At 55.8% G+C, this 114,997-nt stretch carries 107 protein-coding genes and 1 pseudogene (1 of these 108 cut by a window edge); 69 read left to right on the top strand and 39 right to left on the bottom strand.

Annotated features, from left to right (window positions below; genetic code table 11):
- Positions 1-169: the 5' end (the start) of a benzoate/H(+) symporter BenE family transporter gene (locus FHW71_RS05980; RefSeq protein ID WP_179451050.1), read on the bottom strand. The gene continues 1,010 nt to the left of window position 1, outside the view; 169 of the gene's 1,179 nt are visible here — the first part of the coding sequence; the start codon lies at positions 167-169; the stop codon falls past the left edge of the window.
- Positions 170-265: 96 nt separating this feature from the next.
- Between FHW71_RS05980 and FHW71_RS05975 the strand changes: the two genes are divergently transcribed.
- The 3 genes from FHW71_RS05975 (at position 266) to FHW71_RS05965 (ending at position 1,929) form a co-directional block, all read left to right on the top strand.
- The gene (locus tag FHW71_RS05975; protein WP_061720131.1) at positions 266-811 is read left to right on the top strand and encodes a helix-turn-helix domain-containing protein; all 546 of its coding nucleotides are present in this window, start codon (positions 266-268) and stop codon (positions 809-811) included.
- A gap of 120 nt (positions 812-931) precedes the next feature.
- Positions 932-1,357 carry a MarR family transcriptional regulator gene (locus FHW71_RS05970; protein ID WP_008110170.1) on the top strand — a complete coding sequence of 142 codons (426 nt, stop codon included), beginning with the start codon at positions 932-934 and terminating at the stop codon, positions 1,355-1,357.
- Positions 1,358-1,374: 17 nt separating this feature from the next.
- On the top strand, positions 1,375-1,929 hold the full coding sequence (locus tag FHW71_RS05965; protein ID WP_179451048.1) for an isochorismatase family protein: 555 nt from the start codon (positions 1,375-1,377) through the stop codon (positions 1,927-1,929).
- 94 nt (positions 1,930-2,023) lie between these two features.
- On the opposite strand, the gene pqqU is transcribed toward FHW71_RS05965, so the two are convergent.
- Positions 2,024-4,135, bottom strand: coding sequence for a TonB-dependent receptor PqqU (gene pqqU / locus FHW71_RS05960; RefSeq protein ID WP_179451046.1), 2,112 nt, complete (start codon positions 4,133-4,135; stop codon positions 2,024-2,026).
- A gap of 220 nt (positions 4,136-4,355) precedes the next feature.
- Between pqqU and FHW71_RS05955 the strand changes: the two genes are divergently transcribed.
- The gene (locus FHW71_RS05955) at positions 4,356-5,219 is read left to right on the top strand and encodes an NAD(P)-dependent oxidoreductase (protein WP_179451044.1); all 864 of its coding nucleotides are present in this window, start codon (positions 4,356-4,358) and stop codon (positions 5,217-5,219) included.
- Position 5,220: 1 nt separating this feature from the next.
- Positions 5,221-6,003 (top strand): helix-turn-helix transcriptional regulator, encoded by a 783-nt coding sequence (locus FHW71_RS05950; protein WP_179451042.1) that lies wholly within the window; start codon positions 5,221-5,223, stop codon positions 6,001-6,003.
- On the opposite strand, the gene leuA is transcribed toward FHW71_RS05950, so the two are convergent.
- Positions 5,954-7,639, bottom strand: a complete 1,686-nt coding sequence (gene leuA / locus FHW71_RS05945) for a 2-isopropylmalate synthase (RefSeq protein WP_179451040.1) — start codon at positions 7,637-7,639, stop codon at positions 5,954-5,956. The two genes, FHW71_RS05950 and leuA, sit on opposite strands and share 50 nt — an antisense overlap.
- A 925-nt stretch (positions 7,640-8,564) precedes the next feature.
- On the opposite strand from leuA, the gene FHW71_RS05940 reads away from it, so the two are divergent.
- The 8 genes from FHW71_RS05940 to pqqF all read left to right on the top strand — a co-directional run bounded on the left by FHW71_RS05940 (position 8,565) and on the right by pqqF (position 16,285).
- A complete protein-coding gene (locus tag FHW71_RS05940; RefSeq protein WP_179451038.1) occupies positions 8,565-9,497 on the top strand; it encodes an ABC transporter substrate-binding protein in 933 nt (310 codons plus the stop codon).
- A 78-nt stretch (positions 9,498-9,575) separates the two neighbouring features.
- A complete protein-coding gene (locus FHW71_RS05935) occupies positions 9,576-10,601 on the top strand; it encodes a dipeptidase (RefSeq protein ID WP_218889146.1) in 1,026 nt (341 codons plus the stop codon).
- Between the two features lie 148 nt (positions 10,602-10,749).
- A complete protein-coding gene (gene pqqA, locus FHW71_RS05930) occupies positions 10,750-10,821 on the top strand; it encodes a pyrroloquinoline quinone precursor peptide PqqA (RefSeq protein ID WP_002905689.1) in 72 nt (23 codons plus the stop codon).
- Positions 10,822-10,876: 55 nt separating this feature from the next.
- The gene (gene pqqB, locus FHW71_RS05925) at positions 10,877-11,803 is read left to right on the top strand and encodes a pyrroloquinoline quinone biosynthesis protein PqqB (RefSeq protein WP_179451034.1); all 927 of its coding nucleotides are present in this window, start codon (positions 10,877-10,879) and stop codon (positions 11,801-11,803) included.
- Entirely contained in the window at positions 11,800-12,555 is a 756-nt protein-coding gene (pqqC, locus tag FHW71_RS05920) for a pyrroloquinoline-quinone synthase PqqC (protein WP_179451032.1), read from the top strand. The genes pqqB and pqqC overlap by 4 nt, the downstream gene beginning before the upstream one ends.
- Positions 12,556-12,559: 4 nt before the next feature.
- Positions 12,560-12,838: a pyrroloquinoline quinone biosynthesis peptide chaperone PqqD gene (pqqD, locus tag FHW71_RS05915; protein ID WP_061720121.1), complete on the top strand. Its 279-nt coding sequence runs from the start codon at positions 12,560-12,562 to the stop codon at positions 12,836-12,838.
- On the top strand, positions 12,825-13,964 hold the full coding sequence (gene pqqE / locus FHW71_RS05910; protein ID WP_061720120.1) for a pyrroloquinoline quinone biosynthesis protein PqqE: 1,140 nt from the start codon (positions 12,825-12,827) through the stop codon (positions 13,962-13,964). Before pqqD ends, pqqE begins: the two co-directional genes overlap by 14 nt.
- Positions 13,964-16,285, top strand: coding sequence for a pyrroloquinoline quinone biosynthesis protein PqqF (gene pqqF / locus FHW71_RS05905; protein WP_179451029.1), 2,322 nt, complete (start codon positions 13,964-13,966; stop codon positions 16,283-16,285). The genes pqqE and pqqF overlap by 1 nt, the downstream gene beginning before the upstream one ends.
- A gap of 92 nt (positions 16,286-16,377) precedes the next feature.
- Here pqqF and dld read toward each other — a convergent pair.
- A pseudogene (dld, locus tag FHW71_RS05900) lies at positions 16,378-18,077 on the bottom strand (D-lactate dehydrogenase).
- Between the two features lie 435 nt (positions 18,078-18,512).
- Here dld and FHW71_RS05895 point away from each other — a divergent pair.
- From FHW71_RS05895 to FHW71_RS05840, 12 genes are all read left to right on the top strand, one after another.
- Positions 18,513-19,493 carry a 6-phosphofructokinase gene (locus FHW71_RS05895; protein WP_154194280.1) on the top strand — a complete coding sequence of 327 codons (981 nt, stop codon included), beginning with the start codon at positions 18,513-18,515 and terminating at the stop codon, positions 19,491-19,493.
- Between the two features lie 10 nt (positions 19,494-19,503).
- A complete protein-coding gene (locus FHW71_RS05890) occupies positions 19,504-19,818 on the top strand; it encodes a PTS sugar transporter subunit IIB (protein WP_008110086.1) in 315 nt (104 codons plus the stop codon).
- A complete protein-coding gene (locus tag FHW71_RS05885; RefSeq protein WP_008110085.1) occupies positions 19,811-21,184 on the top strand; it encodes a PTS sugar transporter subunit IIC in 1,374 nt (457 codons plus the stop codon). The genes FHW71_RS05890 and FHW71_RS05885 overlap by 8 nt, the downstream gene beginning before the upstream one ends.
- On the top strand, positions 21,171-22,013 hold the full coding sequence (locus tag FHW71_RS05880; protein WP_008110083.1) for a class II fructose-bisphosphate aldolase: 843 nt from the start codon (positions 21,171-21,173) through the stop codon (positions 22,011-22,013). The genes FHW71_RS05885 and FHW71_RS05880 overlap by 14 nt, the downstream gene beginning before the upstream one ends.
- Positions 22,014-22,075: 62 nt before the next feature.
- Positions 22,076-22,345 carry a hypothetical protein gene (locus FHW71_RS05875; protein WP_008110081.1) on the top strand — a complete coding sequence of 90 codons (270 nt, stop codon included), beginning with the start codon at positions 22,076-22,078 and terminating at the stop codon, positions 22,343-22,345.
- Positions 22,346-22,354: 9 nt separating this feature from the next.
- Positions 22,355-22,792, top strand: a complete 438-nt coding sequence (locus FHW71_RS05870) for a PTS sugar transporter subunit IIA (protein ID WP_091003163.1) — start codon at positions 22,355-22,357, stop codon at positions 22,790-22,792.
- Complete coding sequence (locus FHW71_RS05865; protein ID WP_179451027.1) at positions 22,789-23,373, top strand: glucokinase; 585 nt, start codon at positions 22,789-22,791, stop codon at positions 23,371-23,373. Before FHW71_RS05870 ends, FHW71_RS05865 begins: the two co-directional genes overlap by 4 nt.
- Before the next feature lie 124 nt (positions 23,374-23,497).
- Positions 23,498-24,292: an SDR family oxidoreductase gene (locus tag FHW71_RS05860; RefSeq protein ID WP_154183430.1), complete on the top strand. Its 795-nt coding sequence runs from the start codon at positions 23,498-23,500 to the stop codon at positions 24,290-24,292.
- A 140-nt stretch (positions 24,293-24,432) separates the two neighbouring features.
- Complete coding sequence (locus FHW71_RS05855) at positions 24,433-24,789, top strand: hypothetical protein (RefSeq protein ID WP_154152305.1); 357 nt, start codon at positions 24,433-24,435, stop codon at positions 24,787-24,789.
- 49 nt (positions 24,790-24,838) lie between these two features.
- Positions 24,839-26,839, top strand: a complete 2,001-nt coding sequence (locus FHW71_RS05850; protein WP_179451025.1) for a protein-disulfide reductase DsbD domain-containing protein — start codon at positions 24,839-24,841, stop codon at positions 26,837-26,839.
- On the top strand, positions 26,839-27,561 hold the full coding sequence (locus FHW71_RS05845; protein WP_008110067.1) for a DsbA family protein: 723 nt from the start codon (positions 26,839-26,841) through the stop codon (positions 27,559-27,561). Before FHW71_RS05850 ends, FHW71_RS05845 begins: the two co-directional genes overlap by 1 nt.
- Positions 27,558-28,055, top strand: coding sequence for a protein disulfide oxidoreductase (locus FHW71_RS05840; protein WP_179451023.1), 498 nt, complete (start codon positions 27,558-27,560; stop codon positions 28,053-28,055). The genes FHW71_RS05845 and FHW71_RS05840 overlap by 4 nt, the downstream gene beginning before the upstream one ends.
- 16 nt (positions 28,056-28,071) lie before the next feature.
- Here FHW71_RS05840 and FHW71_RS05835 read toward each other — a convergent pair whose 3' ends face one another.
- On the bottom strand, positions 28,072-28,401 hold the full coding sequence (locus FHW71_RS05835; protein ID WP_008110063.1) for a cupin domain-containing protein: 330 nt from the start codon (positions 28,399-28,401) through the stop codon (positions 28,072-28,074).
- A 128-nt stretch (positions 28,402-28,529) separates the two neighbouring features.
- Between FHW71_RS05835 and FHW71_RS05830 the strand changes: the two genes are divergently transcribed.
- A complete protein-coding gene (locus FHW71_RS05830; protein WP_179451021.1) occupies positions 28,530-29,168 on the top strand; it encodes an RpiB/LacA/LacB family sugar-phosphate isomerase in 639 nt (212 codons plus the stop codon).
- A gap of 68 nt (positions 29,169-29,236) precedes the next feature.
- Here FHW71_RS05830 and FHW71_RS05825 read toward each other — a convergent pair whose 3' ends face one another.
- Genes FHW71_RS05825 through FHW71_RS05800 form a run of 6 tightly spaced genes read right to left on the bottom strand, consistent with a single transcriptional unit; the run spans position 29,237 to position 35,619 of the window.
- On the bottom strand, positions 29,237-29,992 hold the full coding sequence (locus tag FHW71_RS05825; protein WP_061720157.1) for an ABC transporter ATP-binding protein: 756 nt from the start codon (positions 29,990-29,992) through the stop codon (positions 29,237-29,239).
- A gap of 18 nt (positions 29,993-30,010) precedes the next feature.
- Positions 30,011-30,877, bottom strand: coding sequence for an ABC transporter ATP-binding protein (locus FHW71_RS05820; RefSeq protein WP_179451019.1), 867 nt, complete (start codon positions 30,875-30,877; stop codon positions 30,011-30,013).
- Positions 30,849-31,754: an ABC transporter permease gene (locus tag FHW71_RS05815; RefSeq protein ID WP_154152287.1), complete on the bottom strand. Its 906-nt coding sequence runs from the start codon at positions 31,752-31,754 to the stop codon at positions 30,849-30,851. Before FHW71_RS05815 ends, FHW71_RS05820 begins: the two co-directional genes overlap by 29 nt.
- Positions 31,751-32,776: an ABC transporter permease gene (locus tag FHW71_RS05810; protein ID WP_008110051.1), complete on the bottom strand. Its 1,026-nt coding sequence runs from the start codon at positions 32,774-32,776 to the stop codon at positions 31,751-31,753. Before FHW71_RS05810 ends, FHW71_RS05815 begins: the two co-directional genes overlap by 4 nt.
- Positions 32,773-34,404, bottom strand: a complete 1,632-nt coding sequence (locus tag FHW71_RS05805; protein WP_179451017.1) for an ABC transporter substrate-binding protein — start codon at positions 34,402-34,404, stop codon at positions 32,773-32,775. The genes FHW71_RS05810 and FHW71_RS05805 overlap by 4 nt, the downstream gene beginning before the upstream one ends.
- Before the next feature lie 60 nt (positions 34,405-34,464).
- Positions 34,465-35,619, bottom strand: a complete 1,155-nt coding sequence (locus FHW71_RS05800) for a mandelate racemase family protein (RefSeq protein ID WP_179451015.1) — start codon at positions 35,617-35,619, stop codon at positions 34,465-34,467.
- 323 nt (positions 35,620-35,942) lie between these two features.
- Between FHW71_RS05800 and FHW71_RS05795 the strand changes: the two genes are divergently transcribed.
- The 4 genes from FHW71_RS05795 to FHW71_RS05780 all read left to right on the top strand — a co-directional run bounded on the left by FHW71_RS05795 (position 35,943) and on the right by FHW71_RS05780 (position 40,875).
- Complete coding sequence (locus tag FHW71_RS05795) at positions 35,943-37,058, top strand: ABC transporter substrate-binding protein (protein WP_008110045.1); 1,116 nt, start codon at positions 35,943-35,945, stop codon at positions 37,056-37,058.
- Between the two features lie 132 nt (positions 37,059-37,190).
- A complete protein-coding gene (locus tag FHW71_RS05790) occupies positions 37,191-37,613 on the top strand; it encodes a DUF2231 domain-containing protein (RefSeq protein WP_008110043.1) in 423 nt (140 codons plus the stop codon).
- Positions 37,610-38,902, top strand: a complete 1,293-nt coding sequence (locus tag FHW71_RS05785; RefSeq protein ID WP_179451013.1) for a sorbosone dehydrogenase family protein — start codon at positions 37,610-37,612, stop codon at positions 38,900-38,902. The genes FHW71_RS05790 and FHW71_RS05785 overlap by 4 nt, the downstream gene beginning before the upstream one ends.
- A 590-nt stretch (positions 38,903-39,492) precedes the next feature.
- A complete protein-coding gene (locus FHW71_RS05780) occupies positions 39,493-40,875 on the top strand; it encodes a M24 family metallopeptidase (RefSeq protein WP_179451011.1) in 1,383 nt (460 codons plus the stop codon).
- Between the two features lie 21 nt (positions 40,876-40,896).
- Here FHW71_RS05780 and FHW71_RS05775 read toward each other — a convergent pair whose 3' ends face one another.
- The 4 genes from FHW71_RS05775 to FHW71_RS05760 form a co-directional block, all read right to left on the bottom strand.
- Positions 40,897-41,727, bottom strand: a complete 831-nt coding sequence (locus FHW71_RS05775) for an SDR family oxidoreductase (protein WP_179451009.1) — start codon at positions 41,725-41,727, stop codon at positions 40,897-40,899.
- A 105-nt stretch (positions 41,728-41,832) separates the two neighbouring features.
- A complete protein-coding gene (locus FHW71_RS05770) occupies positions 41,833-42,525 on the bottom strand; it encodes an NAD(P)-binding domain-containing protein (protein ID WP_286176096.1) in 693 nt (230 codons plus the stop codon).
- 56 nt (positions 42,526-42,581) lie between these two features.
- The gene (locus FHW71_RS05765; protein WP_179451005.1) at positions 42,582-43,871 is read right to left on the bottom strand and encodes an MFS transporter; all 1,290 of its coding nucleotides are present in this window, start codon (positions 43,869-43,871) and stop codon (positions 42,582-42,584) included.
- 132 nt (positions 43,872-44,003) lie between these two features.
- Positions 44,004-44,897, bottom strand: coding sequence for a LysR family transcriptional regulator (locus FHW71_RS05760; protein ID WP_179451003.1), 894 nt, complete (start codon positions 44,895-44,897; stop codon positions 44,004-44,006).
- A 286-nt stretch (positions 44,898-45,183) separates the two neighbouring features.
- Here FHW71_RS05760 and FHW71_RS05755 point away from each other — a divergent pair, with 286 nt between their 5' ends.
- The 3 genes from FHW71_RS05755 to FHW71_RS05745 are packed head-to-tail and all read left to right on the top strand — an operon-like array spanning position 45,184 to position 49,868.
- Entirely contained in the window at positions 45,184-45,534 is a 351-nt protein-coding gene (locus FHW71_RS05755; protein ID WP_179451001.1) for a helix-turn-helix domain-containing protein, read from the top strand.
- Positions 45,535-45,567: 33 nt separating this feature from the next.
- Positions 45,568-46,740, top strand: coding sequence for an efflux RND transporter periplasmic adaptor subunit (locus tag FHW71_RS05750; protein WP_179450999.1), 1,173 nt, complete (start codon positions 45,568-45,570; stop codon positions 46,738-46,740).
- Positions 46,740-49,868, top strand: coding sequence for an efflux RND transporter permease subunit (locus FHW71_RS05745; protein ID WP_179450997.1), 3,129 nt, complete (start codon positions 46,740-46,742; stop codon positions 49,866-49,868). The genes FHW71_RS05750 and FHW71_RS05745 overlap by 1 nt, the downstream gene beginning before the upstream one ends.
- Before the next feature lie 127 nt (positions 49,869-49,995).
- Here FHW71_RS05745 and uxuR read toward each other — a convergent pair whose 3' ends face one another.
- The 3 genes from uxuR to uxuA all read right to left on the bottom strand — a co-directional run bounded on the left by uxuR (position 49,996) and on the right by uxuA (position 53,501).
- Entirely contained in the window at positions 49,996-50,772 is a 777-nt protein-coding gene (gene uxuR / locus FHW71_RS05740) for a Uxu operon transcriptional regulator (protein WP_179450996.1), read from the bottom strand.
- Between the two features lie 123 nt (positions 50,773-50,895).
- Complete coding sequence (gene uxaC, locus FHW71_RS05735) at positions 50,896-52,311, bottom strand: glucuronate isomerase (protein ID WP_179451779.1); 1,416 nt, start codon at positions 52,309-52,311, stop codon at positions 50,896-50,898.
- Positions 52,308-53,501, bottom strand: coding sequence for a mannonate dehydratase (gene uxuA / locus FHW71_RS05730; RefSeq protein ID WP_179450995.1), 1,194 nt, complete (start codon positions 53,499-53,501; stop codon positions 52,308-52,310). Before uxuA ends, uxaC begins: the two co-directional genes overlap by 4 nt.
- Positions 53,502-53,731: 230 nt before the next feature.
- Here uxuA and FHW71_RS05725 point away from each other — a divergent pair, with 230 nt between their 5' ends.
- From FHW71_RS05725 to FHW71_RS05680, 10 genes are all read left to right on the top strand, one after another.
- Positions 53,732-55,036, top strand: a complete 1,305-nt coding sequence (locus FHW71_RS05725) for an MFS transporter (protein WP_179450994.1) — start codon at positions 53,732-53,734, stop codon at positions 55,034-55,036.
- Between the two features lie 14 nt (positions 55,037-55,050).
- Complete coding sequence (locus tag FHW71_RS05720; RefSeq protein WP_179450993.1) at positions 55,051-57,438, top strand: glycoside hydrolase family 31 protein; 2,388 nt, start codon at positions 55,051-55,053, stop codon at positions 57,436-57,438.
- Positions 57,439-57,637: 199 nt separating this feature from the next.
- Complete coding sequence (locus tag FHW71_RS05715; protein WP_008110024.1) at positions 57,638-57,847, top strand: glycine zipper 2TM domain-containing protein; 210 nt, start codon at positions 57,638-57,640, stop codon at positions 57,845-57,847.
- A gap of 159 nt (positions 57,848-58,006) precedes the next feature.
- Positions 58,007-58,225, top strand: a complete 219-nt coding sequence (locus tag FHW71_RS05710; protein WP_353620988.1) for a response regulator — start codon at positions 58,007-58,009, stop codon at positions 58,223-58,225.
- 114 nt (positions 58,226-58,339) lie between these two features.
- Complete coding sequence (locus FHW71_RS05705) at positions 58,340-58,618, top strand: LuxR C-terminal-related transcriptional regulator (protein WP_179450991.1); 279 nt, start codon at positions 58,340-58,342, stop codon at positions 58,616-58,618.
- A gap of 77 nt (positions 58,619-58,695) precedes the next feature.
- A complete protein-coding gene (locus FHW71_RS05700) occupies positions 58,696-59,334 on the top strand; it encodes a glutamate racemase (protein ID WP_179450989.1) in 639 nt (212 codons plus the stop codon).
- Between the two features lie 275 nt (positions 59,335-59,609).
- A complete protein-coding gene (locus FHW71_RS05695; RefSeq protein ID WP_179450987.1) occupies positions 59,610-60,752 on the top strand; it encodes an efflux RND transporter periplasmic adaptor subunit in 1,143 nt (380 codons plus the stop codon).
- A 2-nt stretch (positions 60,753-60,754) separates the two neighbouring features.
- The gene (locus FHW71_RS05690) at positions 60,755-63,910 is read left to right on the top strand and encodes an efflux RND transporter permease subunit (protein WP_179450985.1); all 3,156 of its coding nucleotides are present in this window, start codon (positions 60,755-60,757) and stop codon (positions 63,908-63,910) included.
- Between the two features lies 1 nt (position 63,911).
- Entirely contained in the window at positions 63,912-65,345 is a 1,434-nt protein-coding gene (locus FHW71_RS05685; protein ID WP_179450983.1) for an efflux transporter outer membrane subunit, read from the top strand.
- A gap of 196 nt (positions 65,346-65,541) precedes the next feature.
- Positions 65,542-66,123 carry a TetR/AcrR family transcriptional regulator gene (locus tag FHW71_RS05680; protein ID WP_179450981.1) on the top strand — a complete coding sequence of 194 codons (582 nt, stop codon included), beginning with the start codon at positions 65,542-65,544 and terminating at the stop codon, positions 66,121-66,123.
- A 2-nt stretch (positions 66,124-66,125) separates the two neighbouring features.
- Here FHW71_RS05680 and FHW71_RS05675 read toward each other — a convergent pair whose 3' ends face one another.
- Positions 66,126-66,689 carry a TetR/AcrR family transcriptional regulator gene (locus FHW71_RS05675; RefSeq protein WP_179450979.1) on the bottom strand — a complete coding sequence of 188 codons (564 nt, stop codon included), beginning with the start codon at positions 66,687-66,689 and terminating at the stop codon, positions 66,126-66,128.
- Positions 66,690-66,894: 205 nt separating this feature from the next.
- Here FHW71_RS05675 and FHW71_RS05670 point away from each other — a divergent pair, with 205 nt between their 5' ends.
- Together FHW71_RS05670 and FHW71_RS05665 are read left to right on the top strand one after the other, a co-directional pair.
- Positions 66,895-67,557, top strand: a complete 663-nt coding sequence (locus FHW71_RS05670; RefSeq protein WP_179450977.1) for a pirin family protein — start codon at positions 66,895-66,897, stop codon at positions 67,555-67,557.
- Positions 67,558-67,671: 114 nt separating this feature from the next.
- Entirely contained in the window at positions 67,672-68,388 is a 717-nt protein-coding gene (locus FHW71_RS05665; RefSeq protein ID WP_179450975.1) for a GntR family transcriptional regulator, read from the top strand.
- Position 68,389: 1 nt separating this feature from the next.
- On the opposite strand, the gene FHW71_RS05660 is transcribed toward FHW71_RS05665, so the two are convergent.
- The gene (locus FHW71_RS05660; protein WP_179450974.1) at positions 68,390-69,589 is read right to left on the bottom strand and encodes an enolase C-terminal domain-like protein; all 1,200 of its coding nucleotides are present in this window, start codon (positions 69,587-69,589) and stop codon (positions 68,390-68,392) included.
- 304 nt (positions 69,590-69,893) lie between these two features.
- Between FHW71_RS05660 and FHW71_RS05655 the strand changes: the two genes are divergently transcribed.
- On the top strand, positions 69,894-71,285 hold the full coding sequence (locus tag FHW71_RS05655) for a PTS transporter subunit EIIC (RefSeq protein WP_179450973.1): 1,392 nt from the start codon (positions 69,894-69,896) through the stop codon (positions 71,283-71,285).
- Between the two features lie 95 nt (positions 71,286-71,380).
- Here FHW71_RS05655 and FHW71_RS05650 read toward each other — a convergent pair whose 3' ends face one another.
- Entirely contained in the window at positions 71,381-72,397 is a 1,017-nt protein-coding gene (locus FHW71_RS05650) for a lipoate--protein ligase A (RefSeq protein ID WP_179450972.1), read from the bottom strand.
- Between the two features lie 202 nt (positions 72,398-72,599).
- On the opposite strand from FHW71_RS05650, the gene FHW71_RS05645 reads away from it, so the two are divergent.
- From FHW71_RS05645 to FHW71_RS05635, 3 genes are all read left to right on the top strand, one after another.
- Positions 72,600-73,280 (top strand): type 1 glutamine amidotransferase domain-containing protein, encoded by a 681-nt coding sequence (locus FHW71_RS05645; RefSeq protein ID WP_179451778.1) that lies wholly within the window; start codon positions 72,600-72,602, stop codon positions 73,278-73,280.
- 69 nt (positions 73,281-73,349) lie between these two features.
- Positions 73,350-74,105, top strand: coding sequence for an alpha/beta hydrolase (locus FHW71_RS05640; protein WP_179450971.1), 756 nt, complete (start codon positions 73,350-73,352; stop codon positions 74,103-74,105).
- 54 nt (positions 74,106-74,159) lie between these two features.
- The gene (locus FHW71_RS05635) at positions 74,160-74,765 is read left to right on the top strand and encodes a TetR/AcrR family transcriptional regulator (protein WP_179450970.1); all 606 of its coding nucleotides are present in this window, start codon (positions 74,160-74,162) and stop codon (positions 74,763-74,765) included.
- 113 nt (positions 74,766-74,878) lie between these two features.
- Here the strand turns inward: FHW71_RS05635 and tkt are convergent, their stop codons facing one another.
- Positions 74,879-76,870, bottom strand: coding sequence for a transketolase (gene tkt, locus FHW71_RS05630; RefSeq protein WP_179450969.1), 1,992 nt, complete (start codon positions 76,868-76,870; stop codon positions 74,879-74,881).
- 29 nt (positions 76,871-76,899) lie between these two features.
- The gene (locus tag FHW71_RS05625; RefSeq protein ID WP_008104031.1) at positions 76,900-77,358 is read right to left on the bottom strand and encodes an RpiB/LacA/LacB family sugar-phosphate isomerase; all 459 of its coding nucleotides are present in this window, start codon (positions 77,356-77,358) and stop codon (positions 76,900-76,902) included.
- Between the two features lie 446 nt (positions 77,359-77,804).
- Here FHW71_RS05625 and FHW71_RS05620 point away from each other — a divergent pair, with 446 nt between their 5' ends.
- From FHW71_RS05620 to FHW71_RS05595, 6 genes are all read left to right on the top strand, one after another.
- Positions 77,805-79,139 carry an MFS transporter gene (locus FHW71_RS05620; RefSeq protein WP_179450968.1) on the top strand — a complete coding sequence of 445 codons (1,335 nt, stop codon included), beginning with the start codon at positions 77,805-77,807 and terminating at the stop codon, positions 79,137-79,139.
- Between the two features lies 1 nt (position 79,140).
- Entirely contained in the window at positions 79,141-80,886 is a 1,746-nt protein-coding gene (locus tag FHW71_RS05615; RefSeq protein ID WP_179450966.1) for a dihydroxyacetone kinase family protein, read from the top strand.
- A gap of 3 nt (positions 80,887-80,889) precedes the next feature.
- A complete protein-coding gene (locus FHW71_RS05610; protein WP_179450964.1) occupies positions 80,890-81,666 on the top strand; it encodes a triose-phosphate isomerase family protein in 777 nt (258 codons plus the stop codon).
- Positions 81,663-82,472: a TIM barrel protein gene (locus FHW71_RS05605; RefSeq protein ID WP_179450962.1), complete on the top strand. Its 810-nt coding sequence runs from the start codon at positions 81,663-81,665 to the stop codon at positions 82,470-82,472. The genes FHW71_RS05610 and FHW71_RS05605 overlap by 4 nt, the downstream gene beginning before the upstream one ends.
- A gap of 4 nt (positions 82,473-82,476) precedes the next feature.
- Positions 82,477-83,334: a phosphogluconate dehydrogenase C-terminal domain-containing protein gene (locus FHW71_RS05600; RefSeq protein ID WP_179450960.1), complete on the top strand. Its 858-nt coding sequence runs from the start codon at positions 82,477-82,479 to the stop codon at positions 83,332-83,334.
- Between the two features lie 156 nt (positions 83,335-83,490).
- Positions 83,491-84,465: a sugar-binding transcriptional regulator gene (locus tag FHW71_RS05595; protein ID WP_008104043.1), complete on the top strand. Its 975-nt coding sequence runs from the start codon at positions 83,491-83,493 to the stop codon at positions 84,463-84,465.
- Here the strand turns inward: FHW71_RS05595 and FHW71_RS05590 are convergent, their stop codons facing one another.
- On the bottom strand, positions 84,466-85,047 hold the full coding sequence (locus FHW71_RS05590) for a nuclear transport factor 2 family protein (protein WP_179450958.1): 582 nt from the start codon (positions 85,045-85,047) through the stop codon (positions 84,466-84,468).
- Positions 85,048-85,154: 107 nt separating this feature from the next.
- Between FHW71_RS05590 and FHW71_RS05585 the strand changes: the two genes are divergently transcribed.
- Positions 85,155-86,045, top strand: coding sequence for a LysR substrate-binding domain-containing protein (locus FHW71_RS05585; RefSeq protein ID WP_179450956.1), 891 nt, complete (start codon positions 85,155-85,157; stop codon positions 86,043-86,045).
- 545 nt (positions 86,046-86,590) lie between these two features.
- Positions 86,591-88,198, top strand: a complete 1,608-nt coding sequence (locus FHW71_RS05580) for an ABC transporter ATP-binding protein (protein ID WP_179450954.1) — start codon at positions 86,591-86,593, stop codon at positions 88,196-88,198.
- On the opposite strand, the gene FHW71_RS05575 is transcribed toward FHW71_RS05580, so the two are convergent.
- From FHW71_RS05575 to FHW71_RS05545, 7 genes are read right to left on the bottom strand one after another with little or no spacing between them, the layout of a single operon-like run.
- Positions 88,184-89,002 (bottom strand): rhodanese-like domain-containing protein, encoded by an 819-nt coding sequence (locus tag FHW71_RS05575; RefSeq protein WP_179450952.1) that lies wholly within the window; start codon positions 89,000-89,002, stop codon positions 88,184-88,186. The two genes, FHW71_RS05580 and FHW71_RS05575, sit on opposite strands and share 15 nt — an antisense overlap.
- The gene (locus FHW71_RS05570; RefSeq protein ID WP_179450950.1) at positions 88,992-89,975 is read right to left on the bottom strand and encodes an ornithine cyclodeaminase; all 984 of its coding nucleotides are present in this window, start codon (positions 89,973-89,975) and stop codon (positions 88,992-88,994) included. The genes FHW71_RS05575 and FHW71_RS05570 overlap by 11 nt, the downstream gene beginning before the upstream one ends.
- Positions 89,975-90,973 carry a D-cysteine desulfhydrase family protein gene (locus tag FHW71_RS05565; RefSeq protein WP_179450948.1) on the bottom strand — a complete coding sequence of 333 codons (999 nt, stop codon included), beginning with the start codon at positions 90,971-90,973 and terminating at the stop codon, positions 89,975-89,977. The genes FHW71_RS05570 and FHW71_RS05565 overlap by 1 nt, the downstream gene beginning before the upstream one ends.
- A complete protein-coding gene (locus FHW71_RS05560) occupies positions 90,973-92,376 on the bottom strand; it encodes a M20/M25/M40 family metallo-hydrolase (RefSeq protein WP_179450946.1) in 1,404 nt (467 codons plus the stop codon). Before FHW71_RS05560 ends, FHW71_RS05565 begins: the two co-directional genes overlap by 1 nt.
- Positions 92,373-93,287: an ABC transporter permease gene (locus tag FHW71_RS05555; RefSeq protein ID WP_154193355.1), complete on the bottom strand. Its 915-nt coding sequence runs from the start codon at positions 93,285-93,287 to the stop codon at positions 92,373-92,375. The genes FHW71_RS05560 and FHW71_RS05555 overlap by 4 nt, the downstream gene beginning before the upstream one ends.
- 1 nt (position 93,288) lies before the next feature.
- The gene (locus FHW71_RS05550) at positions 93,289-94,149 is read right to left on the bottom strand and encodes an ABC transporter permease (RefSeq protein ID WP_179450944.1); all 861 of its coding nucleotides are present in this window, start codon (positions 94,147-94,149) and stop codon (positions 93,289-93,291) included.
- Complete coding sequence (locus FHW71_RS05545; RefSeq protein WP_179450942.1) at positions 94,146-95,636, bottom strand: ABC transporter substrate-binding protein; 1,491 nt, start codon at positions 95,634-95,636, stop codon at positions 94,146-94,148. The genes FHW71_RS05550 and FHW71_RS05545 overlap by 4 nt, the downstream gene beginning before the upstream one ends.
- Positions 95,637-95,804: 168 nt before the next feature.
- Between FHW71_RS05545 and FHW71_RS05540 the strand changes: the two genes are divergently transcribed.
- The 6 genes from FHW71_RS05540 to FHW71_RS05515 all read left to right on the top strand — a co-directional run bounded on the left by FHW71_RS05540 (position 95,805) and on the right by FHW71_RS05515 (position 101,731).
- The gene (locus FHW71_RS05540; RefSeq protein WP_179450940.1) at positions 95,805-96,467 is read left to right on the top strand and encodes an FCD domain-containing protein; all 663 of its coding nucleotides are present in this window, start codon (positions 95,805-95,807) and stop codon (positions 96,465-96,467) included.
- Positions 96,468-96,645: 178 nt separating this feature from the next.
- On the top strand, positions 96,646-97,746 hold the full coding sequence (locus FHW71_RS05535) for an ABC transporter ATP-binding protein (protein WP_179450938.1): 1,101 nt from the start codon (positions 96,646-96,648) through the stop codon (positions 97,744-97,746).
- Positions 97,747-97,773: 27 nt separating this feature from the next.
- Positions 97,774-99,048: an ABC transporter substrate-binding protein gene (locus FHW71_RS05530; RefSeq protein WP_179450936.1), complete on the top strand. Its 1,275-nt coding sequence runs from the start codon at positions 97,774-97,776 to the stop codon at positions 99,046-99,048.
- Between the two features lie 2 nt (positions 99,049-99,050).
- The gene (locus FHW71_RS05525) at positions 99,051-99,962 is read left to right on the top strand and encodes a sugar ABC transporter permease (protein WP_008104070.1); all 912 of its coding nucleotides are present in this window, start codon (positions 99,051-99,053) and stop codon (positions 99,960-99,962) included.
- Positions 99,959-100,777, top strand: a complete 819-nt coding sequence (locus FHW71_RS05520) for a carbohydrate ABC transporter permease (protein ID WP_179450934.1) — start codon at positions 99,959-99,961, stop codon at positions 100,775-100,777. Before FHW71_RS05525 ends, FHW71_RS05520 begins: the two co-directional genes overlap by 4 nt.
- 12 nt (positions 100,778-100,789) lie before the next feature.
- Positions 100,790-101,731 (top strand): metallophosphoesterase, encoded by a 942-nt coding sequence (locus FHW71_RS05515; protein WP_179450932.1) that lies wholly within the window; start codon positions 100,790-100,792, stop codon positions 101,729-101,731.
- Here FHW71_RS05515 and FHW71_RS05510 read toward each other — a convergent pair.
- Positions 101,701-102,438 carry an HPP family protein gene (locus tag FHW71_RS05510; protein WP_179450930.1) on the bottom strand — a complete coding sequence of 246 codons (738 nt, stop codon included), beginning with the start codon at positions 102,436-102,438 and terminating at the stop codon, positions 101,701-101,703. The two genes, FHW71_RS05515 and FHW71_RS05510, sit on opposite strands and share 31 nt — an antisense overlap.
- Positions 102,439-102,617: 179 nt before the next feature.
- On the opposite strand from FHW71_RS05510, the gene rluF reads away from it, so the two are divergent.
- Positions 102,618-103,496, top strand: a complete 879-nt coding sequence (gene rluF, locus FHW71_RS05505; protein WP_008104077.1) for a 23S rRNA pseudouridine(2604) synthase RluF — start codon at positions 102,618-102,620, stop codon at positions 103,494-103,496.
- A gap of 38 nt (positions 103,497-103,534) precedes the next feature.
- Here rluF and FHW71_RS05500 read toward each other — a convergent pair whose 3' ends face one another.
- The 3 genes from FHW71_RS05500 to FHW71_RS05490 form a co-directional block, all read right to left on the bottom strand.
- Positions 103,535-104,275 carry a nitroreductase family protein gene (locus tag FHW71_RS05500; RefSeq protein ID WP_179450928.1) on the bottom strand — a complete coding sequence of 247 codons (741 nt, stop codon included), beginning with the start codon at positions 104,273-104,275 and terminating at the stop codon, positions 103,535-103,537.
- Between the two features lie 141 nt (positions 104,276-104,416).
- Positions 104,417-105,181: a hypothetical protein gene (locus FHW71_RS05495; RefSeq protein WP_179450926.1), complete on the bottom strand. Its 765-nt coding sequence runs from the start codon at positions 105,179-105,181 to the stop codon at positions 104,417-104,419.
- Positions 105,182-105,323: 142 nt separating this feature from the next.
- Complete coding sequence (locus FHW71_RS05490; RefSeq protein ID WP_179450924.1) at positions 105,324-106,349, bottom strand: NADP-dependent oxidoreductase; 1,026 nt, start codon at positions 106,347-106,349, stop codon at positions 105,324-105,326.
- Between the two features lie 308 nt (positions 106,350-106,657).
- On the opposite strand from FHW71_RS05490, the gene FHW71_RS05485 reads away from it, so the two are divergent.
- Genes FHW71_RS05485 through FHW71_RS05475 form a run of 3 tightly spaced genes read left to right on the top strand, consistent with a single transcriptional unit; the run spans position 106,658 to position 110,459 of the window.
- Entirely contained in the window at positions 106,658-108,010 is a 1,353-nt protein-coding gene (locus FHW71_RS05485; RefSeq protein WP_179450922.1) for an MFS transporter, read from the top strand.
- Entirely contained in the window at positions 107,988-109,331 is a 1,344-nt protein-coding gene (locus tag FHW71_RS05480) for an enolase C-terminal domain-like protein (protein ID WP_179450920.1), read from the top strand. The genes FHW71_RS05485 and FHW71_RS05480 overlap by 23 nt, the downstream gene beginning before the upstream one ends.
- 9 nt (positions 109,332-109,340) lie before the next feature.
- Positions 109,341-110,459 (top strand): beta-propeller fold lactonase family protein, encoded by a 1,119-nt coding sequence (locus tag FHW71_RS05475; protein ID WP_179450918.1) that lies wholly within the window; start codon positions 109,341-109,343, stop codon positions 110,457-110,459.
- Positions 110,460-110,505: 46 nt separating this feature from the next.
- Here FHW71_RS05475 and FHW71_RS05470 read toward each other — a convergent pair whose 3' ends face one another.
- The 4 genes from FHW71_RS05470 to FHW71_RS05455 all read right to left on the bottom strand — a co-directional run bounded on the left by FHW71_RS05470 (position 110,506) and on the right by FHW71_RS05455 (position 113,591).
- Positions 110,506-110,910 (bottom strand): cupin domain-containing protein, encoded by a 405-nt coding sequence (locus FHW71_RS05470; RefSeq protein WP_008104093.1) that lies wholly within the window; start codon positions 110,908-110,910, stop codon positions 110,506-110,508.
- Positions 110,911-111,033: 123 nt separating this feature from the next.
- Complete coding sequence (locus FHW71_RS05465) at positions 111,034-112,461, bottom strand: cytosine permease (protein WP_179450916.1); 1,428 nt, start codon at positions 112,459-112,461, stop codon at positions 111,034-111,036.
- A 217-nt stretch (positions 112,462-112,678) separates the two neighbouring features.
- Positions 112,679-113,146 (bottom strand): DoxX family protein, encoded by a 468-nt coding sequence (locus FHW71_RS05460; protein ID WP_179450914.1) that lies wholly within the window; start codon positions 113,144-113,146, stop codon positions 112,679-112,681.
- A 163-nt stretch (positions 113,147-113,309) separates the two neighbouring features.
- Positions 113,310-113,591, bottom strand: a complete 282-nt coding sequence (locus FHW71_RS05455; protein ID WP_179450912.1) for a VF530 family protein — start codon at positions 113,589-113,591, stop codon at positions 113,310-113,312.
- A 125-nt stretch (positions 113,592-113,716) separates the two neighbouring features.
- Here FHW71_RS05455 and FHW71_RS05450 point away from each other — a divergent pair, with 125 nt between their 5' ends.
- On the top strand, positions 113,717-114,025 hold the full coding sequence (locus FHW71_RS05450; protein ID WP_061718882.1) for a hypothetical protein: 309 nt from the start codon (positions 113,717-113,719) through the stop codon (positions 114,023-114,025).
- A 259-nt stretch (positions 114,026-114,284) separates the two neighbouring features.
- Positions 114,285-114,997: ISNCY family transposase (locus FHW71_RS05445; RefSeq protein WP_179451777.1), on the top strand; the 713-nt coding region annotated here is incomplete at its 3' end.

The raw sequence follows: 114,997 nt of genomic DNA, 5'->3' as shown, positions 1-114,997 counted from the left end.
CGACACCGAGCATCGACAGCCAGCCGCCAATCTGCTCCGGCGAAGCGCCCGCCGCCTGCGCCGCCTGAAAAATCAGCGCCGCCGTGCTGCTGTAGCCCACCAGCACGGCGATAAATCCAGAAATCAGCATCGGGAAAGAGAAAGCACTGCGCGTGGTGGCGGTTGTCATCAGGTCACATCCGGTTGTGCGTTATAGCGCACATAGTGGCATGGAGCGTTATAGCGCACAAGTGTTACACTGCGCGCGAGCTTTTCGGGAGAACACATGGAAAATTTGCATCAACATTTGAGTCTGGCGCTGAAGCAGCTGCGTCAGGCCAACGGCTGGAGCCTGACACTGGCAGCGGATCGCACCGGCGTGAGCAAAGCGATGCTCGGCCAGATCGAGCGCGGCGAATCGAGCCCCACGGTGGCGACGCTGTGGAAAATCGCCACCGGCTTTAACGTGCCGTTTTCCTTCTTTGTGCAGGGCAGCGATCAACCGCCGGGCAGCGTGGCGACCTTCAGCCAGCCCAACGCACAGATGCAGGTTAAGCCGCTGCTACCGTACGATGCCAAACTGCGTTTTGATCTACTGGAAGTGACGTTAGCGGGTGGCGCGCAGAGCGATTCATCGGCGCATGAAAGCGGGGTGATTGAGCAGGTGGTGGTGCTGGAGGGTGAATTGTTGCTTGGCGTGGAAGGCACATGGCGCCGCTTGCTCGCGGGCGAAGCCAGCCAATTCGCCGCCGATACCCCGCACAGCTATCGCAATCCTCTCAGCACGCCGCTGCGTTTCCACAGTTTGATCCATTATCTGCAACGCCCGTAGGGTCGCCATTCATGGCGACCACCTCATAACCCGGCACCATTACAAATTGATACGAAGGTAAACTACACAGTTTGCCTTCGTATTTATATACTCGCGGCTCATCAGTAAGGAGAAGGTGCCATGAGCGACCTCAACAGCGCGGCGGCGTTACTGCGCAGCATCAATGGCAAACTGGCGCGTCGCCTGCGTGAATCGGCGCCGCCGGGCGATCTCACCTGGCCGCAAGTATCGGTACTCGGTTATCTGGTGCGCGAGGGTGCCATGACGGTAACGGAATTGGCTACGCTGGAAGGTGTGCGCACGCAGTCGATGGGCGCTACCGTCGCCAGCTTGCAAACGCTGGGCATGGTGCAGGGTGCCGCCGATCCGCAGGATGGCCGCAAAACCCGTTATCAACCTACCGATGCTTGCCTGAAATTGATCGCTGCCAACCGCGCACAACGTGATGACTGGCTGCTCAACAGCATCGCGACGCAGTTGAATGCGCAGGAACAACACACGCTGCTGGCCGCGATTCCCTTACTGCAACGACTTGCCGACCAATAATCCTGAGAGGACTCAACATGGCTTTAACTACCCTTGACGACAACACCGCGCTGATTGTAATTGACCTGCAGAACGGCATCGTTGCGCTGCCTGTCGCTCCGTTAGAGGCGCATGAAGTGATTGAGCGCTCAGCGCGTCTGGCTGATGCCTTCCGTGGGCAAAAGCGCCCGGTGGTGCTGGTTAACGTTGCGGGCGGCGCACCTGGCCGTAATGAGCAGCCGAAACACGGTGGCGATCTGCCTGCCGATTGGGCCACGTTGGTGCCGGATCTGGCGCAGCAGCGCGGTGATATCGCCATCACCAAAAAAACCTGGGGCGCATTCCACAACACCGATCTGCATGAGCAGCTGCAGCAGCGCGGCATCACGCAAGTGGTTATTTGCGGTATTGCCACCAGCATCGGCGTGGAGTCCACGGCGCGCCAGGCGTATGAATTGGGTTACAACGTCACGTTGGCAACCGATGCTATGACCTGCCTGAATGCCGAAACGCACAAAAACAGCGTCGAGCGCATCTTCCCGCGCCTGGGTGAGACCGGCACAACCGATGATGTGCTGGCGTTGTTGAAGTAATTTTTCGTAGGGTCGCCATTTATGGTGACCGATATATAAAAAAGCCCCGCAATTTCTAGCAGGGCTTTTTTATTTCATACGATAACCGGGTTATTTACTGAAACGCGTAACTCACCGTCAGACCCACGCTGTAATTGCGGCCCGGTGCCGGTTCGTAATAGCGGCCGTTGCTTTCATTGACGATTACTGAACCGATGTAGTTGCGGTCGAACAGGTTATCGACGCGGGCAAACAGATCCAGCGTCCAGTTCTGCACCAGCCACTTATAACCGCTGTTTACGCCGACCACGGTGTAAGACGGCGCTTTCACATCGTTCTCATCATCCGCCGCGATATCGCTCAGGTAGCGCACATCGGTTCCGGCATACCAGCCTTGATCGGGCGCGTAAGCCAATGCGGCGTAAGCCATGTTACGGGCAATGCCGGGAATACGGTTGCCGTCGCAGCTTTCGGTGCCGCAGGCGTTGGAGCGATAGCGGGCATCCAGCAAGGTCCATGCGGCTTTGAAGCGCCAGCTTTCGCCAAACTGCTGGTCGAGGCCGAGTTCTAATCCACGGCGGCGGGTTTCCCCGGCGTTTTTGTAGCTGGTGCGGCCTTCAAAGCTGCTGTCAGAAACGATCTCATTTTTGGTGTCGGTCTGGAAAATAGCCGCAGTCAACAGGCCATTGCCGATACGTTTTTTACTGCCCAGTTCAACCGTTTCGCTGGTAGCGGGTTGCAGGTTGAGATTCAGTCCGGCTTGATCGGCGGCGCGATAGGACAACTCATTCAGCGTCGGCGTTTCGAAGCCGCGACCAGCAGAAACATAGGCGTTCCAGCTGTTATCAATCGCGTAGTTCAGCGCAGCGGCAGGCAACCAGCGATGGTAGCGACGATTGCCGCTGTCGTCCGGATCGGTTGAGGTGACGTAATAGTCGTTGGAGTCGAAATTCACCGTGCTGAAACGCACGCCCGCATCCAGCGATAACTTATCGGTCAGCTGCCACGCGGTTTGCAGATAAGGATCGAGGTTCCACATCAGGTTGCGTTCGTTACGACGCATCTCGCCCTGTACGCCCAATTCGTCGCCGCTAAAGTTCTGATAACCTTTGCGCTTCTCGGTCATAGTTTCATAGTCGAGGCCGCCGGTGAAGGTCACCGGAATGGTGAACAGCGCGTCTCGGTGCGTCCAGCGGGTATCGATGCCCTGATAATGACGTGACAGAGAGATGACGCCGCCGGGATAACCTGGGCGCAGCTGCGTAGCTTTAGGTATCGATTGATACTGCGTGGTTTCACGTTCCCCCGCGTACATCATCACGCTCAGGTCATCGTTTTCACTCATCTGGCGCTGATAATGCAGGCCCGCCTGGGTTTGATCGACAGTTTTACGCGCGTCATACAAGGTCACGTTGCTGGCGACCTGGCGCGGATTGTCTTTCCACTGTTCAGCGGTCAAACCGCCCGGATCCTGCGCATCAACGTGCACGCTGTTGAACAGCAGCGTCAGGGTGCTGACATCATCAATGCGCACGCCGAGTTTGGCGTTGCCGAGGTTCTTGTCCGCCGAGCTGTGATCGCGGAAGCCGTGCGTGGTAAAGCGTGAGGCGGAAACCGTGTAATTAACGTCGCCGGCTTGCGTACCGTCACCGGTCGCGCCGCTGGCTTTAACGCTGTTGCGCCAGCTACCGTAACTTCCGTACCAGCTGCTGGCTTCCAGCGTGGTGGGTTGCTGACCGGTTTCGGTTTCAACGTTAATCACGCCGCCCGACGAGTTGCCATATAGCGCCGAGAACGGGCCGCGCAGCACGTCAATGTGATCAATTGAGCCGATATCGATGTTAGAGGTTTGTCCCTGGCCGTCGGGCATGGTCGCTGGAATGCCGTCAACGTACATACGAATGCCACGCAGGCCGAAGGTGGAACGCGAACCAAAACCGCGCACCGAAATCTGCAAATCCTGCGCATAGTTCTGCCTATTCTGAATCTGCAAACCCGGCACGCTGCTGAGGTTTTCTGACAAATTGACGCGCGGTGCCGCATGGCGCATATCGTCGCCGGAAACCACGCTAACTGCTGCTGGCGTATCAAGTTCAGAAAGTCCGGATGCGGACGGCGCCGCACTCACCACCATGGTGTTATTGGCCGCGTTCGCTGCCAGCGCTGAGACCGGCAACATCGCAGGCAGCATCAGCAACGAAGCCTGTCGCAGTAAAGCTATTTTCATTATGAAAGACCGTAAAAAGGGGCGTGGAATGTACCGAATGGAACATTAATGGCGCGTATGTTAATCGTTTTATCATTTGTTTGAAAAGCGTTAATAGTATGACGGATTATTAATAATTGCGGTGTTGAAAATGTTTTTTCATCGCATCTCTGGCCTGGCTGCGTCAGGGAAATTCTGTCAGTCTGGCGGTTTTGTCTGAAAGCACAAAAGAGAGGGAATGATGAGTCAACAACCTGTGGTCGCGGTACTGGGATTGGGCGCGATGGGCCATGCGTTTGCCGCTAACCTGTTGAAAAAAGGCTTCACGGTGCGCGGCTGGAACCGTACACGCGCCAAAGGCGAAGATCTGCTGGATGTTGGCATCACGCTGACCGATAGCGCCGCGCAAGCGGTAGAAGGTGCGGATGTGGTGATCGCCATGCTGTCCGACGGCGATACCACACGGCAGGCGCTGAACGACGCCAGCTCTGCGCTCAAGCAGGGCGCGACCATTTGTCAGATGGGCACCATCGGCGTGGAAGCCACCGATCAACTGATTGCCGAATTCAAAAGCGCGCGTCCAGACGTGGTGTTTATCGATGCACCGGTTTCCGGCACCAAAGCGCCGGCAGAAAATGCGCAAATTCTGGTGATGGCCAGCGGCGACCAGAGCAAAGCGCAGGCCGCCGAGCAGGTGTTCGCGGCAATCGGTAAAGGCACGCAGTGGCTGGGCGAGGCGGGCGCTAGCTCACGCATGAAGCTGGTGGTGAATAGCTGGCTGATTGGCCTGATGCAGAGCCTGGCGGAAAGTACGCGTCTGGCGGAAGAGTTTGGTTTCAGCACCGACGATCTGTGGAAAGTGCTGGATGGCGGTCCGCTGGCGGCACCGTACGCCAAAATGAAACTCGGCATGATTGCCAGCGGCGATTTCACGCCGCAGATGCATCTGGTGTGGGCGCTGAAAGACGCCAAACTGGCGCTGGATGCGGCAGGCGACAGCAAGATGCCGGCGCTGGAAAACATCGTAGATGTCTGGCAGCAAGCGGTGGACGCCGGTTACGGCGAGCAGGATCTGGCGGCGGTTTATCAATATCTGAAACGCTAACATGAGTGCGCGGCTCAACTTCGACTTCGCCCATCGTCCGCTGGTGCCTTATGCGCATGATTATGCGCATGGCGACGCGGAGCCGTGGCATCACCACGATTGCGCGCAGCTGATCCATACGCTGAGCGGCGTGGTGAAAGTTGAAACGCAGCACGGCAGCTGGATTGTGCCGCCGAGTCGCGGCGTCTGGCTGCCGGCGGGAACGCGTCACGCGCTGCACATCGTCGGTGCAGTTGCTGCGCGCACGCTGTTTGTTGATCCACTGGCGCGCGCCGATCTGCCCGCCAGTTGTCAGGTGGTACAGATCTCGCCGCTGCTACGTGAGTTGATTGTCAGCGCGCTGGCGCTGCCGGACCAGTACGTTCCCGGCAGTCGCGCAGAGCGTATTTACGAATTGATCCTCGATGAGATCCGCGTGATGGATGTGCTGCCGTTTGGCCTGCCGCTGCCGGAGAGCGAGCGGCTGCTGAGTTTGTGCCAGCACATCCAGCAAGCACCCGGCGAAAACTGGACGCTGGCCCGCGCGGCTACGCAACTTTGTGTGGCGGAACGCACGCTGGCGCGCCATTTCAGCCGCGAAACCGGTTTACAGTTCAGCGATTGGGTGCGCCGCGCGCGACTGAGCGTGGCATTGACCCGCTTAGCGCAGGGCGAAAGCGTGCTGACGGTGGCGCTCGATCTCGGTTACGACAGCCCGAGCGCCTTCAGTGCGATGTTTCGTCGCGTGCTCGGCGTTACGCCAGCGAACTACTTTCCTGCGGCAGAAAAGCGTGCGCTGCGTTGAGCAGCGCCTGCAATGAAGCGCGCGCCACATCGTTATCAATGCCCACGCCCCACGCGCGTTCACCGCGTGCGTTAATACAACTAATGTACGTCACCGAACGGCTGTCGCTGCGTTTGCCCAGCGTGTGTTCGTGATAATCCTCAATGGTGATACTTACATCATAGCGCTGACGCAAGGCGGAGACGGCAGCAGAGAGCAAGCCGTTACCTTTGCCTTCCAGCGTCACCGGCTGCGCGCCCTGTTGCAGTCGCGCTTTGAAACGCGTTTCGCCTTTATCGTCGCTGTGGCTTTCCGCTTCCAGCAAACGACGCGCCGGCTGGGTTAAGCCGTAATGCTGACAGAACAGCTGCCACAGCGCGTGGTGCGTCATCTCCTGACCGTGCTGGTCGGTTTGTTGCTGCACCAGGCGGCTGAAATCCTGCTGCAAGCCGCGCGGCAGCTGCAGGCCGTGATTCTGCTCCAGCAGCCACGCGGCGCCACCTTTGCCGGATTGACTATTGACGCGGATCACTGCTTCGTAGCTGCAGCCGATATCCAGCGGATCGAGCGGCAGATACGGCATCTGCCAGAAGGTTTCTTCACGCTCAGCGCGTTCGGCAAAGCCTTTGCGAATCGCATCCTGATGTGAACCGGAGAAGGCGGTAAACACCAGCTCACCGGCATACGGATGGCGCGGATGCACCGGCAGCTGGTTGCAGCGCGTCACCACTTCCAGCACCTGCTGGATATCGCTGAAATCGAGTTGCGGCGCCACGCCTTGGGTATAGAGATTGAGCGCCAGCGTGACGATATCGACGTTGCCGGTGCGTTCGCCGTTGCCGAACAAACAGCCTTCGACGCGATCGGCACCCGCCAACAGCGCCAGCTCGGCGCAGGCAATGCCAGTACCGCGATCGTTATGCGGATGCACGCTGATCGACACCTGCGATCGCTGGCTGAAGTGGCGACAGAAATACTCAATCTGATCGGCGTAGACGTTTGGCGTATTCACTTCGACGGTGGCAGGCAGGTTGATGATCATCGGACGCGCCGGGCCCGGTTGCCAAATCGCCGCCACCGCTTCGCAAATCTCCAGCGCAAACTCCGGCTCGGTAAAGCAGAAGGTTTCTGGCGAATACTCGAAGGTCCACGCGGTATCCTTTTGCGCTTCGCAGCGGGCGCGAATTTGCCGTGCACCGGCGCAGGCCAGTTCAATAATTTCGGCTTTACTCTGGCGGAACACACGCTCGCGGAACAGCGGCGCGGTGGCGTTGTACAGATGAATAATGGCGTTCGCTGCGCCACGCAGCGCCTCAAAGGTGCGATCGATCAGGTCGCTGCGCGCCTGGGTTAGCACCTGAATCGCCACATCGTCTGGAATGTGGTTCTGCTCAATCAGCAAACGGACAAAATCAAAATCGGTCTGCGATGCCGCCGGGAACGCCACCTCAATCTCCTTGAAGCCACAGCGCAACAGCAGTTGCCAGAACTCCAGCTTGCGCGCGCTGTCCATCGGCGTCGCAAGCGCCTGATTGCCATCGCGTAAATCGGTAGAGAGCCAGCGCGGTGCCTGCGTCAGCTGGCGTGATGGCCATTGACGGTCGGGTAAGTCGATGACCGGAAACGGGCGGTATTTTGCTGCGGGTTGCGTGAGCATAACGATCTCCTTGTGATGTTGTATTCAGTCTCACCCAGCAGCACGCGGCGCGGCTCGCGCATTGCTGACAACCACACGCGCAAAAGTGACAACTGTGCGGTCATGCCGTTGGTCGCCATAAAAGGCGTAATGCTTATTAGATAAGCTGTGAACTGGCATCGCAGGGGTTCCGCCCGCTAAGCATCTGGCAGTTTCAGAATGCCTGAAGCAGGCGGCCGGGCTAAGGTCCGAAGGCGCGGACCTTAGCAATCCGCGCCTGCGCCGTCCTCGCTGTTCCCTCGCTTATCGCTCCGGCCTGACGGACCACGCGGATTCGCCTTCCTGGCTCATGCCGCGCTTTCGCCGACGTCCTGTCGGCTCATCCTGGCCGTCACTCTGCGCTCGGCGCTGCGGATGGCGCGCAACACCGCTGCCTGTGATGACAGTGCTCAAACTGGTTTTTCGTAGGGTGCGCATTCATGCGCACCTGGTCGCCATAAATGACGACCCTACGGGATTTGTAGCGACTGTGAGTCAAAATAATGCATTGATGCAGCAGCGCGGGTGTTGAGGCGGCATCCCAAACCGCTGAGCGAAAGAGGGATTCCAGGGCGAGCCGCATGGATGCGGCGAGAGGTGGCGCTGAGCAGGAGCGAATCGCCGCCGGTCCGTCAGGAATAGTGAATGAGTGAAGGCACCGCGAAGCGGCGGGTTGGGCTGGCGCAAGGCCCGGGAGTGAAGAGGGCGCGGCCAGGCGTCCTCTTCTCGGTCGCCGCACAAAGTTACTGCAACTGCCCCAGCACATGGCGAACGAAAGTTGCTCCGCGCCTAACTGAGCGGCATCTCACCGCTATATACCATTGTCGGCATATCTCATGCGAAATCGGCATCGGTCATTTGGCGCACACGGGTTAGGCTGGGGTTTTGCGCGATGGGATAAAACACAATGAAAAGAGCAGCTTTGGCACTATTGATCGTGGCAGCGGGCAGCGCGGTAGCGGCAGAACCCGTGACGCTGCGCATTGCCGATCAGAAGGGAAATATGCACGCGGAAATGGCCGCAGCGCAGCAGTTGAACAACCTCAATTACAAAATCGAATGGGCCGAGTTCCCGGCGGCGGCACCGCTGGCGGAGGCGCTGAATGCCGGTGCGGTGGATGCCGGTATTATCGGCGATGCGCCGCTGCTGTTCTCGCTGGCGGCCGGTTCGCAGGTGAAAGCAGTGGCGGTGAGTAAGTCGATACCTGAAGGTTTGGCGGTGCTGGTCAGCCCGGATTCACCCATCAAAACCGTGGCCGAGCTGAAGGGCAAAAATATCGCCACTGGACGCGGATCGATTGGCCATTTTGAGGCGCTTAAAGCGCTGGAGCAGGCGGGCGTCAGCGATAAAGAGGTTAAGTGGCGCTTCTTAACGCCGGCGGATGCACGCATAGCGCTGGCAAACGGTTCGGTGGATGCCTGGTCAACGTGGGATCCCTATACCGCGCTGGCGGAAGTGACCAACACCGGACGTGTGTTGGTGAACGGCGTTGGCTTGTCCAGCGGCAACAGTTTCCTCGCCGCCACCGACGCCGCGTTGCAAGATGAGGCCAAACGCGCGGCGCTGCAGGATTATGTCAATCGTTTAGCGGCTGCCGATCGCTGGGCCAACAGCCATGTCGATGAGTACTCCACTACGTTGGCGAAAATCATCGGCTTCCCGAAAGAAGCGGCGGCGAAATCCTTCTCACGCCGCAAATCGCACTGGCAGAGCATTGATGATGCTACCATCGCCCAGCAGCAGGAGACCGCCGATTTCTACCAAAAATACGGTTTGATCCAGCAGCATCTGGATGTGAAACCGACCTTCTATCACGGCTTAAAGGTTGCGCAGAACTAACCCTTTGTGCGCCCGCATTTGGCGAAACAGCAGCGCGCGCGTAGCATGGCGGCATGTTGTTTCGCCAAAGATCTCCCCATGTTGCTAAAAACCTTCGACGGTCATAACGACCTGCTTCTCAATCTGTGGCTGCATCATCGCGATGATCCGGCGCAGGCATTTTTTCACGGCATCGAAAAGGGCCACCTCGATTTTCCGCGCATGCAGCAGGGCGGTTTTGCCGGTGGGCTGTTCGCGATGTTTGTGCCACCACCGCGTTATGTCAAAGAAGTCGCGCCGCAGCGAGCGGAGGAAAATCTCGATCCGCTGGAGATTCTCTGGCAGCAGCTCGACATTCTGAAAACGCTGGCGGCGCAATCTGACGGTCGCGCGCGGTTATGCCTCCGTGCCTCTGATATTGCTGCCTGCCGCGCGGATGGTGTGCTGGCGCTGGTGGCGCACATTGAAGGCGCAGATGGGTTTGATGGCGATGGCGTCGTGCTTGATGCGTTTTACAAAGCGGGCGTGCGCAGCGTCGGGCCGTTCTGGAATCTGCCTAATCGCTTTGGTGAAGGCGTCAGTGGATCATTCCCCAACTCACCAGACACAGGACCGGGTTTGACCGCACAAGGCGAGCAATTGATCGCCGCAGCCAATCGCCATCGCATGCTGATCGATATGTCGCACATGAACGAGAAAGCCTTCTGGGACACCGCGCGCCTGTCAACTGCACCGCTGGTGGCGACGCACTCCAATGCGCATGCGCTCTGCGCGCAGCCACGTAATCTTACTGACGATCAGCTGCGCGCCATCCGCGACAGCGGCGGCGTGGTGGGCGTGAATTTTGGCAACGCGTTCCTGCGCAGCGATGGAAAACGCGACAGCGACACCGCATTGATCGAAATTGTTAAACATGTTGAGCACCTGATCGCGATAATGGGCCGCGATCATGTGGCGCTGGGCTCCGATTTTGACGGCATCAGCGTGCCTGATGCGCTAAAAGATGTCAGCGGATTACCGCATCTTTATGCGTTGTTGCGTTCGTTCGACTACGATCAAACAGCACTTGAGCAGCTCGCATGGGGCAACTGGCAGCGCGTGTTGCAACAAATTTGGCAGGATTAGCACAATTCCCTTACCGAATCAGGGTTGATCTGCTCGCTACATTGGCGCAACATCTGCGCGCGTACGGATTGCGATGTGATCTACGTCACAGCTGCAATCCTCTTCAGCAGAGATTTCTCTGCGTTTTAGCTTTAAGAGGAAGACCATTATGTGGAAAAAACCTGCGTTTATTGACCTGCGTCTGGGCCTGGAAGTGACTCTGTACATCTCCAACCGCTAAGACTTCTGCCCGCCGTTCGTGCGGGCATTTTGTTTTCTCTCTCTGGTCAACTTTCATGTTTATTAAAGTCCTCGGTTCAGCGGCGGGCGGCGGCTTCCCGCAGTGGAACTGCAACTGCGCCAATTGCAGCGGCCTGCGTAACGGCAGCATCCAGGCGCAGGCGCGCACGCAATCTTCGATTATTGTCAGCGACAACGGTGAAGATTGGGTGCTGTGTAACGCCTCGCCGGACATCAGCCAGCAAATTGCCCACACGCCAGAACTGATCAAAAAGGGTGTGCTGCGCGGCACGGCAATTGGCAGCATCATTCTGACCGACAGCCAAATCGATCACACCACCGGCTTGCTGAGCCTGCGCGAAGGTTGCCCACATCAGGTGTGGTGCACGCCGGAAGTGCATGGCGATCTCACCAGCGGCTTCCCGATTTTCACCATGTTGCAGCACTGGAATGGCGGCTTGCAGCATCATGCGTTAACGCCGCTGGAACCGTTCCGCGTCGATGTCTGCCACAGTTTGCAGTTCACCGCGATCCCGATTCTTAGCAACGCGCCACCGTATTCGCCGTATCGCGATCGCCCGCTGCCGGGCCACAACGTGGCGCTGTTTATTGAAAACACCGCCAACGGCCAAACGCTGCTGTACGCGCCGGGACTGGGTGAGCCGGATGCGGTGATCATGCCGTGGCTGCAAAAAGCCGATTGCCTGTTGATTGATGGCACGGTGTGGCAGGACGACGAGCTGCTCGCTACCGGCGTCGGCAAAAATACCGGCAAAGCGATGGGCCACTTAGCGCTGGCCGAAGAACAAGGTTTGATGGCGCTGCTGGGCGCGCTGCCGGCCAAACGCAAGATTTTGATCCACATTAACAACACCAATCCGATCCTCAATGAGCAATCGCCGCAGCGCGCCTATCTGACGCAGCAGGGCATTGAAGTGAGTTGGGATGGCATGGCGATTCATCTGCAGGAGTTTGCATCGTGATCATTACTGAAGCGTTATCACCCGCCGCGTTTGAGCAGGCGCTGCGCGATAAAGGCGCGTTCTACCACATTCATCATCCGTACCACATCGCCATGCACAATGGCGATGCGACGCGCGAGCAGATTCAAGGCTGGGTGGCGAACCGCTTCTATTATCAGACCAATATTCCGCTGAAAGACGCGGCGATCATGGCGAACTGCCCGGATGCGGCGACGCGGCGTAAATGGGTGCAGCGCATCCTCGATCACGACGGCAGCAACGGTCACGAAGGCGGCATTGAAGCCTGGCTGCAGTTGGGTGAAGCGGTGGGGTTGGATCGTGAAGTGTTGCTATCCGAGAAGCTGGTGCTGCCGGGCGTGCGCTTTGCGGTGGACGCTTACGTTAACTTTGCGCGTCGCGCCAACTGGCAGGAAGCGGCCTGCAGCTCGCTGACCGAACTGTTTGCGCCGCAGATTCATCAGTCGCGCCTCGACAGCTGGCCGCAGCACTATCCGTGGATCAAAGAGGAAGGCTATTTCTACTTCCGCAGCCGTCTGAGCCAGGCGAACCGCGATGTGGAGCATGGACTGGCGCTGGCGCTTGAGGTGTTCACCAGCGCCGAACAGCAGAACCGCATGCTGGAGATCCTGCAGTTTAAGCTCGATATTCTCTGGACCATGCTCGATGCCATGACCATGGCGTATGCGCTGCAACGTCCGCCTTATCATACGGTCACCGATCAGGTGTCCTGGCACAGCACAAGACTGGTATAACAACATGAAAGATAATGTGATTCCGGCTTTCCGTCGCGGCTACCGCATGCAGTGGGAAGCGGCGCAGGATAGCCATGTGGTGCTCTATCCTGAAGGCATGGCCAAACTGAACGAGACCGCCGTGGCGATCCTCGAACTGGTGGATGGCAAACAGGATGTGGCGGCAATCGTTGCCACGCTGGATGCGCGTTTCCCGGACGCGGGCGGCGTCGGCGATGACGTCAAAGAGTTCCTGCAATCAGCCATCGAACAAAAATGGATACAGTGTCGTGAACCCGAGTAAAAGCGTGACGCCGCCGCTGTGGCTGCTGGCAGAACTGACCTATCGCTGCCCGCTGCAGTGTCCGTATTGCTCCAATCCGCTGGATTTTTCCCAGCAGGAGAAAGAGCTGACCACCGAACAGTGGATTGAGGTGTTTCGTCAGGCGCGCGCCATGGGCAGCGTGCAGCTCGGTTTTTCCGGCGGCGAACCGCTGACGCGTAAAGACCTGCCGGAACTGATCCGCGCCGCGCGCGATCTCGGTTTCTATACCAACCTGATCACCTCCGGCATTGGCCTGACGGCGAAAAAACTCGACGCCTTTGCTGATGCCGGGCTCGATCATATTCAGATCAGTTTCCAGGCCAGCGATGAAACGCTCAACGCCGCGCTGGCCGGATCGAAAAAGGCCTTCCAGCAGAAGCTGGAGATGGCAAAAGCGGTGAAAGCGCACGGCTATCCGATGGTGCTGAACTTCGTGCTGCATCGCCACAATATCGACCAGATCGACAAGATCATCGATCTCTGTATCGAACTGGAAGCCGACGATGTCGAGCTGGCCACCTGTCAGTTCTACGGCTGGGCGCAACTCAATCGCGAAGGATTACTGCCGACGCGCGAGCAGATCGCCAACGCCGAAGCGGTGGTGGCCGATTATCGTCAGCGCATGAGCGCCAGCGGCAATCTCACCAATCTGCTGTTCGTCACGCCGGATTATTACGAAGAGCGGCCGAAACCCTGCATGGGCGGTTGGGGATCGATCTTCCTCAGCGTCACGCCTGATGGCACCGCGTTGCCGTGCCACAGCGCGCGTCAGCTGCCGGTCGAGTTCCCGTCGGTGCTGGAACGCACGCTGGACGATATCTGGTACAACTCGTTTGGCTTTAACCGCTATCGCGGCTTTGACTGGATGCCGGAACCCTGTCGCTCCTGCGATGAGAAAGAGAAAGACTTTGGCGGCTGTCGCTGTCAGGCCTTTATGCTGACCGGCGATGCCGATAACACCGATCCGGTGTGTAGCAAATCGCCGCATCACGGCAAGATCCTCGAAGCACGGCGTGAAGCCAACTGCAGCGATATCAAAATCCAGCAGCTACAGTTCCGCAATCGCAGCAACTCCGAACTGATCTTTAAGCAGCGCGTTACCTGATGAACACGCGCCAGCTCACGCTTACCAACGGCCTGCGCTGCCATCTTTATCATCAGCCCGACGCGCGTGAGGCGGCGGCGCTGGTGCGCGTGCAGGCCGGCAGTCTGGATGAAGCCGATCGCTGGCCGGGTTTGGCGCATCTGCTGGAACATCTGCTGTTCTGCGGCAGCCAGGACTTTAACGGCGACGATCGCCTGATGCCGTGGCTGCAGCAGCAGGGCGGCCAGGTGAATGCCACCACACAGTTGAGCCGCAGCGCCTATTTCTTTCAGCTCCCAGCACCGGCGTTGTCGGCAGGCGTGCAGCGGCTGTGCGATATGTTGGCGTCGCCGTTGCTGACGACGCAGGCCATTCAACAGGAAGCAGCGGTGATTGAAGCAGAGTTTCAACTGCTGCAAAAACATGCCGACACGCTGAGTGAAGCTGCCATCCTGGATAAGCTAAAGGGACGCTTTCAGCGCTTTCGTGTCGGCAGTCGGCTTGCGTTTAGTGACAATGTCACGGAATTGCAATCCGCACTCCGCAATTTTCATTGCCGCTTCTATCGCGCTGAAAATATGGAACTTTGGCTGCAAGGGCCGCAATCGCTTGACGAGTTAGCACAGCTGGCGGCGCGCTATGGCGGCAGTTTGCTGGCGGGTGGAAAACGCGCTGCGGCGGTTAGACCTACGCTGCTGCCCGGCGATCGTTTGCTGCAATTAGGCGGTGAAGAAAATTTCTGGCTGACGCTATTGATCGCGGGCGATGAACAGACTTTTCGTGACAATGTCACCTTGCTTAAGGTGTTCTGGCAAGACGAAGCGCCGGGCAGTTTGCTGGCGCAATTGCGGGCTGAAGCGCTATGTGAAGCCCTTGACGTGCAATGGTTATGGCAAGATGAGCAACACGCATTTTTGGCGCTGCGTTTTAGCGCAACGCGCATTTCTTCGGTGCAGGCGCAACAGATTGAACAACGCGTTTGGCAGCATCTGGCTGCGTTAGTCGAGTGTAATGCGATTCAGCTGCAGCATTACGCGCAACTCGCGCAGCAGGATTTCGCGGCCTTGTCGCCGCTGGAACAGTTGCGCGGCCGGGCGTTGGGCTTCGCGCCTGACTTAGCGGTTTCGGATAGCTTCACGGATTTTGCCGCCGCGTTGCCGCATTGGCCGCGCACGCGTCTGCTGACGCAGCGACAGATCGACGGCGCACCGCATCAGACGCAAGGCTTTACACTGCAACTGGCCGAGTGGCTGCCAGCGACGCTGAATGTGGCAGAATCCACAGCGTTTCACTTCTATCCCGCTTCAGGCAACATTCAGCTCCCTCGTCTTCCGCCCGTGGCGCAAACGTTGCCGATTATTGCGCCGGTAAAACAGGTCGAAACGCTGCTGCTGCGTCCGGCGTTTTATCAAACCTTGAGCGATGAAGAAGCGCAGGCGCGGCAGCGCCAGTTGCGCCCAGTGCTGGCGGAACTTCGCCACGCCGGCGGCAACGGCACCTGGCAACCAACGCAGGGAAGCTGGCAGCTGTTGCTCAATCTGCCCGCATCCGAAGAACGCGCGTTGTTAAGCGTGCATCAGGCATTACGGGCGCTGAACAAGCCGGTGCTGGCACAATCCGCAGCGCCAACGCACTCTATTGTGATTCGTCAGTTGCTCGCCGCTTTGCCAACCACATTGATTAAGCCATCGCTATCGCCGCACTGGCTGGCGGCATGGTGCGGCTCCAATAGCGCGCTAAGCCAGCGCGTGGCGCTTCTGCTCAGCGATTTTGCGCCGGATCTGGCGCGCTACACGCCGCCCGCACAACTGCAACGCGGCATTGTGCCCATCAACTGCGATGGACCCGATCAGGCGCTGTTGCTGTTTATGCCGTTATCGCACGCCGACGATGCCGCCCTGGCTGCTTTACGCGTGCTGGCACTGATGCTGGAAACGCGTTTCTTCCAGCGGCTGCGCGTGGATCAGCAAATTGGTTATGTGGTGTCAGCGCGTTATCAACGGGTGGCAGATGTGGATGGCTTAATGCTGGCGCTGCAATCGCCGGATATCACCTGGCGCGCGTTGCTGGGTCACTGCAAACGCTTTATGCGTGAGATGGTTGCCGAGATCGCAGCAGTTTCCCCTGAAAAGCTGGCGGCATGGCAGGCAAGCTTACTGACGCAGTGCGCAAGCAAAGACAATGGCGATGCCGCACTCGAAACCCTGCGCCAGCAGCACGGCCTGGCGACGCTCAATCGCGCAGCCATTCAGGCTCTGACGCTGCCGCAGCTTGAGCAACTGCACCAGCGTCTGCTGCGCGAACGGCATCGTTGGTTGATTTTGGTGACCAGGTGCGCATGAATGCGCACCCTACGAAACCCGCACCGTTGTCGTAGGGTCGCCATTTATGGCGACCAGGTGCGCATGAATGCGCACCTTACGAAACTCCGACGCTACATCTCCCGCCAAAACTTCTTCTTACTGGTTTTACCAATCCCCGGATTACAGCTATTGGTCGGATCAAGTTGTTTCCAGTGCTCGACATGCTCACACGATGCCTGATAGAGGTGTCCGACATTGTGCTCGGCAGGATACTTCGCGCCGCGCTGCTCCAGATAGCGCTTCACCTCTTCCTTAAACACTTTCGCGTCGTAGCCCGGCTTCAGCACGTAATCCTGATGATTGACGAAGCAGAAGAAGTGTCCACAGCAGGAATCACCTGTACCTGGGCCGCCAGATGATCCGGCAGCGTCAAACGCCACGCGTCATCATTGCGGCGCAGCGCCACGTCAAACGCCACCAGCCGTTCGTTGGGGTTGTAGCCCAGCGCATCGCAGTAGGAAATGGTGCAGCCACCCACGCCGAAACGCACCAAAAACGCGTCCGCCGCTTCACGCGCATTGCAACGGAAAAAGCCGCCTGGCTGCTCAGCAAAGAACTGCTGTAACAAGCTCTGTAACTCAGCGGTTTGCGGCGACTCCACTTTGATCATCAGATGATGTTGATACTCGCTGCGGTAATCCATGATGCGCGGCGCGATAAAGCTCGGCGTTAGCTGGTTGAAAAATTGCAGCACCCGATCAACAAAATTGCGCGGCAGGAATTTCAGGTGGCTGACGCGCACATCCCATTTGGCTTTATTGGCCATCATCTGCGGAATGGCCTGCGGACCCAGTTTGCGGATTGCCAGATACATATGTTTGGCGTAGCGCACGGTTAAATCGAAGGCGTTGCGATGGATGTATTCCGCCTGCAGCGGCAGTTCGCTCATCTTCGTTAGCAGGAAACGGCGCAGCGCCACCAGCACGCTCTCATCATTAGTGCCGATGTAGAAGGTATCGCTGCCGGCGCTGGCTTCGAAGGTCGGCAAGCGCACGGCGAACACCACTACTTTACCGGCGCTGCCTGAACTGTCGTGCAGGTAACGCAGATCGCCATTGAAGCGCGCCGGGGAATCTGCGGCCACATCTCGCAGGCGGTCGGCATAATCATCCGCCCAGATTTTTCCCTGCCAGTCGGGCTGCTCACCGGTTTGATAGCGCTGCTGCGTCAGGTTTTCCAGCATCACTTCTGGCGTGTCGCCCAACTCGATGCCGAGATGGTTGACCATCTCTAAACGACCATCGTCGTGAATGCGGGCGAACAAGGATTTTTCTGTGAAAGCGGGGCCGCGCCGAATCAGCGAGCCACCGGAATTATTACAAATCCCGCCGACCACCGACGCGCCGATGCAGGATGATCCAATCACCGAATGTGGCTCACGACCGAGCGGCTGCAAGGTGTGCTCCAGTTCGGTCAAGGTGGTGCCAGGGAAAGCAATCACCTGACGCGCCTGATCAATCACCTGCACGCCTTTGAGCTGGCGGGTACTGATAATCACGATATCGCGGTCATAATCATTGCCGTCGGGCGTTGAGCCGCCGGTAACACCGGTATTCGACGCCTGCATCAGCACAATGACATCGTGCGCCACGCAAACCTGCAGCGTTTGCCACAGCTGCAACAGTGTTTGCGGTAACGCCACCGCCAGCGCTTCACCGCGTCCGACGCGGAATCCCTTTATGTACCAGGCTTTATCATCCGCATGGGTTAATACCTGTTTCTCGCCAACCACCTCTGCCAACTTACGCAACATATCCTTCTGCATGCTCATTTTTTCTCTTCTTTATTCTTTATCTGCCACGGTATTGGACAAGTGCATCGGCATTGAGTCAATCCTTCACTGGCCCTGACGCATAAATAACGCACGTAATCATTATCCCTTTATCTGATACGGAATAAGCGTCAGAAACCGATAAAAATGCGCGGGAAATCACAAAATAGATCGAAAGAAAAACAGCGAGTAGGGTGTTTATTTAAGTCGCCGGTTTTACTGCGCAAAATGAATATAAGTCTATGATTTTATTTGTTATTAATGCTTTAAGGTGAAAAGTGGCATGTGATTTATATCACAAAATCTAGCCTGTATTGGATGCTGTCAATGATCTCACTCGGGGAATTCATCGCAAAAGTGTGACATTCGTTGCAAATAACAATGTCGTTAATCGGAAGAATGAATTCCAGACGCACAGCATAAAGGATGATGACAATGAGAATTGGCATGGTGATCAGCGGTGGCGATGTCACTGGGATTAATAACTTTGTGTATCAAATATCGCGCTTAACCCAGGCGGAAATGGTGTTATTTAACGGTGGCATTCCGGGATTACTGGAAAACAATCACCAGGAAATATCCCAACGCGATTTAGTGGATTATGCCATCGCTGCTATTCCGGTGATGCAATCGGGACGAACCAATAGAAAATTAATTCGTCCAGAATATGAAACCATCGCCAAACATCTTAAGTCGCTGCGCATCGATGTATTAATTATGGCGGGCGGCGATGGCTCATTACAATTCCTGCATACGCTAAGCGAATTTGGCGTTAACTGTTTTGGCGTCGGCATGACCATCGATAACGATGTGTTTGGCAGTGATTACAGCATCGGTTTCTCCACCGCCTGCGAGCAGGTGTTAAAAGAGGTGGCGAAATTACGCAATACCGGCCGCGCCTTAACCGGTCGTGTGTTTATGGTGGAGCTGCTTGGCGGTTATTGCGGTGAATTAACCTTGCAGTCGGCGATCAAATCCAATGCGGATTTCGCGCTGATCCCGGAATGCCAGATTGCGCCGCAGGAGCTGGCCGAGCGCATCACGCAGCGTCTGGCGGCGCAGAACAGCGTCATTATTTTGTGTTCGGAAGGCTACACCCGTGAATATTCGCCGGGCTTTCAGGGCGCCATCGATACCTTAATTAAACAAATTGAACCGTTAATTGGTGTGCGTATTCGTAAAACAATTATCGGTTATGGTCTGCGTAATGGCGATCCTACCTGTGAAGAGATTTATCAGGGCACCATTATGGCCAGTGAAGTCGCGCGTTGTATTCAGTCGGGAATGCGCAACAAAGCGGTGATTATTAATGGCAGTAATCGACCGATTCCGATTGATTTAATAAGCATGAAAAAACGCCTGGTCGATACGGAAGGGCATCATTATAAACTCGCTAAACAACTGCAAATTCTGTGAGGAAATAGCCATGCTGAAAATATTATGTGTCTGTGGATGTGGTTTGGGTTCAAGCTTTGCGATTGAGATGAGCGCCAAGTCAGTATTAAAGAAACTCGAAATTGATGCTGATATCGATCACACCACCATTTCTGAAGCCAACGCCTTTAAATCCGACATGATTTTAACCCAGAAAGCTTTTGCTGATGTGTTAAATGCCGATGCCAGCCCGGAACAGATCAAACGGGTGATTATTCTCAATAAGCTGACCGACAAAGCGGAAATTGAAGAGAAAATCGTGGCGTTTATGAAAGAACGTAACTTAAAGGTTGCTAATCATGAATAGTGTGATCGACTTCCTGGTAAAAGACTTATTGGGGCAGGCATCAATTCTGATCGCCTTTATTGCCCTGATTGGTCTGCTACTGCAAAAAAAATCAGCAGGCAAGGTGGTGGAAGGCACCTTTAAAACCCTGCTTGGTTTCTTAATTATGATGGCCGGTATCAACATTATTGTCGGTACGCTGACCTTCCTGAACACCATTTTTACCCACGGTTTTGGCATGCAGGGTTATATCACCGACGTTGCCGCCATTGCAGGGTTAGCAAACCGCGAGCTGGGTTCAGAAGTGGCGCTGACGCTGTTGGTGATCTTTATCGTCAACATCATCATTGCCCGTCTGACACCGTTCAAATACATCTTCCTTACCGGTCAGGCGCTGCTGTGGATGGCGACCATCGGTGCGGTGATTGGCTATAAAGCGGGGCTAACAGGCTTACCTCTGATCCTTACCGGTGGCATCTTTGGCGGCATTATGGCGGTCGTGATGCCTGCGCTGGCACAACCGGTGGTGCGTCGTATCACCGATTCCGACGATGTGGCGCTCGGTCACTTCTGCACCATCGGCTACCTGCTGACGGCGGCGGTGGCGAAGGTGGTGGGCAAAGGTTCGCGCTCCACGGAAGACCTCAAACTGCCCGACAACTTTAAATTCCTGCAGGACACTTATCTGTCGATGGCGGTGGTGATGGTGCCGATGTACCTGATTCCTGCGGTCGCCGCCGGCCCGGAATTTATCGGCCAGTACAGCAACGGCATGAACTATCTGATGTACGCCTTTATGCAGTCGATTCAGTTCGTGTGCGGTGTGTTCGTGCTGTATAGCGGCGTGCGTCTGCTGCTGAACGAACTGGTGCCAGCTTTCCGTGGTATCGCCATGCGTCTGGTTCCGGATGCGAAACCGGCGCTCGACTGCCCGGTGATGTTCCCATACGCCCCGAATGCGGTGATCGTCGGCTTCCTCGCCACCACGCTGGGTTCGGTGGTGGGCATGCTGGTGTTCCCGATGTTTGGTCTGGCGATGATTCTGCCAGGTCTGCTGACCAACTTCTTTGCCGGTGGCACCGCAGGCGTGTTTGGTAATGCGCTTGGTGGTCGTCGCGGGGCGATGATCGGCGGTTTCGTGCACGGTCTATTCATCACCTTCCTGCCGGCGATTCTGGTGCCGATGCTGGAAAGTTACGGTTTTACCGGCGTCACCTTCAGTGATTCGGATGTGATCAGTACCGGCCTGGTGCTCGGCCATGCCTTCCAGAATAACTGGCTGTTCGTCGCGCTGTTTATTGCCTTTATTACTCTCATCGCCTGGTTTGTTAACGGAAAATCCACCAAGTCTAAATCCCATGAGGAAAAGCTCCATGAAACTTTATAACTTTACCGATCTGTTACAGGTGGCTAAAGAACGTGAATTTAAAGCGCTCGGTTCCTTTAATTTGCACTGCCTGGAAATGCTGCCGGCCTTTTTTAAAGCGGCGGAGAAAACCAATAGTCCATTAATGATTCAGATCTCAACTGGCACCGCCAAATATCTCGGACATAAATTATTGGTGGATGCGATTCGCTCACTGTCAGAAAGCCGTAACGTGCCGACCTGTTTGCACCTCGATCACTGTTCGGATTTAGACGCTATTCAAACCGCGCTGGATGCGGGCTTTAGTTCAATTATGTATGACGGCTCACATTTGCCGATTGAAGAGAACATCGCCAATACGCGCCGTGTTATTGATATGGCACGCCCGCTGGCGGTGTCAGTGGAAGCGGAACTGGGCGCGATTGGCGGCTCGGAAGATGGCAAAGAAGTAGAAATGAACGATGCGGCATTTACCACCGTCGATGAAGCCAAACGCTTTGTCGATGAAACCGGCGTTGATATGCTGGCGATCTCCATCGGTACCGTGCACGGCTTGTATACCGGCAAAGCGCATATTCAGCATCAACGCCTGGCGGATATCACCGATGCCACTAAAACGCCGCTGGTGCTGCACGGCGGAACCGGCGTCAGCGATGAAGATATGCGTCTTGCGGTGCGCAGCGGCATTGAGAAAGTCAACGTCGGCACCGAGATGAATGTGCAGTGGGTCGCAAACTGCAAGCAGACATTTGAAAAGGGCAAGGTCAACGACAGCGTGCGTAATTTCCTTGTGCCGGCCAACGATGCCGTAACCAATGTGCTGGTAGAAAAGATTCAGCTGTTCCGCTAATTCCGACTCACTCATGACGTAATAACCTGAGGTGCCCGGCGCCATTCGGGGCAGGAGACGCTATGTTTGGATTCTTGAAAAAGGGCTCCGATAATAAGAGCCAGGATTCACAGGAAATAGATCTTCAGGCTGAAACCATCAGCGGGAAAATAAGCGAACTGGAACAACAGTTAGCCAATAATCCGCAGGCGACAGAGACGCAAAAACAATTAATGCTGGAATATAATCGTGCATTAAATATCTTTGCGAAAAGCCGCCGCTTTCGTCAGGAAATTGATCCGCTGTTTGTCAAAATCGATGAACTGCGCAACACCATTCGCAAATCATTTTAAGGAGGCAGTATGAGTATTAAACAGCTGCTGCAGGAGGCAAGTGCGATTCAGGTGGGGATCAGCGCCAGGGATTGGCGCGAGGTGATCGCGCTGGCGGCGCTGCCGCTGGTGAACGGCGGTTACATCAAAGCCAGTTATCCGGAAGCGGTGATCGCCAACACGCTGGAGCATGGCGCTTATTACGTGTTTGAGGAGGGCATCGCTATTCCCCATGCGCGGCCTGAAACCGGCGTGCTGAAAGATTGTTTCAGCATGATTGTGCTGGATGAGCCGATTTCCTTCGACGGCAGCGACAAAGCCGACATCGTGATTATGTTCGGTGCGCGTGACAGCAACGCCCACATTGAAGAGGGCATCCGCGCGATTGTCACGCTGCTGGAAGATGAGGAGACGCTGGTGCGCTTGCGCAACGCCAGCAGTGCTGCGGAGGTGATAGAGATCCTATGACAACCGACACTGAAGAGAAGATGGTGGTGCTGGTGAACGGCATTCCGGCTTCCGGCAAAAGCACCCTCACGCGCGCGCTGGCCGAGCAATTCGGCTTTCCGGTGCTGACGCTGGATAGCCTGAAAGAGCCGTTTATGGCCAGCTTTGCGCCGGTGGATCGCCTGCGCAATCGCCAGTTAGGTTGTGCGGCGTATCAGGCGATCTGGCAAGTGGTGGCGCAAGCACCGACGCGTTGCATCTATGTCATCGATGCCTGGTTTGGCTTCCAGCCGAAAGAGGTGTTGCAGCAAGGATTGCAGAAGGCGGGCGTGACGCGGGTGCTGGAGCTGTGGCTGGCGATCACGCCGGATGAGGCGGTGGCGCGGTATCAGGCACGCTTGACCGATCGCATGCCGGGACATCCGGGCGCTGAGTATCTGCCAGAACTGCGCAAGCTGGCGGAAACGGCACAGCCGATGGCGCTGGGTCCGGTGTTGCAGCTTAACGCGCGCAACCCGGACCAGGCAGCGGCCTGCGCCTGGTTGCAGCGTCAACTGCGGCTGCCAATCAGCGCTCAACCGGCTTTATCGGCCTCGGGTTGAACCATGTCGGCAGCAGGCTGAACGCACATCAGCATTGCGGCCGACACCTCCATCGCATGATTCGTCAATGCATCTTCTCCTGCCTGAACCAGGCTTTGTGATTACGCTCACAGAGTAAAGCATAATGAATATCGATCTACACGGAAAAACAGCCTTAGTTACCGCATCAACCGGCGGCATCGGTTTTGCCATTGCACAAGGTCTGGCGGCCAGCGGGGCGGAAGTGGTGCTGAACGGGCGCAGCGAAGCCTCGGTGAGTCGTGCGCGCGAGAAGCTCAACGGCTTAGTGGCGGGGGCGAAAATTCACACCTTTATCGCCGATCTCGGCAGTGCGCAAGGTGTTAAGCAACTGCTCAACGGTTTGCCGCCGATCGATATTCTGGTGAATAACGCCGGGATTTACGGTCCGCAAGATTTTTATCAAGTGGATGACGAAACCTGGGATGCCTACTGGCAAACCAACGTGATGTCCGGTGTGCGCCTGTCGCGGGCTTTATTGCCGGAGATGGTGAAACGCGGTTGGGGTCGCGTGGTGTTTATTTCCTCAGAGTCGGCGCTGAATATTCCCGCTGATATGCTGCATTACGGCGTGAGTAAAACCGCGCAGTTGTCGTTGGCGCGCGGGCTGGCGAAAGTGGTGGCGGGCAGCGGCGTGACGGTGAACAGCGTGTTGCCGGGCCCAACGCTCTCTGATGGTTTTGCCGCAATGATGGAAGATGAAGTGAAACGCACCGGTAAACCGCTGGAGGAGTTGGCGAAAGAGTTTGTAATGGCCCAGCGTCCGAGTTCGGTGATCCAGCGTGCTGCTACGGTGGAAGAGGTGGCGAATATGGTGGTGTATGTCTGTTCGAAACAGGCATCCGCGACGTCCGGTGCCGCGCTGCGCGTCGATGGCGGCGTGGTGGATGATATTGTTTAGCCGGGTGCGATGATTGACCAGGTCGCCATGAATGGCGACCCTACGACGCTCGCACCACAAAGACAAAAGTTTACACAGCAAAGCTTGGTGTTTCTGCTGCAGATGCTTAAAATGCCCGCACTTTTCTCTGAGGCTGCGGCATGACGATATCGCTATCACGCGCAAAATGGATTCTGGCACTGGTTTGTCTGGTGCTGGCGTTTTGTCTCGTCCAGCGCAGCTTCAATTTGCCTTCCGCACCTTTAGCGCAGGTCAGCGCGTCCGCGCAAACTCACAGCAGTGACGATGCCAGCGGCAGTGAAAAACCCTGTGCGCTGAGCGCCAAATCGTTGAGTGCCGCCGCGCCCATCCTTGATACCGCATTGCCTTTCCTGCTGTTGCTGCTGGCGCTGATCGCCACCTTCACACAAACCACCACGTCCGTCGGCTATCGCCGCGCACCGCTGTTTCCGCCTCTGCGACGGCGGCATCTGACCTTCTGCGTCTTCCGGGAATAACACCTGCGCGTTGCATCGCGTAAACCCTGTTATTCACTGGAGAATTCACATGACTGTATTGATCAGGAGCCTGCTGCTCCTGCTGGCGAGCTGCGCGATCACTGCGCAGGCGGCAGACACTGGCTGGCTGCGTAATGCGCAAAATAGCCATGCCGAAGTGCGCCTGCGCAGCGCCAGCCACAACGATAATCAGCAATTGCTGCTGGATATTCGCCTGCAACCCGGCTGGAAAACCTACTGGCGTACGCCAGGCGAAGGCGGCGTTGCGCCGGAAATCCGCTGGCAAACGCCGGAGGTAAAGGCGCAATGGTTCTGGCCTGCGCCTGAGCGTTTTGACGTTAGCGGCTTGACCACCCAAGGCTACAAAGGCGATATCACGCTGCCGATTGAACTGGCGAAACTGTCCAGTCAGCAGCTCGCAGGAACGCTGACGCTCTCGACCTGCAGCGACGTCTGCATCCTCACCGACTTCCCGTTCAGCCTCGATCTGACGCAGCCCGCTGACGCCGATTTTGCCCGCGATTTCGCCGAAGCGATGGGACGAATCCCGGCCGCCAGCGGCTTAACCGATCAACTCGACGCCAGCTTTGTGAATGGCGAATTGCAGATTCGCGCACAGCGTCAGGGCGGCTGGCAACAACCTGAACTGTTCTTCGATTATCCGCAGGGCAGCATGCTGGCGGCACCGCTAATCAGTGTCAAAGGCGACACGCTCAGCGCACGCGTGGCGGTCACCGATGAATGGGGCGAAGCGGCTCCGGATCTGCGCGGCAAAACGCTGTCGCTGGTGGTTGCCGATGGTGGGATTGCACAGCAAAGCGCGATTAATATTGGCGCGGAAGCGTTGGTATACGGCGATGGCGCGCAAACCTTCTGGTCGGTGTTGCTGCTGGCGCTGCTCGGTGGCTTGATCCTCAACCTGATGCCGTGCGTATTGCCGGTGCTAGCGATCAAGCTCAGCAGCCTGGTGCAGCAGCAAGGGCAAACGCAGCGTCAGACGCGCCAACAGTTTCTTGCTTCCAGCGCCGGGATCATTTTCTCCTTCCTGCTTTTGGCGCTGCTGATGACCGGACTGCGGCTCAGCGGTCAGGCGCTTGGCTGGGGCATTCAGTTCCAGAGCAGCGGCTTCCTGCTGGTGATGGTGCTGGTGATGTTCCTGTTCAGCGCCAGCCTGTTTGATCTGCTGCATTTCCGCTTGCCGTCGGGTTTGAATACCAAACTGGCGACGCAGGGCGGCGACGGCTTGCTTGGGCATTTCGGCCAGGGCGCGTTTGCCACTTTGCTGGCCACGCCGTGCAGCGCGCCGTTTCTCGGTACAGCGGTGGCTTATGCGCTGACGGCACCGCTGCCGCAGCTGTGGCTGCTGTTTGTCGCGCTCGGCGTCGGCATGAGTTTGCCGTGGCTGCTGGTGGCGGCGTTGCCGGGCATGGCCCGCTGCCTGCCGCGTCCGGGGCGCTGGATGGTGCATCTGCGCAGCGTGCTCGGCCTGTTTATGCTGCTCGCCACCTTCTGGCTGGTGACATTGCTGGTACCGCATTGGGGCAGCACCTTCGCGCTGGTGCTGGCGGGTATGTTACTCGCGGTACTTTGCGGCTGGCTGGTGAAACGTCGCGCGCTGCAGCAGGCGGGGGTGGTGTTTATCACTCTGACGCTGGCTGGTGCGCTATTCCTGATGACGCGCATCACGCCGGAAGAGGAAACGCTGCACTGGCAGCCGCTGACCGAAGCGGCGATCCATCAGGCACTCGAGCAGGATAAACGGGTGTTTGTCGATGTCACCGCCGACTGGTGCATCACCTGCAAAGTGAACAAATCCCGCGTTCTGAATCAGCCCGATGTGCGTGCTGCGCTAAGAGCCGATGACGTGGTGCTGCTGCGCGGTGACTGGACGCAGCCCGATCCCGCCATCGGTGAATTCCTGCGCCGCCGCGACCGCGTGGCAATCCCTTTTAACCAAATTTATGGCCCGGCACTGCCGCAAGGCCAGATTTTGTCACCGCTGCTGAGTCGTGAAGCGGTGATCTCCACTCTCTCTGAGGCGAAAAAATAATGAAGAAATCCCTGTTACTGCCACTGATGTTCCTTGCCATGCCTGCACTGGCGGCCGCGCCTTTTACTCCTGAGCAGGAAGCGCGCATCAAAGAGCTGATCCGTGAAACCCTGGTGCAGAATCCGTCAATTCTGGCGGAAGCGGCTGATGCGTTTGATAAAGAGGCCGCACAACAGCAGCAAAATGTGGTGGCGCAGATGGTGAAGAAAAACCATGACGCGTTGTTCAACGATGCAGGTTCACCGCGCATCGGTGCTGAAAAACCGGCGCTGACGCTGGTCTATTTCACCGATTACAACTGCGTGTTCTGCAAGAAGTTTGAAGCCGATATCGAAAAACTGCTGAAAGCGTATCCGCAGGTTGCGGTGGTGATTAAACCGCTGCCGTATCGCTCTGAAACCTCACTCACCTCGGCGCGTCTGGCGCTCACTGTGTGGGAGCAGCAGCCGAAAAACTTCCTTAAATTGCATGAACGTTTGATGGCGAAAAAGGGCAATCACGATACCGCCAGCATTGACGCGGCGCTGGAGAAAACCGGCATCAAGCTGAAAGAGCCAAGCAAAGTGAGCCTCGACACCATCAACAGCAACCTGACACTGGCGCAGCAGCTCGGCGTGCAAGGTACGCCAGCGACGCTGGTGGGCGACCAGATGATCAGCGGCGCGGTGCCGTATGAGCAACTGGAAGCGGCAGTGAAAGGCGCGCTGCAGGCAAAGCCATGAGTCGACTAAAGCGCTGGCTGCGTGAGGCGCTGCTATTGGTGCTGATTGTCGCGGCGGCGCTGTGGGGCATGGATTGGCTGCGCGCGCCGCAGCTGCCTGCCGACCTGGCGCAACAGCCGCTCACCTCGCTGCAAGGCGAGGTCAATCTGGCGGAGCTCAGTCAGGATCGGCCATTGCTGGTTTACGTCTGGGCAACCTGGTGCGGCGTATGCAAACTCACCACGCCAACTGTGGCGGCGATGAGCCAGCAAGGTTACAAGGTGGCGAGTATTGCGCTGCGATCCGGTAACGATACGCGCGTAGCAACCTGGCTGGAAAAGAAAGGGCTGCAAGGCGTGGCGATCAATGATGAGAGCGGGGCGATCGGCCAGCGCTGGGATATTCAGGCCACGCCGACCTTTATCGTGCTGCATCAGGGCAAAGTCATCAGCACCAGCAGCGGCTGGACCAGCGCTTGGGGGCTGAAGCTGCGCCTCTGGTGGGCTTCCCGCTAGTCTCTCTGGCGGCACGTTACGGTGCCGCCAGAAAATCCTCGCGCTGCGGCGTAAAGGTATCCAGCAATACGCCCGCTTCCAGACACACGCAGCCGTGCACAATGTTCGGCGCTTTATACAGCGTATCGCCGGCGCTGACTTCTTTGGTCACGCCATCAATGGTGAAGGCAAAACGTCCGGACAGCACGTAGGTGAGCTGCTCATGCGGATGATGATGCAACGGACCAACAGCATCCTGCTCAAAGGTGACTTCCACCGCCATCATGGTGCCGCCGTGCGCCAGAATTCGGCGCGTCACGCCGTTGCCTAAATCGTCCAGTTGGGTTGCGCTTTTATAGATAAACATGGTTTCTCCTTGCAGGTTGCATCGTCAATGTGTGACTTAACTCACAGTCAAAAAGGCATTTAAAGGCTGCATTTTAACGATCTTTGATTAAAATGAAACGGTGTTTCAATTTAATCTGAGGATGGATCATGAAAATCGCTTTGATGATGGAAAACAGCCAGGCTGCGAAGAACGCAACGGTGTTGAAAGAGCTTCAGTCTGTGGCGCAACCGCTCGGGCATCAGGTGTTTAACGTCGGTATGAGCGACGAACAGGATCACCATCTTACCTATATTCACCTCGGCATCATGGCCAACGTACTGCTTAACAGCAAAGCGGTGGACTTCGTGGTAGCTGGTTGCGGCACCGGCCAGGGTGCGCTGATGTCGCTGAACCTGCATCCCGGCGTGGTTTGCGGCTACTGCATCGATCCAGCAGATGCCTATCTGTTTGCGCAAATCAACAACGGTAATGCGCTGTCGCTGCCGTTCGCCAAAGGCTTTGGCTGGGGCGCGGAACTGAACCTGCGCTTTATCTTCGAAAAAGCCTTCACCGGCGAAAAAGGGCACGGTTATCCGCCAGAGCGCAAAGAGCCACAGGTGCGCAACGCAGGTATCCTGAACGAAGTGAAAGCCGCGCTGTTGAAAGAGAATTACCTCGATTCACTGCGCGCCATCGATCCTGAACTGGTGAAGACCGCTGTAAGCGGCCCGCGCTTGCAGCATTGCCTGTTTGAGCATGGGCAGAACCAGGATATCGTGGGTTTTGTGCGTGAACTGTCGCAGTAATTTCCTGGGTTTTACGTAGGGTGCGCATTCATGCGCACCTGGTAAAGTGGTCGCCATAAATGGCGACCCTACGCCAAAACCCCGTTATCCTGCCGGCTCGCATCCACCAGCATCTGCGTATAGGCCACCTGCGCGCGATTGTGCACCAGCGCATCGACATCCAGCGTCTCCAGCACTTTGCCGTGCTGCATCACCGCCACGCGATGGCACAAATGCGCCACCACGCCGAGATCGTGCGTCACCATCAAATAGGTTAGCTTCTCCTGCTGCTGCAAATCGCTGAGCAGATTGAGGATCTCCGCTTGCACCGACACATCCAGCGCCGAGGTCGGTTCATCGAGCAGCAGCACGCGCGGTTCCAGAATCAGCGCACGGGCAATCGCGACACGCTGGCGCTGACCGCCGGACAACTGGTGCGGATAGCGGGTTTGCCACGCGCGATTAAGGCCGACTTTCTCCAGCATGGCGATAACGCGCTGCTGGCGCTGACCGATGCCGTGAATCTGCAGCGGCTCCTCAAGAATATCGCCGATGGTGTGACGCGGATGCAGCGATCCGTAGGGATCCTGAAACACCATCTGCACGCTGCGGCAGCGCTCGCGTGCGATACGATGTTCGAGCGGCACGCCATCAATCGCCAGCTCGCCGTGCCAGTGGGTGAACAGCCCGGCAAGGCACTTCAATACCGTGGTTTTGCCCGATCCCGACTCGCCAACCAGGCCAAAGATTTCACCCTCGCGAATCGACAAATTGACGTCGAACAGCACCTGATTACGCCGCTCCTCCTCACCGAAACTGAGGTTGAGATTACTTACGCGGATCATCTCGTTCATCATTGCTCCTTAGGATTGCAGCCAACTGGCTTGACGTTGCAGCACCGGCAGACGGGCGCGACGTTGATCCATATCCGGCAGCGCGGCGAGTAGGCCTTGCGTATAGGGATGCTGCGCCTGATTGAGCTCGCTGGCCGCCAGCGACTCCACCACGCGCCCGGCATACATCACCAATACGCGGTCACAGAAGCGGCGCACCAGATTGATGTCGTGACTGATAAAAATCAGCCCCAGACCGCGCTGTTTAACCAAATCGTCCAGTAGCGCCAATACCTGCAAACGCACCGACACATCCAGCGCCGAAGTGGGTTCATCGGCAATCAGCAGTTCAGGATCGGTAATCAGCATCATGGCGATCATCACGCGCTGGCCCTGACCGCCGGAAATTTCGTGCGGATAACATTGGTAGATGCGGCCCGGATCGCGTACCTGCACCACTTCGAGCATCTCCATCGCTCGCTGCCGCGCAACCTCGCGCTGGCCGGGATGATGACTGCGCCAGGCTTCAGCAATCTGCTCGCCCACACGCACCACCGGATTCAGCGAGTATTTCGGGTCCTGCATAATCATTGAGATGCGCTTACCGCGAATGGCGCGCATCTGTGCTGGCGTGGCGCGCAGCAGATCCACGTCACCAAACTGCATGCGCTGTGCCGTAACCTGCGCGCTGCGCGGATGCAGCTGTAACAGCGCGCGACCCACGGTGGATTTGCCGGAACCGGATTCGCCGACAATCGCCAGTTTCTCCTTGCCCAGTTGGAAGGAGATGCCGCGCACGGCGGGCGTCACCAGCCGGCCATTGACGAAATTGACCTGTAAATCCTGCACGTCGAGCAACGGTGCAGCGCTATTCGCTGCGGGGATCGAGGATGTCACGTAAGCCATCTCCTAAGAAGTTGAACGCTAAGCTGTTGATCAGAATCGCCAAACCTGGCACCGTCACTACCCACCAGCACTCCAGCATGTAAGTGCGGCCGCTGGCGATCATTGCGCCCCATTCGGGGTCCGGTGGCTGCGCGCCTAAACCGAGAAAACCCAGTCCGGCAGCGGTCAGGATGATGCCTGCCATATTCATGGTGATGCGGATAATCACCGACGGCAGGCACAGCGGCACGATGTGCTTCCACAAAATGCGCAGTGAAGAAGCGCCCTGTAGGCGCACCGCGGAGACAAAATCGGCCTGGCGCAGCGACAGCGCTTCGGCGCGCGCCAGGCGTGCAATCGGCGGCCAGGCGGTGAGGGTAATAGCGATCACCACATGCTCCAGTCCCGGACCGAGCGCGGCGACAAACGCCAGCGCCAGCACCAGGCTCGGGAAGGAGATGAAGATATCGGTGACGCGCATCAATACGCTATCGACTTTGCCGCCGAAATAACCGGCAGTGACGCCGAGCAGCAAACCCAGCGGGCCAACGGTGATCGACACCAGCAGCACGATATACAGCGTGATGCGCGCGCCCCACACCAGACGGCTGAAGATGTCGCGGCCAAACTCATCGGTGCCAAACCAGTGCTGCGTGTTGGGCGGCGTCAGCGCATTGTTGAGATCCTGAATCAGCGGATGGTAGGGTGCGATCCACGGCGCGAACAGCGCCACTATCAGCAGCAGCAAAATGATGCCGCCGCCAATCGCGGTTAACGGGTTGCGCGCCATCTGCCAGAGAAAATGGCCGATGCGTGCGCCGGTGCGGCGACAGCGCGCCAGCCGTTCGCGCGTCTGGCTGGCTAGCGGCGTATCGAGAGAAATCGTCATACTTTGGTCCTCGGATCGAACACCTGATAGAGCAGGTCAGAGAGAAGATTGAGCAGCACGAAAATCAGGCCGACCACCAGCACGCAGCCCATCACCGCATTCATATCGCCGAGCATCAAACTGCCGGTGAGATAGGAACCAAAACCGGGCCACGAGAACACGGTTTCAATCAGCACCGCGCCCTCCAGCAGCGAGCCGTACGCCAGCGCTACCACCGTCAGCAGCTGCACCAGAATATTGCGGAACGCGTGCTGCCAAATCACCTGCCATTCGCTGAGCCCTTTCACCCGCGCGGTCAAAATGAACTCCTGCGACAGCTGCGCCAGCATAAAGCTGCGCGTCATGCGGCTGATGTAAGCCAGCGAGTGAAAGCCGAGCAGCGACGCGGGCAGAATCAGGTGATTGAGCGCATTGCTGAACACCGTGAAGTTGCCCACCAGCAAGGCATCAATGAGCAGAAAACCGGTGCGACGCGGCACAATGCCATCAAGACTGAAATCAACACGCCCGGCGCCGCCGACCCAGCCGAGATGGGCATAAAACAGCAGCAGGCCGACCATGCCCACCCAGAAGATTGGCGTGGAGTAACCCGCCAGGCTGATGATGCGCACCAGATAGTCAATCACGCTGTTGCGGCGCGCGGCGGCCCACACGCCCAGCGGGACGCCGAGGCCGGTACCAATCACAATCGCCAGCGTTGCCAGTTCCACCGTGGCCGGGAAGACGCGCAGGATATCGTTGATCACCGGTTGTCCGGTCAGCAGCGCCAGCCCGAGGTTGCCGTGCAGCAGGCCTTGCAGATAGATACCAAACTGCACCCACAGCGGTTTATCGAAGCCGAGCTGGTGATAAACCTGCTGATAGGTGTTGTGATCGGCATCCGGCCCGACAATCGCCAGCACCGGATCGAGCGGCATGACGCGACCAATAAAGAAGGTCAGCAGCAGCAGGCCAAACAGCGTGATCGCGACCTGCACGCTGCGGCTACGCAGGCGTCGCCAGTGGCTTTTTGTTAGCTTCATTGCGCACCTCCCGCCAGGCTGTCTGGCGTTTTCCAAACGTCACGCAGGAAAGTGGTGGCCGACGGATGCGGCACGTAATCCTGCACGCGATTATTCACCACCACCGAATCGGTCATTTGCGAGATTGGCATCAGCGCCGGAATCAGCTGGTCGTAACGCTGCTGGATGGCGAAGTAATCCTGCTGTTGCTGTTTAACATCGCGCTCCAGCAGCGCTTTATCGATCATGCTGTTCAGCTGCGCGTCATAAAAACCGGTGCGCCAGCCCTGAAAATTGGTGAGTCGCGCGCTATCGGCATTATTCGGGTTATACACCAGTGCGCGCAGGCTGGAGTGCGGATGCGGCTCAACGCCGCTGCCGCCGCGTCCCACCAGCAGGTTGAACTGACGTTCCCGCATCGCACCGTAAATCTGGTTGCCGGTGCCGGTGATGATTTTGGCGCGAATGCCGCCTTGCATCAGCGTGGACTGAATCGCAATCGCGACATTAAGGAACGGCTGATCGGCCAGCACGCGCAGCGTGGTATCAAAACCGTTGGGATAACCGGCGGCGGCCAGCAGCGCTTTGGCGCGTGGCACATCCAGCTTGTAGCCCGGATCGGGCAGCGTTGCTGGCATGCCGGATTGAATCGGCCGCTGATGCAGCGTGCCGTAACCGGCCATCAGCGTTTTGTTAATCCCCTGATAATCCACCAGATAACGCAGCGCTTCGCGCACCTGCGGATTGGCGAAGTGATCGTCCTTCATGCTCATCGCCAGGTAATAAATAGTGCCTTTTTGTACCGCGTCGATGGTGAGATCGGGATCGTGGCGCAGCGCTTTCACATCGGGGATCGCCATATTGCTGGCGATATCAAGATCGCCTTTCTCCATCATCAGGCGCAAGGTTTGCGACTCCTGCAGATGGCGGAACACCACGCGCGTCAGCTTCGGCGCACCGCGCCAGTAGTTGGCATCGCGGCTGATGCGCAGCACATCTTTGGCCTGCCATACATCAAGGCGGAACGGCCCGGAACCTGCTTCGTGGGTGGTGAGCCAGCGATTGCCCCAATCGTTATTCACCGCCTGCGCCTGCACGGTTTTGCTGTCGAGCACCACCATGCTGCCGAGCGCCGCCAGCGAGTAGAGCACCAGCTTGGGATCGTTAGGCTTGGGCAGGCGAATCACCACCGTGCGCGCGTCCGGCGCGGTGATCATCTGATCCACGTTCTCTTTGCTAAAGCCGTAAGATTTCCATACCGACGCCTGCGCCAGATTAAGGTGCAGCACGCGGCGCATCGACCAAATCACATCGGCGCTGCTCAACGGATTGCCGGAGTGGAAGGTGACATTGTCACGAAGATGGAAGGTGAGTTGACGATTGTCGGAGCTGATCTCCCAACGCTCCGCCAGCGCCGGGCGCACGTTGGTGAGCTGTTGCGGATCTAACTCGACTAAACCGTCATAGAGATTAACCACAATGCCAACCACTTCATTGCCGGTCATGGCGGCGGGATCGAGCGTGAGTAAGTTGTTCATGTTCATGCCCACAATCAGCTGGTCGTCTGGCGTGGACGCCAGTAGCGACGGGCTACAGGTGAGCAGCAGCAGCGCGGCGCACCACGCTCTGCAGGGGTTCATCAGGTTCATAAGCAAAGTCCAGCAGGTCAGAGGTTTATAGTTTTTTGCCGTACTGCTTGTGTTGGGCGCTTACCAGCGATTTAGCGTGTGCGTCTCAATCCACGCGAAATTGATGTCCTCCCCAAGTCCAGGGCGCGTTGGCAGATGCACAAAACCGTCGGCGTCCATGGGATCGACCAGCGCGTTGAGATAGGCGGGTGGCTGTTCGTAATCAAGGAACGGATGCAGCAGACCGCGTTCGTACCAGCGGCAGTTGCGGATGGCGCCAACCACCGCGATGCTGGCGGCGCCGTTGCCGTGCACTTCGCAATCCATACCAAAGGCTTCGGCCAGGCTGGCGACCTTCATGGTGGCGGAGATGCCGCCAACGCCGTTCGCACCGGCGCGCAGAATGTCGCAGGCACCGGCACGCACCCAATCGGCGCGGCTGTGGTGTTTACCGCCGAGACTTTCCGGGCCGAGCACGTCAATGCTGAGGTTTTCCGCCAGCCACGCGTACGACGCCATGCTTTCTTCTTCCATCGGCTCTTCGAACCAGGCGAAATTGAGTTTTTCCAGCGCTTTACCGATGGTGAGCGCATCGCTGCGGCTGTACCAGTGATAGCCGTCGAGCATCAGGGCGATGTCTGGACCAACCGCTTCGCGCACCGCAGCGCAAGCTTTGATGTCCATTTGTGGACTTGGTGCGAACGACACCGGCGGCATCCAGGTGTGCAGTTTAATGGCTTGATAACCGCGTGCGACCAGCTTTTCGGCAAACTGCGCGTATTCATCGGGTGTGGATAAACCTCCTTCCAGCTCATCGCCGCACATGGTGCTGCCGTAAGCAGGGATTTTCTCGCGATAGCCGCCAAGCAACTTATGCACCGGCTGCTTGAGTTTGCGGCCAATCAAATCCCACAGCGCCTGTTCCACCGCCGACAACGCGCGTTCGGTGAGTTGATGGGCGCTACCGCGCTGCCAGTGCACCAGATCCTGCCACAGACGTTCGCGATCAAAGGCATTTTGCCCAATCAGCACTTTGCGGAAGAAGGCATTCACCACGTGCGGACGAATCACTTCGGCCGGGGCGAAGCTGTAGCCGCAATCGCCATCTTCGCTGGTGATGGTTAGCAGCGCCATTTGCGCATCGGTCTCTGCGCCGGGATGCGAATGTCCGGCGCTGTCAGAGACGCGGCGCGTAGGGTAGCTAAACAGGGTGACATCAATGGCACTGATCTTCACGGTAACTCCTCCTTCAACTCGGTAGCTTGCCCAGCTGGGCATTAACATAAAAAATAAAACGCCGTTTCATTTTGTAATTTAGCGTTCACATTTTGTTTACGCATTAGCCAAAGCGCGGGATAGCGCGGCGATTAATTGGGCATTTGCCCGGTGCGCTGTGAGGTTTTTCACGAATGAAGGGCATTTTGTGAGCGATTGCACAGTGGGAAATCTCTGAGTGAATGTAAAAAAATGTGTCTCCGGGGCTTTTCATTTGCTGTCAGCCAGGTAATAGTGACGCCGCGAAATTTTAATAATAATCATTATCATTCCGGGTCGATCAAATGAAAAAATGGCTGTTTGCACTGGGGTTACTGGCGGTGGCGAGTCACGCTTCTGCTAAAACGATTACCGATGTGGCTGGACGACAGGTTGAAGTCAAAGAAGAATCCAAACGCATTATTCTCGGCGAAGGGCGCCAGATGTATCTGCTGGCGGCGTTTGATACTGCTGCGCCGTTCCAGCGCGTGGTGGGCTGGCGCGACGATTTCCATAAAGCCGATTACGACGGCTATATGGCGTATGAGAAGAAATATCCGCAGATCAAAAAGCTGCCGACCTTTGGTGGCGCGAAAGATGGCACCTTTAACGTCGAGCAGGCGCTGACGCTGAAGCCGGATTTGGTGCTGATGAACCTCGAATCCAAAGCCGCGACTGACGAAGGCAAGCTGATCGAGAAGTTGCAAGCGGTGGGCGTGCCGGTGGTATTTATCGACTTCCGCGAGAAGCCGATGGAACATGCTGAGCAAAGCATTCGCATTATGGGCGAGCTGGTCAACAATCCGCAGCGCGCCGAAGAGATCGTAGCGTTCCGCCGTGCGCAAATCGAAAAGGTGACCGATCGCCTGAAGAACTTTAACGGCACGCGCCCGAAAGTGATGATTGATCGCGCCGGCGGCTACACCGACGAGTGCTGCATGTCGTTTGGTAACGAGAACTTTGGTCAGATGGTGGAACTGGCGGGCGGCAGCAATATTGCCAAAGACCTGATTCCAGGCACCTTCGGCACGCTCAATCCAGAACAAATCATCGCCAGCCGTCCCGATGTGGTGGTGGTAACCGGTGCGAACTGGAAAAACTACAACACCGTCGGCAAATGGGTCGGCGTGGGCCCCGGTGCGGATGTGAAAGAAGCGACGGCGCGTTTGCAGCTGCTAATGATGCGTGATGCCTTCAAAACGCTACCGGTCGCGCACAACGGTAACGCGCATGCCATCTGGCATCAGTTCTACGACAGCCCGTATCAGTTTGTCGCGATTCAGGCGCTGGCGAAGTGGCTGCATCCTGAACTGTTTGCCGATCTCGATCCGGACGCCACGTTCCGTGAGTTCCACGAAAAGTTCCTGCCATTGCCGTATCAGCCTGGTTATTGGGTAAGCCTGCCGGCAGATAAGTCTTAAGTTTGAAGGTGTTAGATAAGTGTTAAACGTTACTGTTTATCTTTACTAATATTTCACAGGTGGTGGCACGTTGTTTCAGAAAAGCGAAACGCGTGCACCATCTGATGTTAATACGGTAAAAGGGAGAGAGTAATGTTTCATACCTCAGGAAGATCGGTGTTCGGTGTGACGTTGTATACGCTGCTGGAACCGTTGCCGCTGGGCTTTTTTGTTGCCGCCTGGTTTTTCGATATCCTCTATTTGCAAACCTTCGTCATCATGTGGACCAAATCGGCCAGCTGGCTGATCACCATTGGTCTGGTGCTGGCTATCCTGCCACGATTAATCAGTTTGGTTTATTTATTCCGTGGCGCGCGGCCGAATGAGAAAACCCATTTCTGGTTGTCGCTGCTGGCAATCGTGCTGGCGGTGGTTAATGCCTTTATTCACAGCCGCGATGCTTACGCAGTGGTGCCACTGGGCGTGACGCTGTCGACGCTGGTGGTGGCGCTGCTGCTGATCGCTAACGTGCAGCTGGTGTTGCGCGAACGTCGCACACAAGGAGGTCGCGTATGAAATACTTACTCAGCGCGGTAGCCATCGCGATGCTGCTTAGCGCCTGTGACGACGGGGCGCTGATCGATCCTCAAAAGCAGATTGGTCCAAATCCTGAACTGCCGCAGGCGCAGAACTTCTTTATGCCGCCGATGCAGGTGCCGGAAGGCACGCCGTGGAAAGCCGGTGAAATGCCGAAAGTGGCGGATGGGTTGAAGATCGAAAAGATCGCCGAAAATCTGCAGCATCCGCGTCAGGTACTGGTGCTGCCGAATAATGATGTGCTGGTGGCGGAATCCAATGGTATGGCTAAAACCATCAGCGCGCCCAAAGAGTTGATCATGGGACTGGTGCAGAAAGCGTCCGGTAAAGGCGGCGCGGGCGGTAATCGCATCACCTTGTTGCGTAACGTTAACGGCAAATGGGAACAGCATCGCTTCATCGAAAATCTGACCGCACCGTTTGGCATGCAGCTGGTGGGCAACACCTTGTATGTGGCGAATGCCGATAGCCTGGTGAAATTCCCGTATGAGACCGGGCAAACCGAGATCCGCACACCGCCGGTGGAAGTGACTGAACTGCCGGGCGGGCCGATTAACCATCACTGGACCAAATCGCTGCTCGCCAGTCCCGACGGCAGTAAGCTTTATGTCGGCGTGGGATCGAACAGTAACGTGACGGAAAACGGCATTGGCGAAGAGTATCGCCGTGCGGCGGTGCTGGAAGTGGATGCGGCCAGCGGTGCCAGCCGGATTTATGCCAGCGGCCTGCGCAATCCAACTGGCTTACAGTGGGAGCCGCAGAGCGGCAAGCTGTGGGCTGTCGTCAATGAACGCGACGAGATCGGTTCTGATTTAGTGCCGGATTACCTGACGTCGGTGCAGGACAAAGGCTTCTACGGCTGGCCGTACAGTTATTATGGCCAGCATGTAGATGAGCGCGCGCAGCCGCAAAGGCCAGATTTGGTGGAGAAAGCGATCAAACCGGATTACGCCCTGAGCTCGCATGTCGCACCGCTCGGCCTGTTGTTCTATGGCGCGGATAATATGCCGCAGTATCGCGGCGGGGCGTTTATCAGCGAACACGGCAGCTGGAACCGCACGCCACTCAACGGCTATCAGGTGGTGTGGGTGAAATTCGAGAACGGGAAACCGGTAGGACAACCGCAGCCAGTCGTGACCGGTTTCCTGACTGACGATCAGAAGCAGGTGCGCGGTTTGCCGGTGGGCTTAGCCACCGATCGGCAGGGCGGCGTGTTGATTGCCGATGATGCGGGAAATACCATTTGGCGTATCAGTTCCGCCAGATAATTAATCGCAGGCAATAAAAAAGGATTTGGCGTTAAGCCAAATCCTTTTTTTTATGTTCGCTAACCGGCTGGTAACCGCGCCGCGAACGGGGTGCTCAGCACTCCTCACAAAGGCGATAATAAAATGTGCGGCGATATATTTCAAGTTTTGCCATAATACTGTATGGTTATACAGGTGTTGAGTGACGAGCGAAGCCTCATTGTTTTTCTGATGACTCCAGGGGCGCGGATAGTCAAATCCCGGCAGGTTTCAGGTGGTGCTGGCCTGTGGCTTTCACAATGAGAGCCGCTCAGCACTCCTCACAATTGTGCTTAGGCGGTCGGCGGGTGGAGTCAAAGCCCCGGCAGCTGAAAGGCGCGCTCCTCTCAGAGGAGAAGGAAAGTGATGGAACTTGTTCGATTGCTGCTGGACATCGTCCGCATCATTCTTCAAATCATCGTTGCCCTTTTGCAACTGACCGGTCAGGCACACTGATCGGAACTTGAGACAAGGCGGAGCTCACCCCTCCGCCTTTTTTCGCGTGGATCAAAATCCGCTGCGCTAAAAACGCTACTATCCTCATCTCATTCTGTAATGCGAGGAAGTGCATCATGGCAATCACGTTCGGGCCGATTAGCGCGCCGGTGACGTTCAGCGACGTTGAACCGGTTTTTCTCACGGATGATACACTGTTGCAGCGCAAAAACGCGTTGCTGGCGGGTATGCAGCGCGAGAGTTTTGACTGGTTGGTGATCTACGCCGACAAGGAACACGGCAGCAATTTCGAGTATCTCACCGGATTTATCCCGCGTTTCGAAGAAGGATTGCTGCTGCTGAATCAGTCCGGGGATTGCACGCTGGTACTGGGCAACGAAAACCTCAAAATGGCGCGCTTTTCACGCACAGCGGCCGCGCTGCTGCACACACCATACTTCTCGCTACCCAATCAGCCGATGGACAATGAAGCGCCGCTGGAAAGCCTGTTCAAACACGCTGGCTTAGCGAACGGCGATAAAGTCGGGCTGGTGGGCTGGAAGATGTTTACGCCTGCTGCGGATAATGGGCGCGCGATGTTTGATTTGCCGTATTTTATCGTCGACGCCATCCAGCGCACGCTCAGCGATGACGCCATGTTGGAAAATGCCATCCACTTGTTTATTGGCGATAACGGCGCGCGCACCACCTGCAATGCCAATGAAATCGCGCATTACGAATACGGCGCAAACCTCGCATCAAATTGCATGCTGGAGGCGCTGAATGCCATCGAGGTGGGCGTGCGTGAAACCGAGTTGGGCGCATTACTTCACGCCGAAGGGCAATGCAACACGGTAGTGACCATCGCCGCGACCGGCAGCCGTTTCGACAAGGCGAATCTCTATCCGACTTACAAAAAAGTGCAGCGCGGCGATCCGCTCTCGCTGACCACCGCCTTCAAGGGCGGGCTCTCCAGCCGCAGCGGTTTTGTTATTGCCGAGCAAAGCGAACTGCCGTCAGCTCAGCAAGATTATCTGGATCGCATCGCCAAACCCTATTTCACTGCGGTGGTAGCGTGGCTGGAAAATATTCGCTGCGGCATGAGCGGCGGGGCGCTGTATCAGCTTATCGAGCAGGTGTTGCCGCAAGAGCACTTCGGCTGGCATCTCAATCCGGGACATCTGGTGGCGGATGAAGAGTGGATGTCTTCGCCGATTTATCACCATTCCACCGAATTGCTCAAGAGCGGCATGATGCTGCAAATTGATATCATCCCATCGGTGCCGGGCTACAACGGTGCCAGCGCTGAAGAGTGCGTGCTGCTGGCTGATGCAGCGCTACAAAGCGACATCCGCAATCAATATCCGGCGCTGTGGCAGCGCATCGAAACCCGCCGCCGCTATTTGCGGGAAACCATCGGCATTCAGTTCAGCGATGAAATCTTGCCGTTATCGAATAGCGTGGGGTATTTAAGGCCGTTCTTTTTAGCCAAAGATCTCGCGTTGAGCGTGGAGCAATAATCATCGGATTTGGTGTGGCGATCATTTTGCTGGCTTGAGATCGCCATACCAATAAGAAGCGGTAACACCACCATCCATCAGGAAATCACTGCCGGTAATAAAGGTGCCTTCCGGCCCCATCAGCAGTGCGGCGACCGCCGCCACTTCATCCGGTGAACCGCCGCGACCCACCGGAGAGCGCTCAAGCATGTCGCGATAGCCCGCGCCACGCGGTCCCGAAAGCTCATCATTGGCCAGCGGCGTGTAGATGATGCCGGGACTGATGGTATTGACGCGCGCGCCCCGTTTGCCCCATTTCACCGCTTCCGCCATCACACGCAGCGCATTGCCACGTTTGGAATATTGATACGCCAGCAGGGAATCGCTGATGTTATCTGCCTGCAGAAACGGCAGATCGAGCAGCGCTTCGGTCGGTGTGGTGGCGAGGGCTTCATTCTGCTCCACCGAAAGCGGCGGCAGGCGATGTCCGGATTGCGAAGCGATCACAATCCCCGATCCGCCTGGCGCAATTACGGCACCAAACTCCTCGAGCACCACCGCCGTGCCGTAGAGGTCAACTTGCATGATGGTGGCAGATGAAGCCTGTGAAGGCGACACGCCAGCGGAGTGGATAACGCCTTTGATCGCACCCAGCGAACCTGCCAGCTTGACCAGTTCCTGAATGGATTGCCGTAAAGAGACATCCACCTGTGCGGTGTTAACCACAAAACCGGCATCGCGCAGCGTCTTTGCGGCGGCCTCAGTATTTTCAGGACGCAGGTCGGCCAGCAGAATCACTTTCCCCTGGCTCACCCGGCGTGCAATTGCTTGCCCAATCGATCCGGCACCAATTACCACATATACGTCTGTCATATCCACTCCTGAAGTCAGCTTGTTTTAACGTCAATCACTATAAGCGTTCAGGTCGCGGCTGACTGTACTCATTAATCGCAAGACTTTATGAGTACAGCTCATGAACTAGGTGTTTGCTGGCAACTTGAGGAGGTTACGTAACGCTTCGGCATCCGTATTTGCGCGAAAACCCGGTCCGCCACGCTGGAAAACTTTAGCTGAAGCCAGGTTGCCGGTGATCACTGGAACCGAACCCACATCAATCACTAACCTGGCGACCACGTTCAGTGCCGCCTGATCGTCACTGGCGATAGGAACCCCCAACTTTTGCGTTTGTCGCGAGGCCGATGACTCGATTGCGGTGGCATCCACTGCGCTGAAGGCGCGGACGTAGCGCGTGCCGGCCAGCAGTCGCCGACTGGTTTCAGCGACATCGTTTTGTCGGGCTTCTTGAGTAAGCGCATTGACCTGCGTGGCGGAAGGATTACAGGCATCAAGCACAATTTTGCCTTTCAGATCGGAGGCCAGCGCTGCGCCGAGTTGCGGCAGCGCGTCGTAAGGAACGGCAAACAGCACAATATCGGCAAACTTCGCGGTTTCAGCCGGCGTGCCAACCGTGGCATTCGGCCCTAAAGGCGCGATTTTCCGGCGTAGCTCATCCAGATGGCGGGTGGAGAACATGACATGATGACCGGCTTTGACCCACAGTTTGGCTACTGTTCCACCGAGCCAGCCGGCGCCGATCACGCCGATTTTTAGCGCACCTTTTGGCGATGTGTCATCCGCGAAAGCGGAGGTGATCGAGGCAATACCTGACATAGAGATGGCTCCTGTTAATGCGGCAAATTTGACGAGATTGCGTCGTGACAAAGACATTATTCACCTCCGGGATTGAGGGTGTGAGAAAGGGATTTGCGGCCAAGCCAGCACGCCAGCGCCAACCAAAGCAGTGAAATTGGGATGGCGATGTAGGCGAGAAAACCGCTGTTGTTGCCCAGATTCATTAATCCGCCATAACTCCAGCTGCCAACCTGATCGCCGAGGCGATAGACAACGGTATCAATGAAATTTTTGGCTTTATAACGGCCTTCGCGATCGATGCGGGTAAATAAAATCTCTCTGCTGGGCCGGGCAAACGTGAAATTACTGATTCGGCGCGCGACCTGGAAAACAACAAATATAAGCAACGTGGGAAAGGCCAGTAACACGGAAAATCCGGCTAAGGTAATCAGCGGTAAAATAGCCAGAGTGAGAGAAAGTCCCAACCACTTTAATGCTTTGGCTGTCAGGAATATTTGGGCGATCAACGTCATAATATTGACCCATAAATCCAGCGTAGCGAAAAACGCCGTTCTCTCCGCACGACCAGAAAACGTGTTGGCGGCAATGCTCGCCTGTTCGAGATAAAGAAAAGTTGAGGTCACACTGTAAAAGAGCATAAACAGCGCGATACCGGAGAGATAAGGGGAACGTAGCGTCTGGGTAATCCCCGCGAACAGAGAACCGCCGATCGGCAGTTCGGACGCAATCTGCGCGGGTTGGTTTAGCGAAGGCTGGGTTTGAGAGTGGTAAACCGCGCGATGGGCGGCAACCACGCTCACTTCCAGCATGACAAACGCCAGTAAAATCAATCCCTGTTGGTCAAGGCACTTAACCAGAACCAACGTGAGAAGGGAACCGACCATCGCGCCGAGCGTTGCGCCTGCGGAGAGCATGCCAAACAGTCGCATCCCTTGTTGTGAAGTGAAGATATCGACAATCAGCGACCAAAAAATAGAGACGACAAATAAGTTAAACACCGAAAGCCAGATGAAGAAAAATCGGCCCGTCCACAGGCGATATTCATTAAAGGCCGGTATCAGCAACAGATAAAATATCAGCAGGTTTAAAGCAAAAAAATGGTAACTCAGGTTAATGGCTGTGAGCCGGTTATATTTTTTGATAAGTAATGAGAAGAGGGGGCTGAGCAGCAGCATCGCGATCAGCGTACCGGTAAACAGCCACGGCAGATTTTTTATCCCACCGGCCACGCCTAATTCGTCACGTATCGGTCGCAACAAATAGTAAGCCACGAACAGCGAAAAAACATACAGCATCGAACAGGCCAATGTTTTTATTTCGTTCTTTTTAATCCGTCCAGACAGCAGATTGGCGTTGGGCTTCACAGAGAAAGGCCTTAATCATGACGTGAGTTGCAATGACTAATACAGTGCAGTTTACTTAACTTCCTGTATTAGCCATTTGCGGCATTAATGATGACTCACGCTCATAAGGCTATTCTGCCGGGAAGGATAATCTCAACCCTTATATTTTATCGCTTCTATTAATTTCTCAAACGCGGCGGTGTGCTGTTTACGGCTTGGATAATAGAGATAATATCCGCTAAAGGGTTCACACCAATCTGCCAACAGAGATTGCAGTTCGCCCTTGGCGATATGCTGTTTGACGGTGTCTTCGGGCACATAAGCAATGCCCATACCGGAAAGTGCCGCATCAATACGCGAAGCGAGATTATTAAATATCAGCTGACCTTCAACTTTAACGCGAATATCTTTGCCATCTTTGCTGAATTCCCAGCTATATATTCCTCCCAGCGTAGGAAGGCGCATATTAATGCAGTTGTGATTCTGCAATTCATAGGGCGTGGCCGGAATGCCGTGTTTTTGCAGATAGTCTGGCGATGCCACCGCGACCATTTTCCAGTCCGGTCCGATTCTAACCGCCACCATATCTTTCTCAATGCTCTCGCCAAGTCGTACGCCAGCATCGAAACGTCCGCTGACGATATCCGTTAAGGTGTTATCAACGGAGAGCTCCACATTCACTTCGGGATAGGCTTGCAGAAACGGTTTTAGCAGCGGCCACAAGGTGGAAGACAACGCATGTTCACCGGCGGTAATACGAATATTTCCCGACGGCTTGCCCTGATTATCGGTCAGTTGCAGCAGGGCTTTCTCAATATCGGCCATCATCGGTGCCACGCTCTGAATCAGGTTTTCACCTGCTTCGGTCGGCGCGACACTGCGCGTGGTGCGCGTTAATAAACGCGTATTTAATCGCTCTTCAAGACCGCGAATCGAGTGGCTTAACGCCGATTGCGACACGCCTAATTTGGCTGCGGCGCGTGTGAAGCTACATTCGCGCGCCACCATCACTAAATAGATCAGGTCGTTGAAGTTTTCCCGCAGCATGGCTTTACCTTTATCAATTTTGGTTAGGTTTAAGCCTAACGCCTGCACATAACCTGAAATATATGTGAGATTCTCACGAATTTTCCAGTAAAAACTGACGCAAAGTGATGGTCATCAAGATTTAAGCCGCTCGACTTGCTTCTGCTTAACCTTTTGCCGCTTCATTAATGATTTTGCCTCATAAACCTTTCCCATTTTCACTGCCTAATAAAAAGCAACTTGTAATGATACGCTTCTTTTCCATCAATGCTGTGACTTCCCGTGGCTGTGAGAGAAGAGGTGAAAAATGGATCGACATGAAATTATTATCCGCGACCTGCTGTCGTGGATAAATGCGAACATTCGTAGCTCGATTAAGATCGAAGATGTGGCTCTTCGTTCCGGTTATTCTAAATGGCATCTGCAGCGTATGTTTCAGCGCATCATGCATATTAGTCTCGGGAATTATATTCGCGATAAAAAGCTAGAGTTAGCCGCGCATGATTTACTCGATAGCAGCGCGGCAGTGATTGATATCTCCATGAAGTATGGCTACGACTCGCAACAATCTTTTACTCGCTCATTTGCCCGTAAATATCGTGTGCCACCAGCGACCTATCGCCGTTTAAATACCCACAATTTTAACTTCCCACATTAATTTTTCATTACCGGTTTCCGGGAGATAATTTCAATGCCCAAACACGAGGCAATTAAGCCTTTGGCTTTGCTATGCGCGTTTTTCATTTTACCCACCACAGGATGTGATGATTCATCAAATAAAACCGCTCAGGCGCCGGCCGCGCCCGAGGTGAAAGTCATTACGCTTACCACGCAATCACAAGCGATCACCAGCGAATTACCTGGCCGCACTCTGGCGTATCGGGTCGCTGATGTGCGTCCTCAGGTTTCCGGAATTGTGCTGAAACGCAGCTTTACCGAAGGCAGTGATGTGATCGCCGGGCAGACGTTGTATCAAATTGATCCTGCACCGTTCCGCGCCAGTTTCACCAGTGCCAAAGCGTACGTCGCGCAAGCCGAAGCCAACGCGCGTATCGCGCAGGTGACGCTGAATCGCTATCGCTCGCTCAGCGGCAGCCAATTTATCAGCCGACAGGATTATGACCAGGCGCAAGCCACCGCTGCGCAAACCCGTGCCGCGGTGGATGTCGCCAAAGCCACGATGCAAAGTGCGCGCATCAATCTGGCGTGGAGCACCATTACCGCGCCGATAAGCGGTCGCATCGGGCGTTCGTCGGTCACCGAAGGCGCGCTGGTGGCTGATGCGCAGAGCGATTCGCTGGCCACCGTGCAGCAACTGGATCCGATGTACGTCGATGTCACCCAGTCGAGCCAGGATTTCCTGCGTTTACAGCAGGAGTTTGCCGCGGGTCGTTTACGTCAGAACGATGGTAAAGCGCTAGTTAGCGTGGTGATGGGCGACGGCTCACTCTATTCGCAACGCGGCACGCTGGCGTTTTCCGATGTCACCGTCGATCGCACTACCGGTTCCATTACGCTGCGCGCCATTGTCCCCAATCCCAACCATACGCTGCTGCCCGGCATGTTTGTACGCGCGCGGCTGGATGAAGGCACCGATCCCAAGGCCATGCTGATTCCGCAGCAGGCGGTGACGCGCACGCCGCGCGGCGACGCCACGGCGATGGTGGTGGGCAGTGACAACAAAGTGGAAATCCGCACTATCCAGGTTTTTCAGGCGCTCGGTGATCAATGGCGCGTGGCGGGTGGCTTGCAGGCGGGTGAACGCGTGATTGTTTCCGGCGTTCAGCGTGCTCAGCCCGGCATGATCGTCACTCCTCTTGCTGCTGATGCAACATCCTCCCCGTCGAAAGGAACCGCTTTCTGATGTCCCGATTTTTTATTGATCGCCCCATTTTTGCCTGGGTACTCGCGATTATCGTCATGCTGGTGGGTGGCATTTCGATCCTGAAGTTGCCGGTTGAGCAATATCCGGATGTCGCGCCCACTGCGGTTCAGGTGCGTGCAACCTATCCGGGTGCTGATGCCACCACCTTGCAGAATAGCGTGACGCAGGTGATCGAGCAGAACATGAGCGGGCTGGATGGCCTGATGTATATGTCCTCGACCAGCGATTCCTCCGGCACCTTGCAGCTGACGCTGTCGTTTGAGAACGGCACCGATCCTGATATCGCGCAAGTGCAGGTGCAGAACAAATTACAGCTGGCAACGCCATTGTTGCCGCAGGAAGTGCAGCAGCAGGGCATCACCGTGCGCAAATCGTCCAGCGTCTTCTTCCTTGTCCCCGGCTTTGTGGATGAGTCGGGCCGCATGAGCATGGAAGACATTGCCGATTACGTGGCAACCAACCTGAAAGATCCCATCAGTCGCATTAACGGCGTAGGCGATACCACGCTATTTGGCTCGCAATACGCGATGCGCATCTGGCTCGATCCTAACAAGCTCAACACCTATCAGCTGACACCGGTGGATGTGATCAGCATGCTGGAAACGCAGAATGCTCAGGTCGCGGCGGGCCAGTTGGGCGGCGCGCCGCCGGTGAAAGGGCAGCAGCTAAACGCTTCGATTATCGCGCAGACGCGCCTAACCTCACCGGAAGCCTTTGGCAATATCCTGATGAAGGTCAACAGCGATGGTTCTCAGGTGCGGCTGCATGATGTTGCGCGCATCGAGCGCGGCGGTGAAAACTACAACTTTGTGGTGAAAATCAACGGTAAACCGGCGTCAGCGCTGGGTATTCAGCTGGCGAGCGGCGCCAATGCGCTGGATACCGCCAATGCGATTCGCGGCAAAATCGACGAGCTGAAACCCTATTTCCCGCAAGGGCTGAAAGTGGTTTATCCGTACGACACCACACCGTTTATCAGCATTTCGATTCACGAAGTGGTGAAAACGCTGTTTGAAGCCATCGTGCTGGTGTTCCTGGTGATGTACCTGTTCTTGCAGAATCTGCGCGCCACGCTGATTCCCACCATTGCTGTACCGGTGGTATTGCTGGGGACGTTCGGCATTCTTAATGCCTTTGGTTATTCCATTAATACTCTCACCATGTTTGGCATGGTGCTGGCGATTGGGTTGCTGGTGGATGACGCCATTGTGGTGGTGGAGAACGTTGAGCGCGTCATGGCGGAAGAGGGGCTAAAACCCAAAGCCGCCACCCGCAAATCGATGGGCCAGATTCAGGGTGCGCTGGTGGGGATTGCGCTGGTGCTATCGGCGGTATTTGTGCCGATGGCGTTCTTTGGCGGCAGTACCGGCGTGATCTATCGCCAGTTCTCCATCACCATTGTTTCGGCGATGGTGCTGTCGGTGCTGGTGGCGTTGATCCTCACGCCCGCGCTGTGCGTCACCATCCTGAAGCCAGTAAAACCGGGTTCCCACGGCCAGCAGCGTGGATTCTTTGGCTGGTTTAATCGCAAGTTCGATCAAAGCGCTCATCATTACTCCAGCTCCGTGGCGCGCATGGTGTACCGCAGCGGGCGCTATCTGGTGATTTATGGCGTGATTGTGGTCGGTATGGCGCTGCTGTTTATGCGCTTGCCGACCTCGTTCCTGCCTTCGGAAGATCAGGGCGTGTTGGCAACGCAGGCGATTTTGCCGGCGGGTGCAACCCAGGAACGCACGCAAGTGGTGCTGGATCAGGTGAATGACTATTATCTCTCCAGTGAAAAGAGCAACGTCGAGAACGTCCTGACGGTTAATGGCTTCGGTTTTGCCGGACGTGGTCAGAACGTCGGTATTGCTTTCATCGGTTTGAAGGATTGGTCCGAGCGCGCCGGTGATGAAAACAAAGTCGACGCTATTGTGGCCCGCGCCATGAAAAGCTTCGGCAATATCATGGACGGCAATGTGGTTGCCTTTAACCTGCCGCCGATCATCGCGCTGGGCAATGCCACCGGCTTTGATTTTGAGCTGATTGATCAGGCAGGGCTTGGCCATGACAAGCTGATCGCCGCGCGTAATCAGCTACTGGATCTGGCGCGTCAGCATCCTGAAACCCTGGCGGCGGTGCGTCCCAACGGCATGGAAGACAGCCCGCAGTTCAAGCTCAACATTGATCAGGAAAAAGCCACCGCGCTGGGCGTCTATCTCTCTGACATCAACACCACGCTGAGCAGCGCGTGGGGCGGCAGTTACGTGAACGACTTTGTCGACAATGGCAGGGTGAAGAAGGTGTACGTCATGAGTGACGCGCCGTATCGCATGATGCCGGAAGACCTGAATAAGTGGTACGTGCGTGCCAGCAACGACAAGATGGTGCCTTTTGCCAGCTTCTCGACGGCAGAATGGGTGTATGGATCGCCGCGTCTGGAGCGCTTTAATGGCCTTTCAGCTGTGGAAATTCTTGGGCAACCTGCACCGGGCAAAAGTTCGGGTGAAGCGATGGCCTTGATGGAGCAACTGGCGCAGCAACTGCCCTCAGGCATTGGCTACGACTGGACAGGAATGTCGTATCAGGAGCGCATGACCGGAGAACAGGCACCGGCGTTGTATGCGCTTTCGCTGATTGTGGTGTTTCTGTGTCTGGCCGCACTGTACGAGAGTTGGTCAATTCCGTTCTCGGTGATGTTGGTGGTGCCGTTGGGCGTGTTTGGTGCACTGGTAGCCACGCTGCTGCGCGGCTTAAACAATGACGTGTATTTCGTGGTCGGACTGCTGACTACCATTGGCTTGTCGGCAAAGAACGCCATTCTTATCGTCGAGTTTGCCAAAGATCAGATTGAGAAAGAGGGTAAAAGCGTGATTGAAGCCACGCTGGACGCGGCACGTATGCGACTGCGACCGATTTTGATGACATCGCTGGCCTTTATTCTTGGCGTGTTACCTTTAGCCATCAGCTCCGGCGCGGGTTCTGGCGCACAGAATGCGGTGGGTACCGGCGTGATTGGCGGCATGGTAGCGGCAACGCTGTTAGCCATTTACTTTGTGCCGGTATTCTTTGTGGTGGTGCGCAATCGCTTTGGCGGCAAAGCAGCCGATGAGGATGATGAGTAAATCTTAGCGAAAGTGCTGGCGTTGTCCGGTCACCATGAATGGCGACCCTACGATTTGGCGAGGATTTTCGTAGGGTGCGCATTCATGCGCACCTGCATACGTACGGCATTCATGCCGATCAAGTGCATCAATTATTGGGATTGCTGGCTGCATACAGCGGCCAGGATTCAAACAGATAGCCATCAAAATCAATATCATCAACGTCTGAGAACTCCAGCAGCCGTTGTTTTACGTTTTCCAGATGTTGCCACATCGCCAGTTTGGCGGCGCGCGCGTCTTTTTTAATCAGCGTCGCGAGGATCTTTTTGTGATCGTCGAGCCACTGTTTGCGGTAATTGTTGTTGACCAGGTGGCGATGCAGTTGGCTCCACATCACGTTATCTTCACGCCATTGCCAGGATTGTTTAAACAGCTCAACCAGCATGCTGTTGTGCGTGGCTTCGGCAATCGCCAGATGGAAATCACGATCGCCGTTTTCACTTTGGTTGACCGCACCGGAAGCCAGCTCTTTCTCTTCCAGCTCCAGTGCCTGGCGCATCTTCATGATGTCTTCACGCGTGGCTTGCAGCGCGGCAAACTCAGCGATATTGCTCTCCAGCAGCTGGCGCGCCTGCAACATCTCAAACGGTCCAGCATCGTTGCTGGCCTTGTGAAGCGAAACGGGCTGTTGCGGCGAGTCGTGAATCACGTAGATGCCCGCACCGCGACGCACCTCGATTAATCCTTCCAGCTCCAGCATGATCAGCGCTTCACGCACCAGCGTGCGCGTCACGTCCAGCAGCGCGGCGAGTTCGCGCTCCGGCGGCAGCCGTTCGCCCACCGCATACTGCTTCTGGGTGATCATCTGGCGGAGCATTTCCCCGACTTCCTGATAAGGGCGCTGTGCTGAAGTTTGAGTTTTCATCGTGCTCTTTTCTGTGTGTTAAAGGATTCACAACCTCTGATACAGCCTCACTCAGAGACGCGCACTATAGCATAGCGAATAAGAATCGGCCTGGTCACGACTTGCAGTACCAGGCCTTAATGACTAAGCGTTAAGTGCGAAATAGCGTTCGGCATTATTGAAGCAGATGTCGCGCAGCATGCTGCCAAGCATCGGCTCATCATGCGGCACAATGCCCTCTTTCACCCACTGCGCCAGCAGATTGCACAGAATACGGCGGAAGTATTCGTGGCGCGTGTAGGAGAGGAAGCTGCGCGAATCGGTCAGCATGCCAACAAACTGGCTGAGTAAGCCGATTTGCGACAGCTGCTCCAGCTGACGCAGCATGCCGTCGCGCTGATCGTTGAACCACCAGCCGGAGCCAAACTGCACTTTGCCAGCGATACCCGCGCCCTGGAAGTTGCCCGCCATGGTGGCCAGCACTTCGTTATCACGCGGATTGAGGCAATAGAGAATGGTTTTCGGCAGCTGATCGTTGAGGTCCATCGCATCCAGCAGGCGCGCCAGCGGCCAGGCGATATTGTTATCGCCAATCGAATCAAACCCGCTGTCTGGCCCAAGCTGGCGGAACATGCGCGTACTGTTATTACGAATCGCGCCGATGTGCAGCTGCATCACCCAGCCGCGCTGCGCATATTCACTGCCGAGCCACACCAATACTGCGCTGCTGAACTGGGCGATTTCCAATTCATCCAGCACATCGCCACGGCGACGTTTCGCCAAAATTGTATCGAGCACGCTGTCTTCAGGCACCGGCGCAAAGCGCAGGGTTTCGATACCGTGATCCGATGCGCGACAACCGTGAGCGGAGAAGTGGTCAAGGCGTCGTAACAGCGCGCGGCGTAACGCATCAAAGCTGTCGATGGCGACATCGGCGGCGGCTTCCAGGCGACCAAGATAGTCGACAAAACCCTCAAGCTCGATTTTGAAGACTTTGTCCGGACGCCAGCTCGGCGCAACGTCAATATCAAAGCTGTTGTCATCGGCGATTTGGCGGTGATAGCGCAGCGAATCAACCGGATCGTCGGTGGTGCCCACCATGCGCACCTTCATCTGGCGCATGATGCCGCGCGCGGAGAATTCCGGCGTCGCCAGCTGTTCCGCGCAGCGCTGCCAGATCGCAGGCGCGGTGTCCGGGCCAAACAGCGTGTCAGTGATGCCAAACGGGCGACGCAATTCAAGGTGCGTCCAGTGATAAAGCGGGTTACCGAGGGTTTTGGGCACCGTTTGCGCCCACGCGAGATACTTGTCGTAGTCGCTGGTGCTCTTGCCGGTAATTAACGACTCATCCACGCCGGCGGCACGCAGCGCGCGCCATTTGTAGTGATCGCCTTCCAGCCAGATTTGGCCGAGGTTGGCAAAGCGACGATCTTCAGCAATCTCCTGCGGATTGAGGTGACAGTGATAATCGTAGATCGGCATATCCGCAGCGAAGTCGTGGTACAAGCGTCGCGCGATGTCGCTCTGCAGCAGAAAATCTTCATCCATAAAGCGCATTATTGGGCTTCCTGAGCAAAATAGGCGCGGTGGATCGCCAGTTCGACGCCGCGAATTTCAGCCAATCCTTTCAGTCGACCAATCGCCGAATAGCCGGGATTGGTTTTCTTCTTCAAGTCATCCAGCATTTGGTGGCCGTGGTCGGGACGCATTGGAATCAAATCTTCCTCGCCCGCAGCTTTACGGCGCTGCTCCTCTTCGGCAATCGCCTTGATCACCGCAAACATATCCACATCGCCACCTAAATGCGCGGCCTCGTGGAAGCTGTTGGGGTTCTCTTCACGTTTGGTGGATCGCAGATGCGCGAAGTAGATGCGCGGGCCAAAGCGTTTGACCATGCCGGCTAAATCATTCTCTGCCAGTACGCCGTACGAGCCGGTACACATGGTGAAACCGTTAGCGGGACTGCTGACGGTATCGATCATCCACTGCAGATCATCAGCGTTGGAAACAATACGCGGTAAGCCAAGAATCGGGCGCGGCGGATCGTCCGGATGCACCGCCATGCGCACGCCCACTTCTTCGGCAACCGCAACAATGGCGCGCAGGAAGGTGGCAAAGTTCTCACGCAGTTCGGCTTTTCCGATGCCTTCATAGCGCGCCAGCTGGGCGCGGAATTGATCCAGCGTGTAACCTTCCTCAGCGCCCGGCAAACCAGCTATGATATTACGCATCAGGCGGTTACGGTGCTCTTCACTCATCGTCGCAAACCGTTCAGCGGCCTCGGCGATCTCTTCCGCACTGTAATCCTGCTCCGCGCCAGGACGTTGCAGAATATGCAGTTCAAACACCGCGAACTCAATCTGATCAAAGCGCAGGGCTTTCGCGCCATCCGGCAGCAGATATTCGAGATCGGTACGCGTCCAGTCGAGGATTGGCATGAAGTTGTAGCACACGGTTTTGATGCCGCATTGCGCCAGGTTGCGCAGCGACTGCTGATAGTTGCTGATCCAGTGCTGACAGCGGCCGCTGCCGGTTTTAATCTCTTCATGAATCGGCACACTCTCCACCACCGACCACACCAAACCTGCGGCTTCCACCAGCGCCTTACGCTGCATGATTTCGTCTACTGACCACACTTCGCCGTTGGGGATGTGATGCAGTGCGGTGACGATGCCGGTTGCGCCCGCCTGGCGCGCATCGGCCAGAGAGACAGGATCGTTGGGGCCGTACCAGCGCCAGGTCTGCTTCATGTTGTTACCTCACTCACGATTGGTTGACCAATATTCCTTGCTAGCGTGTTACTTCAAACATTAACCACGCGATTCGCGGTTAAAACTCTGCTCTTTGTCCGGTTAAGTCAACCTGGCGAGTGATTTTGGTTAACCAGATCACATTTGCGACATCAAGCTGGCGACCACTTTTCGCAACTGTGGTTCACTCCTGGCGAATGGTCATAGATGATTCACTTAGGGAGAACCCGATGAACCGCAGTTTAAATCCAGGGATAACCGCCGCTGGCACCAAACGCACCTTCCGCCATATGCGCTGGTGGGTGCTGGTGCTGTTCTTAGCCGGCGTGACGGTCAATTACATCACGCGTAACTCGTTAGGGCTGCTGGCCCCAGAGCTCAAAGACAGCCTTAACATCACCACCGAGCAATATTCCTACATCGTCGGTGCCTTCCAGCTGGCCTATACGTTCTTCCAACCGATTTGTGGCTGGTTGATTGATGTGACTGGCCTGAAAATAGGCTTCCTGATCTGCGCCTCGGTGTGGGCCATTGCCTGTTTATTCCATGCTGGAGCGGGCAGTTGGCTGCATCTGGCGATTCTGCGTTTTGTTATGGGCAGCGCAGAAGCCGCTGCCACGCCAGCCAACGCCAAAGTAATTGGTGAATGGTTCCCGAAAAAAGAGCGTCCTATCGCCGCGGGTTGGGCGGGTGTCGGATTCTCCCTCGGCGCTATGCTGGCACCGCCGATTATCTACTTTGCCCATGCGGCGTTTGGCGGCTGGCAGGGCGCATTCCTGTTCACCGGCGCGCTGGCACTGGGTTGGGTGTTGCTGTGGTGGTGGCTGTATCGCGATCCCGATCAGCACCCTAATTTGTCGAAATCCGAACTGGATTTCATCCGCCAGGACAACGAACCACCGGCAGTGAAACTGCCATTCTTTACCGCGTTGAAAACCGTATCGAAGAACAAGCGTTTCTACGGCATTGCCATTCCGGCATTCATGGCCGAACCGGCGTGGGGCGTACTGAGTTTCTGGGTGCCGCTCTATCTGGCAAAAGAGCTCGGCATGGATCTAAAACAGATCGTCATGTTCGCCTGGCTGCCGTTCCTCGCCGCCGACCTCGGCAGCGCCGCCAGCGGCTATTTGACGCGCCTTTACACCAAAATTTTTGGCTTCACCCAGGTGAACTCGGTAGTCGCCAGTTCAGTTACCGGCGCGTTCCTGATGCTGTCTCTGGCCGCAGTGGCGATGACCAAAGATCCGTATGTGGCGATTGCGTTGATCTCAATTGGTGGTTTCGGTCATCAGATCATCTCCTGCATGCTGAGCGCGCTGGTGGTAGAGAAGTTTGATAAAGGCCAAATGGCTACCGTCAACGGCATGCGTGGCTCGTTCGCGTGGATCTCCAGCTTCCTGTTCTCACTGCTGATCGGTGTTACTGCCGACACCATTGGATTTAACCCACTGTTTGTCGCCATGGGCTTCTTTGACCTGATTGGCGCCGTATTCCTGATTGCTTTTATTGCTGAACGTCGCGCACAGCGCGCATGAAAAAGTAGGTAACGATGAAAACGTTAAAAAATTGGTCATTAGCCGGTTCCGATGCGCACCACGTGGCGTTAACCGTCGACGGCAAACACACGCTGTGTCTGTATGTGCTGGAAACGGGCATGTTCCGCGTGGTGATTAAACGTCAGGGCGCGTATAGCCTTGACCGCACCTGGAGCATCGCGCCTGAAAGCGATGTGCCGTGGGAAGGGCGTCAGCGCGACAGCCTGGCCGGCTTCGCCTTGCCATCGTTCACGCTGGAAGAAGAGGGCGACACGCTGGTGGTCGCCACCGATAAGCTGCGGGTGATCGTCCATCAACCGCTGGCGCTGGAGTGGCAATATTGCGACTGCCACGGCGCATGGCAGTTGCTGACCTGTGACCGTCCAACCAGCGCTTATCAAATTAACGCCCACGGCGATGGCGTGGCGCACTATCAGTGCCGCATGAACGACGATCGTTATTACGGCCTCGGCGAGAAAAGCGGTGATTTGCAGCGTAACGGCCAGCGCTATGAGATGCGTAACCTTGATGCGATGGGTTACAACGCGGCCGCGACCGATCCGCTGTACAAGCATGTGCCGTTTACCATCACGCGCCGCACCGACGTCAGCTTTGGCCTCTATTACGATAACCTCAGCAGCAGCTGGTTTGATCTGGGTAATGAGCTCGATAACTATCACAAGCCTTATCGCCGCTGGCAGGCCGAAAGCGGTGATATCGACTATTACCTGTTTGTTGGTGACAAGGTGCTGGATATCACCAAAGCCTTTGTGCGTCTGACCGGTAAAACGCTGTTCGGCCCGAAATGGAGCCTTGGCTACAGCGGTTCAACCATGCATTACACCGATGCGCCGGACGCGCAAAATCAGCTGATGAACTTCATCCGCCTGTGTGAAGAACACGATATTCCGTGCGATTCGTTCCAGCTCTCGTCCGGTTACACCTCGATTAACAACAAGCGCTACGTGTTCAACTGGAACTACGACAAAGTGCCGCAGCCGGAAGTGATGAGCCAGGCGTTTCACGACGCGGGCTTGCGCCTTGCCGCTAATATCAAACCGTGCCTGTTGCAGGATCATCCGCGTTACAACGAAGTGGCTGAACAAGGTCTGTTTATTCGTGACTCGGAAGAGGATGCGCCCGAGCGTTCGGTGTTCTGGGATGATGAAGGTTCACATCTCGATTTTACCCATCCGCAAGCCGTTGCCTGGTGGCAGGACAACGTCACCAAACAGCTGCTGGAAAAGGGCATTGATTCCACCTGGAACGATAACAACGAATATGAAGTGTGGGATGGCGAAGCGCGCTGCCATGGTTTCGGCACGCCGATTGCTATTAAGCACATTCGCCCGGTGATGCCGCTGCTGATGATGCGCGCCTCAATGGAAGCGCAGCAGCGTTTCGCGCCGGAAAAGCGCCCATTCCTGATTTCCCGTTCGGGCTGCGCCGGGATGCAGCGCTACGTGCAAACCTGGAGTGGCGATAACCGCACCAACTGGACCACGCTGCGTTACAACATCCGCATGGGATTGGGCATGAGCCTGTCCGGTTTGTACAACGTGGGACATGATGTGGGTGGCTTCTCTGGCGATAAGCCAGATGCAGAACTGTTTGTGCGCTGGGTACAGAACGGCGTGATGCATCCGCGTTTCACTATTCACTCGTGGAATGACGATCACAGCGTCAATGAACCCTGGATGTATCCAGCGGCCACGCCTGCAATCCGCGCCGCAATTGAGCTGCGTTATCGTCTGCTGCCTTATCTCTATACGCTTCTGTGGCAGGCGCATGCTGACGATGAACCGATGCTGCGTCCGACTTTCCTCGATCATGAACAGGATACGCAGACGTTCGCCGAGTGCGATGAGTTTATGCTGGGCCGCGATCTGCTGGTGGCCAGCGTGGTTGAGCCCGGTCAGCGCGAACGTCGCCTCTGGCTGCCTGACAACCAAACCGGCTGGTATGACTTTGCCACTCAGCAATGGTACAGCGGCGGTCAATGGATCACGCTGGCAGCACCGCTGGAAACTCAGCCGATGCTGGTGCGTGCCGGTGCGGGCTTACCGCTTAGCGAGCGCCTGCGTCATGTTGATGCTAAAACTGACGATCGCCGCACCTTGCAGCTGTTCCCGCTCAAAGGCAAAGGCGTCAGCCACGGTGTGCTGTTTGAGGATGATGGCGAAAGCTGGGGTTATCAGCAGGGCAATGCGCTGTGGCTCAACTGGGAAATGCGCAGCGATGCTGAGGCAATCCACCTTAACTTCCAGCGCAAAGGCAGCTTCCTGCCAGCCTGGCAAACGCTGAACGTTACGTTGCCGCCGGGTGAACAGCGTCAGTTGTTTATTGATGGCGTAGCGGTGGATAAGGCGCAGGCAGAAGTTATATTGGCGGAGATAAAATAGTCACTATTTTCGGGGTGCGCATCTTTGCGCCCCCCGACACAGGCAGTGCCATCATTAAATAGGAATTTTTACCTTCCAGCGCGTACGAAAAACCCCTAAATTCACGTCGACAACCAGTACCACTCACAACACGTGAGTATCTAAACAACAATCAAATAAACATTTTTGCATGCCAAAATTCGTGGCAGTGAGGATTTGTATGCTTTTAAAACGCAGCTGTAATATTGCCATTGTTCTGGTGGTTATGTTTTCTGTCACCGCTTGTGGAATGTCGCATCGTGGACGCAATACTGCTATCGGTGCCGGAGTAGGTGCGGTGGGTGGTGCAGTATTAACCGGCGGCAGCACGTTCGGAACACTGGGTGGTGCGGCCATTGGTGGTTTGATTGGGCACGAAGTCAGCCGTTAACGAATATAGATAATGCAAATAAAAAAGGGCCTTAAAGGCCCTTTTTTATTTGCATTCGCAACGCTGAAAATAATCTGTTTTTTCGCTGGAATGTGTTTTCAATATATCTTGTTTAAGCAAATTAAAATACCAGGCTGAGTCATAGTTGTTACGTATGTTGTGTTAGATATGAGTATGCCAAAAATTAATGGCTTTCATGTGAATGAATATTTACGCAGTCAAATTCAGCAGATCAAAATTTTAGTTCTGACTTCTCAGGCAAAGATTCACTTTGCTCATCGCTGTCAGAAGACCGGGGCGAATAGTTTTGTCACTAAAACGGAAGACCTTTCTGGATTAGTTTATGCTGCACGCGTGATAGGACGAGGACCCAATTAGCTGGGTATCAAAGGCTATATAACTAAACGCGAGAGTGGCGCAGTCTATAGCTCCGCGATTCGTACTGTAGCGCATGGTCAGCGGTTTATTCCGCCGGCTATCGCGGAACAACTGGTGCAGTTCACCGGCAAAAATAATGACTATCTGCCTAAGCCGCACTCTCATGATGTGGATGCTTCATCCGTACTGGATAAACTGTTAACACCCAGTGAAACGACGGTGATCAGCTATTTCTTGTCAGGAATGTCGATCAGCGATATTGCCAAAGAACTTGAGCGCAGTCGTAAAACAGTCGCCGGACATAAAAATAATGCGCTCAGGAAAATGGGGATGAAAAGTGATTTAGAATTATTCAAATTCCACAATGATTTTTTTAAGCAAAAAATCGCCTGAGGTACGCGCATCCAGTGATATCAAGCGCCATTAGGTTATAGTGTTTCTTATTTAGCTGTCGTCTATTCAGGAGCACTATGACCATCGCCTGTTTGCATACCGCCGCCAGTAATATCGCTATTTTCGATGACGCTGCGCGCTCATTGGCCCTCCGTAATCCCCTTAGCCATATCGTCATGCCACATTTGCTGGCGGAAGCGGAGCTGACCGGTGGCATGACAGCGCCGCAGCAGCACAAGCTGGAACAATTGTTACACAGCCTGACGCCGTGGTTCGACGCGATTCTGATTACCTGCTCGACGCTGGGCCCGGTTGCCGATGGTTTTCGCGCTGAAGGGCATGATTGCCCGGTTTATCGCACCGATCGCATGCTGGCCGATGCGGTGCACCGTTTGCCGGGAAAATCGCTGGTGCTGTGTGCGGCAGAATCCACGCTGGCGGCAACGCGCGCGCTGTTTTGCCCAGCGACGCTGCCGGTTGCACAGCATCCTGACGTGCAGCTGATTCCTGGCGCCTGGGCGGCGTTTAAAGCGGGTCAGCAGGATGTGTATTTGCAGATGATTGCGCAAGCGGTGGCCGACGGGAAACAGCAGGGCGCGGATCACGTGGCGCTGGCCCAGGTTTCGATGGCGGCTGCGGCAAAGCTTTTTAGCCCCGGTAGTCAGCCATTAACCAGCCCGCAGTTGGCGTTGAAGGTTGTAAGTCATATTTCATAGGGGCGCATTTATGCGCACCTGGCTGGAGGTCACCATGAATGGCGACCCTACAACTTACCTGTAAATAATAATCATTTGCATTAATGCTTATTACTCATTATCTTTAGCAACACTTTGTAACCTATCGCGATTTAACCACTATAAATCCTCAATCAAAGAGGACGCTTTTCTGCTGCCGCTTTTCAGGATCGCTCTTTTCATTTTCCTGACATACGCCCACATCTGAGATTTGATAGACTTAAAACTGAGAATGAACGTTCACTACAGGATTATTCATGAAGAATTTTCAGCGCACGGCCATCGCCGGGCTGGTGTTATTGCTCGCCGCCTGTGACCAAAATAGCGCCCCGCCAGCGGGCGAGATGACCACCGAAGTCGGCGTGAAAACGCTGCAAACCGAGCCGGTGACGCTCGATAGCCAGCTCACCGGACGTGTGGTGGGCAGCATGGTGTCGGAAGTGCGTCCGCAGGTGGATGGCATCATCCAGAAGCGCCTGTTTACCGAAGGCGATGAGGTCAAGGCTGGTCAGGTGCTGTATCAAATCGATGCGGCTAGCTATCAGGCCAGTTACGATCAGGCCGTTGCGCAGTTGAAAAATGCGCAGGCGTTAGTCAAAAGCAGCCAGTTAAAATCCGCGCGTTACAGCGCGCTGGTGAAAGAGAATGGCGTGTCGCGCCAGGATGCCGACGATGCGCTGGCAACCTATCAACAAAACGTGGCGTCGGTTGATCAATATCGTGCCGCCGTCGAAAGCGCCCGCATCAACCTCAACTACACGCAAATCAAAGCGCCGATTTCGGGCCGCATCGGCATCTCGTCGGTAACGCCGGGCGCGCTGGTGACGTCCGCACAAACCACCGCGCTGGCGACCATTCGCGCGCTTGATCCGATCTATGTCGATCTCACCCAATCCAGCGTGCAACTGCTGAAACTGAAGCGTCAGCAGGCTTCTTTACAGCAGAGCGGCGATGTGGTGCCGGTGACGGTCAAACTGGAAGATGGCAGCAATTATGATCATTCCGGCAAGCTGGAACTGACCGAAGTGGCGGTTGATGAAGCCACCGGAACCGTCACGCTGCGCGCGATCTTCCCCAATCCGCAGCATGAATTGTTGCCGGGCATGTATGTGCGTGCCAGCGTCACCAACGGGGTTAAAAACGATGCGATTCTGGCCCCGCAGCAGGGCATCACGCGTGATGCCAAAGGCAACGCCACGGCGCTGGTGGTGGATAAAGAGAACAAAGTGCAGAGCCGGGAAGTGGTGACCGATCGGGTTATCGGCAATACCTGGCTGGTGACCAGCGGCTTAAACAGCGGCGACAAACTGATTGTCGAAGGCACCGCCAAAGTGCAGGCCGGAATGACGGTGAAAGCGGTTGAAGTGACGCCGAACAGCGCCAGCAGCGGAGGCCAGTAATTATGTTGGCTCAGTTCTTTATTCGCCGCCCGGTATTCGCCTGGGTGATCGCCATCTGCATCATGATGTTTGGCGTGCTCAGCATCAAAAGTCTGCCGATTGCGCAGTATCCCGACGTCGCGCCGCCGCAGATCAGTATTCAGGCCACTTACACCGGTGCATCTGCGGAAACGCTGGAAAGCAGCGTCACGCAGGTGATTGAGCAGCAGCTCACCGGTATCGACGGCTTGCTCTATTTCGATTCCACCAGCACCGCTTCAACCGGCCAGGTGAAAATCAACGTCACCTTCCAGCAGGGCACCGATCCGGACATTGCGCAGGTGCAGGTGCAGAACAAAGTGCAGCAGGCCGAAAGCCGCTTGCCGACGTCCGTCACCACGCAAGGCGTGACGGTAGAGAAGGCGCAGAGCGACTTCCTGCTGATTCTGGCGCTGTACGATAAAACCAACAAAAGCACCTCGGCCGATGTAGCGGACTACATGGTCAGCAACATGGAAGACTCGCTGGCGCGCGTGCCGGGCGTCGGCAGCGTAGAGGTGTTTGGTGCCGAATACGCCATGCGCATCTGGCTCGATCCCGCCAAACTCGCCTCCTATTCGCTGATGCCGTCCGATGTCACAACCGCGCTGGAGAGCCAGAATACCCAGGTTTCATCGGGTCAGTTAGGTGCGCAACCGGCCAGCAAAGAGCAGCAGCTGGTGGCAACCGTGCGCTCGCGTTCGCGTCTGCAAACGCCGGAACAGTTCCGCAATATCGTGCTGAAAAGCCAAAGCGACGGCTCGGTGGTGCATCTTAGCGATGTGGCACGCGTAGAAATGGGAGATGAGGATTACAGCGCCAACGTGCTGGCCAACGGTCATCCGGCTTCGGGGATTGCGGTGCAGCTGGCGTCCGGCGCCAATGCGCTGTCAACCGCTGAACAGGTGAAAGCCACCATCGACGAATTCCGCAGCAGCATGCCAGCGGGCTATGAAGTGGCGTATCCGCTCGACAGCACCGACTTCGTGAAAATCTCGATCGAAGAAGTGGTGAAAACCCTGATTGAGGCGGTGATTTTGGTGGTGATCGTGATGTTCGTGTTCCTGCAGAACATCCGCACCACGCTGATTCCGGCGATTGCCGTGCCAGTGGTGTTGCTCGGAACCTTTGGCGTGCTGTCGCTGTTCGGATACTCGATCAACACCTTAACCATGTTCGGCATGGTGCTCGCCATCGGGCTGTTAGTGGATGATGCGATTGTGGTGGTGGAAAACGTCGAGCGCGTGATGCGCGAAGAGGGTTTACCGCCGCGTCAGGCCACCGAGAAATCGATGAAAGAGATCACCGGCGCGTTGATTGGTATCGCGCTGGTGCTGTCGGCGGTGTTCCTGCCGATGACCTTCTTCAGCGGCTCAACCGGCGTTATCTATCGTCAGTTCTCCATCACTATTGTTTCATCGATGGTGCTGTCGGTGATTGTGGCGCTTACGCTGACGCCAGCGCTGTGCGCCACGCTGCTTAAACCGCATAACGAAGAAGGCGGCAAAAAGGGCTTTTTCGGCTGGTTTAATCGCAGCTACGAGCGCGTGCAGGCGCGTTATCACAATGGCGTTGGTCACGTGCTGCACAGTTCGGTGCGCTATCTGCTGCTCTATGCGGTGCTGCTGATCGGTTGCGCGGTGATGTACATGCGGTTGCCGACCGGCTTCCTGCCGACTGAAGATCAGGGTTACATCATGGTGCAATATCAGCTGGCACCGGGCGCGACGGAAAACCGCACCAGCGAGGTTCGTCGTCAGGTACAGGAATACTTTGCCACCAAAGAAAAAGACAACGTCAACGTCAGCATGCTGGTGAACGGCTTCAGCTTTGCCGGCAGCGGCCAGAACGCCGGGATTGGCTTTATCTCGCTAAAGAACTGGAGCGAGCGAAAAGGTACAGAAAACAGTGCCGATGCGATTGCCGCACGTGCCATGGCGAGCCTGGCCAGCATTCGTGATGCGCAGATCTTCGTGCTGTCGCCGCCGTCGGTGTCCGGTTTAGGGCAGTCAGACGGATTCACCTTTGAGCTGCAGGCGCGTGGCACCACCGGGCGCGACCAGCTACTGAAGATGCGCAATCAGCTGATTGCTGAAGCCAATCAGGATCCGCTGCTCAGCGCGGTGCGCGCCAACACCTTGCCGGATTTACCGCAGCTGCAGGTCAATATCGACGATGAAAAAGCGCAGTCGCTGGGGCTCACCATCAGCGACATCAACGACACGCTCAGTGCGGCGATTGGCGGCAGCTACATCAACGACTTCACCGATCGTGGCCGAGTGAAAAAGGTCTACATGCAGGGCGATCAGCAATTCCGCAGCAAGCCGGAAGATATCGATCACTGGTACGTGCGCGGCAGCGATAGTAACAGCAATACCACCATGGTGCCGTTTGCGTCGTTTGCCTCCTCCGAATGGGCGTACGGCCCGGATGTGCTGTCACGCTATAACGGCCTGGCCTCCTACGAAATCGAAGGTTCGGCGGCGGCAGGCAAGAGTTCCGGGGACGCGATCAGCGCGATGGAAAAACTGGCGGCGAAGCTACCGGCGGGCACCACCTTTGCGTGGAGCGGTTTGTCCTATCAGGAAAAACTCTCCGGCAACCAGGCGATGTCGCTGTATGGCATCTCGCTGATTGTGGTGTTCCTGTGCCTGGCTGCATTGTATGAAAGCTGGTCGGTGCCGTTCTCGGTGATGATGGTAGTGCCGCTCGGCGTGATCGGTTCGTTGCTGGCAATCAGCCTGCGCGGACTGGAAAACGACGTCTATTTCCAGGTGGCGCTGTTAACCATCATTGGCTTGTCGGCGAAGAACGCGATTCTGATCGTTGAGTTCGCCGAAGACAATTACCGCAAAGGGGAAAACCTGGTGAAGGCGGCGACGCATGCGGCATCGATGCGCCTGCGTCCTATCATCATGACTTCACTGGCGTTTACCGCTGGCGTATTGCCACTGGCGATTTCCACCGGCGCGGGCGCCAACAGCCGCATTGCGATTGGTACCGGCATTATTGGCGGCACGCTGACCGCCACCTTGCTGGCGCTCTTCTTTGTACCGCTGTTCTTTGTTTTGGTGCGTCGCGTCTTCCCGGCGATTCCGCATGACGATAATCATCAATCTGTGGCGAAGGCGGGGGAATAACATGTCGGCAAAACTCTTAATGGTATTAATTCCCGCGCTGCTGTCGGGTTGTGTCTCGCTCGATCCGCACTATGACCGCCCGCAAGGCGCGGTCAGCAGCCAGATGCCGAGCGGTGATGCCTATCGTTCATTGCAAGGCACGCAGGCCAGCAACTACCGCGACCTGAGCTGGCAGGATTATGTGCTCGACGCCAAACTGCGTCAGGTGGTGGCGATGGCGCTGGATAGCAGCCGCGACTTGCGTGAAGCGGTGGCCAGCGTGAAGTCTGCGCATGCGCAATATGGCGAAGAGCGCGCCAATCTGTTCCCGACCCTCAGCGCAGGCGTGAGCGGCACGCGTTCACGCGCGTTAACCGGCGAAGGCAATCAAACCGCCATCAGCAACAGCTATTCGGCGGAAGGCAGCGTGAGTTCGTTTGAACTCGATCTGTTTGGCAAAAACCAGAGCCTGACGCGCGAACAGTATGAAACCTACCTCGGCACGCTGCAGGGCGCTCGCAGTACGCGTCTGACGGTGTTGTACAACTCGGTGGATTACTGGCTGCAACTCGCCGCCGATCGCAGCAATCTGGCGATTGCCAAAGAGACCGCCGAGAGCGCGCGTCAATCGTGGCAGGTCACGCGTAAGCAGATGGAAAATGGCATCGCTTCGATGGTGGATGTCTCGTCTGCGGAAACCACTTATCAATCTGCGCAGGCCGATGTCGCCAGCTACACCACGCTGGTGGCGCAGGATAAAAATGCGCTGGATTTAGTGGTGGGCCGCAGCGTGCCGGATAATCTGCTGCCTGACAGCATTGAATCGATTGGTAACGCATTACGCGAGGTGCCGGCGGGCGTCTCGTCGGATGCGCTGCTGAATCGTCCTGATGTGTTGCAAGCCGAGCACAATCTCAAGTCTGCCAACGCCAGTATTGGTGCGGCGCGTGCCAACTTCTTCCCGAGCATTACGCTGACCGGTAGCGGCGGCGTCGGCAGTGCCGATCTGTCGACGCTGTTTAAAAACGGAGCAGGCATTTGGTCGTTTGCGCCGAGCATTTCGCTGCCGATTTTCCAGGGCGGCTACAACGTTTCTTACCTGAAATACACCAAAGCACAGAAAGAGTATTACGTGGCGGCGTATGAGAAAGCGGTGCAAACCGCCTTTCAGGAAGTGGCGGATGCGCTGGCGCGTCGCGGCACCATCAACGATCAGCTCAGCAGTCAGCAGAGTAATGTGGCGGCATCGCAAACCTATTACCATCTGGCGGATTTGCGCTATCGCAACGGCGTTGATACTTATCTCAATGCCCTGACCGCGCAGCGCACGCTGTACAGTGCCCGCACCAGTCTGGTGAGTACGCAGCAAGCCTATTACCTGAATTTGATCACCTTCTATAAAGTGATGGGCGGCGGCACGGCGTTGAAAGAGTCTGAAATAATGAGCACGCAATAAATTGCGTAATGCTCGTCAGTTAATTGTCTTTCGGTCACCATAAATGGCGACCCTACAAAGGATTGGCGCGTTTTTCGTAGGGTGCGCATTTATGCGCACCAACCGCAAATATTGGAAACATTGTCATGGTTTCTCACCGGATACGCATCGCGTATGATAACGCAATTAAAACGATAAATTCTTTTTCGGAGCTAATGTGAGCCACTCTGAACATGACGAATTCTTTTTGCAGCGTCAGCAGCAGATTATTAATGCGGCAAAAGTTTGTTTCAGTCGCTCCGGATTTCATGGCGCCAGCATGGCGGATATTAGCCGTGAATCCGCTTTAGGGGCAGGGCAAATATATCGTTACTTCAGCAGTAAAGAGCTAATTGTCACGGAAACAATCAAAAGCATCGCACAGAACTGGCGCCAGTTTTTAGTACAACATTTACCTGCGCAACAATCGACTCAGGATATTATCAACGCCGATTCCCCATTCTGGCAGCATTGGCCGAGTCAGGACCGGAAATTATTACTGGAAATGTATTCTGAGGCGTCGCGTAATGAATCGGTACGCACCATTCTGGCCCAGCAAGAGCAATTATTACTCGCCGAATTAGATGTGCGTTTTGCCGCACAAACAGCTGAAACCAACGCAACGCAAAGTGCCAACCGCATTCAATTTTTATTGCTGCTGGTGGATGGTGTCGCCTGCCGTGCCTTTGGCGATAGCGACCTTGATCAGAATGAAATGCAGCGCGTGAACGGCATTCTTAGCCAGCATCTATTCGGTTGAGATTAGGCAGCACTGTGCGGGTAGACGTCATTCACCACCGCATTGAAAAACGGCATAAAGCCTGGTGCGATATCGCGCTGCTTCATGTAACGGCGAATAATGATGCCATCAATAATCAGCGACATCACATATAAGCGGGTATGAATAGCATTGGCGTCCTGTTCAGGATGCAGCGCCTGCTCCTGAGCGATAAAGTTATTTTTAAGCTCATGCCAGGCATCGAACATAATTTGCTGGATGCGATTATTACGCGTGGCTTCAGACGACACTTCCATCAGCAGAATAATACTGTTTTCCACGGCCGCAGGCACAATATCTTCCGCTTCATGATAATGTCCTTTCATATGTGCGATACGTTCGAAATCAGCATTCAATAGCGTGATCATTCGCTGCACCACACTGGTGACTAACGCCTCAATGATCGCCTCTTTATTTTTATAATATTTATAAATTAAACCGATGCTGACGTCGGCCTGAGTGGCAATATTCTGAATCGATGTCTGGTCAAAACCTTTTTGCCGCATGCACTGCTCGGCGGCGGCAAGAATCTGTTCGCTTCGGTTCATGGTTATTACACTCGCAGAATAAAGCGGCTATTTTACGCAATTAAGCCTGCGCTGGCGATGAATAAAAACATTAACCTGCTCTTATTATTTCGGCACTTAATCGTTGTTCAGTTTTTTTGATTTAAGCGAGCAGTTTTGCCTGCTGTTCATGATTTTCCAGACCTCTATGATGGTGGACAGAGAAAAATCATCGAGGAGTTACACCATGAACATTCTGCGCGCCCAACGCGATCAGCTGTTTGAATATGGTCCGTTCAACATTCGCCGTCAGCGTCCTGGTGAAGCGTTTGGACCGCTGGAGATTATCGATCAAATGACGCTGCAGCTGGATGCCACCATCCCGCTGCATTCGCATCAGGACAGTGAGATTTTCAGCTACGTTTGGCGCGGTTCGCTGCTGCACAGCACCGAGCAAGGAGAAACGCATTCCCTCAACGCCAAACGCGCGCTAATGCTGAGTGCTGGAAGCGGGATACGCTTTGCCGAGTCTGCGCCTTTTATCGAAACCGAACTGCTGCAGGCCACCATTCGCCCAGCGCAAACCGGCGGTGAACCGCAGGTCAATACCTTTACTCGTGTGGACGGTGCGGCAGCAAACGCATGGACGTTACTGGCAGGGCCGCACGGCAGCGAGGCGCCGCTGCCACTGAATCAGGCGGTATATATTTATGACCTGAAACTGGAACGCGGCCAACAGGTGGATGTGCCACAGCGTGCAGGCTATTCTAGCTGGATTACCGTGCTGGACGGCATTGTGCGTATCGATAATGAACGGTTGCACAAGGGCGATTCCGTGAGCGATACCGCGCCATTACCCGCGCTGACGGGAGAAAGGGATGCAACACTAATCGCCTTTCTGGTGCAGTAATACATGTAGGGTCGCCATTCGTGGCGACCTATGCCCATTGATGCACACCTAACCCTTTCTCCTCATAACATCGTGTTATCATCTGCGAACACAACACAGGAGCAGGCTAATCCCATGAAAAAGAAAGAGTTCGTTACCCAGGATTTGCTGAGCAAGATCTATCAGGAAGATACCTCCGCGCCACGCAAATTACCGCCTGAACGCCAGCTGGCCGAAGAGTATGGCGTATCGCGTTTCACCATCCGGCAAGCACTGGAGAAACTGGTCAGTATCGGGGCGGTACGTATCGTGCAGGGATCGGGCATCTGGATTAACGAGACGGTGCGCAATAACCCGCTGGTGTATAATTCGATCACCGAAAAGCGCTTTGACCAAATGCGTTATCGCACAATCAGTCTGCGTAAAAGACGGCCCGACAGTGACGAGCAACAGATATTCGCTATTAACGACGATGCTTTTATCTGGGAGTTTTCCCGCCTGCGCTATGTCGATAATGTGGCCGTGCAGATTGAAATATCGCGCATGCCAGCAACCTTATTTAGCGATCTCAACGGTGACATTATTGAGCGCTCAATACAGCAATATGTGTTGTCCAAAGGCTATCAAATCTCACATTTACTCACCAGCTACCGCGCAATTAGCGTTAATCGCGAACAGGCGACGTTACTGGGCTGTAAAAAAGGCAGTCCGGCTATGCACATTATTAATCGTGGTATTTTGCAAGGTGGGCAGGTGTATGAAATCAGCGACATCGTTGATATTAATTACACCTGCACTTATTTGATTCCGCATAACCCGGATAATCTGCGTTTCCGCCAGCAACAGCGCTAAATTATGGCGTGTGAATGGTGCCGTCCGGCAGGCGACTCTGCGTCCATTCATGCGGACGGTAAACCACCGGATGTTTTTCCGCTAACGCTTGATCAAAGCCGACGCCAATACCCGATGCTTGTGGTGGATAAATATAGCCATTTTTAATCTCCGGCGCGCCAGGGAAAACGGCATCCGTCAGCCTTGATCTCGGAATAAATTCCTGAATTGCTGCATTGTGCAGATGAATATTCAGGTGTGTATTGATTGCCACGCCAATCGGCGTCATATCGCCCGGTCCGTGCCATGCCAGTCGCACGCCAAATGCCTGACACAGCGCGGCCAGTTTTAACGCTGGCGTAATGCCACCAATCTGTGAGATGTGACAACGAATAAAGTCGATGCGACGATTAACAATTAACTCGTGCCATTCCGCTGGATTATTAAATAATTCGCCCAAGGCTAACGGCACCGCGCTTTGCTGACGCAGTTGCTCTAGCCAACCGGTTTGCGCGGGAGGAAGCACATCTTCAAGGAAATAGGGCATATACGGCTCAAGCAGCTTCACCAGTTGAATCGCCTGCTGCGGGAATAGGCGCTCATGCACGTCATGCAGAATTTCGAAACGATGTCCGTATTTCTCTCTTAACGCCCGGAACATCTCAACCGTATTTGCCATGTACTCTTGCTGCGAGTAATAAGCGCCTGAGGTGCTATTTTCCGGTGCGTTGAGTTCTTTGGGCGTTCCGCCGTAAAAACCCAGCTGACAGCGGATATGGCGATAGCCTTTCTCTAAGGCGTTATCGACCGAGGTATAAAGTTCGTCCAGTGTTTCACCGCTGGCATGGGTGTAAGCCGCAATTGCATCGCGCGCCTTGCCGCCCCACAGCTGATAAAGAGGCATATCGGCTAACTGCGCCTTAATATCCCACAACGCCATATCCACGCCTGAAATAGCATTGTTAGTCACCGGCCCGTTACGCCAATAAGCATTAACGTTCATCATCTGCCACAGGTCTTCAATATTGTTGGCATCGCGTCCCATTAATAGCGGCACCAGATACTCATCCACCATGGTTTTTACCGCTAAGGGACGCTGTTGAAAGGTGGCGCAGCCGTGACCGGTAATTCCTTTATTAGTGGTGACACGTACGGTAATAAGATTATGACGATCGGGGCGGGTAATAAAACACTCAATACTTTCAATAATGGTTGGGGTCACGAGAAATACTCCTGTGGTGCAGTGACTGCACGCAATATCAAGGCATGTTGATAAGCTACTTTTGCCGTATCATTACCGGGTTTTTATAGAGACGCAAACCCTTTTTTGGGCAATAAATATTGGTCAGTAAATCAGAGCGTTTATCGCCATAAAACAGACCAATTCGCCAGTTTAGGGCTTAATGAGTCTTATGCAGCGGCTTTTGTGATCGCAGTCATGATTTATTGGTTTGTTTTGTCCGGTGTCATTTATTACCATCCAGTGCAGATTTCATCAGGCTGTTTTTCTTCCCTCAGGAGCACGTATGGGAACGCAGGAAGTAATAAAAAATATAATCCACTTAGTGGGTGGGAAGAATAATATCAATAAAGTCTGGCATTGCATGACGCGTTTGCGCTTTGACCTTATTGATGACAATAAAGTTAACCAGAGCGAAATTAAAACCTTGCCCGGTGTGCTGGGCGCGCAAATGCAGAGCGAACAATTCCAGATTATTATCGGGCCCAAGGTGAATAGCTGGTATGAGCAAATCGTTCCGGTATTAAATAATGATGGCGTACAGCCTGCGCAAAATGAGAAAACACGTAAAAGCCTGATATCGCTGTTTATGGATACCGTCTCGGGCGTGTTTGGACCGATTGTTCCCGCGATTGCCGGCGCAGGGATGATCAAAGGATTGCTGGCTGGATTAGTGGCGTTGCAGCTGGTCTCGGCCAAAAGTGACACGGTGATGGTGATTGATTTAATTGCCAGCGGCGTGTTCTATTTCCTGCCGTTCTTTTTAGCGGTCTCCGCCGCCAAAATTTTCAAAACCAACGAGTATTTAGCCGCGGCCGTGGCGGCTTGTTTAATGTATCCCTCTTTGATTGATGCAGCAAAAGCGCTGGCGGCGCATCAGGAGGGCGCAGTGAGCGCGTTTTGGCTGATGGGCGTGCTGCCGGTTTCGGTATTTAATTATGCCTCCAGCGTTATCCCGGTCATCTTCTCTATCCTGGCGCTCAGCTATATCCATCGCTGGGTGGATCGCATTATGCCGGAAGTATTGAAAACCGTATTTACCCCAACCTTGACGCTGTTCCTCGCGGCATTGACCGCGCTAGTGGTGATTGGCCCGATGGGGATTTGGCTTGGCAAAGGTTTGGCGCTGTTTATTGAGGGCTTATTCAGTATCTCAGCGAGCTTTGCTGGCTTAATTGTCGGCGCCATTCGCCCGGTTGCCGTGCTAACCGGCATGCATCACGCGATGACACCGATTGCGCTACAGAACTTTAGCGATCGCGGTTATGACATGTTGATGCCGATGATGTTTATGGCAAATATGTCGATTGCCGGAGCAACGTTTGCTATCTGGAAATTGAGTAAAAATCGCCAGGACAAAGTGGTCACGCTTTCAGCCGCTATTTCAGCATTATTAGGCATCACGGAACCGGCGCTGTTTGGTGTATTAACGCGCTACAAAAAAGCCTTTATCGCGGCAACGGTTTCCAGTGCGTTGGCTTCAGCCTTTATCGGTTTCTTTGGCGTGCGTTTATACGGCTACATTCTTTCCAGTATATTCAGTCTGCCGGCCTATATTGGCCCGTACTTTATCTGGGCCGTTTCCGGCGTCGCCATTGCGCTTGTTTTGTCATTTAGTCTGACGTTGATTTTGGTGGGTAAGGAACCTGATTTAATTATTCAGGCAGAGAATAAGTAATAAATTGCCTATGCAACCAGGTGCGCATGAATGCGCACCCTACGAAAAGCCCGCCAAACAAATGTAGGGTCGCCATTCATGGCGACCAATATTACCTAGCTCACACTCGCCACCAGCCAGCTTTCCAGCTGGCTGAGTTCATTAAGCTGCTCCGGAAATTCCGTTTTCAACAGCGTTAATTGCGCCAACATGGTTTCAGGTCGATATACCGCGCCTTGCAGACGTAACGCCAGCGCTTCTAATGGCGAAGGGTTCAGGCTGTCGGTGAAAATCTGGCAGCGGGAAATCACGCCACGCTCCACATCTAAATGGATCTCTACGCCGCCCCAGACAAAGCGCTCATTAAGCAGATGCGAGAAATCCGGTGCGTTACCAAAATTCCATTCCCAGCTGCTTAGCCGCGCAAACTGCTCTTCAAAACCGGGCAAATCAGGCAGTGCGGCGGGGGAAATATGCTCCGGTTCGCACTCTTCCTGGTAGTAAGCGAAATAGGCGGCAATCACCTCACGGCAGATTGCGTCAAAGCTGATGCCCGGCACCAAATCGGCAATGTTGGCTACGCGTGAACGCACCGAGGTAATGCCTTTCGCCTGTAATTTTTTAATGTCTGGATTGAGGTAATCGGCGAGACGTGAAAGGTCGGCATCCATCAAAAATGTGCCGTGATGAAAACCGCGATCCGGCGTTTCACGATAGGCAGATCCGGAAATCTTGCGCACCTCGCCATCCACATTCACCACGATATCGTTGCGACCCGAGGCCTCAGCTGGAATGCCAAGCTGTTCCAGCGCGCGCAGGATAATCGCCGTTGACACCGATTTATCATATTCCGGTTTGCCGGCCATAAAGGTGAAGCAGCAGTTTCCCAAATCGTGAAACACCGCGCCACCGCCGCTGCTGCGTCGTGCCAGCTTGATACCGTCTTCCGCCATCCGCCGCGTATTGCACTCTTTCCACGGATTCTGGGCGTGCCCGATCACCACCGTTTCGGCGTTCTGCCAAAGAAACAGCACGCGCTGCGTTGTCGGCATCTGGCGGAAAATACACTCTTCTACTGCGAGGTTGAACCAGGGATCGTGTGAGTCAGAAATCAGCAAACGTAGGGTGGACATGATTTTTCGGTTCCGTGAGAAAGGGCAAATCGGGATAGAGTACGCTTAAGCTAATCGAAAGATAAGAAACAGCGGCGCATTTCATTTCAGTAAAAAAATGATTTAACCACTAGACGACTGGTCTATTAGCTGTTACTTTGAATTCAAGCGCTAGACGACTGGTCTAGTTTAGATGTTTAAATCCAGCAGCAGGAGATTGATGATGAAGATTCTTATGGTTTTAACCTCACACGACCAATTGGGTAACACCGGACGTAAAACCGGTTTCTGGCTGGAAGAGCTGGCCGCGCCTTACTACGCATTCAAAGATGCTGGCGCAGAAATCACGCTGGCGTCGCCAAAAGGGGGCAACCCGCCGTTAGATCCTAAAAGCAATGAGCCGGATTTCCAGACGGAGCAAACGCATCGTTTTGAAGCGGATGCCGCAGCAACCGCGCAACTCGCCGCCACCGTGCGTCTGGACAGCGTATCGCCAGCCGATTTCGACGCGGTGTTTTACCCAGGCGGTCACGGTCCGCTGTGGGATTTAGCAGAAGATCAGCACTCAATCGCGCTGATCGAAGGCTTCCTGGCCGCCAACAAGCACGTTGCGTTGGTGTGTCATGCGCCGGGCGTGCTGCGCCACGTCAAAACACCGGAAGGAAAACCGCTGGTAGCAGGCCGTAAAGTTACCGGCTTTACCAACAGCGAAGAGGAAGCGGTTGGTCTGACTCAGGTGGTGCCTTTCCTGGTGGAAGACGAGCTGATTGCGAAGGGCGGTCTGTATTCGAAAGGCGCGGACTGGAGTTCCTATGTGGTCAGCGATGGTTTGCTGATTACCGGACAAAACCCAACGTCTTCAGCAGAGACGGCGCAACAGTTGATCAAGCAACTGGCGCAATAAACGCATCGGGAGGCGAACCGCTGTCCGCCTCCCTTTTTATGCATCGTGAAAATTGTGGAGAGAAAAATCATGTTTAAAAAATCATTAACCACGTTAGCGTTAGGCGCAGTTCTGTCGGTGTATGCGCAGGCGTCACTGGCTGAGCCGGTGAAAAACATTGTGCTGGTTCACGGTGCGTTTGTGGATGGCTCGGGCTGGAATCCGGTGGCGCGCATTCTCGATAAAGCCGGTTATAAAGTGTCGATTGTGCAGGACCCGCAAACTTCGCTGGCTGATGATGCGGCAGCCACCCGACGCGTTCTGGCATTGCAGCAGGGCAAATCACTGCTGGTCGGACACAGTTATGGCGGCATGATTATCAGCGATGCGGGTAACGATCCGTCGGTTGCTGGCCTGGTGTACATTGCCGCGTTCCAGCCAGATCAAGGGGATTCGCTGTTGAGTCTGGCGAAAAAATATCCGCCCGCCGCGCAATCCATCGCTGAAACGCCCGACCATTATCTCTATTTGAAACCGGAAAAATTCCACGCTGATTTCGCCGCCGATTTGCCCGTTAAAGAGACCGATTTGCTGGCGCGTTCTCAGGTGATGCCTGCTGTCGCGGCCTTTGCTGCACCGGCCGGTGCGCCAGCGTGGAAAAACAAACCCAGCTGGGCGGTGGTAGCAACCGAAGATCGCGCGATCAATCCGCAACTGGAACGCTTTATGGCGCAACGTGCGCACAGCAGCGTGACGGAGTTAAAAGGAAATCATGCGATTTACGCCTCACAGCCTAAAGAGATTGCGGCGGTGATCGAGAAAGCGGCACGCAGCTTATCGCAGTAGTAAACGCATGCTCTGCATCTAGACGACTGGTCTAGTATTTGGTAATCTAACGCTATGACGACTACATCCCAATTGCATAGCAATGAAATCCGCGATCACATCCTTGCCACTGGCCAACGCATTATGGCCGGCAAGGGTTTTTCGGCTGTCGGATTAAATGAAATCCTCACCGATGCCGGTGTGCCCAAGGGCTCGTTCTATCACTACTTCAGCTCGAAAGAGGCTTTTGGGGTGGATATGCTGGCGCGCTACTTCGATGATTATCTGGCTGAGCTTGATGCGACGTTGAGTCAGCCGGGCCTGACGATGGCCCAGCGGCTGATGAATTACTGGCAGCTGTGGCGTGAATCGCAATCGTTCTCCGATTGTCAGGGCAAGTGTCTGGCGGTGAAGCTGGGCGCGGAAGTTGCCGATCTCTCGGATAGCATGCGCGGCACGCTACAGACCGGCACGGCCGGCATTATCGCGCGACTGGCGGATGCGTTAGAAGCGGGTGTTGAGGAAGGTTCGCTGTCTATCGATGATAAACCGAGCCGTGTGGCAGAAAGCCTGTATCAGCTGTGGGTGGGCGCCAGCGTGATGGTGAAAATCGTGCGCAATACCGGCCCGTTTGATTCTGCCATGAGCATGACGCAAAAGATCATTCGTATCACCGCGTAGTAAGAAGGGCGACTCAACAGAGCCGCCCTTTATTTTGTCGGGTTGGCATGAATGCGCACCCTACGAAAACCTCGCCAAACAACCGTAGGGTCGCCATTAATGGCGACCTGAAATCACAAAACCGATTTCGCCGTATTAACCACGTTCTCAACGGTGAAGCCAAACTCCTTGAACAGCTTATCCGCAGGCGCTGACTCACCGAAGGTGGTCATGCCGACGATCGCACCGTTCAGGCCGGTGTATTTGAACCAGTAATCCGCGATACCCGCTTCAATCGCCACGCGTGCGGCAACCGCTTTCGGCAGCACGGATTCACGGTACGCCGCGTCCTGCTTGTCGAAGGCGTCGGTGGATGGCATAGCCACCACGCGCACCTTGCGGCCTTCCGCCGTCAGCTGCTCATAAGCGCTCACCGCCAGCTCCACTTCTGAACCGGTAGCGATCAGGATCAGCTCTGGCGTACCTTCGCTGTCTTTCAGCACGTAACCACCGCGCGCCACGTTAGCCAGCTGCTCAGCGCTACGATCCTGCTGCGCCAGGTTCTGACGCGAGAAGATCAGCGCCGACGGGCCATCAACACGTTCGATTGCGTACTTCCACGCCACCGCTGACTCAACCTGGTCGCACGGGCGCCACAGGCTCATGTTAGGCGTCATGCGCAGGCTGGCCATCTGCTCAACCGGCTGGTGCGTCGGGCCATCTTCGCCCAGACCAATCGAGTCGTGGGTGTAAACCATGATCTGACGGATTTTCATCAGCGCGGCCATACGTGCGGCGTTGCGCGCGTACTCGACGAACATCAGGAAAGTGGCGGTGTACGGCAGGAAGCCGCCGTGCAGCGCCAGGCCGTTGGCGATGGCGGTCATACCGAACTCGCGCACGCCGTAATGAATGTAGTTGCCCGCCGCGTCTTCATTGATTGGCTTCGAGCCGGACCACATGGTGAGGTTGCTTGGTGCCAGATCAGCGGAGCCGCCCAGATATTCCGGCAGGATTTTACCGAAAGCTTCGATGGCGTTCTGCGAGGCTTTACGGCTGGCGATTTTCGCCGGATTGGCCTGCAGCTGCTCGATAAACTTCTGCGACTCAGTTGCCCAGTTAGCTGGCAGCTCGTTGTTGACGCGACGTTTGAACTCCGCAGCCAGTTCCGGATGTGCAGCGGCGTAGGCCGCAAACTTCTGGTCCCACGCGGACTCTTTCGCCTGGCCGGCTTCTTTGGCATCCCACTGCGCGTAGATGTCTGAAGGGATTTCAAACGGACCGTGGTTCCAGCCCAGCTGCTTGCGGGTCAGCGCGATTTCATCGGCACCCAGCGGCGCGCCGTGCGAATCGTGCGTACCGGCTTTGTTCGGCGAACCGAAGCCAATCACGGTTTTGCACATCAGCAGCGAAGGTTTGTCGGAAACCGCTTTGGCTTCTTCAACCGCTTTCTTAATTGCGTCTGCGTCGTGACCGTCCACGCCGCGCACCACGTGCCAGCCGTAGGCTTCAAAACGCTTGGCGGTGTCGTCAGTGAACCAGCCGTCAACGTGACCGTCGATGGAGATGCCGTTGTCATCGTAGAAGGCAACCAGTTTGCCCAGCTTCAGGGTACCGGCGATGGAGCAGACTTCGTGTGAGATGCCTTCCATCATGCAGCCGTCGCCCATAAACACGTAGGTGTTATGGTCTACGATGTCATGGCCCGGACGGTTGAACTGCGCCGCCAGCGTGCGCTCGGCAATGGCAAAACCGACTGCGTTCGCGATGCCCTGACCGAGCGGGCCGGTGGTGGTTTCAACGCCTGCGGTATAACCGTATTCCGGGTGCCCTGGCGTTTTAGAGTGCAGCTGGCGGAAATTTTTTAATTCGCTGAGCGGTAAATCGTAACCGCTCAGGTGGAGCAGGCTGTAAATCAGCATTGAGCCATGACCGTTCGACAGCACAAAGCGGTCGCGGTTAGCCCAGTTGGGATTGCGTGGATTGTGCTGCAAAAAGTCGAGCCACAAGACTTCAGCGATATCCGCCATGCCCATCGGGGCACCCGGATGTCCCGAATTGGCTTGTTGTACGCCATCCATACTCAAAGCGCGGATGGCGTTGGCTCTTTCCCGGCGTGTAGACATAAGGTTCTCCAGAGGTGCGACGTCGGCGCTTATTTAGCGTGAGATACTTGTTCGTAGTAACCAATCTTCTCAACTTTGGCGGTTGAGCCGCCACCTTCAAACTCCGATGCCAGCCAGGCATTCACGATGTTCTTCGCCAGCTCAGGCCCGATGACGCGCGCGCCCATGGTCATGATCTGTGCATTGTTGCTCTTGCGAGCACGCTCGGCAGAGAAGGTGTCGTGACACTGCGCTGCACGCACGCCTTCCACCTTGTTAGCGACAATCGCCACACCGATGCCGGTGCCGCACAGCAGAATACCGCGCTCAAATTCGTTCTTCTGGATGGCGGTGGCGAGCGCAAATGCCACATCCGGGTACATCGGACGGTCGTTTTGCGCGTCATTAGTGTAATCCGTCACCACATACTCTTTCTCTTCCAGCAGCTTTTTAATCACATTTTTCAATTCGATAGCCGCATCATCGGCGCCAATTGCGATAGTTTTCATCGTCGTTCTCCAGCAGGGTGTGCAATGACGCCTGCACGTTTGTTCAGCAGGCGAGAATATGTTCATGGTTAGCCTGCCATAAATACAATCATATGTTCAATGGCTGTTCATATGAATTGCCTTCAGGATCGCGCCTGAATTCCTCAGGAAACCCTGTCAAACCGCCTTTGCTGCGCTGGATGGGCGCAGTAATCCGATAAATTGACCAAAATCAAATCTCATGAAGCCGCTCACACTTTCACGTGTTGCAGTTGAGAGATGCACAATTATCCGTGTAGTGTTCATATGTTCGCATGACTATACCAATGTACAAGAAGACCCATCGAGGACTCGAACATGTGTCATTTACACCGTACCTCTCAGTACTCCTGCAGCCAGCGCCTCTTTGGCGATTGGTCAACACCACATAAAGAAATGATCACTCACGCACGTCGTGGAGGTGCGTTATGAACCAACAAACAATGACGGCGGTGGAACAATCCACCATCCGAAAAATCTCCTGGCGCTTAGTGCCGTTCGTGGCGCTGATGTTCTTTATCAACTTCCTCGATCGCACCGCGATTTCGTTTGCCGGCCCCAACGGCATGACGCAAGACCTTGGCCTCACCGCGCTGCAGTTTGGCCTGGCGTCGGGCATCTTCTTTATTGGTTACATCCTGCTGGAAGTGCCAAGCAACCTGGCGCTGCATAAGTTCGGCGCGCGTCGCTGGCTGGCGCGCATCATGATCAGCTGGGGCATTGTCTCGCTGCTGTTCACCTGGGTGAGCAGTGTGGAAGGCTTGTATACGCTCCGTCTGTTGCTGGGTATCGCTGAAGCCGGCTTCTTCCCTGGCGCGATTCTCTATCTCAGCATGTGGGTGCCGGGACGTCATCGCAGCAAAATCCTGTCGCTGTTCTATCTTGCGCAGCCGCTGACGGTGGTGTTCGGTGCACCTTTAGCCGCGTCACTGATTCAGCAGCATGGCCTGTTTGGTATGGAAGGCTGGCGCGTGATGTTTATGGGCGTCTCAATTCCCGCGATTCTGATTGGTATCGTCGCACTGTTCTGGTTGGTGGATTCGCCGCGTCAAGCCAAGTGGCTGAGCGCCGAAGAGAAAACCTGGCTGACCACCGAACTGGAAGCCGAGCATCAACAGAAGCAGGGCCATCAAAAACATAGCCTGCGTTCGGTGATGGGTAACGGCCGCGTCTGGATGCTATGCCTGATTTACTTCGGCTTTATCTATGGCCTGTATGCGCTGGCGTTCTTCCTGCCGACCATCATCGCGGGCTTCCAGCAGCAGTTTGGCACCACCTTTAACGTGATGCAGAAAGGGCTGATTACCGGCGTGCCGTACCTGATCGCGGCGGTGGTGATGTTCTTCTGGTCGAAAGATGCCACACGTCGTGGCTGCAAAACCTGGCACATCGCCATTCCGGCGCTGGCAGGCGGCATCAGCGTGCCGTTGGCGCTATATATGGATTCGCCGTTCACCACCATCATGGTGATTGCGATTACTGCCAGCTCCATCTTCGCCGCGCTGCCGAACTTCTGGACCTTACCGACGCAATTCCTGACCGGCGCATCTGCCGCCGCAGCCATTGCCTTGATCAACACCTTAGGAAATGTAGCGGGCTTCTCTGCGGGCTACATCACCGGCGCACTGCATGACGCCACCAACAGCTACGCCTTGCCGATGTTTGTGGTAGGTGGATTCATGCTGCTGTCCGCGTTCCTCATGCTGTTACTTAATCGCCGTCGCTCGCCGTCTCAGCCGACCTCTTTAGCTCAGGAGCATTAATATGACGTACCTGTTTAACCAACCTTCAGCCTTTGCCGCTGAGCTTATCGAAGGCTTTGTTGCCGCCAACGCCGATAAAGTCCGTCAGGTCGCCGGAGGCGTGGTGCGCAGCACCCGCAGCCAGCCGAATACGGTGGCGGTGATTGTGGGCGGCGGGTCCGGTCACTATCCGGCGTTCGCCGGGTTGGTTGGACAAGGTCTGGCGCACGGCGCGGCGATGGGCAACTTATTCGCGTCGCCGTCGGCACAGCAGATCTACAACGTGGCGCGAGCGGCCCATAACGGCGCGGGCGTATTGCTGATGTTCGGTAACTACGCTGGCGATGTGCTGCACTTCGGCCAGGCCTGCGAGCGTCTGCGCGCGGAAGGCATCGCTTGTAAAGTGCTGGCGGTAACCGACGATATCTCCAGCGCGGGTAAAGATGAGCTGGAGAAGCGTCGCGGTGTGGCAGGCGATCTCTGCGTGTTCAAAGCCGCCTGCGCCGCAGCTGAAGCGGGTCACGATTTATCACAGGTGTTGCAGCTGGCACAGCACGCGAATAACCGCACGCGTACATTTGGCGTGGCGTTTTCCGGTTGCAGCTTGCCGGGTGCTTCACATCCGCTGTTTGAAGTGGAAAAAGGGCGCATGGCGCTGGGACTTGGCATTCACGGCGAGCCGGGGATCAAAGAGACCGACATGCCGAGTGCGGATGAGCTGGCCGAGATCTTCGTGGAGCGCTTGCTCAATGAACTGCCAGCCGACATCCCGCAGGCTGAAGGTCAGCGCGTGGCGGTGATCCTCAACGGGCTGGGCTCGGTGAAATATGAAGAGCTGTTTGTCGTTTATCGTCGCGTTGCGCAACTGCTGGAGGCGGCTAAGCTGCAGGTGGTTGAGCCGGACGTCGGTGAGTTTGTCACCAGCTTCAATATGGCTGGTGCGTCACTGACGCTGATGTGGCTGGACGATCAGCTGGAAACTTTGTGGCGTGCGCCGACCAATACGCCCGCTTACCGTAAAGGCAGCGTATTGGTGGCCGAGCCGTTAAGCGCCGCAGAGTTGGTGGAAAGCACGGAAGAAGCCTTGCCAGCAGCTACAGCCGAATCGCAAGAGAGCGCGAAACGCGTGCTGCAGCTGCTCGAAGCAGTGGCAGAAATGTTACAGCGTAACGCTGAGCGTCTTGGCGATATCGATGCGGTGGCCGGCGACGGCGATCACGGTATCGGCATGGAGCGCGGCGTGCTGGGCGCGGTTGAGAAGGCGCGTGAAGTTGCGGCGCGCGGTGCCGGTGCGGGCAGCTTGCTGTGCCGCGCGGCGGATGCGTGGGCCGATAAAGCCGGTGGCACGTCGGGCGCATTGTGGGGCGTGGCGCTTACCGCGTTGGGTACCGCGCTTGGCGATCGTCAGACGCCAGATGCGCAGCGCGTGGCAACCGGCGTACGTGAAGCGAAAGAAGGCATCATGCACTTTGGTAAAGCGCGCGTCGGCGATAAAACCATGGTGGATGTGCTGGTGCCGTTTAGCGACAGCCTGAACGACGCCGTTGCCGCTGGCGCGTCACTAACTGATGCCTGGCTGAAGGCGGCGCAGGTGGCCGATAAAGCCGCGCAGGACACCGCCCAGCTGGTACCCAAAATGGGGCGCGCGCGTCCGCTGGCAGAAAAAAGTGTTGGCACGCCGGATGCCGGAGCGATTTCGCTGGCATTGATCGTCAATACCGTCGGCGATCTGCTAAAAGAACACAGTGCCTCTGAACAAGGAGCTTGAAGCATGTCTCAGCCAAAAATCTGGCTCGGCGTCAGTTTGAAAATGTACTTCGGCTACCAGCAAACCTTGCAATGGTGTCGCGATGTGGCGGCATTAGCCAACCATGCTGCGGTGAAAAACGGCGAAGTGGGCTTGTTTGTGTTACCGGCTTATCCGGCGATTCCGGCGGTTGCAGAGATCTTCGCTAACACACCAGTGCGCTTCGGCGGCCAGGATGTTTGCCAGGCGGAGAACGGCGCCTGGACTGGCGAAGTCAGCGCCAGCATGTTGCAGGAGTTGGGCTGCTCGCTGGCCGAAATTGGTCACGCTGAGCGCCGTCGTCATTTCCACGAAGATAAAGTGCAAATTGCCGCCAAAGTGGCAATGTCGCTGCGTCACGGCATCACGCCGGTGCTGTGCATCGGTGAAGAAGTGCAGGCAGAACCGCAGCAGGCGATCGCACTGTGCCAGCAGCAGCTGGCCGAAGCGCTGGCCGAGTCGGCGCAGCAGGGCTTAAAGGGCGAAGTGTTCTTTGCCTACGAACCGCAGTGGGCGATTGGTGCGCCGCAACCGGCACCGGACAGCTACATCCGCGCCGTGTGCGCCGGGTTGCAGCAACTCGCTACGCCGCCCGGCATCACTCTCAAAATCATCTACGGCGGCAGCGCGGGTCCGGGACTGATTCAGCGGCTTGGCGCGGACATGAATGGCCTGTTCCTGGGGCGCTTTGCCCACGATCCCAACGCGTTGGCACAAATAATTGATGAAGCCAGTGAGCTGGCTCAGGAGCTCGATTCATGAGCCGTATCGGACTCAGTACCTACGCCTTTTTCTGGCGCATGTCGTCGAAAGTACCTCATCCGCTGACGCTGGAGCAGATGCTGCAACAGACCGCCGATCTCGATGTGTCGGTGTTTCAAATCTGCGACTACCCGGCGATTGAAAGCTGGTCTGACGCACAGCTGTTGACGCTGCGTCAGCAGGCCGATGCGCTCGGCATCACGCTGGAACTCGGCACGCGCGGCCTTGGCACAGAGCATCTGCGTCGTTATCTGCATATGGCGGAAATCCTCGATGCGCGCGTAATACGCTCGATGTTCTACACCGCCGATCACCGTCCTTCGCTCGACGAAGCTGCCGCGCTGATTGGCGCGGTGTTGCCAGATTTTGCCCGCCAGCAGGTGCGTCTCTGTCTGGAGACATACGAGCAGGTGAACAGCGGCGCGATGATGTCGGTGATCAACAAGTTCCTGTCGCCGTGGCTCGGCGTGTGTCTCGATCCCGCCAACTGTGTCGCCGGACTCGAATTGCCAGAGCAGGTGATTGCCAACACCGCCGCGCGCGTCGGCAATCTGCACATCAAAGACTTTGCTTTCACGCGTCGTGATGGCTGGGTCGGCTTTACCTTTGCCGGTTGCCCAATGGGCGAAGGCTTGCTGGATTACGACCGGATGATCGCCAGCGTGCGCCCGGCGGATAAAGGCATTAACCAAATCGTCGAACATTGGTTGCCGTGGCAGGACGATGCCGCGCTGACCTGCGAGCGAGAAGCCGAATGGACTCGCCGCACCGTTGAATTCTTACGTAGTAAACAAGATCAGGAGTAACAACATGAGCGTGCAACTGAAAACCATCACCGTGATTGGCGCGGGCGGCAAAATGGGTATGCGTATTTCTGCCAACTTCCAGAAAAGCGATTACCAGGTGTTTTACTGTGAGAACTCACCTAAGGCGCAAGAGCAGGTAAGCGCACAGGGGCGTGAACTCTCTGATGCGGCCTCCGTGGTGCCATTGAGCGACGTGGTGATTCTGGCGGTGCCGGACATCGTGCTGGGCAAAGTCTCTGAAGGCGTGGTGCCACAGATGAAAGCGGGCGCAATTCTGCTGACGCTGGACCCCGCAGCGGCCTACGCCAATCTGATTGCCCATCGTGATGGCATTGAATACGCGGTGGCGCATCCTTGCCATCCGTCGGTATTCCTTGAGCGTTACACCAAAGAAGAACATGCCGATGCCTTCGGCGGGATCGCGGCGATTCAGCACGTGGCGGCTTCGTATGAAACCGGTTCGGATGAGCAGAAAGCCGAGCTGAGCAAAGTGATCAGCGTGATGTACGGCCCGGTGGAGCAAGTGCATTGGGTTACCGTGACGCAGCTGGCGTATCTGGAACCCACGCTGGTGGAAACCGTGGCCTGCATGGTCGGCGCGTTCATGAAAGAAGCGCTGGATGAAACTGTGAAACACAGCGGCGTGCCGGAAGAGGCAGCCAAAGCGATGTTATACGGCCACATTCAGATCGCGCTGGCCGTGGCGTTCCGCGCCACCAACCCGTTCTCGGATGCCTGCATGATCGCCATGGAGTACGGTCGTGAGAAGATTGTGAAACCGGACTGGAAACAGATCTTCGATCAGAAAGAGCTGGATATCGTGATTGCCCGTATGCTGAAAATCGACGCCATCAAGCGCTAAGCGTGATGCTCGATCGACTCGCGGCGCTGTTGTCTGGCGAAGCGAGTCGTATCAATGATATAACTCCTTCCCAAAATCCCTGGTCGCCATAAATGGCGACCCTACAACGATCCGCTTGCGCCCGTGCGCACGATTCCAACAAAAGACAGGTTACGGATGGAAAAAAACACGCTTTCTCAGGACTCCGAGCTGCTGACGGAAATAGCTGTCGCCTATTATCAGGACGAAATCACCCAGGAGGAGATTGCGCGTAAGTTTGGTATTTCCCGCATTAAAGTCGGTCGACTGCTCAAACGCGCGCGCGAAGAAGGCATCGTCGAAATCAACGTGCGTTACCATCCCGTCTTCAGTACCCGCCTTGAACAACAGCTGCAAAATCGCTTCCCACAACTGCAACGTGCGCTAATAGCGCTCGATCAGCCCGATCAGGAAGAGCAGCGACGTCAGGTTGCCGCGCTGGTGTCGTCACATTTAGCGCAGTCGCTGAAAGACGACGCCATTGTCGCCGTTGGGCAAGGGCGCAACGTTGCCGCTGTCGCCGATTATCCCGGCCAGGTACCGACGCGTAACTGCCTGTTCATTAGCGGCATTGGCGGCACGCATCGTCCAGGCGATGCCATCAATGCTGACCATATCAGCCGTCGTCTGGCGAAGAAGTTTGGTGGCATCAGCGAAACGCTGTATGCGCCCGCCTATGTTGAAAACCGCGCGCTGCGCGATGCCTTTATGCAAAACGGCACCATCAAAGAGACACTGGACCGCGCGCGCAAAGCAGATGTGGCGCTGGTGGGCATCGGTGACATGAATGAAAACAGCTACATGGTGAAACTCGGCTGGTTCACGCCGCACGAAATCATCGACGCCAGCGTTAATCAGGGCGTGACGGGCGATGTCGCCGGCTATGACTTCTTTAATTCACAAGGCCAACACGTAGATACCGTGATGAACGATCGCGTGATTGGACTGAGCATCGATGAGCTGCGCAAAATTCCCTGCGTGATCGCCATTGCCGCCGAAAATACCAAAGCGATGGCGATCCTCGGTGCACTGCGCACTGGCGCGATCGATATCATTGCCACCACCGCGCAGAACATCCGCACCATTTTGAGTTTGTCGCAGGAAAAGGTTTAGTTAGACGGCCAACCACTGCTGAGCATCGCGTTTGATGTTTTGCTCCAGTTCACTGCCGCGCGTAGCAAAAACCCGCTGTAACGGGAAGCCGCTCTGCTCCAGCAAATACGCCAGCGTGGCGTATTCACGCGGATATTTCGCTACCACGGCGGGGTCTATTTCCACCAAACCCAGCGGGAAGGTAAAGGTCCCCATATCGTAAATACTTTGGCGACGCACCAGTCGCCACACGCCGTCGCGTTTTTCAGCCATGTCATAAAAGCGGTTATGGCATTCACAGCCGACATTCAGTTTCACATTCTCCGCAATGATCATCGCATTGGTTTCAAGAATCGCTTTGTTGCCACTGGCGTTGAAGGTGATCGCTGGAGTCGCAATGAAGTGTTTGGTGCGAAGATCGGATTTACCCATGCGCATTGAACCCGTGACAAAGTCACTCGCCAGCCCTTCAAACCAGGTAATTTCAATCGTGCCATCGGCGTGGAACAGATCGCGTAATTGATCCCATTCACCCAAATCGCGGTGCATCCAGCCATTCATAAGGTCATTGAGTTGTTGGCGATCCTGTAATTGGTTTTGCATGTTATTGCTCCTGTAAGTTGACGGCGTTCAGTTTGTGCGCTGATTACGCTAAACTCAAATAGATAGAAATTACGGATCAATCATTTTTAGTGATTAATGAGGCGATTATGGAATTGCGTCATCTGCGCTACTTTTTAACTGTTGCAGAAGAAGGGCATTTTGGCCGCGCGGCGCAACGGCTGAATATTGTGCAACCGGCATTGAGTATGCAGATTAAAGCGCTGGAAGCTGAGCTAGGCGGCCCGCTATTTTTGCGCACCAGTCGTCGCGTCGAACTCACCGAAGCGGGCCTGCTATTGCAAGCCGAGGCGAAACGGACGCTGGAGCAAGCTGAGCACACCCGTCACGTAGTTGAACGTTCAATGCGCGGTGAAATTGGTCGCGTACGCGTTGGCTTCGCTGGCAACGCCGTGTTTAGCGGCAGATTGATGCGCGACATACGCGCCTTTCATCATGCATATCCGCAGGCGGAATTGGTGTGTCAGGAGATGGCACCGCATCTGCAACATGAGGCGATTAACAGCGGCATGCTCGATGTCGGTTATATGCCTGACTATCATCCAGAACCGACCTCTGCGCTGGCGTATGAATTAATTGGCGAATGGCCACGCGTGGTGGTGATGTCCAGCGATCATCCGCTGGCGGCGAAGCCGAGCGTGACCATTGAGATGCTGGCGCATCAGCCACTGATTATGTACGCCACCCATGAAGGTCAGTCACATTTTGACGCCGTTTTACATCACCTGTTGGGTGACAGATTGCATATCGCGTATCGCATCTCCAGCACACTAAGCGTGCTCGCGATGGCCGGTGCCGGGCTTGGCATCGCGCTGGTGCCAGCACCGTTAACACAAGTGGCAATCCCCGGCGTGGTTTATCGAACGCTGGACTTAGCTGAGTTATCGGCGAATTTAATGATGGTCAGTCGTAAGGATGCGTGCAGCGGCGCGGTTTTGGCGTATCTTGCTACCGCGCGGGTAACAGCTTCTGAAGTGTAAATCTTTAAGCCATGCCCGAAGTGCCCCCGTCCAGCTCCGAAACTTCATTACGTGTTGTTAAAAAGGGCTGATTAGCGTCAGGCGCTGGCATGTCTGCTGCGGCAAAAAGGGCTATTCGCAGCGCTGAGGCTTTTGCGTTGGGCCAGGAGCTTCACGCATGGATGCGTGAGGCAGTTCGGGGCCGGCCAGGACGGCCGATCCCCGAACGGTCCGTCGGCACAATGTGAAAGCCGAAGGTACCGCGCCAGCGGCGCGAGGACGGCCCGTGCCGCAGCAGATGTGTCAGTGCCCGCACTAACTTTAAAGCAAAATGCATTTTTATCGACAAGCATTAGGCAATAATTGCCGTCGTTATAAATTAAAAACCACATAACCAACAGGTTTGCCATTTTGCTCATCGACGGCAATTACTGCCGTTAATACGGGATATGTTAAACCCATTCGCCAGACTTATTCCGCAACGCGCAGTGCCATAACCGAACGGTCTTGTTCGTGCTATGTTCAGGATATATCCTGTATTTTTCCTTGTTGAGAATCCCTGCCAGATGACTAATGCGCGCTTGCTCTCGGTTGAAAACCTCTCGCTGCACAATCACGATCAGCGCTTGCTGGTGGATAACGTCTCTTTTGATCTCGATCGCAAGGAAATCCTGGCGTTAGTCGGCGAGTCGGGCTCGGGTAAAACCTTAACGTCGCTGGCGCTGATGAGCTTGCTGCCGCCGGGCGTGCAGCAGAGTGGTGGTCGCGTGGTGTTTAATGGCGAGCCGCTCGATGCGCGTAAGACCCAGCAATTACGCGGCTGCCGCATCGCCACGGTGTTTCAGGAGCCGATGACCAGCATGAATCCCACGCTGCGTATTGGTGAGCAGATTGCCGAAGTGCTGGTACGGCATCGACAGTTCAGCTGGAAACAGGCGCAGCAGGAAGCGATAGCGCTGCTGGAACGCGTTGGCATCGTCAATCCCGCACAGCGTGCGCGGCAGTATATTCATCAGCTGTCGGGCGGCATGCGTCAACGTGTGATGATCGCCAGTGCCATTAGCGGTCAGCCGGAATTATTGATTGCCGATGAACCGACCACCGCGCTGGACGTCACCATTCAGGCGCAGATTCTGGCGCTGCTGCAGGAACTGCAACAAGATATGGGCATGGGGATCTTATTGATCACCCACGATCTCTCGGTGGTGGCGCGCTACGCCGATCGCGTCTGCGTGATGCAGCAAGGGCAACTGGTTGAACAGGGCGCGGTGCTGAGCACGCTCGGCGCGCCAACGCATCCTTACACGCGCAAATTGATTGCCGCTTCAGCGACGCAAATCCCTGAGGCAATTGCGCCGGTTGAGCAGCCGCCGCTGCTGGTGCTGCGTGACATCAGTAAAAGCTATCCGCTGCCGCGCCGCATGCCGCTGTGGCCAGCCAAACGGCAAACCGTTTTGCATCCGGCTAATCTGTCGATTGCGCAAGGCGAAATCGTCGGGCTGATTGGCGAATCCGGCTCCGGCAAAACCACCTTGGGTAGCGCGGCGATTGGCCTGATTACGGCGGATGGCGGCGAGGTGCATTTTCAGGGGCAGCATCTGCAAGGCCGCCAACTGAATACGTTACGCCGTCACGCGCAGATCATCTTACAGGACCCTTACGCCAGTTTGAATCCCAAAATTTCAGTCGGTGAGCAGATCGCCGAACCGCTGCGCGTCTGGCAGCTGCGCAAAGGCGCGGCGGTGGATGAGCGGGTTAAAGAGCTGCTGACGTTGGTGGGATTAAAAGCCGAACATGCCGGACGTCTGCCGGGCGCGTTTTCCGGCGGTCAGCGTCAGCGAATTGCCATTGCGCGCGCGCTGGCGATGGAGCCGAAGTTGCTGGTGGCGGATGAAGCGGTGGCGGCACTGGATTTATCAGTGCGCGGGCAGATTCTGGCGCTGTTTAATGATTTACGCCACAAGCTGGGATTATCGGTGCTGTTTATCAGCCACGATCTCAGCGCGGTGCGTCAGTTGTGCGATCGCGTGGTGGTGATGTATCACGGCAGGATTGTGGAGTCCGGCGCGACCGCCAGCGTGATTAATTATCCGCAGGACAATTACACACGCCAACTGCTCGCCGCTGCGCCGGACGTTCAGCAGGCGCTGGCGCTGCGATCAGCTGCCGTGTAACAGCGGCAGTTCGTGATGTTCGGCCCATTCGTGCCAGGAACCGACATACACCGAAACATGGGGATAGCCCGCCAGCTTCAACGCCGCCAACACCGTGGCGGCGCGGGCACCGCGATGGCAATAAACCTGCAGCTTCGCGTCTTTACTCAATCCTGCCGCCTCGGCGCGTGCGGCAATCTGCTGCGCTGATAAGAAATGGCCGTTGGCAATGACATCCTCCCAAAACAGCAGCTGAGAATGCGGAATGCGTCCGGCGCGCTGGCAGCAGGCATGCGCAAAGCTGCCGTCAAATTCGCTGCGGCGACGAGCATCAACGTTGATCACATTCACTCCATCTGCTGCCAATACCTGTTCCCGGCTGCACACCAATTCGCGGTTCCACGCGGGTGCGTTTGCTGCGGGTGGATGCGCCACCGTGCGGCTTAACCCCAATCCCGGACTGAGTTCATAGCCTGACGCAATCCACGCCTCCACGCCGCCATCCAGAATCAGCGCATCATCACGCTTCAGCAGCCAGGCGAACCAGGCCCCACGCGGCGAACGCATGCCAACCTGCTGTTCGAAAAACACCGGCGTGGCGTTGGGATAGGCGGTAAACATCGGTTGCAGCGCGGTGGCGGCTTCTGCAGCCATCACCGCTAAACCTGCCTCGCTGCAATCCTCAATAAAATAGTCGTAGACGTTACAATGCTGCGCGCCGGGCAAGGTGGCGCGTTGCCAGTCGGCGAACTCGCGCACGTCGATCAGCAGAAACGCTTCGCCTTTTGCCTGGCGCTGATGCAGGGATAGCACATCAATGATCATGCAGAACTCCTGAAAACAGCGACTGCAACGAACCGAGTTCGTCGTGCTCGGCGGCCTGCAACACGCGGGCGGCGAGGGCGATATCAAACACGTTGAGGCCAAACGAGGAAAAATAGACGCTATCTTCAGGCTGTGGACGCCAGTTATCCAGCAGCAGCGCGGCGAGATCGGCCGCCACATCCTGCTCACCAAACTCACCGGCGCGGAACATCTGGAACAGGCTTTTGGCGCTGCGCTGGGCAAAATCGCCCCACGCATCAACCACCACCTTGCTGCTGGCTTTGATGGCGGCAAAACTGACTTCGTGATAGCCGACCTGCACAATGATCCTGCCAGGCTGGACTGCTGTGGCATCAATAATCGGCTGCTCGGCGCTGGTGCAGGTCAGCACCGCGTCATAAGGCTGCGCCAGAGCGAGCTGCAAATCAGTTTCGATCTGCACTTCGCGCAACGCATTGAGTTTAAAAGGCGAGCGATTCCACACGCCAATCTGTTCCAGCTGCGGAAACAACTGCTGCAACATGCGCAGATGCGCCTGAGCATGCAAACCGGCACCAAGCAGCAGCACGCGTTTCACCGGACGCGGCGCGGCCAGCTGTAACGCCAGTGCGCTCACCGCCGCGGTGCGCGCAGCGGTTAATGCGCCGCTGGCCAGCAAACCACGCGGAATACCGCTTTGCGCATCGTTAATCAGGGTTAAGGCTAAGGCGGCGGGCAACGCATCGGGTCGCTGTGGACGATGTGCCGTCCACTTTACGCCCGCAGCGTTGTAGCTGCCGCCCACGCGCGCCGGTAAGGCATAAGCTTTACCAAGCGGCGTACCGAGATCGATGTGATTTTCAGCGGGCATTTGCGCCTCGCCGAGACGCATCAGGCGAATCACCGCTTTGACGTCTTCCAGCGCCAGAGCGACATCGCCGCCGCCTAATTGCGCGACGGTGGCTTCATCCAGTACACGCAATAACGCTTCCATTACTGCTCCAGCAGGCGATCGGCGAAGGGATAGAGCGCCGGAGAACCGCCACAATGCACAAAGGTAACGCGCGATCCTTGCGGAATGTGCCCTTGCTCGACCAACGAGAACAGGCCGTGCATCGCTTTACCGGTGTAAACCGGATCCAGCAGCACGCCTTCCAGCTGGGCGAGTTGATAGATGGCGGCAATGCCGCCGTCCGATGGCACGCCGTACGCCTGACCGACATAACCATCTTCAATCCAGATATCCTCCGGCTGCCACTGCTGCGGCCATTGCAGCAGATCGGCACAATCCTGCGCCATGCCGGCAATGCGTGGCTGGAACCAGTCGGCTTTGGCGCTAACGCTCACGCCAATCACCCTGGTATCGGGCCAATAGCGGCGCGTGCCCACATGCAATCCCGCCAGCGTGCCGCCAGAACCGGTGGGCGCGACGATGAAATCAGGCGCGGGCGTCTGGCTGGGTGCCAGCTGCGCCGCAATCTCTTCCACTGCCCGCACATAACCCAATGCGCCGAGTGGCGTTGCGCCACCCAGCGGAATAATCATTGGGGTTTCACCTTGCGCGACAGCCGCATCAGCGTGCGCCTGCATCGCACCTTCAATCTGCGTGAAATAGCCGTCGGGATCGAGGAACTGCACCTCGGCCCCGAACAGCTTGTCCAGCAGCAGATTACCTTGCCAGCTTGCGGGCGGATTGCCCCGCAACACCAGCACAGGACGCATACCAAACTTGCGTGCCGCAGCGGCCACCATGCGGGCGTGGTTCGACTGATGCCCGCCGGTGGTGATCACCACATTCACGCCTGTTTTGCAGGCCTCCGCCATCAGATACTCCAGCTTACGGACTTTGTTACCGCCGCCGCCGAAGCCACTGTAGTCATCACGTTTGATCGTCAGCGTAATCCCAAGTGCCTCACTGAGCCGCGGCAGCGGCTCGTGAGGCGTGGGGAAGAAGCCGAGCGGAACGCGTTCAAACTCTTCAACTGATTTCATTATGTGTTACCTATATTTTTATGTACTGCGGTGTTTCCCTGGTGTGGCGCGACCCGGCCAATGGCCGAATCATTGAATGCGTTGAGCCATAAGCTCATGGATTGCTGGAAGCGTTCGAGTCCCGCCAGCGTGACAAACTCATTGACGGCATGGGCGTTGCCGCCGTGGCCTAATCCGCCAATCAGAAAGGCGGGAGCGACGGCCGCGAAAGCGTAAGCGGGCGCACAGCCCGGTGCCCACGGCCAGATTTGCGGTGCCGCGCCCAGCGTTTGATAGCTGGCGATCAAAGCATCGACGCCGCTGGCGCTGCGGCTAAAACGCACGCCGGGATAGCGATCAAACAGGTGCAGTTCGCTGCCGGCTAAATCGGGTTGTGCCAGGCGCTGCTGCACGGCTTCAATCATCGCGTCCTGATCGAAACCCGGCGGAATGCGGAACGCCAGTTCCGCGCTGGCACGGAACGGGATGACGCCGCGTCCGCCCGGCGGATCGCTGTGCAGTTCGGCCAGCGTTAAGACCGCGCTGCCGAGCAGCGTTTGCAGGCAGCTTAGCGTGTCGCCTTCAATCATCAGGCGCTGGCTGCGACGGAACTGTAGTTCATCATTGATGCTGAATTCGGCGGCTAAGGTTATCAATAACTGATTTGCCTCATCGTCCGTGGCGTGACACGCCAGCACGCCGCTGTGTGCGGCCGGTGCGATGGCATCTAATGCCTGCACTAAGCGCCACGCCGGATTGGCGATCCAACCGGCATTGCTGGCATGAATCGCGGAGGAAGGTCCGCCCCATGTGCCGCCGCTGACGCTGAGACGTCCGCTGGCCAGTCCGGTAAAGCCGAGATAGACGCGCGGTGCGCCGCCACCGTATTCGCACAGTGAGGGGAACAGCACCGCTTCAGCGGGAGCGATCGGGCAAGGCTGCTGCGCCAGATAACGTCGCAGTGCGCCGCTGCCGATTTCCTCTTCACCTTCGAGCAAGATTTCGATATTGAAATCGAGCAGCTGGCTTTGCTGCAGTTCGCGCAGCAGGATCAGCAGGGCAGCGACCGGGCCTTTGTTGTTCTCTGCGCCGCGTCCGACAAAGACCGCGCCGAGTTCGTCCCAGTGACACACGCCACCGACAAACGGCGGCACATCCCAACCGTCATCATCCGCAGGCATCACGTCATACATGTTGTACAGCACCACGGTTTTGGCGCTGTCGTTATCGATGCGCACATGCACCAGCGGCGGAGAATTGTCGGTTTGCGACGCCACCGGATAAATCACGCTGGCGCCAAGTTGCTCCACCATCCACTGTTCCAGCCAGGCGGCCAACCCGCGCTGCGAGGATAACTGACCGGCCACGCTCGGCCAGCGCGTCAGTTCACTCAGCAGTTCAAGCGTGGCATCAAGGCGACTCATAAACGAATCCTCGGGTTCAGCACCAGATAGAGCAGGTCGATCAGCAAATTGATCGCCACAAACACCACCGCAGCGAGCAACACAATCGCTTGCACCAGCGGGAAGTCGCGGTTTTGAATCGCCTGAATCGCCAGACGACCAATACCTGGCCAGGCAAAAATAATCTCTGTTACCAGGGCGCCGCCGAGCAGCGAGGCGAAATACATGCCTTGTACGGTGATCACCGGAATCAGTGCGTTACGCAAACCATGGCGTACCACAATGCGCCAGGCGCTGAGCCCTTTGGCGCGCGCGGTGCGGATATAATCCTGTTGCAGCACATCCAGCAGGCTGGCACGCGTCAAACGTGCTACGGCGCTCATGTAAAACGCACCAAGGCTGAGTGCGGGCATCACCAGCGCGGCGAAAGTGCCGTAACCGCTGGAAGGCAGCCACTGTAACTTCAGGCTAAACAGCAAAATCAGCAGCAGACCCAGCCAGAACACCGGAATCGCCTGGCCGGAGAAGGCCAGCAGGCGGCACAGCAAATCCCACATGCTGTGCGGTCGCAGGGCGCTGATAATGCCCAGCAGCAGACCGAGCAGCGAACTCCACGCCAGCGCACTCACCGCCAGCAGCGCTGTTGCGGGCAAGCGCTCGGCAATCAGCGCCAGCACCGGCTGGCTGTAGCGCAGCGATTCACCAAAATCGCCGTGCAGCACGCCGCCAAGATAGTGGCTGTATTGCCACAGCAGCGGGCGATCAAAGCCCATGCTGTGACGGAACGTATCAATCTCCTGCTGGCTGGAGCCTGGCGGCATCATCAACGCCGCCGGATCGCCCGTCATGTGCAGGCTGAAGAAAATCAGCAGCGACACGCCAAGCAGCACTAATACCGACTGACCAAGGCGATTGAGCAGAATGTTCAGCATCTTAATCCAGCCTTGTGTGCGTGCGACGTAACAGCGCATCGCCGAGCAGGTTGCAGCCAATCACCAGCGCGGCAATCACCAAGCCGGGATAGAGCACCAGCCATTGCGACAGCAGCATGTAAGAGCGGCCTTCGCCAATTAAGTTGCCCAGCGTCGGCGTGGGCGGCTGAATGCCCATGCCAAGAAATCCCACGGAGGCTTCGAGCACGATTAAGCGTGGGATATCCAGCGTCAGCAGCACCACCAGTGGCGTCAGCAGATTGGGCAGGATATGCCGCAGCAGCACGCGCAGCGGCGAAAAGCCCATGGCGCGCACCGCCTGAATATATTCCAGTTCACGAATTTCTAAGGTTTTGGCGCGCGCCACGCGGGCATAAATCGCCCAGCTGGTGCAGCCCATAATCACAATGATGTTGGTAAGTGAGGCGCCCATTAGCGCAATCACCAGCAGAATCAACAGAATAAACGGCACCGCCAGTTGGATGTCGATCAGGCGCATGATCAGCGCATCAACCCAACCGCCGGCGTAACCGGCAATCATGCCGAGCGCGACGCCAATCACCGCGCCAATCGCCGCCGCGACTAATACCACCAGCAGCGACAAGCGCGTGCCGGAGAGAATGCGCGCCAGCAGATCGCGGCCCAGTTGATCAGTGCCAAGCCAATGCGTGGTTTGCGCACCGGGCGAACCCGGCGGCAGGAACATCTCATTAAGGTTGTTACTTAAGGCATCGGGCAACGGCAGCCACGGGGAGAGCAGCGCCGCAGCAATCACCACGATCAGCAATACGCCGCCGATCACCGCATCGCCGTAAATCAGGCGGCGCGGACGGCGCTGCAGCACGGTGCCCGGTGAAATCATTTCAGCCTCAGATCAAACAGCGGGATGCGGGCATCGACGCGGCCTTTGAAGTTGAGCGAGGTGCTGTGCGCATACAAGGTGTCTTCACGATACAGCGGCAGCAGCGGCTGTTGTTCAGCGACGCGTTGCTGAATCTGCTCTAACACCTTTTTGCGTGCAACGGGATCAACAATCTGGCGACTTTGGTCGAGCAGCTTATCCAGCTCTGCATCATGCACGGTGGAATAGGGCTCGCCGCTGCGCAGAATCGGGAACAGCGCGGCATCGGCATCCAGCGTTTGGGTTGAGCCCCACGCCAGCATATACATCGGAGCCTGTTTCTGTGATGCGACCTGCTGGGTGTAAACCGACCATTCCGGCACTTCCAGCTCGGCTTTCACGCCAATTGCGGCTAAATCCTGCACGATGGCTTGCGCCACATCGGCGCTTGCAATGTAGCGGCGCGGCGCCTGGAAGCGCAGGGTAAAGCCGTTAGCGTAACCGGCTTCCGCCAGCAGCGATTTGGCTTTCGCCACATCCTGCGCGGTACCCGGAACCGCCAGATAACCGAAGTCATTAGCACCGGCCATGGTGCCGGTTGGCGTACCGAAACCGTGCAATAGCTGTTGGGTATAAGCCTGACGATTCAACGCCAGCGAGAGCGCCTGACGTACCCGTACATCACTCAGCGGTTTCTCATCATCTTTAAGGCCGAGGTAAATCGTCAACCCGCCGCCTTTCACCTGTTCCAGCTCGACGTTGGGGCGATTTTTCAACGCGGGGACTAAATCGGCGGGCACGCTTTCAATCAGCTGCACTTCACCGGTCAGCAGCGCGGTAAGGCGCGCGGTCGCTTCGGGAATTGGACGCCAGGTAACGCGATCAATCGCCGGTTTGCCGCGCCAGTAAGTTTCATTGGCGACCATCACCACTTTTTCGTCCGGGATAAAGCTGTCCAGCTTGTAAGCGCCGCTGCCCACTGGCTTGCGCGCAAACTCGCTGGCACCGACTTTCTTCACGTATGCGGGTGGCACAATGTAAGCCGGGTAGCGGCTCATGCGCGTCGGCAGCAGAGGATCCGGGCCGTTGGTGTGGATCTGCACCTGATAATCGTTGATCACCTCCACCGATTTGATGGTGCGGATATAGGAAATCGTCGGCGCGTGATTGGCGGGGTCTAAAATACGATCGATGGAGAATTTCACCGCTTCGGCGTTCACCGGCTCGCCATCGGTAAATTTCACGCCCTGGCGCAGGGTAAATTGCCAGGTGGTTTCGTTAATCGCTTTCCACTCAGTGGCTAAGCCCGGCTGCAATGACATGTCATCAGCGCGGCGCACTAAGGTATCGAAGATGTTATCTACCAGCGTGGCAGATTCTTTAAGAAAGCCGGGATCCATCGCCGTCGCAGACGTGGGTTGGCCAATGGTCAGTTCTGCAGCCTGGACGGCTGGCATTAGAGCAAATAGCAACGCGGTAGTGACAAACTTCACTGCAGGTAGTCTCATAACGTTTTCCAAAAATTGCCAGGGCAAGGTAGTGAAAAGAGTGGCTGCGGCCAGAATCAAGACTGTGCTTATTTGTAATACATGATATATCCTATAATCTGGCCGGTTGGCAATAAAACATTAAAAATAACTTACCATTTGCGGATTTCGGTAAAGGGCTCACAAAAAATGATCGAAATGGATAAAGCGCAGCGCATGAGTTTGACCGCGCAGGTGGAATCGTCACTGCGCAGCGCGCTGATTGTCGGCAAGCTAAAACCTGGCGCACGGCTGGTGACGCGCGATCTGGCGGCTCAACTGGGTACCAGCATCACGCCGGTGCGTGAAGCCTTATTGCGTCTGGTTTCTGCTGGCGCGCTGGATGCCACGCCCGCCGCCGCCTTTTTAGTGCCGGAAATGTCACTGCAACGCTTCGAGGAAATCACGCTAATTCGTAAGCAGCTTGAAGGTTTAGCCGTGAGGACGGCGACGCCCTTTGTGGGAAAAAAACAGCTTTCTGAGCTGAAAAAACTCTGCGTCAGCTTTATGCAGGCCAAGTTAAGCGGTGATGCAGCCTTGGCGCTCGAAGCCAATCGCGCGTTTCGTTTTACGCTGTATGGCTATGCGCAAATGCCTACGCTTGAAGCGCTGATTGAACAGCTTTGGGTGCAGATTGGTCCGTGCTTTAACTATCTCTATCCGCAGCCGGCCGAGGTGGTGAATGGGCATCATAATTATGATCATCTGCTGGAAGCGTTGCAGGCGGGTGATGGCGTTACCAGTGAGAAGATTTTGATGAAAGCGATTGATGATGGGGCTGGGATTCTGAAGCAGCATTATTTTAATCAGTGATTCATTTTAGAAGGTCGTCATAAATGACGACCCTACGAAATACGGGTGGGTTCACGTAGGGTCGCCATTTATGGTGACCGCCGATGCCTCCCTTTAACCGCGCAGTCACCGCAGTGACATAAATCCTTCATTTCCTTCCGCTAGCTTACCGCCATTCTGATTTCTGGATTGCGGATGCATGAGCCACCTTTCGCTTCATCACATCACTAAAGCCTGGGGCGAGAAAATCGCCCTGGACGACATCAGCTTCGACGCGGCAGAAGGCTCGTTTGTCGCGCTGCTCGGTCCATCGGGCTGCGGTAAATCGACGCTGCTACGCACCATTGCCGGGCTGGAAACGGCCGATCGCGGGTCGATCCACTTTAAACACGCCGATATCACTCATCTGCCGCCGTCGCAGCGCAAGCTGTCGATGGTGTTTCAATCCTACGCGCTGTTTCCCCATCTCAACGTGCGTGAAAACCTGCTGTTTGGTTTGAAAGCGCGCGGCGAGGAGAAGCAGTCGTTTGCTGCACGCCTCGATAACGTCAGTAAGCTGATGGAGCTGGATAAGCTGCTGGATCGTCTGCCGTCGCAGCTCTCCGGCGGACAGCAGCAACGCGTGGCGCTGGGCCGTGCGGTGATCGCCAATAATACGCTTTGCCTGATGGATGAGCCGCTGTCGAACCTCGATGCCAAGCTGCGTCAGAGCATGCGCCGTGAAATCCGCGCGCTGCAGAGGAAACTTGGCCTGACCATGCTGTATGTCACGCACGATCAGACCGAAGCGATGAGTATGGCCGACAGCATTATCCTGCTCAACGAGGGCCACATCGAACAGCACGGCACGCCAGACGATCTCTACAACAATCCCGCCAGTGTCTTTGCCGCGCAGTTCATTGGCGCACCGCCGATGAATATCCTGCCGCTGCAGCGCAACGGCGCACATCACACCCTGATGCACCTCACCGCGCCTGTTGTGGAATACCACGAAGCAGCGCTGAGTCTTGGATTGCGTGCCGAAGATATCCAGCTGATCGCCGCAGATCAGGCAGCGCTGACCGCGCGAGTGATCAGTTCCGAATATATGGGGGCGGATACCTTGCTGGTGTGCCAGCTTGCCGGCATCAGCGAGCCGCTGACGGTCAAAGTGCCGGGCATGCAGCGCTTTACCGATGGCAGCGAAGTGGGATTGCAGTGGTCCGCCGCGCGGCAATATCTGTTTCATAGCGAGAGCGGTAAGCGCTGTGCACCAGCTGAACAACACATGTTTGCCTCACAGAAAAAATACGCCGTTTAACCGTTGTCATTTGCCCAAGGGAAAATCATGTCTGCGATTCGTTATTCACGTCTTTCTGCATTACTCCTCGCCGTTAGCACCTCAGCTTTTGCGGCTGAACCGGTCAAGCTGCAAATGTATTACCCGATCGCGGTGGGCGGCAAAGTGAGCCACACCGTGGATACGCTGGTGGCGGATTTCCAGAAAGTGCATCCGGACGTGAGCATTCAGCCGGTGTATACCGGTGACTACGCTACCACCGTGACTAAAGCGCTGACCGCATTTCGTGGTGGCAACGCGCCGCAGCTGGCGGTGATCGGCGATATCGAAGCCTATTCTCTGATTGATGCCGGTGCGATTGTGGCGGCCAGCGATTTAGCGCAGGGCGATGAAGGCAAAAAATGGATCGACGGTTTCTATCCGGCGTTTCTGCGTCACATTGACGGCAAAGTGTGGGGCGTACCGTTCCAGCGTTCAACCGTGGTGATGTACTGGAACAAACAGGCGTTTGAGAAAGCCGGTTTGAACGCCGATACGCCACCGGCCAACTGGCAGCAAGTGGTCGAGTTCAGTAAGAAACTCACGATCAAAGATGCTAACGGCGTCAGCCAATGGGGCATCGAGATTCCGTCCACGCCAAACGGCTACTGGAACTTCCAGGGCTTGTCTGCCACCAACGGCGGTCGTCTGGATAACGGCAAAGGCACGGCGGTGCACTTCAACACGCCGGGCAACGTGGAAACGCTGCAGTGGCTGACCGATCTCGGCCAGAAAGAAGAAGTGTCGCCGAAGGGTGCGATTGCGTGGGGCACCACGCCACAGGACTTCATCAGCGGCAAAACCGCCATGATGGTGACCACCACCGGCAACCTGACAAACGTGCGTGATAACGCCAAGTTCCCGTTCGGCGTAGCAATGCTGCCGGAGAAAACCCAGCGCGGCAGCCCAACCGGCGGCGGCAACCTGTATGTCTTCAAAAATGCTTCGCCAGAACAGCAGAAAGCGGCGATGGAATTTATCCGTTGGGTCACGTCACCAGAGCAGGCGGCGCGCTGGAGTATCGCCACCGGTTATGTTGCGACATCTCCGGCCGCGTGGGACACCACGGTGATGAAGGATTACGTCAAAGACGTTCCGCAGGCATTGGTAGCGCGTGAACAGCTGAAGTATGCCCAGCCGGAACTCTCTACTTACAACAGCGTGCAGATTCAGGATGCGCTCAATCACGCGGTAGAAGCGGCGGTAACGCAGGCGAAAACCCCAGCCGAAGCCCTGGAAGGCGCGCAGAAGCAAGCCGATCGTCTACTGAAGTCATACCAATAATTATGAGCACGATTCTCACCGTCGCGCCGGTTCGTCGTCCCCGGTTATGGTCGATGCAGCTGTATGGCTATCTGCTGATTTTGCCGGCACTGAGCTTTTTGCTGCTGTTCACCCACTATCCGGCGGTTGCGACCGTGTGGGAAAGCCTGTTCAGCGCAGCGCGTAACGGTCGTCCAGCCCATTTTGTTGGGCTGGATAACTATCTCGCGCTGCTGGATGACGACATCTTCATCCAGTCGCTGTGGAATAACCTGTTATATGCGCTGATCACCATTCCGCTGGCGGTCACGCTGGCGCTGCTGATGGCGCTGGCGGTCAATCGCCATATGCGTGCGAATGCGCTGGTGCGCACCGCGTTCTTTATTCCTTCGCTGCTGCCGATGATTGCTATCGCCAATCTGTGGCTGTTCTTCTACACGCCGCAGTTGGGCTTGCTGAATAAGCTGCTGGCGCTGTTTTCCCTGCCGGCGATTAACTGGCTCGGCGAACCGGGTAGCGCGTTGTACTGCTTGATGGCAGTTTCGGTGTGGCGCGAAGCGGGCTTCTTTATGATCTTTTATCTCGCCGCTTTGCAGCAGATCGATCCACGCCTCAGCGAAGCCGCGCAGATAGAAGGGGCGTCGCGCAGCTATTTCTTCCGGCGCGTGCAGTGGCCGCTGCTGATGCCTACCACGCTGTTTGTACTGATCAATGCGTCGATGAATGCCTTCCGCATTGTCGATCAGGTGATCGCTATGACCAACGGCGGACCGAATAACAGCAGTAGCTTGCTGCTGTTCTACATCTATCGTACCGCTTTCAGCTTCTGGGATATGCCCGCAGCGGCGGCCATGACGGTGGTGCTGTTAGTGATCCTCGCCGCGATTGCGCTGCTTAAATTCAACCTGCTGGACAAACGAGCCCATTACCAATGAAGCTGACAATCACGTTTGGTCGCCTGTGTCTGAATACGGCCATTGGGCTTGCCGCTTTACTATGGTTTTTACCGATTCTGGTGGCGTTTTGGGTGGCGATTCATCCTGCATCCGATCAGGCGAGCTTTTCGCTTTTTTCGCCGCTGACGGTACAAAACTTCGTTAATGCCTGGCATGCCGCGCCCTTTGGTCGCTACTTCCTCAATACCAGTTTGCTGGTGCTGATGATTGTGGTGGTGCAGCTGATTCTGGCGACCATGGCCGCTTACGCATTAGTGCGTTTCCGTCTGAAATTCTCGGGCGCGATCTTTGCGCTGATTCTGTTGCAGCTGATGATTAGCCCCGACGTGCTGATTCTGAATAACTACAAAACCATCGGCGCGCTGGGTTTCCGCGATACGCTAACCGGCATCGCGCTGCCGTATTTCTCCTCGGCCTTCGCCATCTTTCTGCTGCGGCAGACCTTTAAAAGTATTCCGCTGGTATTAGAAGAGGCGGCGATTGTCGAAGGTGCCAGCCGCTTTTACATTCTGCGCAAGATCTACATTCCGTTGGCAAAGCCGATTTATGTGGCCTTTGCGCTGGTATCGATCAGCTTCCACTGGAATGATTTCCTTTGGCCGCTGGTGATTACTGATTCCGTCAACGTGCGGCCGCTTACCGTTGGCCTGCAGCTGTTTTCGGCGCCAGAGCAGGGCGTGCAATGGGCGTTGATTGGCGCTGCTACGTTGATGACCACCTTGCCGCTGCTGGTGCTGTTCCTGATTTTCCAACGTCAGTTTATTCAATCGTTTATGCGTGCCGGTATTCGCTAAGGAGTGCTTTTCGTGTCTTATCCGCATCCGCTGACTGAATTGCAGCGTGAACTGCTGGGCGATGTCGCCGAGCTCTATGCTTTACCCGATGTGCGTTCCGCACCGCTGAGCGGCACGCTGCGTTTTGGTTTGATTGCCGATCCACAATATGCCGACATCGACGCCGATATTGCGAAAAATCTCTTCTATCGTCATGCGCTGCGCAAGTTACCGCAGGCGATTGAAGTGTTGAATCAACAGCCGCTGGATTTTGTCGTCACGCTGGGGGATTTAGTCGATCGCGACTGGAGCAGCTACGCGGCGATATTGCCGATATACGATCGCCTCGAACATCCGCATGCGGTGGTGCTGGGCAATCACGATGCGCAGACCATCGCGCAGCATCTCAACGAAGCTGCCGCGCTGCCAAAAAGCTACTACGCCTTTGGATTGCAGGGCTGGCGTTTTATTGTTTATGACGGCAACGACATCAGCCTCTATTGCAACACGCAGAATGGTGACGATCGCGCACAGGCGGAGGCGCTGCTGGTGGACCTGACCGAGCGCCAGCAGCCGCAGGCGAAACCGTGGAACGGCGCGGTAGGAACGCAGCAACTGGCATGGATTGAGCAGCAGTTGCAACAAGCCCAGCAGCAAGGGGAGAAAGTGGTGGTGTTTGGCCATTATCCGCTGGCACCGCACAACAGCCACAACTTGCTGAACGGCGGTGTGCTGGCAGAGCTGTTTTCTAGTTACAACATACATTTCTGTTTCTCTGGACACGACCACCGCGGCGGCTTTGCGCGCATCGGTCAAACAGGCTTTTATACGCTTAAAGGCATGCTTGATGGGGCTGACGAAGTACCGTTTGCAGTAGTTGAGATTGAGGGCGATGAGGTACGCGTGAAAGAATACGGCGTTGGGTCGCCGTTTATGGCGACCGCTCATGATGATACTGGCATTTGCCCGCGCTGACGAAGAATCGCAATCTCCTCGGCGCGCTGCAGCAACTGCTGCAAATCATCTTCATCAATATCCAACACTTCACCGCTTTCCAGCGCCTGATGCAGGTCTTCACGCGTAATCGGTACGTCGATCACCACAGGCGGTGCTTTGATTTCAGTTGCCGCCAGCGGATGCGGGTAACGACGCCCGGCGAGATTATTAAACACCAACGCCAGCAGCGCCAAACAAACCGAGTTCAACAATACCGGCGTTAAAATAAAGTGGTAACCCAGCTGCTGGACGCCGTTACCTCCTAAAATCGCGGTCAGCGCTACCGCGCCGCTCGGTGGATGCAGGCAGCGCAGTTGAAACATCAGCGCAATGGTCAAACAGGCCGCGATGCCGCACGCCAATGCAGCATGGGGAACCAACAGCGCAATGGTAACACCGACAACGCCCACCACCAGATTGCCGCCGACAATTGACCACGGCTGCGCCAGCGGACTGTTCGGCAAACCAAACAGCAACACCGCCGAAGCGCCCATTGGCGCGACAAACCACAGATTCACTTCGCCCAGCAGCCAGTGACTGGTCAGGCTGGTTATCATTAAACCCAATCCCGCGCCAACACTGGCGATGACCATCTGCTTTTTGCCTCCCGGTAACGGATGAGGCCAAAGGCGGGCCAGAAAGGTGCGCACGGATGCAATCCACGTCACCGATGGCTGATTTGTCATGAGGGAATCACTCTGTCATAAGAAAAAACGATGGGTGCGAATTGTCGCTGATCGATCTGCTGACAACAACCACATTGTTAGTGTGCTGTTATATCGTGGTGAGAGAAATGCTGATGATTGTCGCGATGCTTAACCAACGCCTAAGGTTGCTGTATAGTCCGTTTTTTTTCGGAGGAACCATGCTGCCTAACTCATCCACACGCCTGAACAAATACATCAGCGAGAGCGGTATCTGCTCACGCCGCGATGCCGATCGTTACATCGAGCAAGGCAACGTTTTCATTAACGGTAAACGCGCTGCCGTCGGTGCGCAGGTGTTTGCGGGGGATGAAGTCAAAGTAAACGGGCAGCTGATTGAGCCGCGTGACGAAGAAGATTTGGTGCTGATTGCGCTGAACAAACCGGTTGGCATCATCACCACCATGGAAGAGGGTGAACGCGACAACATTGGTGATTTCGTCAATCACAGCAAACGCGTGTTCCCGATTGGTCGTCTGGATAAAGATTCGCAGGGGCTGATTTTTCTCACCAACCACGGCGATCTGGTGAATAAAATCCTGCGTGCCGGTAATAACCACGAAAAAGAGTATGTAGTTACCGTCGATAAGCCGATCACCGATGAATTTATTGCCGGAATGGGCGCGGGCGTGCCGATGCTCGGCACCGTCACCAAAAAGTGCAAAGTTAAAAAAGAGTCGACCTTTGTCTTCCGCATTATTCTGGTTCAGGGGCTGAATCGTCAGATTCGTCGTATGACCAAGCACTTCGGCTTTGAAGTCACCAAGCTTGAACGTACGCGCATCATGAACGTCAGTTTGAAAGGGATTCCGCTCGGCGAATGGCGTGATTTAACCGATGACGAGCTGATCGACCTGTTCAAACTGATTGAAGACTCTTCATCGGAAGATCAAAAAACGCAGAAGACGCAGGCGAAGAAGAAACCGGCCAGCCCCGCGAAAAAGCCCGCTGCCGGAGCTAAGCCGGGTGAGAAAGCGGGTGCAAAACCAGCGAATCGCCAGCGTTTCGCGCAGCCGGGTCGTAAGAAGAAAGGGCGTTAATTTTTCATTCCCCGCGCAGAGTGCGCGGGGAAAAGCCGTTACTTGTCGTTACCAAATCCTTGCTTCTTCAGCGCGTCCAGCACGTGCGGGAAGTAAATCTTGTGATAATAACCGCTGACGCTTTCGCTCCAGCTCTCGCCATCATCACGACCGGTATTTTTCCAGTGCTGCACCATCTCCTGATTGTAGGCGGCGATGTGCTGCTCCAGTCCATCACGCTGATAGCGCTCTTCATGACGGAAGGTTGCCAGCGGCAGACGCGGCTTCTGATGCGCAGGCTGATCGACATGGCCAATCACCACGCCCGCCACCGGGAAAGTGTATTCCGGCAAATCCAACAAGCTAATTAACGCCTGTGGATCGCGACGAATACCGCCAATCGGCACAATGCCCAAACCTTCTGCGCGCGCCGCTGCCATGATCGAACCCAGCGCAATACCGACGTCGGTTGAGCCCGACACAATGCTTTCGATGCTCTGCTGGGCGATTTGCTCGCGGTCGATCGCATTCATCGCCAGGCGCGATTTATGCATATCCAGCACCAGGGTAATAAACACCGGCGCTTTGGCAATCCACGGTTGGCCGCCGGCAATCTGTGAGATTTGTGCGCGTTTCTCAGCATCGCGCGTCACCACCAAAGAGACCTGCTGCGAGTTCACCGAGGTTGGCGCGCGATACGCGGCCGAAATGATGCGATCCAGCACCGCATCCTCAACGGGAAGGTCGGTAAAATTGCGATCGCTTTTATGACTGGTGAAAATATCGATTAATGAACTCATGGATCCTCCTGATTGGGAGGCGAGAGCGTAACAGAAGAGGGATAGATCGGACTTAACCGTTGTTGCCGTGGCTAACTACTTCTTTTGAATAAGCAAAGTGCGGAATGCGATAAACGGTGAGACCGGTGCATAATGCACCGGCTAAGCAACTTTGGCTGCAGCGACAGCCGGATGAATGCTGCGATCTGGCCCGCTGAGCATCACCGGTTTACCGGAACGTAATCCGCGCTGGAATTGGGTCATGCGTTCTTGGCTGATTCCGGCACCGCACCACAGCAGGTGATGATCGTGACGGCTTTCTGATCCGTACAGCATCGGTTGTGAGGTTTGATCGACATCAACGCAGAATCCTTGTCCGCTAAGGCGAATGGCTTCCAGCCACACTTCAGTTTCATCGCCGGTGCTGACCACTTCAAGCAACAGTGGCATCTGCTGCTGACGGGCTGACGCGCGTTTTACGCAGTCGCTATGATGCACGATCGCCTCATGGAAGCGCGTTAACCGACGCGATGCGCCACGACGTGTATCATCACGCAGCCAGCGATTAAGCGGTTTCATAAGCACGTTGACGAAATCATCGCTGCTATAATCGCCCGCCAGATTGCGCACGGTACGCGCCAGTTCGCGGTCAGAACCTAGCTCCAGTTGTCGTAACAGATCGCCACGGCGTGCCACCCAGCCAGACGAAGAGTACTCAAGCCCGCAGTGTCTGCCTTGATAGATTTGCCACAGCGTGGCGCCACCGGCGGTCAATGCCATCATGGCGAGCACTTCATCAACCTGATGTCGGCTCCAATCCTTATTGACGTGATTCTCAGAAATTAATCCACCGCGCAACCAGCGACGAAGATTGGCGCGGTTGGCACCGGTAATGGCGCAAACGGTTTCAGTTGAGTAAAAGTACATAACGTGCCCTCAGATTGAGGGTGAATTGCCGTGGGTGCTAATCCAGGATGAGCGACCATCCTGAACCTTATCTGTATAAATTACCAGTATCTTTACTTAACTCGTCATAAACGGGCGAAGATCGCTTTCGCCACGAAAAGCGTTAACTGACTTTAACCACGGTTTTACCGAAGTTTTTGCCTTTCAGCATATCGAAAAACGCCTGAGGTGCGTTTTCCAGCCCGTCGATCATGTGCTCGCGGTAGTGGATTTTTTGCTGCTCCACCAGCGGCGTCATCGCTTTGAGGAATTCAGGGTAACGATCACCGTAATCCTGGAAGATGATAAAGCCCTGCATGCGAATACGACGTTTGAGAATGCCGCCCATGATTTGCGGGGTGCGATCCGGGCCCGGCGGTAATTCGCGGCTGCTGTAGCCAGAAACCAGACCACATACCGGCACGCGCGCAGCAGTATTCAGCAGCGGGAATACGGCATCAAACACCTTGCCGCCGACGTTTTCGAAGTAGATATCAATGCCGTCCGGGCAGGCCGCCGCAAGCTGTTCTGCAAAGTCGTCACGATGGTGATCGATACAGGCAGAGAAACCGAGTTTCTCAATCGCATAGCGGCATTTCTCTTCGCCACCGGCGACACCCACAACATGGCAGCCTTGAAGTTTGCCAAGCTGACCCACCGTGGCACCGACCGGGCCGGTAGCTGCTGCAACCACTAAGGTTTCGCCCTGTTTCGGCTGGCCGATATCCATCAAGCCCATATAGGCGGTAAAGCCCGGCATCCCGAGAATGCCCAGCGCCCAGGAAGGATGGGGCAGATCGCCCAGTTTCGCCACGCCGTTTCCGTCCGAAACCGCATAGCTTTGCCAGCCGCTCTGCGCGAGGACCACATCGCCTTGTTTGAAATCCGCATGTTGAGATTCAACCACTTCGCTCACCGTGCCGCCGACCATCGGTTGGTCGAGTTCAGCGGGTGCAGCATAAGATTTGCTGTCATCCATGCGCCCGCGCATATACGGATCGAGCGACAAATAGAGCGTGCGCAGCAGGATTTGGCCGTCCTTCACCTCAGGAATTGGCTGCTCCACAAGGCGAAAGTTCTCTTTTACCGGTTCGCCATGCGGGCGTGAGGCTAATAGCCAAGCTTGATTACGTTGATTTGATTGCGACATTTTTACCTCTATTAGCGTTTTCACGTGAGGCAAGTGTAGACGAGGAAAAGGCAAATTTGAGGATAAGGTCGCCATTAATGGCGACCCTACGAAACATCTGTAGGGTGCGCATTTATGCGCACCTGGTAAAAACGCCAGTGAGCCAGCGCACAAACCAAGCGTAAACTTTTCGACGAGAATTAATATAACACCATGAATTTTAACAATCATAGGGCATTTGCCTAAGCGGTCTCAGGCAATGCCACATACACCAGAGCCAACTCTGCTGCGTATACCTATAGCGATGCTTTTCTCCCTACAGGTGACGCATGACACAACAACAATACGCACTATCGCCCGATCATGACGCGCATATCGCCTCAGCCATCGGCAAGTTCTTCCGCCGCATCATTCCGATGCTGGCGCTGATGTTAATTGTGAACCAGATTGACCGGGCAAACATTGGCTTCGTTAAAGCCGAACTGCAAACGGATGCGGGCATCAGCGCCGCCGCCTTCGGTTTAGGCGCAGGACTGTTCTTTATCGGCTATGCGCTGTTTGAAGTGCCGAGCAACATGATGCTGAAGAAACTCGGCGCACGCGTGTGGCTGACGCGCATCATGATTACGTGGGGCATGGTGGTAGTGCTTACCGGTTTTGTCAGTACGCCGCTGCATTTCTATCTGCTGCGTTTTCTGCTCGGCGTAGCGGAAGCCGGATTCTTCCCAGGCGTGCTGTTCTATTTCCGTCAATGGGTGCCGAATGCCTGGCGAGGACGCGCTACCGCTATGGTGTTGAGCGCCACGGCCAGCGCCTTTCTGTTCTCCGGTCCGCTCACCGGCGCCATTCTGATGATGCATGATGTTGGCGGGATCGCGGGCTGGAAATGGGTGATGTTTATGGAAGGCGGCGGATCGATTGTGATCGGCTTGCTGGCCGCCTTTGTGCTGGTATCCAAACCGGAAGGCGCAAAGTGGCTCAGCGATGCAGAGAAGCAGGCGCTGGCGCAGCAGTTAGCGCTGGAAGATGCCGCTCGCGAAGAGCACGCGGTAACACACGGCCGCTGGGGCTTGATCACCGATCGCAGCCTTTTGTCTTACTGCCTGATCTTCTTCACCATGACTATGACTGGCTACACGTTAGTGTTCTGGCTACCGCAGATCATTCAGCGTATTCAGGGCTTTAACAGTTTTGAAACCGGATTGCTGACCGCCGTTCCGTGGTTGTTCGCGATTGTCGCGCTGTTTCTGCTGGGCAAAGCCACCGACCGCTATCGCGATAAGCTGGATAGAGGCCTCGGCATCGCCATGCTGATCGCCGCGTGCGGCACCTTTATGGCCACGCTGGGCACGCCGTGGTTTGGTTTTGTGGCGATGATTGTGGCTTGTATCGGCTCCAAAGTGAGCGCGGCGTTCTTCTGGCCGATGCCACAAAGTGAATTACCGGCCTCGATTGCCGCGCCAGGCATTGCGCTGATCAACTCGATTGGCAACCTGGGCGGCTTCTTTGCGCCCACGGTATTCGGCTACCTCGAAATGCACACAGGCAGCACCACCGGCGGACTTTACGCGCTAACCAGCGTGTCTGTGGTTACCGGACTCTATTTGCTGCTGCGTCGCAAGCCTGTTCCACCCGCATTCGGTCACACGGAGAGAAACCATGTCAGACAGTCCAGTCATTAAATCGATGCGCATCGTGCCGGTTGCCGGTTACGACAGCATGTTATTGAACATTGGCGGCGCCCATAACTGCTATTTCACGCGCATCATCGTGATATTGACCGATTCCGCCGGGCATACCGGCGTTGGCGAAACGCCGTGTCATGCATCCACCTTGCAGCTGCTGGAGCAGTTTCGTCCGCTGATCGAAGGCAGTTCGCTGCTGCGCCTCAACGCGACGCTAGGCCAGTTGTTCAGCAGCGAGGCACGTCAGCAACAAACTTCGCACACCAATGACATTCATATACCGCAGATGAATCCGGAGAAGTTTTATAACGCTGCCGCCGCGATTGAAGCGGCGCTGCTGGATCTGCAAGGCAAGCTGTTCAATCTGCCGGTAGCGGATCTGCTGGCCAGCGGCAAACAGCGCGACCGCATTCCAGTGCTCGGCTATTTGTTCTACATCGCCGATCGCCAGCGCACCAATATGAACTATCGTTCGGGAGAGCATGAGCAAGATGGCTGGTTCCGTCTGCGTCATGAAGCGGCGATGGACAGCGATGCTGTGGTGCGGCTCGCCGAAGCGGCGGTTGAGCAATACGGCTTCCGCGATTTTAAGCTGAAAGGCGGCGTGCAGGCAGGCGAAGTGGAAGTGGCAACGGTTGAGGCGCTGCTGGCTCGCTTCCCTGACGCGCGTGTCACCGTCGATCCCAATGCCAGCTGGTCGCTGGATGAGGCGATTCGCTTTGGTAAGCAGCTGGCCGGGAAAGTGCCGTATCTGGAAGATCCTTGCGGCGCTGAACAGGGCTATTCCGGCCGGGAAACGCTGGCCGAGTTTCGCCGCGCCACCGGCGTGCCGGTCGCGACGAACATGATCGCCAACGACTGGCGCCAGCTGCATCATGCGCTGCAGCTAAATGCTATCGATATCCCGCTCGCCGATCCGCACTTCTGGACGATGCGTAACGCCAACGTGGTGGCGCAGCTGTGCAACGAATGGGGGCTGACAACCGGCTGCCACTCCAATAATCATTTTGATATTTCGCTGGCGATGGTCGCGCACCTTGGCGCCGCGGCACCGGGCGATCGTCAAACCGCCTTTGATACGCACTGGATTTGGCAGGATGGTCAGCAGCTTACACGTCAACCGCCGCAGATCCGTGACGGCTATCTGGAGTTGCCGCACGGGCCGGGATTGGGCATCGAGCTGGATATGGATCGCATCGAGCAAGCGCATGCGCTCTACAACGCGCTGCCGGATAAAAATCGCAACGATGCGCTGGGTATGCAGTTTTTGATCGATAACTGGCGCTATGACGCCAAACGTCCGTCATTGGTACGCTAAGGAAGCAGCATGAAGAAGATATTACGCGCGGCGACGCTGTTAGCGTCGTTAGCTGCCAGCGCGCCGTTACTGGCGCAAACTTTTGTCTACGTTTCAGAAGCCGATGATGGCACCATCGCGCGCTACGCCCTGAACGAGCAAACCGGTGCGCTACAATTGTTGGGACGCACGCAAGCCGGTGGCAAAGTGATGCCGATGGCGTTAAGCGCCGATCATAAACATCTGTACGCCGCGATTCGCAGCAAACCGCTGCAACTTGTCAGCTGGAATATCGACAGCAAATCGGGCGATCTCAGCCCATTGAACGCCGTATCCGCTGCGGCCAGCTATCCCTACATCAGCACGGACCCGCAAGGGCGTTTTCTGCTGGGCGCATCCTATGATGGCGATGTGGTGCACGTTTACAAACTCAATAACGATGGCAAGCTGATTGCGCCTCCAGTCGGCAGCTACAAAACCGGAAATGCCGCACACTCGGTGATTGTCGATGCGAGTGGAGAACATGCTTATGTCGGCAATCTTGGCACCGATCGCGTGCTGCAATTAAAGCTAAACGCCGAAGGCGAACTGTCGGGCTTGGGCAACGGTTATGTTAAAACGGCGACAGAAAACGGACCGCGCCATTCGGTGTTGTCGCCGGATAATCGCTATCTCTACAATATCGGTGAAATGGGCGGCATCATTACGCAGTTTCGGCGCGAAGCCAGCGGCGAGCTAGTGAAAGTGGCGGAGACGCCGAATGCCGTCGCTGAGAAATATAAGCTGCAACACGGCAAAGAGCGGCCGCCGGGCTATAGCGACACCACGCCGCGCATCTGGGCGGCCGATATTCGTCTCACACCGGACGGCCGTTTTCTGTATGTCAGCGAGCGGACCAGCAGCACCATCAGCGGATATCGGATCAATAAAGATGACGGCAAACTGACGCTGATTGATAGCTGGCAAGTCGAGGAGCAGCCGCGCGGTATCGCGATTACCGCTGACGAACGTTGGCTGATTGCCAGCGGCGAAAAGAGTGCGGTTACCGGCAGCTACGCCATTGATCAAGAAAGCGGGGCGCTGAAACGCGTTAGCGAGGCACCGGCCGGCGGAGATGCCAACTGGGTGACGGTGGTGAGTTACAAATAATACCGTAGGGTCGCCATTCATGGCGACCGCTATCAAAATGCGCAACTTACAGTTGCTGATATTCCTCGTCAGAAACCGGCTCCAGCCACTCATTGGAAGCGCCTTCAGCCGGTACTGCGATAGCAATGTGTGCGAACCAGCTATCGGCCGATGCGCCATGCCAATGCTTCAGTCCCGCCGGAATGTTTACCACATCGCCAGCCACTAACTGACGCGCCGGCTGATTCCACTCCTGATACCAACCGGTTCCGCCAGTCACCAGCAAAATCTGGCCGCCGCCATGATGGATATGCCAGTTATTACGGCAGCCGGGTTCAAACACCACGTTGCCGATGTTGACGCCTTCAGTCGTCAGCATGCTCAGATAGCTGGTACCGGTAAAGTATTGCGCAAAAGCGTCGTTTTTAGGCCCTTTCGGGAAGATACCATTGCCATCAAATTGGTCTTTCATCTTTATCTCCATGTAAGTGCAGCATGGTTAAAGTGTAGCGGCGGGATGGCTGAATGATAATGCGCTCAAAGCTGCAAGCACTTGTGAGCGCAATTCATTAATGCAAGTTGCGTGACATTGTCACTAATTGGGGTAAACAGATTGTGCTAACATTCCGCGACGATCGAACTTTCTTGCGGCTAACCACAGCAGCGCGGTGACAAACCAACCAATAATCCACGACACATCGTTACCGGCAAAAATCCAGGTTAACGAACCGTGATGCAGCGGATTATCAATGAACGGCAACTGAACCAGCACGCCGCAAAAGTAGACAACAATCCCCGCCCAGTTCCAGCGCCCGTAACGTCCGTTGGGCTGGGAAAGCGCCGGAACATCGACTTTACCTTTGGTGATCAGGTAGAAATCGGTGAGGCTAATGGCGCTCCACGGTACAAAAAAGGCCAGTAAAAACAGCAGGAAATGGGTAAATGACTTTAAGAACGCGGGTTCGCTGATCAGCGCAATCACACATGAAATCGTCACCATCAGCACCACAAACAGAATGCGGCCGCCACGACTCAATGAAGTTTTCTGCCGGAAGCCTGAAACGATGGTGGTGAGCGACATAAAGCTGCCGTAAGCATTCAGCGTGGTGAAGGTGATTTTGCCGAAGCAGATCGCGAAGTAAATCACCATCGCCATCGTGGCGCTGCTGCCTAAACTGACGATATAGCCTACCTCGTTGCCAGAAAAAGCCTTACCGGCAATCGCTGCGACAATCACACCCAAGGTCATTGAAGCTTGTGTGCCTAAAACGGTACCGAAGAAAACGCAGCTAAAGAGTTTTTTTGCCGAGACGTTGGCTGGTAAATAGCGCGAATAGTCAGAAACATACGGACAGAATGCAATCTGCCATGACGACGACAACGAAACCGCCAGCAGGAAGTTAGCGACGGTGAAATGCTGGTTTTGCCACACCGCAGAAAGATCATGGGTTGAGAGCAGCGTGATAAACAGGTAAACAAAGGCGAGCACGCCAATCACGCTGGCCACTTTTCCGAGCTTGTGAATCACGCGATATCCCAGCACCGCGATGACCACGATAATCGCGCTGAACAGGATCATGCCTGATGCATTGCTGGTATTGATCAGTTTGGCGAGCGCCTGTCCGGCCAACACCGTGCCGCTGGCAGAAAATCCGACATACATGATGCACACCAACACTAACGGAATAACCGCACCATAAACGCCAAACTGCATGCGGCTGGTGATCATTTGCGGCAATCCGAGGCGCGGTCCCTGAATCGCGTGCAGCGACATGATCGCCGCACCGACAACTTGCCCAACCAACAAGCCAATGATCGACCACACCACATCGCCGCCCAACACTACAGCCAGTGCGCCGGTCACGATAGCGGTGATCTGCAAATTGCCGCCAAACCATAAGGTGAACTGGCTAAAAGGGTGTCCGTGGCGTTCGCTCGGAGGAATGTAATCAATGGATCGCGTTTCTGACAGGCGCTGTTTCTCTGCGCCGGCGTAATCTGCTGCAGGTGATTCGGCTGACATAGTTTCCTCGCTGAAGCGTCTAAAGAGGGCGAATTATTGTTAGTATGATGTGGCTTCTGTTGGTGATACATGTATATACATGTAGCGATATTGTCACGCAGAATAGAAACTTACAATACGATCGGTCATTGGAAAATGTGATGACGCGGGCAAGGTTGGCAGGAAGTGAAAACTTAAAGAATAACGCTGGCTTTAGAAAAGCCAGCGGACAAAATGCTTACTGATGTGAACAGCGTTGAGCAATTAAACGATCAATTCCCCACGGGCCACAGCCCTGAACCATTAACATCACGCACATCAAAATGTAACTGGATTCAGGCAGATACAGCAGCCAACTATACCAGGTTAATAAATTCAGGTCGGCGGGAATGTGATGCAGTCCAACGGTAAAAAGTGCCACAAGGCTTATCACCAGCAACACTAAAGCGCCTAAACGCGTAAATAAACCCAGCGCCAGAAGTAATCCAAACAGCGTTTCACAACTGGCGACAAACACCGACATGAACTCTGGAAAGGTAATGCCGGCTTCAGTGATGGTTTCCAGCATCAGCGCCTGATTAGCCGCAACAAACACTTTGTTAAAACCGGATGCGAAGAAGAACAAACCGAAAGCGACGCGCATGAGCGTCAACGGCAGGAAGCTAGCGCTTCCAGGGGATTGAAATAGAGTGAGGCATCGTGCCATCTGAAATCTCCTTAATAATTTAGGAGCGGTAGTATATCAGGATCGTCTGTTTTGATGCGGTCTTAAGGCTAATTTCGCTGACGACGCTACGTGAATTCTGTGAAAAGAGCAGGGTGGAAGTTAGCGAGAATTCACGTAGCACTGCCGATTTTATCGCCAGAAATTACTTATCTTTGCCCATGGTCCAGGGATTTGTCGCTGAATCATCCGGCTTATCCGCAGCAAAATCATCCAGTGAATCCAGATAAAGTGCTTCAACTTCAGCGCGCGCCCACGGTGTGCGGCGCAAAAACTTCAGGCTCGATTTGACGCTCGGATCGCTTTTGAAGCAGTTGATGTTGATAAGCTTGCCCAGTTCAGCCCAGCCATAATGGGCGACCAGCGCATTAATTTGCATCTCAAGCGTCACGCCGTGCAAGGGATCTTTGGAGCGATGATCGTTCATAGGAAATCCTTAAAATGTTGACGGCAAAGGTTACAAGAAAGCCTCGCCAGCGGCAATGGTGCGATCTTCATTGCAGGTAAATGCGGTACACTTGTTGCCAGAAAATCACTATTGGACGGTACGCTATGAACGACAAGAAAATGATTTCCATCGATCAATTCAATCTCAATGAACGCGTTGCAGTAGAAGAAGCGTTTAAAGGATTGATGGAGAAGTATCGCCAGCGCACCGGCAAAGAGCCGGATGCAAAGAAAGAGAAAGAGTTCACGGCGGAAGCCCGGCAGCAAATCATGACGACGAAACTGGCCAAAGAGAAAGCGCTGGCTGACAAAGCAAAGAAAACGCCAACGCGCAGGAAGAAACCGGAGTCGTTGAAAGAGAGCGAGGTCAGTGATTTCAACTGGAAGGCGTCAGTGATCAAAGGGCGCAGATAACGGCATCGTGAGTTCAACAGTCCGTCGCCAGAGATATCGCTGGTTACGGATTGTTGGTGAATGTGGTGTTTGAAGACAGGTGATGGGCTGATGGCGATTTGAGTGCGCGCTTAGATACTTAATTTAACATAATATACATTATGCGCCCTTTGGTTGTGAGTGCTATTTGATAATGTCACTTTTTAGCTAGTTCATAATGTCACCCAGATATGGCGCTTTTGCCACCTTTTCTGGGAGATCTCTGCTGATGCTGGTGACCATGTCGAACAAAGAACTTCACCGCCTTCCCGTCATTCAGGCTGTCATCGAAAAGCGTCTGCGCCGTCGTGATGCGGCCTCCCAGCTTGATCTTACCGAGCGTCAGGTTCAGCGGCTCATGAACCGCTATCGCGAGTCCGGCGCTGTCGGGCTGACTAACGCGCGTCGCGGTCAACCAGGCACTCACCGGATTGATGATGCATTGCACTGCCAGATACTGACGCTGCTACGTGAAAATTACGTAGGTTTCGGGCCCACACTTGCCGTAGAAAAGCTTCAGGAGCGTCACGGGATCGCTGTCTCCGTTGAGACGCTGCGATGCTGGATGATTGCTGACGGACTCTGGATCCCGCACGCTCGCCGTCAGCCCCGGATTTATCAGCCACGCCAGCGGCGGGATTGTCTTGGCGAACTTATCCAGATCGACGGCTCTCACCATGACTGGTTCGAAGGCCGCGCACCAAAATGCTGTCTGCTGGTTTACATCGATGACGCGACCGGTCGTCTGATGCACCTGCGCTTCTGCCAGAGTGAATCGGCCTTTGATTACATGATGGCCACGCGCAATTACATCGACAAGCACGGCAAGCCGGTGGCGTTTTACAGTGATAAGCACGCGGTATTTCGCGTTAGCCAGGCAGAAACACGCCGTACCGGCATGACGCAGTTCGGACGTGCTTTGCACGACCTGAACATCGACCTTATCTGTGCCAA

Source organism: Enterobacter sp. Sphag1F, assembly GCF_014193275.1.
Taxonomy (GTDB): Bacteria; Pseudomonadota; Gammaproteobacteria; order Enterobacterales; family Enterobacteriaceae; genus Pantoea; species Pantoea symbiotica.
The sequence above is the reverse complement of the archived record's forward strand: the minus strand, read 5'-3'. Positions and strand labels throughout refer to the sequence as shown.

Excerpts from the sequence above, each read along its gene's own strand:
- FHW71_RS05620 (WP_179450968.1), top strand. The coding sequence starts at position 77,805 with ATGAACCAACAAACAATGACGGCGGTGGAACAATCCACCATCCGAAAA.
- FHW71_RS05695 (WP_179450987.1), top strand. The coding sequence starts at position 59,610 with ATGAAGAATTTTCAGCGCACGGCCATCGCCGGGCTGGTGTTATTGCTC.
- FHW71_RS05625 (WP_008104031.1), bottom strand. The coding sequence starts at position 77,358 with ATGAAAACTATCGCAATTGGCGCCGATGATGCGGCTATCGAATTGAAA.
- FHW71_RS05455 (WP_179450912.1), bottom strand. The coding sequence starts at position 113,591 with ATGAACGATCATCGCTCCAAAGATCCCTTGCACGGCGTGACGCTTGAG.
- FHW71_RS05510 (WP_179450930.1), bottom strand. The coding sequence starts at position 102,438 with ATGACAAATCAGCCATCGGTGACGTGGATTGCATCCGTGCGCACCTTT.
- FHW71_RS05540 (WP_179450940.1), top strand. The coding sequence starts at position 95,805 with ATGATCGAAATGGATAAAGCGCAGCGCATGAGTTTGACCGCGCAGGTG.
- FHW71_RS05855 (WP_154152305.1), top strand. The coding sequence starts at position 24,433 with ATGACGATATCGCTATCACGCGCAAAATGGATTCTGGCACTGGTTTGT.
- FHW71_RS05610 (WP_179450964.1), top strand. The coding sequence starts at position 80,890 with ATGTCTCAGCCAAAAATCTGGCTCGGCGTCAGTTTGAAAATGTACTTC.
- FHW71_RS05615 (WP_179450966.1), top strand. The coding sequence starts at position 79,141 with ATGACGTACCTGTTTAACCAACCTTCAGCCTTTGCCGCTGAGCTTATC.
- FHW71_RS05500 (WP_179450928.1), bottom strand. The coding sequence starts at position 104,275 with ATGAGTTCATTAATCGATATTTTCACCAGTCATAAAAGCGATCGCAAT.
- leuA (WP_179451040.1), bottom strand. The coding sequence starts at position 7,639 with ATGCTCACGCAACCCGCAGCAAAATACCGCCCGTTTCCGGTCATCGAC.
- FHW71_RS05885 (WP_008110085.1), top strand. The coding sequence starts at position 19,811 with ATGAATAGTGTGATCGACTTCCTGGTAAAAGACTTATTGGGGCAGGCA.
- FHW71_RS05595 (WP_008104043.1), top strand. The coding sequence starts at position 83,491 with ATGGAAAAAAACACGCTTTCTCAGGACTCCGAGCTGCTGACGGAAATA.
- FHW71_RS05815 (WP_154152287.1), bottom strand. The coding sequence starts at position 31,754 with ATGACGATTTCTCTCGATACGCCGCTAGCCAGCCAGACGCGCGAACGG.
- FHW71_RS05965 (WP_179451048.1), top strand. The coding sequence starts at position 1,375 with ATGGCTTTAACTACCCTTGACGACAACACCGCGCTGATTGTAATTGAC.
- FHW71_RS05745 (WP_179450997.1), top strand. The coding sequence starts at position 46,740 with ATGTCCCGATTTTTTATTGATCGCCCCATTTTTGCCTGGGTACTCGCG.
- FHW71_RS05720 (WP_179450993.1), top strand. The coding sequence starts at position 55,051 with ATGAAAACGTTAAAAAATTGGTCATTAGCCGGTTCCGATGCGCACCAC.
- FHW71_RS05490 (WP_179450924.1), bottom strand. The coding sequence starts at position 106,349 with ATGTCGCAATCAAATCAACGTAATCAAGCTTGGCTATTAGCCTCACGC.
- FHW71_RS05665 (WP_179450975.1), top strand. The coding sequence starts at position 67,672 with ATGAAAAAGAAAGAGTTCGTTACCCAGGATTTGCTGAGCAAGATCTAT.
- FHW71_RS05480 (WP_179450920.1), top strand. The coding sequence starts at position 107,988 with ATGTCAGACAGTCCAGTCATTAAATCGATGCGCATCGTGCCGGTTGCC.
- pqqU (WP_179451046.1), bottom strand. The coding sequence starts at position 4,135 with ATGAAAATAGCTTTACTGCGACAGGCTTCGTTGCTGATGCTGCCTGCG.
- FHW71_RS05690 (WP_179450985.1), top strand. The coding sequence starts at position 60,755 with ATGTTGGCTCAGTTCTTTATTCGCCGCCCGGTATTCGCCTGGGTGATC.
- FHW71_RS05535 (WP_179450938.1), top strand. The coding sequence starts at position 96,646 with ATGAGCCACCTTTCGCTTCATCACATCACTAAAGCCTGGGGCGAGAAA.
- FHW71_RS05670 (WP_179450977.1), top strand. The coding sequence starts at position 66,895 with ATGAACATTCTGCGCGCCCAACGCGATCAGCTGTTTGAATATGGTCCG.
- FHW71_RS05785 (WP_179451013.1), top strand. The coding sequence starts at position 37,610 with ATGAAATACTTACTCAGCGCGGTAGCCATCGCGATGCTGCTTAGCGCC.
- pqqF (WP_179451029.1), top strand. The coding sequence starts at position 13,964 with ATGAACACGCGCCAGCTCACGCTTACCAACGGCCTGCGCTGCCATCTT.
- FHW71_RS05475 (WP_179450918.1), top strand. The coding sequence starts at position 109,341 with ATGAAGAAGATATTACGCGCGGCGACGCTGTTAGCGTCGTTAGCTGCC.
- FHW71_RS05775 (WP_179451009.1), bottom strand. The coding sequence starts at position 41,727 with ATGACAGACGTATATGTGGTAATTGGTGCCGGATCGATTGGGCAAGCA.
- FHW71_RS05685 (WP_179450983.1), top strand. The coding sequence starts at position 63,912 with ATGTCGGCAAAACTCTTAATGGTATTAATTCCCGCGCTGCTGTCGGGT.
- FHW71_RS05835 (WP_008110063.1), bottom strand. The coding sequence starts at position 28,401 with ATGTTTATCTATAAAAGCGCAACCCAACTGGACGATTTAGGCAACGGC.
- FHW71_RS05975 (WP_061720131.1), top strand. The coding sequence starts at position 266 with ATGGAAAATTTGCATCAACATTTGAGTCTGGCGCTGAAGCAGCTGCGT.
- FHW71_RS05870 (WP_091003163.1), top strand. The coding sequence starts at position 22,355 with ATGAGTATTAAACAGCTGCTGCAGGAGGCAAGTGCGATTCAGGTGGGG.
- FHW71_RS05755 (WP_179451001.1), top strand. The coding sequence starts at position 45,184 with ATGGATCGACATGAAATTATTATCCGCGACCTGCTGTCGTGGATAAAT.
- pqqB (WP_179451034.1), top strand. The coding sequence starts at position 10,877 with ATGTTTATTAAAGTCCTCGGTTCAGCGGCGGGCGGCGGCTTCCCGCAG.
- FHW71_RS05460 (WP_179450914.1), bottom strand. The coding sequence starts at position 113,146 with ATGGCACGATGCCTCACTCTATTTCAATCCCCTGGAAGCGCTAGCTTC.
- uxuR (WP_179450996.1), bottom strand. The coding sequence starts at position 50,772 with ATGAAAACTCAAACTTCAGCACAGCGCCCTTATCAGGAAGTCGGGGAA.
- FHW71_RS05560 (WP_179450946.1), bottom strand. The coding sequence starts at position 92,376 with ATGAGTCGCCTTGATGCCACGCTTGAACTGCTGAGTGAACTGACGCGC.
- FHW71_RS05895 (WP_154194280.1), top strand. The coding sequence starts at position 18,513 with ATGAGAATTGGCATGGTGATCAGCGGTGGCGATGTCACTGGGATTAAT.
- FHW71_RS05605 (WP_179450962.1), top strand. The coding sequence starts at position 81,663 with ATGAGCCGTATCGGACTCAGTACCTACGCCTTTTTCTGGCGCATGTCG.
- FHW71_RS05825 (WP_061720157.1), bottom strand. The coding sequence starts at position 29,992 with ATGATCCGCGTAAGTAATCTCAACCTCAGTTTCGGTGAGGAGGAGCGG.
- FHW71_RS05890 (WP_008110086.1), top strand. The coding sequence starts at position 19,504 with ATGCTGAAAATATTATGTGTCTGTGGATGTGGTTTGGGTTCAAGCTTT.
- FHW71_RS05950 (WP_179451042.1), top strand. The coding sequence starts at position 5,221 with ATGAGTGCGCGGCTCAACTTCGACTTCGCCCATCGTCCGCTGGTGCCT.
- FHW71_RS05650 (WP_179450972.1), bottom strand. The coding sequence starts at position 72,397 with ATGTCCACCCTACGTTTGCTGATTTCTGACTCACACGATCCCTGGTTC.
- FHW71_RS05805 (WP_179451017.1), bottom strand. The coding sequence starts at position 34,404 with ATGAACCTGATGAACCCCTGCAGAGCGTGGTGCGCCGCGCTGCTGCTG.
- FHW71_RS05935 (WP_218889146.1), top strand. The coding sequence starts at position 9,576 with ATGTTGCTAAAAACCTTCGACGGTCATAACGACCTGCTTCTCAATCTG.
- FHW71_RS05585 (WP_179450956.1), top strand. The coding sequence starts at position 85,155 with ATGGAATTGCGTCATCTGCGCTACTTTTTAACTGTTGCAGAAGAAGGG.
- pqqD (WP_061720121.1), top strand. The coding sequence starts at position 12,560 with ATGAAAGATAATGTGATTCCGGCTTTCCGTCGCGGCTACCGCATGCAG.
- FHW71_RS05555 (WP_154193355.1), bottom strand. The coding sequence starts at position 93,287 with ATGCTGAACATTCTGCTCAATCGCCTTGGTCAGTCGGTATTAGTGCTG.
- FHW71_RS05590 (WP_179450958.1), bottom strand. The coding sequence starts at position 85,047 with ATGCAAAACCAATTACAGGATCGCCAACAACTCAATGACCTTATGAAT.
- FHW71_RS05840 (WP_179451023.1), top strand. The coding sequence starts at position 27,558 with ATGAGTCGACTAAAGCGCTGGCTGCGTGAGGCGCTGCTATTGGTGCTG.
- FHW71_RS05565 (WP_179450948.1), bottom strand. The coding sequence starts at position 90,973 with ATGAAATCAGTTGAAGAGTTTGAACGCGTTCCGCTCGGCTTCTTCCCC.
- FHW71_RS05530 (WP_179450936.1), top strand. The coding sequence starts at position 97,774 with ATGTCTGCGATTCGTTATTCACGTCTTTCTGCATTACTCCTCGCCGTT.
- FHW71_RS05495 (WP_179450926.1), bottom strand. The coding sequence starts at position 105,181 with ATGTACTTTTACTCAACTGAAACCGTTTGCGCCATTACCGGTGCCAAC.
- FHW71_RS05600 (WP_179450960.1), top strand. The coding sequence starts at position 82,477 with ATGAGCGTGCAACTGAAAACCATCACCGTGATTGGCGCGGGCGGCAAA.
- FHW71_RS05760 (WP_179451003.1), bottom strand. The coding sequence starts at position 44,897 with ATGCTGCGGGAAAACTTCAACGACCTGATCTATTTAGTGATGGTGGCG.
- FHW71_RS05485 (WP_179450922.1), top strand. The coding sequence starts at position 106,658 with ATGACACAACAACAATACGCACTATCGCCCGATCATGACGCGCATATC.
- FHW71_RS05830 (WP_179451021.1), top strand. The coding sequence starts at position 28,530 with ATGAAAATCGCTTTGATGATGGAAAACAGCCAGGCTGCGAAGAACGCA.
- FHW71_RS05700 (WP_179450989.1), top strand. The coding sequence starts at position 58,696 with ATGACCATCGCCTGTTTGCATACCGCCGCCAGTAATATCGCTATTTTC.
- FHW71_RS05875 (WP_008110081.1), top strand. The coding sequence starts at position 22,076 with ATGTTTGGATTCTTGAAAAAGGGCTCCGATAATAAGAGCCAGGATTCA.
- FHW71_RS05635 (WP_179450970.1), top strand. The coding sequence starts at position 74,160 with ATGACGACTACATCCCAATTGCATAGCAATGAAATCCGCGATCACATC.
- FHW71_RS05810 (WP_008110051.1), bottom strand. The coding sequence starts at position 32,776 with ATGAAGCTAACAAAAAGCCACTGGCGACGCCTGCGTAGCCGCAGCGTG.
- FHW71_RS05790 (WP_008110043.1), top strand. The coding sequence starts at position 37,191 with ATGTTTCATACCTCAGGAAGATCGGTGTTCGGTGTGACGTTGTATACG.
- FHW71_RS05955 (WP_179451044.1), top strand. The coding sequence starts at position 4,356 with ATGAGTCAACAACCTGTGGTCGCGGTACTGGGATTGGGCGCGATGGGC.
- rluF (WP_008104077.1), top strand. The coding sequence starts at position 102,618 with ATGCTGCCTAACTCATCCACACGCCTGAACAAATACATCAGCGAGAGC.
- FHW71_RS05655 (WP_179450973.1), top strand. The coding sequence starts at position 69,894 with ATGGGAACGCAGGAAGTAATAAAAAATATAATCCACTTAGTGGGTGGG.
- FHW71_RS05525 (WP_008104070.1), top strand. The coding sequence starts at position 99,051 with ATGAGCACGATTCTCACCGTCGCGCCGGTTCGTCGTCCCCGGTTATGG.
- FHW71_RS05545 (WP_179450942.1), bottom strand. The coding sequence starts at position 95,636 with ATGAGACTACCTGCAGTGAAGTTTGTCACTACCGCGTTGCTATTTGCT.
- FHW71_RS05970 (WP_008110170.1), top strand. The coding sequence starts at position 932 with ATGAGCGACCTCAACAGCGCGGCGGCGTTACTGCGCAGCATCAATGGC.
- tkt (WP_179450969.1), bottom strand. The coding sequence starts at position 76,870 with ATGTCTACACGCCGGGAAAGAGCCAACGCCATCCGCGCTTTGAGTATG.
- FHW71_RS05880 (WP_008110083.1), top strand. The coding sequence starts at position 21,171 with ATGAAACTTTATAACTTTACCGATCTGTTACAGGTGGCTAAAGAACGT.
- FHW71_RS05850 (WP_179451025.1), top strand. The coding sequence starts at position 24,839 with ATGACTGTATTGATCAGGAGCCTGCTGCTCCTGCTGGCGAGCTGCGCG.
- FHW71_RS05580 (WP_179450954.1), top strand. The coding sequence starts at position 86,591 with ATGACTAATGCGCGCTTGCTCTCGGTTGAAAACCTCTCGCTGCACAAT.
- FHW71_RS05795 (WP_008110045.1), top strand. The coding sequence starts at position 35,943 with ATGAAAAAATGGCTGTTTGCACTGGGGTTACTGGCGGTGGCGAGTCAC.
- FHW71_RS05465 (WP_179450916.1), bottom strand. The coding sequence starts at position 112,461 with ATGTCAGCCGAATCACCTGCAGCAGATTACGCCGGCGCAGAGAAACAG.
- FHW71_RS05865 (WP_179451027.1), top strand. The coding sequence starts at position 22,789 with ATGACAACCGACACTGAAGAGAAGATGGTGGTGCTGGTGAACGGCATT.
- FHW71_RS05450 (WP_061718882.1), top strand. The coding sequence starts at position 113,717 with ATGAACGACAAGAAAATGATTTCCATCGATCAATTCAATCTCAATGAA.
- FHW71_RS05770 (WP_286176096.1), bottom strand. The coding sequence starts at position 42,525 with ATGTCAGGTATTGCCTCGATCACCTCCGCTTTCGCGGATGACACATCG.
- FHW71_RS05570 (WP_179450950.1), bottom strand. The coding sequence starts at position 89,975 with ATGGAAGCGTTATTGCGTGTACTGGATGAAGCCACCGTCGCGCAATTA.
- FHW71_RS05845 (WP_008110067.1), top strand. The coding sequence starts at position 26,839 with ATGAAGAAATCCCTGTTACTGCCACTGATGTTCCTTGCCATGCCTGCA.
- FHW71_RS05860 (WP_154183430.1), top strand. The coding sequence starts at position 23,498 with ATGAATATCGATCTACACGGAAAAACAGCCTTAGTTACCGCATCAACC.
- FHW71_RS05725 (WP_179450994.1), top strand. The coding sequence starts at position 53,732 with ATGAACCGCAGTTTAAATCCAGGGATAACCGCCGCTGGCACCAAACGC.
- FHW71_RS05675 (WP_179450979.1), bottom strand. The coding sequence starts at position 66,689 with ATGAACCGAAGCGAACAGATTCTTGCCGCCGCCGAGCAGTGCATGCGG.
- uxuA (WP_179450995.1), bottom strand. The coding sequence starts at position 53,501 with ATGAAGCAGACCTGGCGCTGGTACGGCCCCAACGATCCTGTCTCTCTG.
- FHW71_RS05715 (WP_008110024.1), top strand. The coding sequence starts at position 57,638 with ATGCTTTTAAAACGCAGCTGTAATATTGCCATTGTTCTGGTGGTTATG.
- FHW71_RS05940 (WP_179451038.1), top strand. The coding sequence starts at position 8,565 with ATGAAAAGAGCAGCTTTGGCACTATTGATCGTGGCAGCGGGCAGCGCG.
- FHW71_RS05640 (WP_179450971.1), top strand. The coding sequence starts at position 73,350 with ATGTTTAAAAAATCATTAACCACGTTAGCGTTAGGCGCAGTTCTGTCG.
- FHW71_RS05750 (WP_179450999.1), top strand. The coding sequence starts at position 45,568 with ATGCCCAAACACGAGGCAATTAAGCCTTTGGCTTTGCTATGCGCGTTT.
- FHW71_RS05550 (WP_179450944.1), bottom strand. The coding sequence starts at position 94,149 with ATGATTTCACCGGGCACCGTGCTGCAGCGCCGTCCGCGCCGCCTGATT.
- FHW71_RS05645 (WP_179451778.1), top strand. The coding sequence starts at position 72,600 with ATGAAGATTCTTATGGTTTTAACCTCACACGACCAATTGGGTAACACC.
- FHW71_RS05780 (WP_179451011.1), top strand. The coding sequence starts at position 39,493 with ATGGCAATCACGTTCGGGCCGATTAGCGCGCCGGTGACGTTCAGCGAC.
- FHW71_RS05575 (WP_179450952.1), bottom strand. The coding sequence starts at position 89,002 with ATGATCATTGATGTGCTATCCCTGCATCAGCGCCAGGCAAAAGGCGAA.
- FHW71_RS05470 (WP_008104093.1), bottom strand. The coding sequence starts at position 110,910 with ATGAAAGACCAATTTGATGGCAATGGTATCTTCCCGAAAGGGCCTAAA.
- FHW71_RS05520 (WP_179450934.1), top strand. The coding sequence starts at position 99,959 with ATGAAGCTGACAATCACGTTTGGTCGCCTGTGTCTGAATACGGCCATT.